Source organism: Fibrisoma limi BUZ 3 (assembly GCF_000296815.2).
GTDB lineage: Bacteria > Bacteroidota > Bacteroidia > Cytophagales > Spirosomataceae > Fibrisoma > Fibrisoma limi.
The window spans coordinates 1-115,343 of sequence record NZ_CAIT01000004.1; the positions used below are offsets into that span (position 1 = coordinate 1).

Genomic DNA, 115,343 nt, shown 5'->3' on the forward strand with positions numbered 1-115,343 from the left:
TACCGACGTAACCGAGCAACTGGCCCCTGGACTGGCTGATGCCGGTCTGGTGTGCGCGGCCCTCTGGTCCGACTACGACAACGATGGTTGGCTGGACCTACTGGTCACCGGTGAGTGGATGCCGGTCATGGTGTTTAAGAACCGCATGGGGCGTGGGGTTAAGGGCACGGAACAACCGTCCGATGGTCGAGAACCAGCCTTTGCACTCAGCACTCAACCCTTAGCGCCCGCGGGCTGGTGGAATAGTCTGACCGCTGGTGACTTTGACAACGATGGCGACATGGATTACGTAGCCGGGAACCTGGGCCTGAATACCCGCTACCGGGCGTCGGAAAAGGAACCCGTTTCAGTGTATGCGGCCGATTATGACCAGAACGGGACGCTTGACCCAATTATAACCTGGTTCAATCAGGGTAAAGAGTATTCGGCACACCCCCGCGAAACGCTGACTGATCAGATGCCCGCGTTCCGCAAACAGTTTACTTCCTACGCTGCCTACGGCAAAAAGCCATTTTCCGATATGCTACCAGACGAGCAGCGGTCCAGAGCGCTGGTGCGACGGGCTACGTATTTCGCGTCGGTTTATCTCGAAAACAAGGGTGCGGGTACGTTTCGCGTACGGCCACTGCCGACCGAAGCCCAACTGTCGCCAGTGTTCGGCATGGTCCCGGCCGATGTAAATGAAGATGGAAATCTGGATTTGCTGCTGATCGGCAACGACTACGCAGCCGATGTTCTGTCCGGCTGGAACGATGCAGGGATTGGCCTGTATTTGCAGGGCGACGGCCGGGGCGCTTTTAGGCCCGCCCCCGTTGGTCGTTCCGGGTTCGTGGTGGATAGAGATGCCAAAGCCCTGGCCGAGCTGACGCGACCATCGGGGCAACCGCTTTTCCTGGCTACGCAGAATCAGGACAGTCTGCGCGTGTTTGCACCAAGCCGACCCTTACAGAGCAAAACGATTCGACTGATGCCGACGGATCAGTACGTTCTGGCGACACTGCCGAACGGAAAAAAGCAGAAAATAGAGGGGTATTGGGGCGCATCGTACCTGGCTCAATCGTCGCGAACGGTGCGGTTGCCGGTCGGTACATTAGTCGCGGAGGTTGTCGGCCTGAAGGAGCGTCGAACCGTCAGGCTGATGGAGGAAGTTGCCCATAAATGAACAAAGCCCGGACGGTTGGAGCCATCCGGGCTTTGTTTATGAAAGCGATTTATTTTTCGTGCTTAAACACTTTTACCTGATACACGTAGCTCTGCATCCGCTTGATCTGCTGCTTGCGGGGCAGATGCACCAGGGTATTTTTTCGGTTCAGGTTCAGCGGAATGCCTTTCAGCGAATCGCTCGGAATGCTTTCCAGCGCCTTGAAGAGGTAGTTCGTTTTTACCGCGAAGCTAACACCCTCAGAGGTGGTCTGTTTGGCGCTGATGATACCAATCACATTACCCCGCTCGTCAAGCAGCGGACCGCCCGAGTTACCCGGATTCACGCTGATTGCCACCTGATAGGCAACCGTATCGCCCCGGTAGCCGGTTCCCGAACTCAGGTACCCTTCTCCATACACGATCTCCTCGCGTGGGTAACCCAGGGTGAACACGCGTTCGCCCAGCTCGGAAGACCTTCCGTCGAAGCTATACGGAACAGTTGGTAGTGGCTGAAAAGCGCTATCCTCGCGAAGCTGGAGAATAGCCAGATCATGCTCCTTATCAGAGTGGACCACCCGCGCTTTATACACTTCGCCTTTCTGACTCTGTACGTAAATTGAATCAGCCTCCTGCACAATGTGATTGCTCGTTATAAAATAGCCATCGGCCGTCAGCAGAAAACCCGTACCGGCTACCTGACCCGGGTTTACGCTCAGGGCGCGGCTCCGGCCGGTGATATCGTTCAGAAGTTGCTTCTGGGACGATTTTATGGCCTGAATATCCCGCCGAAGCAGGCTGTACTGCTGTTGTTGCTGGTGGCTTTGCTGGTATTGCCGATACAGAAAAATTGTGCCGAACGTTGTCAGTAAAGCTACCGAAGCTGCCACGGCGAGTGTGGTACGGTAAGTCTGCCAGAACGTTCGGATGCGACCGGGCTGTACCGTTTCATCGCGGTACAATCCAGCTTCCTCACGCATTGATTCCATATTTAGCCCTGCGTGAATCTGTGCGAGCTGCTGCCGGAACCGGATGCGCTCGCCGTACGCCAGCAGCGCACGTTCAATATCCTGGTCGTCGTTCGTTTCCATGACTTTAATGGGTTGCAGTGGTTGGTTACTGGTTTACGGTTTTCAGTGCACTGTTAATGACAGGAAACCCCGACAGTACTGACATCACTGGTGGGATTTGCCAGTTGTCCGCTGAAAACCGTAAACTGACTAACCGTATAGCTACTGTTTGTATTCCGAGAAAAACAACCGCTTCAGTCGCTGAAGACACTTGTATTTCTGCGTTTTGGCATTGTCGGCATTGGTGTACCCGAATTTTTCGGTGATGTCCTGCATGGACAAATGCCGCGTATAAAAATCTTCCAGCAACGTGCGGCAGGGTTCGCCGAGTCGTTCGAGCGAATCCGTCATCAGATCAAACTGACGGTTTCGTTCCTCGTGGTCGGTCAGGTCGTCGTCTACCGCAACGACTGCTTCTGTATCATTAATAAAATGTCGGTTTCGTTGAGCCAGTTGTTTGAGCCACAGCCGCCGACCTACCGAATAGAGGTACGTCTTCAACTGACAGTTTAGCTCCAACGAGCCGTGCGTCACTTTCTCATACAACACGACCAGCACCTCCTGATAGATGTCCTTAGCATCATCCTCGCTACCGCTGTTGCTCGTCACGAAATGCAGAACCATCGGAAAATACCGACGGTAGAGTTGTGTCAGTACGGCATCGGAGCCGCTGGCCAGCCCTATCAGCAACTCGTCGTCGGTCAGCAGTACTCCTCCGCTACTTCTTCTCATTACGTTGCGTCACTACTTAATACGGATACACCTTAAACGTAACCCAAAAAAAGTTAAAAAATAGTGGGTTACCTTTTCGTAAACGGTGTATTAAAGTCGACAATTTACCATTAACAACGCTTAAACACCCCAAAATCATGAAAGCTATTGCAAAATCTGCGTTCTTCTTCATGGCAATGATCGCCCTGGCTACTTCTTGCTCATCTAAGAAGACTGAAACTGAATCAGCCGCTGGTACTGAAAGCACGATGTCTACGGATTCATCTACGATGATGTCTACCGATTCAACGATGGCTACGGACTCAGCGTCAACGATGTCATCTGATAGCGCTCGTTAATTAGTTGAGGCACGACTGCCGGTTAATTACCGACATCGCTATACAACCTACGGAAAACCCCGCTTCAATGTGGGGTTTTTTTGTTGGCTTTATTATAAAGTAACATGCCATTTCGTGGGTTCGTTTCCGTTCATACCACGATTCTCCACTATTGTACAAGATCGTTTGCCTGCCTGTTAAAAAATAACAAACTTTATAGGGTTCGATAAATCTATTCATCAATGGCTGTTATCTCCCTGACTATTAACGGCAAGAAGCGCACGATCAACGCCGATCCGCAAATGCCGCTGCTGTGGGCCGTTCGTGATGTGGTGGGGCTGAAAGGTACGAAGTTCGGTTGCGGCATGGCGCAGTGCGGAGCCTGCACCGTACACCTGAACGGAAAGCCCATCCGCTCGTGCATCACTCCTGTTTCGACCGTTGCCAACAAGAAAATTACGACCATTGAGGGCGTTGGCAGCGAAGCCCGCTTACATCCTGTTCAACAGGCGTGGATCGAAGAGCAGGTCCCGCAGTGTGGCTATTGCCAGTCCGGCCAGATTATGTCGGCCGTGGCGCTGCTGAACACAAACCCAGACCCAACTGATGCCGAGATTGATCAGGCCATGAGTGGTAACATCTGCCGCTGTGGTACCTACAATCGCGTTCGAAAGGCCATCCACCGGGCTTCAGATATGATGAAGGAATCCGCCCTGAAGACTAAATAATCCATGAAACAGCAACCTTCTTTATCCCTGAACCGCCGGGCGTTTCTGAAAACCGGCGGCCTGACCGTATCGTCGCTGGTCATCGGCTTCAATTCGGCGCAGGCTGGTAGCGAACTGGTTAATCTCAGCGAACGAGTGGCTGAGAAGGCGCTGGTGTCGCTGGAAGTCAGTCCGCTGGTCATTCTGGAGAATACCGGAAAGATTATTCTGATGGCGCACAAACCCGAAATCGGACAGGGGACGTTCCAGTCGATGCCCCTGATTGTGGCTGAAGAGTTGGAGGTATCGCTCGACCAGGTAGAGATCCGGCAGGCAATGGCCGATAAAAAATTTGGGAATATGGGCGTCGGGGGTAGCTATAGCGTTCGGAGTGAATGGGCAAACCTTCGTAAAGCCGGAGCAGCCGCCCGCGAGATGCTGACCCAGGCGGCAGCCAAAACCTGGAACGTTCCGGTGGACGAGTGCTACGCCAGAGAAGGTAAGATTTTTCATAAGCCCACCGGTAAAAGTTCCTCCTACGGTGCGCTCACCGAGATCGCCAAAACACTCGACGTACCCAAGGAACCGAAGCTGAAAGACGCCAAGGAGTTCCGGCTCGTTGGGAAGCCAAGCAAACGCCCGGATATTCCGGCCAAAGTGACCGGGCGGGCAAAATTCGGTATTGATGCTGAAGTGCCCGGGATGCTGTATGCCTCCGTTGACCGAGCCCCCGTCATGCAGGCTACCATAAAGTCGTTCGAGGATACGGCGGCTAAAAAGATACCGGGTGTTCAGCACGTGCTGAAGGCTGAGCGGAAGATGAATAAAAACACCTTTCAGGGGGTTGCCGTGCTGGCGGATACTTACTGGGCTGCCCTTCAGGGACGACGGGCGCTGAAGGTTGAATGGGATAACGGCCAGTACGGTGCGTTTAATTCGGCCGATATAACGGCCAGGTTTAAGGAGTTGGCCAAAACGGATGGGCATGTCGATACCAATAAAGGCGATTTCGATACTGCCTTTGCCGGGGCCACCAAAAAACTGGAGGCTGACTATGAACTGCCGTTCGCGGCACATGCACCGATGGAGCCGCAGAACTGCCTGGCTTCCGTAAAAGGCGATACGGTCGAAATCTGGACATCGACCCAGCTACCCGACGATGTGCAGAAGGAAACGGCAAAATACCTCAATATTCCGCCCGAGAACGTAATGGTGCATGTGCTGTTTGTAGGGGGCGGTTTTGGTCGCCGGTTATTTCTGGACCAGGTGATGGAAGCCGTGTACCTGTCGAAGCAGGTGGGCCGGCCGGTGAAAGTGGTCTGGACCCGCGAAGACGACATGGCGGGCGGTCCGTACCGCCCGGCTACGTACAGTCGGCTCCGGGCCGGATTTGATGGCGCTGGTAAGCCGGTCGCATTTCAGCACAAAGTGGTGGCCCCCTCTATCAACGATACGCAGTTTGGCAGTAAAGACCCCGCCAAACGACAGGATGATGGCGCTATGGAGGGCCTGAAGGAAGCCCCCTACGATATTCCGAATCTCCGGTTCAACAACGTTTTCGCCGACGTGCCGGTACCGATGGGCTGGTGGCGGGCCGTCTATTCAGCAACGACCTGCTTTGCGCACGAGAGCTTCGTGGACGAAATGGCCCATGCCGTCGGGCAGGACCCGCTGGCGTTTCGATTAAACCTGATCGGGGAAAATACCCGCATGAAAAACCTGCTGACGTTCCTGCGCGAGCAGAGTGGCTGGGAAAAGCCCTTGCCGGCCGGGTGGGGGAAGGGCGTTGCGTTCTGGCAGTTTTTCGCCGGGCAGGCCGGGCACGTCGTATACGTATCAAAAACCGACAAAGGGGTCAAGATCGAAAAGATCGTCGCGGCCGTTGACTGCGGCACGGCCGTAAATCCGGACAACGTTCGCTCGCAGATCGAGGGAGGAACGGTTATGGGGCTGACGGCGGCTCTGAAAAGTGCGATTACGTTTGAGGAAGGCCGCGCCAAACAAACCAACTTTCACGACTATCAGATGCTGCGTCTGAACGAAACGCCACCCATTGAGGTACACATCCTGCCGAGTTCTGAGTCGCCGATTGGCGTTGGGGAGCCAGGCTTGCCGCCCGCAGCCCCGGCTCTGGCAAACGCCATCTTTGCGGCAACGGGCAAACGCGTTCGTAAGCTGCCGTTCGATATCAACGATCTGGGGTAACCCGATTGTCGTCTGACTGGCTCTGGTTGAACTCTTCAACGTCCTGCCAGGAGTCCAGATCAATGGCCGCCGGCTCAAAACCGACTTCAGCGAGGTCGGTTTTGTTGTTTTTCAGGATGTACCGAGCGCCCTGATCGCCGGTAAGGGCCAGCAGTTTGTCGAAATATGATTGGGTGAACAGAGCCGGTACGCCCACCGAACCCGCATAGCGGCAAGCTACAATCGGCTGGCCGGTTCGTCCGTGCGTGTCAATCAATTCCTGAATCAGCTCAGGCGTAATCAACGGCTGGTCGCAAAGGAGCACAATCACTGCGTCGAGCGCAGGATGCTGTGTCAGCAACGAATCCAGCCCAGCCTTTAGCGACGTAGCCATGCCGTCCGACCAGTGCGGGTTGTCGACGATCGTAACAGGGTAGTTCAGAAGTTCGGGACGTACGTTGTCACGGTTGGCCCCAAGTACCACCGCTACGGGACCATCCGGACAGGCCGTCAGGGCGGTCTGCGTAATACGTTGGATCAGAGTCGAGCCGTTCAGGGCTAGCAATTGCTTGGGTTGGCCTCCAAAACGGGTTGCTGCCCCAGCCGCCAGAATAATGATGCCGATACGCACGCCGTTAGTCAGGATTCGATGGGTGTTGGCTGTTCCACCGGCTGGTGAATAGGCGCGTTCTTGAATTTAAGCGGACGGGCTGAAGTCTGCCGAAAAACAGCCTGCACTTCCGACACAATGGAGAGCGCAATTTCGGGCGGGTTTTCAGCGCCGATGTCGAGGCCAACCGGCGCAAAAATTCGGTCGTAGTCTGATGGCTGCACAACATCGGCAAGTTCATCAAGGAGTGCATCGCCCCGCTTTTTCGGGCCCAGAATACCGATGTACCGAATGTCGGTCTGGAGCAGTTCGCGCAACACCGACCGGTCGAATTTGTAATTGTGCGAAATCAGGACGGCCGCTGAGTATTGATCGATGGTTACTGACTGCCTAACGTTATCGCGCTGAATAGCCAGCAACTGATCGGCCTGGGCAAACCGTTTGGGGTTGAGGTGCGCTACGCAGTCGTCGGCGACGACCACGTGCCAGCCTATCATCTTCGCCTGTGCCACGAGCGGAATGGCGTCATAGCCCGCGCCGAACACCAGCAACTGAATATCCGGTTTGAGCTGTTCGGTAAAGAATTCACCGTTAGGCAGGGGTTTCGACAGTTCGACCTCGCGCCGGTCCTGAAGAATCTGATCAAGTACTTCGAGCGAGTTGTCCGAATCGGCCGGGTTGAGCGGCTCAATCATTACATCCAGTACCCCGTGGCAGCCGAGGCCAATGCCGAAGTTTTCGCCGTCGGGCTGGGTGGTGTCGTAGGTCACGAGCCTGGCCTGACCGGATTGCATCACCTCGCGGGCCTTACGCAGGGCATCGCCCTCCAGACAACCGCCACTGATGGCACCGGTCCAGTGGCCGTCGTCGGTGATGAGCATCCGCGCTCCGGGTCGCCGGTAGCCGGAGCCTTTCAAGCCAATCACCGTAGCCAGCGCGGCCTTACGCTGGGTGAAGTCGACTTTTCGATACGTGTCAATTATATGTTTGAATTCGCTGATCATGCGTGCCGTTCTTCTGATACGTTTGTCGCTGCACTTTCCAATACGGAAATTTACTAAACATAGAACTATCCACAAACGATTCGGGATGAGTGGATATCGTAATGTTAGTATAGAAAACGAGCAGACGCTGGCCATTGGCCGGCCCGGCCGCTTTTGTGTAGCTTAATTAAGGTTTATACTTAAACGCTAGGATTTACATATCAACTACCTGATATTTTTTCATTGTGGCTAATTTATCCTGAAATATTACTAAATTGAATCCCTGCTTTTAAAAAGAGTTGCGCTTCTACGGTCAGAAAGAAGCTATTATACTTAACGTACTGTGAGATTTCTTTTTTCGGCGTTCTGGATTTTATCCGCCAATGTACTGCTGGCCCAGACGGACCCATACGCGTTTATGCGGTTAGGGCGGTCGAGCGGGTTGTCACACCAGCAGGTTAACTGTATTCTGAAGGATAAACAAGGTTTCGTATGGTTCGGTACGTTATCAGGACTTAACCGCTTTGATGGGTATACCTGCAAGGTGTTTCGGCAGAATGTGCAGGACACAACGTCTCTGAACGATAATTACATCGAGACGCTCGTGGAAGACCCGGCCGGGCGGCTCTGGATACGCAACCGGAAAGGCATAACGGTGTATGATCCGGTAACCGAACGCTTTGATCGACGCCCCGACGCTCTTGCCCGTTCGTACGGTTTGCCCGATGGAAACATTACCACCATTCGGCCAGGCAAACGCGGCACGTACTGGTTTCTGCACAACAATCAGGGCGTTTTTGGGTATTCGCCCACCACTCAACGTACTGTGCGCATTGCTCACGCACGCCAGGATACAGCATCGCTTCGTGACCATACCATCACTGATATTGCCGAGGACGGTCTGGGTCATTTGTGGGTGATTCATCAGTCCGGGCTGCTCGAAAAACTGGACAGACGCACGCACCGGGCCGTTTACCGAGCCTTCCTGGTCAGGACGGCTCCGACTGAAACCGCTAACTTTAAGCTGTTTGTTGATGCGGATAACGATGTGTGGGTACACGAAAGCAAGGGGGAAACGGGCGCTTTCTACGTCAATTCGCGGAGCCAGACCGTGTCGCGGCTGCACACCGGAGCGACCCGCGGCCGACTGAACAATAACCTGGTACGTAGTATCATTCAGGACAGTAAAGGACAAATCTGGCTCGGGACGGACCATGGTGGCATCAACGTCCTCAATAAGAACGACTTTTCGGTTCGTTACCTGCTGAATCAGGAGGGTAACGATAGAAGCGTGAGCCAGAATACCATTTATACCCAGTACTGCGATGACGCTGGTATTGTCTGGGTCGGTACCTACAAAAACGGCGTTTGCTACTACCACCCGGATCTCATTCGTTTTTCGGCGTTCCGTCATAGCAACACCACCGCCAGCCGTTTGCCCTACGACGACGTCAATGCGTTTGCGGAGGATGCGCGTGGTAACCTCTGGATTGGTACCAACGGTGGTGGTCTTCTCTATTTTGATAGGCAACAAACTACGTTTACTACGTACCGCAGTAACTCCTCAAGCAACAGTTTAAGCAGCGATGTGATCGTGAGTCTGCTGGTTGACAAACAACAGCAGGTCTGGATCGGGACTTATCTCGGGGGGCTAAATCGACTGGAAAACGGCCGCTTTACTCGTTATCTACACCGCGACGACCAGCCCGGCAGCCTGGCTATCAACAGTGTATGGGAAATTTTTGAAGATGCCCAACGCAACTTCTGGGTCGGTACGCTGGGTGGGGGGCTGGACCGCATGAATCGAGCAACCGGATGGTTTGACCATTACCGGATGCCTAAAACGCCCTATCTGCATTCCGATTACATTTCCGCCATTCAGGAGGACCGATACGGAAACCTCTGGATTGGACACGGGTACGGGGTAGACATCTGGGACCGTCGGAAGCAGAAATGCATACACTACACCGCCAGTGATAACACCCGCCAGGGGCTGAGTCATAACAACGTGACCGCCATACTCGAAGACGGTCGGGGATGGATATGGATTGGTACCATTGAAGGCCTTAATCTGTACGATCGGCGAACGGGTACGTTCCGCTTTTTCAAAAAAGAGAATGGCTTATCCGATAACACAATTCAAAGCCTTGTTGAAGATGACGCCCATAACCTCTGGATCGGCACGCCCAACGGGTTAAGTCATTTATTGATTCAGTCCAAGGGGACTACTAATCACACGTTTACGTTCCGTACTTACGACGAAGCGGATGGTTTGCCAAGCAATCTGTTTAACGATAATGCAGGGATCAAAACGCGCCGTGGCGAACTGGTCTTTGGTGGACCGAATGGCTTCACGGTGTTTGATCCGAAAACGTTAGGCATCAATCGCCAGATCCCCAAAATTGTGCTGACGGACCTCCAGGTGTTCAATCAGTACGTCCGGCCGGGCGAGCGGTATGAAAACGATGTCCTGCTGGACCGCTCCATCACCCAAACCCAGGAACTGACGCTGACCCACCGTCAGAATATGTTCTCGATTGGGTTTGCGGCTCTCAACTATTTTCATCCGGAAAAAAACACGTACCAATACAAGCTGGAAGGCTTCAACGACAACTGGATAACCGCCGATCCGCAGGTGCGCAGGGCTACGTTCACAAACCTGAATCCAGGCACGTACACGTTTTTGGTGCGGGCGGCCAACAACGACGGCGTCTGGAATACCGATGGAGTTCGGCTGCAGATTACCGTACTACCACCGTTCTGGAAAAGCCCCACTGCTTTGATTCTGTATATAGTGCTGATGCTGGGAGCTTTGTGGCTGGCCCGGTGGGTCGTGCTCGAACGGGCCCGTATTACGTTCCAGTTGGAGCAGGAGCGGCAGCAGGCTCAACAATTGCACGAGCTTGATCTGATGAAAATCAAGTTCCTGACCAACGTTAGCCACGAGTTCCGTACGCCGTTAACGCTTATCCTGAGTCCGCTGGACCGGCTCCTGAAACACACCAAAGACCCCGGCCAGTTACGTCAGTTTGAGCTGATTCAACGGAATGCCAGACGGCTCCTCAACCTGGTGAATCAACTTCTTGACTTCCGGCGCATGGAGGTGCAGGAACTGAAACTGAACCTGGCTCAGAACGACGTCATCAAGTTCAGTAAAGAGATCTTTTATTCGTTCTCCGACCTGTCGGAGCGTAAGAACATTCGCTTTTCGTTCCAGGCCAATGTAACGGAGGTGATTATGTACTTCGATCCCGACAAACTGGAGCGGATTCTGTTCAATCTGCTCTCCAACGCCTTTAAGTTTACGCCGGAGAACGGGAAGGTTTCACTACGTATCAACGCAGTTGAACCGGGCGAACAGGATGTATCGGCAGAGCGAATGCTGGAAATTGGCGTCAGCGATACAGGCATTGGGATTCCGGCCGAAAAACACGAACAGATTTTTGAGCGGTTCTTTCAGAACGACATTCCCGGTACGCTGGTCAACCAGGGCAGCGGAATTGGTCTGGCCATTACGAAAGAGTTTGTGCGCCTTCATGGCGGACGCATTACGGTCGATAGTGCTCCCGACCAGGGTAGTACGTTTACGGTACAGCTCCCCATCCGGACGGAGGCCGAGCAACCTGCAACGTACCGACCCGTGCAGGAAGCCATTGAGCCGCGTCTTTCTTCTGGCAACGGTTCCGAAACCGTTTCCAGCAACGGAAGAGCCGAAAAGAAAGCAACCGTACTGCTCGTTGAGGATAACGAAGACTTCCGGTTCTACCTCAAGGACAACCTGCGCGAGCAGTATACCATCCTGGAAGCTGCCAACGGTCGCGACGGGTGGCGCCAGGCGCAGACCCACCTGCCCAACCTGATCGTCAGCGATGTGATGATGCCTGAGATGGACGGTATTACGTTGTGCGGAAAAATCAAGAACGACAAACGCACGGCCCACATTCCGGTGCTGCTGCTCACGGCCCGCAGTGCTGAAGAACAAAAGCTGGAAGGACTGGAGACCGGTGCCAGCGATTACATCACCAAACCGTTCAACTTTGAGATTCTGCAGGCCCGAATCCGCAACCTGATTGCTCACCGCGATCTGCTGGAGCGGGCGCTACGTAAGCCGGCCGACATTAGCCCGAGCGACATAGAGATTACTTCGCTGGACGAAAAACTAATTCAGAGAGCGCTGAGCATTGTGGAGCAGAACATGAGCAACGCCGACTTCTCGGTGGAGGAGCTGAGCCGGGAGATGGGCATGAGTCGCGTTCATCTGTACAAAAAACTACTTGCGCTGACTAACCGCACACCGATCGAGTTTATCCGGACGGTTCGTTTGCAGCGGGCGGCTCAGTTGCTGGAACGGAGTCAGCTAACCGTTGCGGAGGTAGCCTATCAGGTTGGCTTCAATAACCCGAAATATTTTACCAAATACTTCAAGCAGGAATTTAATACGCTACCCTCGGCTTTTGGCAAAGAAAAACCGTCGGATACGCATCAGGAGGCTCATTAAACGGCCCGTGGTTACGCCTGCACCCCGGATTGTTACGATTTAATACCCCTGCGTCTTGATTGGGCCGCGTAGTTTTGTGAGAGCTTTGAGACTATACTATGCCCTCTAACAAAAATCATCGACTGCAGCGAATTTATCTGGTTGTGGAAATGACGCTGTACGTAGCGATTGCAGCAGCCTCTGCTTATTTCGTCATCCAGTAACACCAGTGCTGCTTTATCAAAAAGGCCAATCGATTTCGCCGGGAATCGATTGGCCTTTTGCGTTTCTATCGTCAGGCTCGTATCTAGTCGACAATGGCCTGGTTTGACACCGCGCCAACTGCCTCCGGTGTAGCGCCAGGCTGCGTTTTCGCCCTGCGATCGGCCAGTACGCTGATCCGGTACACAAACCAGATACACATAGCAATTACGGCCGAAACCACGTACCCCAACACATCGTAGTGCTCCAGCGGGCTGGTTTTGCCCGGCTGCGCTACAATCAGGCCGGCCACCACCGCCCCCAGTCCACCGGCAATCTGCTGCAACGACGATGTAATGCTCATGTAAGCGCCCCGGTCTTTCAGGTCCGGGATGCTGGTGTTCAGCGCTGTTGCGGGAATGATCCGGCTCATGATGCCCATGAACATAACCACGTTGATCGCAATAACTGTCCACAGTGGTACGGGCGGCATATTGGTGTAAATGACAACCATGATGATGGCCAGCACCGACCCGGCTGTAAACAGGACGAATTTACTGATCCGGTCGCTGAGTCTTCCGACCACCGGCATGATAATGATGGACGATATACCCGTGCACAGAAAGACGAAGGGCAGTTGCTCCTGCGCAATCTTGACATTGTTGATCAGATACGCACTGCCAAACGGCATCAGCATGAATCCGCCAATCGACAGAAACGCAATCGCCAGGAAACCGGTCTGGTAGGTTTTGTTGGACACCGTATCCCGCAGGTGCGCAAACGCGTTCGTCTCCGATTGCAGGGCAAGGTGCGTGTTCACCGGCTGCATCCGCAGCCAGACAGCCAGGCCAATCAGGAGTGCCAGCAGCACAATCATCAGAAAAGGAGCGTGCCAGCCCCACTGGTTGGCCAGATACAACCCGATAGGAATACCGAGCACCTGGCTGGCCGCAAATCCCATCTGCACCACGCCCATCACGCGCCCTCGCTGATTCAGGGCGAACACGTCTGTGATGATGGCCATTGAAATAGAGCCGATAACGCCCCCAAACAAGCCGGTTATGATGCGGGCAACCAGTAGCATACTATAGCTGTTGGCCAGTGCGCAGAACAGCGTTCCGCCAATGAAACCAATGTAGAAGAAGAGCAGCAGCTTTTTGCGATCGAACCGATCGGCGAAGCCGGCTGCCAGAATCCCCGACGCTCCGGCGCTGAAGGCGTAGGACGATACAACGAGACCAAACTCTTTGGGCGACATGGCCAACGTTTTCATCAGGATGTCGCCCAGGGGCGATAGCACCATGAAGTCCAGAATGACCGTGAACTGCAACAGCGCCAGGATGGCAATCAGAAACTTTTGATACGAGGTAAAAGCGGGGACAGGTTGTTTGGGCGTTTCCATTCGTAGGGTGGTTAGTCTAATTCGGCACAGGCAAAACCCTGACAGGTAATCAGGTCAATTATATCCGCGGGGGTCAGTGTAGCCGATACAATTCGGAGTACACAGTCAACATCCTGCTGATCGAGGCTCCATCGCTCAATCCCACAATGGGTGTTCAATCGGTTCTCAATGGCTAATCGGTCGGCAGCGGTAAGGATGTTGGTCTTAAAAATCAGGATGTGGTCTAAAGGTGTAGTCATACGCAGGCATATTTACTCGTAGTTGTCAGGGAGTCAGTGCTTTAATAACCAGCTTTAGTGCATCTGCCAGATGCTGATCAGAAAGCTCAAACGCATTACCACCCAGACCTTTTTTAGCGCTGTGAAAACGTAGCAGGGTGTACAGGGGTCCATAGGCCACGCTCCAGAATACTTCGGGCGTTACGGGCGTAAGCTCCTTGTTCCGGATGGCCCTGTGGAGAAACTCCGACATAATCTCTTTGAAAGCGACCATACTTTCTTCCAGTACAAACTCGCCGTAGGGCGATAACCGGATCATCTCGTAAAAAGCGACCTCCTGTGGATACTCGAGCCAAAACCGGGCCCGATTCTCCCATTGCTTCGTTAACCCCTCGGCAAAAGGCATCTGGGGCGAAAAATCCCGAAACGTATGGGCAAAAAACGTCTGCCCAACCTCCAGACCAATCTGCCTGATCAGATCATCTTTATCACGGTAGTATATGTACAGCGTTGCTACGGAAATGCTGCAGGCTCTGGCCAACTTGTTGACGCTGAAGCCGTCGAAGCCATCGTTCACGATCAATTCAATGGCCTTCTGCTTGACCAGTTCCTGCTTGTCTGCGTTTCTTGTTCGCATAGCTGTAGTTCGAGCACAAATATAAATCAATTTAATAAGTGAGCGATCACTTATTTATAAAATATGGTGAATAGATGCCCGAATGCTGGAGCTATCCTGACGATACATGCTGCTTTTAGTTGTCGACGTTCACCAGCGGATAAACCATGATCGCGAGATCTGATTGCTGGATAAAGATAAACGGCAGCTTATCGAAAACTACCCCCGAAAATTGGCTAGGCTGAAACCGCTGAATTCAGTCGGGTCTGATTCTAAAGTCGAACAGACAAGCCCATAAACGAAGATAGATCGTAAAAACTGGAAAAGGCCGTTACGCGCACATGATGTCCTTTGAGCTGAAACCGAGTACCAATGATGTTTAAAACTTCGGTCCATACTTAACATTATATACCCTGTTCAGAAACATTTGATCTGATCTATTTTACAAAAGAGGCCCCTTTCTGAAACAAGTCATACCCTTCCCTCGGCACGGCTCTTGGTAATTTTGTCAAATAAAAACTGGCTTTTATCTAATTATTGATGTGTGTCGCAGACTTTGATCCTTTTCAATCTTCAATTAGTACAGCGACTATTCCTATCCCTTACCCTTAACCGAGCTGGGCTTATATGCCAACTCACTAGCCAACGTCTAATTCTGTTTTTTCAACCCAAAACCTTATGTCGATGACACAAGTGTACAGCCGCAGGCAGAGGTACGTTACCTTAGCTGACAGCAGGCTTTTGCGGGCGGGAACGTATGTGGCCCTCGCATTCATGCTTCTTCTCTGGTCGGGAGTCGATAGTCTTGCCCAGACCCGTAAGCGGATAACGGGTATTGTGACGGCTGCGCCCAATAATGAACCGCTGCCGGGCGTCAGCGTTGTGGTCAAAGGATCGTCTATTGGCGCCAACACCGACGCTAAAGGGGCTTATTCCTTAGAGGCTCCGGCCAACGCTACGTTAGTTTTTTCCTTCATTGGGTACGTCAAGCAGGAAGTTGCCACAGGTAACCGGACAACGGTTAATGTGTCGATGCAGGAAGATGTTTCCAATCTGAAGGAAGTCGTGGTAGTTGGATATGGTCAGATCAAACGGGCCGATCTGTCGAGCGCCCAGACCAGCGTTACGTCGGCCGACATCCAGAAAACGGTCAACACTACGTTGGAGCAGGCTCTCCAGGGCCGTTCAGCGAACGTGTACGTAACGCAGAACACCGGTCAGCCGGGCGGTGGTATCTCGGTAAATATTCGTGGGATCAACACCATCAATGGTTCCAACGAACCGCTCTACGTTATCGATGGTGTACAGGTTCAGGGCGCACCGGGTGGTTCCTACGGGGTTACCAGTTCCATCAACCCCCTGGCCGGGCTAAACCCATCCGATATTGAATCGATGGAGATTCTGCAGGGACCTTCGGCCACGGCCATCTACGGCTCGCGGGCAACCAACGGGGTTGTGTTGATTACAACCAAGCGCGGTAAAGCCGGCCAGACTAAGATCAACTATAATTTCCTGTATACGTTGCAGGACACACCGAAGCTGCTGCCTACGCTGAACCTGCGGGAGTACGCCGTGATGGTGAATGAGTACCGTCAGTTGAGCGGTCAGACACCGATCCTGGAGTTTCAGGACCCGTCGCTGCTGGGCGAAGGCACGAACTGGCAGCGCGAACTGTTCCGGCAGGCTCCGTTGCTGAAGCACCAGCTTAGCCTGAGCGGTGGTAACGACAAGACAACGTATTACCTCTCCGGCGAATACTTCAACCAGCAGGGCGTAGCGGTTGGCTCGTCGTTCAATCGGTATTCAGTACGTCTGAACGTGGACAACCAAACCCGTAGCTGGTTAAAAATCAGCAGTAACTTGAACCTGAGCAAGACGGAAGACAGGGTAACGCAAACGAATAACGACCTGATCAACCTGGCCATCGAGCAGTCGCCGAACATTCCGCTCCGGAATCCGGACGGTTCGTGGGGCGGCCCGACCAATCCGCAGTTTGCCGTAAACAACCCGATTGCCATCGCCAGCCTGATCGACAACCGCGTAAACCGAGCCAATATTCTGGGCGGGCTAACGGCCGACATCAACCTGTTCAAAGGGCTGGTATTCCGCAACTCGTTCAACGGCAGCGGGCAGTTCAGCACCAATAATACGTTTACGCCGACCTACCAGTTGGGTACCATTATCAACAATACCGCTTCGGCCAACAAGGGCAGCGGCAACAACTACTACTGGAACCTGAACCAGTTGTTGCAGTACGATACGCAGTTTGGCAAGCACAGCATTAACGCAATTGCCAGCCACGAAGCTCAGGAAAGCACCTATGAGGGGCTTTCGGCCGGTATTCAGGGGTTCGTTACGAATAACATCGCTGAGTTGCCGCTGGGTGACCCCAAAACCGCAACCAACAGCAGCTACAAAGGCTCTTGGGGTATGGAATCGTACCTGGCACGGGTCAATTATACCTACAACGACCGCTACATTGTGCAGGCTGCGTTCCGGGCTGATGGTTCGCCGAGCTTTGCGCCGAGCAAACGCTGGGGGTATTTTCCTTCGGTGTCGGCGGCCTGGCGAATTTCGGAAGAGCCGTTCATGAAGCAGATTCCGCAGATCAACGAACTGAAGCTCCGCTTTGAAACGGGTCTGACCGGCAACCAGGGCAGCACAGGGTATTTCTCGGCCCTGCAACCCGTAGCAACGCAGTGGGGAACCGGGTATCTGGCCCGCAACTACGCGAACCCGGAGTATCAGTGGGAGAGTACAATGACCTACAATCTGGGCTTCAACCTGAACATGTTCAGCAATCGGATCCAGCTCGAAGGCGACTTCTACATTAAGAAGACCGACAACCTGATCATGAACATTCCGCTGCCAACCTACATGGGTACGAGCGGTTCAGGATCAATCGGACCGCCGTTGGTGAACATTGGCGCGCTCGAAAACCGGGGCTATGGTATTACGTTGAACACGGTGAATATTGACCGGGCTGGATTCAAATGGACCAGTAACTTCAACGTATCGGGCTTCAAAAACAACCTGAGTAAACTGTACGCAGAAACCGCTACCCTCGACCGCCCCTACTGGTTCATGGAAAACTTCCTGGCCCGTTCGGTGGTTGGCCAGCCGGCTTTCCAGTTCTTCGGCTACGTGAAGGAAGGTATTTTCAAGTCGGTTGAAGAGATCAATAATTCAGCCATTCCGGCGGGTAATACCGTATCGCCGAACAGCACCTGGGTTGGCGACATCAAGTACAAAGACCTGAACGGCGACAAGATCATTGACGCCCGCGACCAGACGTTCATTGGAAATCCCTGGCCGAAAATGACGTTCGGCTTCACGAACAACCTGTCGTACCGCGACTTCGATCTGACCGTACTGCTCACCAGTTCATACGGTAACCAGATCTACAACTTCGTTCGGTTCCGCAACGAAAACCCCGGACGTACCAACGTCGGTCGGGGTCTGCTGGCGGGCGCAGCCAATTACGCTCGTCTGACCAACGACCCGACCAATCCGACCCTGCTCAACCCTGACGCTGATCGGCCACGGATTACCGGCTCCGACGCCAACGGGAATGCCAACCGCGCTACGCAGGATTACGTAGAAGACGGTTCGTACATCCGCGTGAAAAACATCCAGCTTGGCTATAACCTGCCCAAGTCGCTGGTTAGCCGGCAGAAAGTGGTGCAGGGGGTTCGGGTAACGGCCGGCGTTCAGAATGCCTTTACGTTCACCAAATACACCGGCTACGACCCGGAAGTGGGGGCGTTCGTAGGTAGTGGCTCAAACCCGGCTCAGTCGGTCATTGGCGTCGATTATGGTCGCTATCCGCTGACCCGGATGTACACAGTAAGCGTAGGCGTTGATTTCTAACCCATTGCATACATGAAGACGAATAGAATAACACGATATATCACCCTGGTCGCTTTCGTCGTGACGATGGCGAGTTGTAATAAAGAGTTCCTGGACCGGCTTCCGCTGGATACGCTGGTGGATGCTACGTACTACAAAAATGCCGACCAGGTGTTGATGGGGACGGCTCCCCTGTACAACATTGTCTGGTTTGACTACAACGATAAAGCTTCCTTTGCTCTTGGTGATGCCCGGGGCGGTACGTTGTTCTCAGGCAGTAGCTGGACGTCGCACGTGCGGTTCAATACGTCATCGAGCGAATCCGAAGTGGCCCTGACCTGGCAGTCGTTCTATAACATTGTGGGCCAGTGCAACACCATCATCCGGAACATCAATACGTATGCGGACGCCGGTGTGCCGGACAACATCAAGCGGCACGGTATTGCCGAAGCGCGTTTCATGCGTGGTCTGGCCTATGCCTATCTGGTGCGTAACTATGGCGCGGTGCCTATCATTACGGACAATACCAAGTTGCTGACCGACACGACGCAGGCCCGGAATACGGTCGAGAGCGTGTGGGAATTCGTGATCCGCGACCTTCGCTATGCCGCGCAGAACCTGCCCGCGACGCCCGTACAGCGGGGTCGGCTGACGAAGTGGTCGGCGGAAGGGATGCTGTCGAAAATGTTCCTGACCCGCGCAGGTCTGGGTAAGACGGAAGGCAGCCGCTCGCAGAGCGACCTGGATAGCGCTCGTTACTACGCCGGTGACGTGATCAAAAACAGTGGCGCGTCGCTTATGCCGAACTACGAGGATCTGTTCATGACCAAGAATAATAACAACCCCGAGAGCCTGTTCGCGCTTCAGTGGGTATGGAACGGTCCGCAGTGGGGGACACAGAACACCATGCAGTCGTACCTGGCGTTTAATTCGTCTATCACCGGTTTCAGCGATGGCTGGGGTATTGACCACGGTGCAACGGCCGACATTTTGAAAGCCTACGAGCCTGCCGATTCGATTCGTCGGAAAGCGACGTTCATGTTCCCCGGCGACCATTATAAGTACATCCACCAGTTGGTAGCTGACCCGGCTAATCCCGGCAAGCAGCTTACGCAGGAACTGGTTGTGCCGCTGACCAATACAAACCGCGCTAACGTGAAGAAGTACGTAGTCGGTCTGCCGATGGACAACGACGGTAAGGTGAGCTTCATGCACACCGAAATCAACAGCTACATGCTGCGGCTGGCGGAGGTGTACCTGATCTACGCCGAAGCGATCATGGGTAATGCTGCGTCGACCAGCGACGCCGAAGCGCTGCGCTATTTCAATGCCGTTCGCACCCGGGCCAAACTGGCTCCCAAGACAAGCATTACGTTCGACGACATTTTCAGGGAAAAGCGCATTGAATGTGCCATGGAAGGGGTACAGTGGTATGAGTTTGTGCGGTTGTATTACTTCAACCCGACCAAGGCGAAGGATATGCTGAGCAAAATGGACAAAGGCACCTACACCGTTACGCCGATTGCCAACAGCAGGACGCGGCAATGGAACATTGCGTACGCAGCTACGCCAACGACCTACCCCGTCACTGACGCCAGTTTCTTTGTGCCGTATCCGGACGTAGAACTGACAAAAGCGCCGAACCTGCGCAAGCCACCCGTACCGTTTGACTTCAGCAAGATGTAAGGATACCTGTTACCCCCAACCCCCTTCATGGGGGCTTTTAAGCCGGATGGGTTTAGCCCCTTTCAGGGGGTTGGGGGTGAGTAACAAACCAGAATTCACCCATGAAAACCAATAAATTACGCATACTGCCCCTTCTGGCCATTCTTGGTTGTCTGTCCTGGCTATCGGGCTGCCAGCAGGACGAGGTTAATGCTCCACCGGTCGTTGAACGATTCCGGCTGCTCGACCCAACAAAAAAAGACAGTACGTTCACGGCGGCTGTCCCCGGAACACTGCTGGTTATTCAGGGTAAAAACCTGAATAACGCCGTCAATGTCTATTTCAACGACTTCCCGGCCGCGTTCAACCCGGTGTATAATACGGCGGAGAACCTGATCATCACGATTCCGGCACAAACGCCAACGGCCGTAACGGCGCCGAAAGTGTCGAATAAAGTCAGGATTGTGACCACCCACGGCGAAGGTACGTTTGACTTCACGGTTGTGCAGGCACCCCCGGTTATTGCCAGCATTTCGAACGAAAATGCCAGCCCTGGCGACTCGATCACGATCGTCGGCGCTAACTTCTTTGGGGTCAGCAAAATCGTTTTCCCCGGTAATCTGGAGGTCGATTCGACCAAGTTTAAGCCAAACAAAGAAGGTACGCTCATCAGCGTACGTGTGCCGGCCAACATGACCCAGAGCGGACCGTTGTCCATTGTGGCTACGTTTGGCACGACGACAACGCCCGCACCGATCAACTACGTAACGGGGCCGGGGGTGTTGTGTAACTTCGATGATGTCAACACCTTCGCGGGATGGTCGGGTACGTCCAGTAAAGATGCTACGCTCTTTCCCGGTAACAAAGGCAGTTTCGGCTACCTGTCGGTCAAAGGAATCGTGGGTGGCAACAACGAGTGGTGGACAAGCGGCCGGTCAATCAACGTAAACGAAACGCAGTGGATTGCGCCGGCTAACCTGAAAGCTCCGGTCAGCGACTACGCGCTAAAATTTGAAATCTTCGTTAAAACGCCCTGGAAAACCGGTACGATGCTGATTACCCCCAACCGGGATGCGAAACCGACCAGCTATACGTATCGGTACACGCCCTGGAAAATCGGCACGGCTTCGGTTGACTTCCAGACGACCGGCTGGCAGACCGTAACCATTCCGCTGAGTGAGTTCAGAACCTCCAATGGCACCGGGGATTCTGCCCCTTCGTTGGAAGCGTTGCTGGGGGCTGCCGGTAAAAATCAGTTTCAGATGATGCTGGTAGCCGATACCGACGGAATGGGTGAAGTATCGATTGGGGTCGACAACATCCGGGTTGTGTCGAACAAAGCGGTCAAGTAAGCTTCGATAGCCTGGTAATGATACATTGATTATTCCTGCCTTTACCGATTACTGCTCACGTTCAGCGCAGTAACCAAAAATGCTCCTGGTTTTCGGGAGCATTTTTGGTATCATGGAGATCACCTGTTTCAGACAGTATTCCTACGCACGTGCCTGGGAGATATTCGCGTTTTTGCTTCTTTTCCGAGGCTGATGGTATTGGCCAAACCCGGTGGCTTTCCTTCTTCGACAATTAACCTTCGGAATAGCTGTGATTCAGAACTCAACGAATCGGGTGCGCACTAAAAAAAATTACCGTTCAATAGGGGGATGCGGTTGTTCGGCTGTCTTGTGTGGGGAAGCGTATGTTCATCGACAGAAGTATGATAGATTTGCAGCGGAAATCAGTCTCTCAACCACCCAGTGCAACTATCTGACCAGGAAATACTGTCTGCCATACAGCTTGGCGACGAGCGGATGTTTGAAGCCGTGTTCCGGCAGCATTACAACCCGCTTTGTCAGTATGGCTACTCGTTTCTGAAAGACTGGGACGATACCGAGGAGGTCGTGCAGGCGGTTTTTATGGTCATCTGGGAAAAGCGTGACGCGCTGGAAATCAATACGTCGCTGAAGTCGTATCTCTACCGGGCGGTGCATAATCGCTGTCTGAACCGGATCAAACACCTGGCCGTTCAGGCTGAGCACCGGAACCAGGTCGAGGCTGACGTGACGCACTCGTATGAAGCGCCCGCACAGGTGCTCATGGCTAACGAGCTGTCGGAGCGGCTACACGACGCCATCCAGCTCCTGCCCGAGCAGTGCCGGCTGATCTTTATGATGAGCCGGTTTGAGGAGTTGAAGTACCAGGAAATTGCCGACCGGCTGGGGTTGTCTATCAAAACGGTGGAGAACCAGATTGGTAAGGCGCTCCGTATCCTGCGAACAGAACTGGCCGAATACCTGCCGGTAATTATGTTGTTGGGAATACGGATGTATGAATAGTTAAGGGGTTTGTGGTTCGTAGTTTGTAGTTAATCCGTGCGGAGCAACCACAAACGACAAACCACAAACGACAAACTAACCTAAAAACGATGGCGAACGATTACGCACAGCCTATAGATGACAGCCTGATCGGCAAGTACCTCGCCGGGGAGACCGACCCGGACGAGTCCGAGCGGGTGCGGCTATGGCTGAGCCAGCGTGATCCGTCCGCCGAAGACGATAATCAGAAGGAGTTTGAGCGGTTTGAGCGGATCTGGGAAACGGTCGCCCAACTCAAGCCGCCGTCGGAAGAGCGGAAAGCACCGGTCGATACGGATGCCGCCTGGCAGAAGATGCGGAGCCGGATGCAGACCGGCGGTACGACATCTGCTCCCGCGCCGTCGCCGTTTACGGTTGTTCGGTCCGACGAAAAAGACGTAGCGGGTACGGAGCGAAACGACCCCGTTGTCAAACCGCTGCAATCCAGCCCTCAGCCCGTCCGTTCGCTTTGGAGCCGGTACTGGCAAATCGCAGCCGCGCTCGTGCTGGTGTCAGGTCTGGGCTGGTTCCTGCTCAAAAATCAGCAGGCTGGGCCAGCGCCGGTGCCTCAACTGGCTGTTACTTCGGCCAGTAAGACGGTAGAAAAGATACTACCCGACGGCTCGAAGGTGTGGCTGAACCGGGGCAGTAAGCTGAGTTATCCGCAAACATTCGGCGACGACAGCCGCGACGTAGCGTTGACCGGGGAGGCTTTCTTCGAAGTGAAACCTGATCCGACGAAGCCGTTCCGTATCCGGGCTGGGCAGGCAACGGTACAGGTGCTGGGTACGTCGTTCAGTGTGCGGGCCTACGACAGCAACGTGCGGGTGGCTGTGCGGACGGGTAAGGTGTTGTTCAGCGCGAAGAAGAAAGAAGTAACGCTGGTTAAAGACGAGCAGGCCACGTTCGACAGCCAGGCCGATACGATCCGGAAGTCGCTTAAGGTTGACCCGAATCTGTTCGCCTACCGAACGGGTCGGCTGGCGTTTAAAGGAACGCGCCTGAGCGAGGTAGTGCAGACGATCAATGAGGTCTATCGGGCGGACGTTCGGCTGGCCAACAATCGGTTAACCAACTGCTTATACGCCAATACCGGTTTTGAAAATTACGACACGGTCGAGACGGTCGTGTACGTAGTCGCCGAAACAATGGGGCTGCGCGTTCGACGGGAGGGCGACCGGTTCATCATCGAAGGCGAAGGGTGCCCGCAGTAATTTTTGTGCTGTTGATAGGGGGAAACGCTGCAAGGGCTGTCTTATCAGCAAACGCATTTATTGCTATGTACATTCACCGTTACGTACTGGTGCTCATCGGATGGCTTACGTTCGCCGTTTGTGCCGCGAAGCCGATACCACCCCTTGAGCGTACCGTTACTCTATCAATCAGCAACGAGCGCCTGGACCGGGCGTTGAACATAATCGGTCGCGAGGGGCAGTTGAATTTTTCGTACAGCCCCTCGGTGATCAATGAAAGCAGTCTTGTGTCGCTGCGGGCGTCGAGCATTACGATCCGCGATGCCCTGAACCAGTTGTTTCGCGGGACGGTCACGTATAAATCGCGGGGTAACTACATCATCCTGCTCCGGGCCGAACTCCCCGAAGTCGACGACCGTCCCAAAAACTTCTACCTCGACGGCTATATTCTGGACCAGGCTACCGGCCAAAAGATCGGTCAGGCCAGTATTTTTGAAAAAACCACGCTGGCATCGGCTATCAGCAATCCCTACGGCTATTACCGAATCAAACTGCCCACCGAGCTACCGACGCTGCAACTCCAGGTTCGTAAGCAGAACTACGTGGGCGAAACGGTGCGGGTAACGTCGCGGCAATCGCACACGCTGAATATCCGGCTCGAGCCATCGCCCCTGAGCCAGGCCGTTCAGCCGCTTACTATCCGGCAGTCGGTCGATACGACCCGTCGCATCGCTGTGGCTGTGCAGCAACCTATTCAGCCAATTCTACTGGCCTCGGCTGATACCAGCCAGACGCCCAAAATCACGGCCTGGCAGCGCGGTAAACAGCGCCTGACCGATTGGTTCATGTCGACCAAATCGGAGATTCACGAAGCCAACCTGGTTGGCGATACGCTCTACCGCGATGTACAGATCAGCTTTTTACCGTTTGTAGGTACGAATGGAAAACTGAGTGCGCGGGTGATCAACCGGACATCATTCAACATTCTGGGCGGCTACTCACTCGGTAATACGGGCGTGGAAGTAGGCGGTTTCCTGAACGGCGTTCGGGGCGAAGTAACAGGCGTGCAGGTAGCGGGTTTCGGCAACGTAGTCGGTGAGCGGATGGACGGCGTGCAGGTGGCCGGCTTTGGTAATGCCGTTCGCACGACCGTGCATGGCGTACAGGTCGCTGGGTTTGGCAATGCCATTGGGGACGATATGCGGGGTATTCAGGTGGCCGGGTTCGGCAACGTAACGCTGGGCGGCTTGCCAGATGGCGTTCAGGTAGCGGGTTTCGGCAACGTGACCGCCCGTAATGTACGCGGTGTGCAGGTTGCCGGTTTCGCTAACATCGGTGCGGAGCAGGTCGATGCCGTTCAGATTGCCGGCTTTTTTAACCTGGCCGGACAACAGCAACGGGGTGTGCAGATCGCCGGTTTCGGCAACGTAGCCGCGGCTGAAGCGGCTGGCCTGCAATTGTCGGGCTTCTTCAACGTAGCGGGTAAAGACATTCAGGGCTGGCAGATTGCCGGTTTTTTCAACTCGGCGAAGAGCGTTACCAAAGGCACCCAGATTGGTTTGTTCAATTTCTCGGGCTATTCCAGAAACGTACCGATTGGCCTCCTGAGCTGGGTCCAGAAGAACGGCTACCGTCGGCTGGAAATTTCTACCGATGAGGTGAACCGGGCAAACCTGACCTTTAAAACGGGTAAGGCAGCCCTGTATAACATTTTTACTGCCGGTTCTAACCTGGAGGATTCCGATCGGCCATCCTGGAGCTTTGGGTACGGTCTGGGATCGGCCATTAACCTGCACCGGGGCTGGATGCTGAACTTCGACCTGACGGGTAATTACCGCCTGCCGGCCGGCTGGGCTTTCTTCGACGAGGGCAGCCAACTGTACCGACTGAGCATGGGGATCGAGAAAAAGCTCACCCCGGGCCTTGCCCTGGCAGTTGGACCTACTGTGAACTGGTTTAACAGCCGCAATGAAACGACGAAGCCTGATCGGGTCATCGATGTGCCAATTTTCACGGATCGCTTCGATACGTTCGGCAATTATAACGCCGGCTGGGTGGGCTTCCACGCAGCCCTGCGGATCTGTAGCCGGTAACTTTTTGGCTTCGCGTTTATTCCACCCCAAACCCCAGCAACGGCCGAACCGCTTCAGGGGTTTGGGGCGATGCGTTAAAGCTAATTTAACGTAGAAAAAGAAGTGCCTTTTCATAACGTACCAGATACGTATGCACCTACTGAAAAAATAATTTTCATAGCCATAGGGGGGACCCGCAAAAGAGGTGTCTTAGTGCTGTAATAACCTGAATAACAGCATTATGAAAGTTAACACGTCCCTCTTTGTTCTGGCTTTTTGCCTACTCGTCATCATTGCCAATGGGCAGCCCTTAACCCAAACAATCCGGGGTACCGTAGTCGATCAGATTCTGCAAACGCCCATCCCCGGTGCCACTGTCGTTATCGTCAACTCGGACCCATTGAAAGGAACGTCCACCGGCCCCGACGGCACATTCAGGATCACGGCCGTACCCGTTGGGCGGCAGACGCTGAAGATTTCATTCATGGGTTACAAGGACCTGTTGCTGTCCAACATCGTAGTCGATGCGGGAAAAGAGCTGGTCCTGACCGTTAACCTCGAAGAAGCCGTGCAGCAGGTTGCGGAGGTGACCGTAAAGCCGCAAATCGAGAAAGACAAGCCCCTGAACGAGATGGCGGCCGTCAGCGCCCGAACCTTTTCCGTTGAGGAAACGCAGAAGTTTGCCGCGGCTGTGAACGACCCCGCCCGAATGGCCACGGCCTACGCGGGCGTAGTGGGCGCCGACGACGGCGGCAATACCATTGTGATCCGGGGTAACTCACCAACGGGGCTGCTCTGGCGGATGGAGGGCGTCGAAATTCCGAACCCCAACCATTTTGCCAACCTCGGTACGGCCGGGGGCGGTATCTCCATCCTGAGTGCCCAACTGCTGGCCAACTCCGATTTCATGACGGGGGCTTTCCCGGCCGAATACGGCAACGCGCTGTCGGGTGTGTTCGATCTGCGCTTACGGAAAGGCAACAACGCCAAACGCGAACATACGGTGCAGGTCGGCGTGCTGGGCATCGACGTATCGAGTGAGGGGCCGTTTTCCAAAAAATACAACGGCTCGTACCTGTTCAATTATCGGTATTCGACGCTGGGGCTGCTGTCGAAACTGGGTGTGTCAGTTGGTTCGGCAGTAAACATCTTCCAGGACCTGTCGTTCAACGTGTACCTGCCCGCCGGTAAAGCCGGTACGTTCACGGCCTTCGGCTTCGGTGGATTGAGCACCAGCAACACCGATGCCGTCAAGGATTCGACGAAATGGGTGGGGGAATATGATCGCTACACCGACCGGTTCTTTGCCAATACGGGGGCAGCCGGTATCACGCACACCATCAACTTCGGTCGGAACGCGCTCCTGAAAACGGTGTTTTTGGCATCTGCGTATCGGACGGGGTATCGGAGCGAGTACCTGGACGAACAGTATAGCCCATCGGCCCGCACAAATGAGTCATTTACGGTACAGAAGCGGATTGCATCGAGCACGCTGACGTATCGGTTCTCGCCAAAATGGACTCTACGTACCGGATTGATTGGTACGCAGTTGGTATATGACCTTTCGCGTAAGGATTGGAACACGGATCTTCAGGTGCTCGAAAACCAGATTCAGACTCGTAACTCAACTTACACGGTTCAGAGCTTTGCCCAATTGAACTACCGGATCACGGATCAACTGACTGTCAACGCGGGGTTGCACTACCTGCGCCTGTTGCTGAACAATACCGACGCCATTGAGCCACGGGGTTCCGTTCGCTGGGCGTTCTCGCCGAATAAGTCGATCAGTGTGGGCTATGGGCTACACAGTCAATTGCAGAACATCGGTACGTATTTCGTGACCGACAGCCTTGGAAATAAGCTGAACCAGAACCTGGGCTTCACGCGCTCGCACCACCTCGTTCTGGCCTACGACTGGTCAATTAATGACCACCTGCGCGTGAAAGCCGAAACGTACTACCAATCCCTGTTCAACATTCCCATCTCGGCCGACAAACGTAATTCGTTCGCCCTGGTCAACAGCTTCGACGGCCTGACTACCGAACGGCTGGTCAATAAAGGCATGGGGCGGAACTACGGCCTGGAGCTGACTGTCGAGCAGTTTCTGCACAACAATTTCTACTTTCTCTGGTCATCGTCGCTGTACAACTCGGAATACCGGGGATCAGACGGGATCTGGCGGGATACGCGTTTCAACGGCCGCTACGCCAGCAGTTTCCTGGCCGGTAAAGAGATCAGTACGGGCGATCGGGGGCTGTTCCGGAAGAGTGTGATTGGCCTGAACGTGAAGGTGACGTATTACGGCGGCTACCGCACCACACCGGTTGATCTGGAAGCGTCGCGGCAGAAAGGCGAGACCGTACTGGTTGAGTCGGCGGCTTTTTCGGAGCAGCTACCGGATTATTTCCGGACCGATATTCGCTTAAGCTGGAAGAAAAACCGTGTTTCGTCAACCCGGACGCTCTCGCTGGATGTGCAGAACGTAACGAATCGTCAGAACATTTTCGGGCAGTACTACGACCCACGTGCCGGCCAGCTTAAAACCAGCTACATGACCGGCCTGATTCCGGTATTGAGTTATCGCATAGCGTTTTAACGAATCCAGAGCGAATAAAAACCAATGCGTGGTTACTCGAAGTGATCTGAGTAGCCACGCATTCAGCGTTTTTAGGTCAATCTAACGAATTAGGGAGCTTTTGCCAATTGATTCCAGCAAACCCCGCATGTACCCAATGGCAAACAAGGTACCGATGGTCATATAGCCCGGTCGGGTGTTTTCTTCGCCAGCCATGGTCGGGACGTGGTCGGGGCGGATGGTACCCTGATAACCAATGTCGTAGTACGCTTTCATGGCTTTGTACATATCGATCTGGCCCTCATCGTGGAACGTCTCAGTGAATTTAAATTTACCACCCTGGACGTTGCGAAAATGAACAAAGTTAATGTGCCCGGCCTTTCCCCAGCGACGAATCAGAGCTGGAATGTCCGCGCCCATCAAAGCGAAATTACCCTGGCACATCGTCAGTCCGCTGTATTTGCTGGGAACTATCTTCAGCATCCTGTCGAAGTTTTCCACTGTATTCATGATGCGGGAAATGCCCTGAATGCTATCCACCTGGGGGTCGTCGGGGTGAAGCGACAAGTTCATGCCAATCTTCTCCGCTTCGGGCACCACAGCCTTCAGAAAATAGGTGAGGTTGTTCCACAACGCGTCCTTCGATACTTCGCCGTACTTGGTGAGGGGTTTGTTCTTAATGTCCTCGTAATCGAAAGCGGTCACCAAGGCTCCTCCGCGACCCGGCGCGTCCATTTTTGAGCGAAACCAGCTTATGACGGGCATCCAGTTGTAGCAGATCACGTCTACCTCGCTGTGTTTTTTCAGGTTTTTCATGAACGTGATGAAGTTTGCTATTTCCTCATCACGTTTATCCAGGGCCAGTTTGGTTTGTTCGCCCAGGCTTGGGGGGCCTTCCACTACGGTCCATTTTATGCCCAGCTTGTCCCAGGTTGCTTTCGTTGCCTTAATCGCATCCGCATCCCAGGGATTTAGGTTGGGCAGACGCTGGACACCTGAAACGGCGTGCAGTACCTCCATTTGTTTAGCCAAAGGCACCCGTGGTGAATTCGGGCCCATGGCCAAGGCAAATTTCATCCCAAAATCCTTGGCGGAGCTTTTCGCTTTAGGTGGGGTACTTAACCGGGTCGCTGCGGCAAGCCCATCCGTGGAGGCTACTGTGGCTACTGCGGCTCCCTGTTTAAAAAATGTTCGACGGTTCGTTTTCATGTATAGTCGTAGAAAATAAGGGTTGTGTTAACCATTAGCGCTTATCCCACCAGACTGGTGTGGTGTATAAATCAGGTCCTTGTCGGGCAATGGCCGCTTCGTAATTCTCCTTGTTGAGCGAGGTTTCTGAAATGGGATAGCGCATCCTAACCAGGGGCGCTCCACCCGTGAAGTTGCCGGGATACGTAATGGGGCTGAGCTTGGGATAGCCCGTCCGGCGCCAGTTCGACCAGGCTTCGAAATTGTCCATCCACATAAAATGAGCCAGGTAGAACTGGTTGTGGATTTGCTCCATCTTCCCCTCAAACGTGGACGCGTTGAGGGGCTGGGCGGTCAGGTACTCATTGATGGCACTCTGGGAAATAACCACATTGCCCGGGAACAGCGTCGTTGACTGCATAGAGGCAGTAATGCCTTTTTTGTAGTGGTCCTCAGCAGGCGAAGCGTCCCAGCCACGCAGCGATGCTTCAGCACGCAGGAACGCTACTTCAGCATAACTCTGAAAAACCGTTGGTGCATTGAGGCTGGCAATGGTGCCCGTGTTTGGCTCCGAGTAATCCACCAGCATATCATTGCTCCAGTTGGGGATGACTTGCTTGATCGTATTGGCATCGTAGCCGTTGGGAAGCCCTTTCTGCAATCGGGGGTTGGTTGTTGTGGGCAACTTTTCGTTCTGGATGCTCAGGATGTTGCCCTCCCATAAGGTGGCGTAAAACGGAAGCCGCGGATCGTTGCGGGCCTGTAGCATATCGATCAACGTTTTTGCCAGTTTTACGGGGCCTTTTCCCCGGTTGGATTCAGGAAAGCTTTCGCGCTTGAGTTCAGAAGAATCCCAGTTTTGGGTATTCCCATTGCCAGCCACGTGGTTAAGTTTTGCTATGTCGGCGTTACTGGTCATCACGCCCCCGGCAATTGCTTTTTTAGCCCAGGTTTCGGCGGCTTTGACATCTACTTTGGTGAGCCGCATGGCCAGCCGCAGCATGAGCGAGTTAGCAAAGGTCTTCCATTTGGCTACGTTACCCTGAAAAACTACGTCCGAAACCCCGAAGGAAGGCTTGGCCGGGTCTAACTGGCCAATCGCTTTTTCGAGGCCGCTGAGCATAGCCGGATAAATATCCGACTGCTTATCGTATTTGGGTTTGTAGGTTTTATTGAGGTAGCCCTGCCCGGCTTCGGTGTACGGAACGTCTCCGTAAGCATCTGTAACCCGGTGCAGGGCATAAATCCGCCAGATGTTGGCGATGGCGTTCAGGTTAACCTGATCGGGCTTGTTTTCGGTAGCCGCAAGGACCTCCTGTAATTCTTTGAGGTGAACTGAATAGGCCGTTTCAAAAAAGTCGCCGAATTGCCCGCTTTCTACGTATTTGTCACCGGCCCAGTTCGTACCCAGCGAGGCCATGTACTGCACCACACCGGCAAAATACTTGATGTTGGTGCGGTTGCGGTCGGGCGTGCCCGTACCGGCCGTGCGGATCAGGCTATATGTAAAGAGGTTTCCGACAACCGGTTCCGTGTAAGCATTGGGATTTACGTTCATTTCCTCGAAGCCCTGGTCGCAGCCTATCGACACACAGAGCAGAAGGAGAAGTGTAAGTAAAACGTTTTTAGGGGAGTACTGAATCGTCTTCATATGCGTGATACGGTTAAGACTGGTTTCCTTAGAATCGAACCAACAAGTTCAGCCCAAAGCTGCGCGTACTGGGCAGGCCAAAGTTTTCCAGCCCCTGTCCGTTGCCGTTCGAATAGCTCGATTCCGGATCGATGTTCTGGGCTGCGTTGTAGAGCAGCGCCAGGTTGCGCCCGACGACAGACAGGCTGGCAGATTGAATAGGGGTTTTGGCCAGCAGGCGCTTAGGAACGTTGTAGCTGAGCGTCAGTGAGCGGAGTTTGACGAAGTCGGCACTGGTGACAAACTGGTCGGTCAGGGTAGCCCAGATGGCTGAATAGTACGTTTGGGCCGGCACGTTTGCGCTGTACTCCGTGCCCGTCTGCGTAACGCCCGATACGGGAATGCCGGTCTCCCGCACGCCGTTGGCAACCGTTCGTTTGTCGAGGCCAAACTGGGTACCGTAGGCGTTGGTAGCCGAATAGACCTGAGCCCCAAATTTGCCGTCAATCAGCAGGTTCAGCGAGAAGTTGCCGTAATTGAAGTTGTTGCTGATGCCCATAACCCAGGGTGGAACCCCTAGGCCCAGCGGTTCCAGTGGCCCCTGTACAGGTATGCCGTTGGCGCTGTTATAGACGGTTCTGCCGGTAGGATCTACTCTGGCCCGGTTGCCGGCAATCATGCCGAATGGACGGCCTTCGAAGTGGTAAATACCTCCGTTCTGGGTGCGGGTGGTTGCTCCATCGATAAAAAGTGACGTAATGCCATCCGCAATTTTTACCACCTTATTGTCGTTGTAGGCTGCGTTGTAGCTGACGTCCCACGACCACTTGGGCTTACTGATAAGCGTACTGGTCAGCAGCAGTTCGACCCCCCGGTTGCGTACCTGCCCCACGTTCAGCGCCGTGCGGGCGTAGCCCGAGGAAAGCGGTACAGACGCAAACACGATGTCGTTCGTAGTCGAGCGTTCGTAAAGGGTCAGATCAAGCCCTACCCGGTTGCGAAATGCTTTGAGGTCTACCCCGATTTCGCTGGTCGTCGAGGTGTAGGGGACGAGTTTATTCGGGATAATATTTCCCGTTATGTTCATCAGCGTAGCCCCCAAATGTTGCTGCGCCTGTGGGGTATAAGTCAGGTTCAGTCCATACGGGTTCGGAGCGCCACCCCCCACCTGTGCCCATGACGTACGAATTTTAGCGTAATCGAGCCAGACCGGGTGCGACTCCCAGTGATTGGTCAGGACGTAGCTCAATCCTGCTGACGGATAGAACAGGTTGTTGTTTTCTTTCGACAAGGTTGAAAACCAATCCTGGCGGCCCGTCAGGGTAAGGAACAGCGTGTTGTTGTAATCAATATCGGCCGAGGCAAACAGCGAGTTGATGGCAAACTCCTGAAAGTTGACGGTAAAGGCCTGACCGCTGCCGTTACCGATAAAATACTGGAAGGGCACATTGAACAGACCGCTGCTTAGCGTTCGTCCATCTACTTTGTTATGCATCTGATTGCCACCGACCAGGGCATTAACGTTGAGCTTACCGACTGATTTAGTTACCCCAATGAGGGCTTCCGCGTTCGTTTCCGTAGCCACGCTCAGATCCGTGGTCATGCTGCCCTGGCTGTTGAAGGCAATTCCTGATGGCTCAATGTTGAAGCCATCAAAATTGAGCTGGTCCATGCCCAGTCGTACCCGGCTATACAGCCAGTCGGTGATATTGTAGCGCGCGTTGAAGGAGCCAATAAACCGGCGTCGGGTATCGCCGTTTTGGACTTTATTGACGGCGAAGTAGGGATTGGTCGCGTAGATGTAGTCGCTCCAGATAACTTCCGTACCATTGGGAGTGTAGCCGGGAGCCAGGGTACGAACGTCGATGTTGGTGCCTATCAACTGAGCACCCGCATTCGGGTTTTTCTGAAAATCGGCCAGATACACCCGGTTTTTGTTTTCCTCAAGCGTGTATTGCACGTAGCCCTCAAACAGCAACTTTTTGGCTAAGTTGGCATTGGCACTCAGGTTAAACGTTTTGCGGTTGAGGGTATTATTCGGCACAATGCCCTTGTTGTCCAGGTTAGCCGCCGAAAAGCGAAATCGAACGGTTTCGTTGCCTCCGGTAAAAGCGAGGGTGTTCGAAAAGGTGGTGCCGTTGTCGTAAAAGTTTCGGATGTTGTTTTTCTGCGCGACGTACGGTCGGGTCTGGCCGTCGGGTTGGATTACCGGCGATCCGTCCAGTTTGGCACCCCACGACATGCGGCCAAACGCAATCGCTTCGGCCTGCGAAACGGGTGCTTTTCCCCGCGAGCCGGATCCGTATTCATATTGCCAGTCCAGCAAATCACGCGGGGTTTCTACCGTAAGGGTCGTGTTGTATTCAACCCCGATGCCTTTCTGGGCAGTTCCGGATTTAGTGGTGATGAGGATTACCCCGTTAGCGGCCCGTGCGCCGTAAAGAGCAGCCGCCGTGCCCCCTTTCAGCACGGTAATTGTGGCAATATCGTCGGGGTTGATGCTGGTTAGTCCGTCGCCCCGGTCAATCCCGCCGAACGTACCGGGTGCTCCCTGGTTATTGTTGTTGATCGGTACACCATTGACTACGTATAGCGGCTGGTTATTACCGTTCAGGGAGCCGTTGCCCCGAATCACCACCCGGCTTGAACCACCCGGCCCGGTCGCCAAGCCCGTAGCGTTTACACCGGCAATACGCCCGGCCAAGGCGTTTCCCAGGTTCGTTTCGCGGGCTTTGATCAGGTTTTCACCCCCGATTTCGGTAACCGCATACGACAGAGCGGCCTTGTCGCGGTTAAAACCCAGCGCCGTAACGACTACCTCATTGAGTGACTTGGAATCGGTCACCAGCGCGATGTCGATGACCGACCGGGAGCCGACCGTGACTTCCTGTGAGACGTACCCCAAAAAGCTGAAGACCAGAATGGCTTCGTTGTCCGGGACATCAATGCGGTATTTGCCGGCGGGGTCGGTAGTGGTACCTTTCGTGCTGTTTTTTAGCACAATGCTCACGCCCGGTAAGCCCACTCCTTTCTCGTCGGTGACAGTACCCGTGATTGGCTGATCGGCGGAAATTACCCTTTCGTTTCGGCGGTCTGGCAGCGGAATCTGACTGCTTTCCTCGGCTTTGAGAAGTACGATTTGCTTACCCGATACTTCATACCGGATATGCAGGGGCAGCAGAAGTTCATCCAGTACGGTTTTGAACGTGGCCAGGCGGTTTTCGAGTTTCACCCTGCGCGTTGGCAACACATCTTTCGGGTTATACACGAACCGTACCTGAGTTAATCGCTCCAGGGAGATAAGAGCCGCCTTAAGCGTAGTGGTTTCGGCTTTTACCGAGATGCGTTGTTCCAGGACCTCCTGGGCGTTTACATCAATGGCGTACGTAGTGCTTATGAAAAGCAGGGTCATCAGCAATTGCGTAACCGACAGTTTCATGAGCGCACGAAAGGTCAAAGACTGAGTAGACAGTTTATCCATGAGCAGTCAAGGGTTTTTCTCATGGATGGCAATCTTTATGTTTACATACTGTTCATTTGTAATTTTTTGAGAAAAATTTTAACGTAATCAGTAATAATCTGCTGAGTAGTTACTTGTTTATACATCCATCGCTGTGAATAATAATTTGCCCATCAACGAGTTCGTACGATGAGCGGGTAATCCGGCAGATCAGGTTAAGCTGGTCGAACAGCAATTCGCCTTCCAGGTTAGCCGTCAGAAAGCAGTGTTGCATGGTCTGCCTGTCGTAAATTACTGTCAGGCCGTATACTTTTTGCAGTTGATCGAAGACAGTGGTGATTGGAGCTTCGTCGAACACCAGCTCATCGGGCTGCACTTTTGCCAGCACTACCGGTTGCTGAACAACCGTCTTGATCAACCGTTCTTCGGTTTGGTTATACGCCACGCGCTGATTGGGGGTTAGCACGACACCATTCTGTTCCCGGCCTGGCCGCTGCCGGGCTTTCTGAAAATCTTTCAGTGTATAGACTGATACTTTGCCCGAGCGAACCTCTACATTCGCTTCCCGCTGACCTGGGTACGCGCTGACCAGGAAACTCGTCCCCAGCACCTGCGTTGAAATCTTGTCGGTGTACACCCAGAAAGGCTTACGCGGGTTTTTGGTAATACTAAAGAAAGCCCGCCCACTTAAATACACTTCCCGTAATCTGGACCCGGGCTGCTTCGGATAGCGCAATGAGCTTTTGGGATACAGGCTAACCACGCTGCTGTCTTGCAGTTGGATGCGTTTGACCTGATCGGTTTTGTTCGCGATTTCCGTATAGTCACCGGCCAAAGCAGGGCTGATGTTCCGGATAAAGGCCGTCGATTGGCTCGTAGGTTTGTCCGTTAGACTGGTCAGCCCAACGTAGCCAATCCCCAGTACAAGCAACACAGAAGCGGCTAATTTAAAACCGGTACGTCGCCAAAGCGGAATTACCGGTCGTTGTCGCTGCCCAACAACCTGATTGGTTAGTTGCTCAAGTTCATCCGGCGCGAGTGCGGTATTTTTTTCTTCAAGAGCCAGCAGAAACGCCCGCGCTAACTGGACGGTGTGAGCCGAATCGGGGTTGTCGGTCAGCCAGGTTATCCAGAATGCCTCGCTGGCTGGATCGCGGTCAATTACCCATTTGCGAAACTGTTCGTCCCGCGCCAGTTCGTCGAAGCTGTAGGTATGATAATTCATTATACGTTCACAACGGTTTTTCCAAAAGATGGCAAAATAGCCGGCCAGATACTGTTTGGTAAACCACTACTTTCAGCGCATGATTTCGTACCATGACAAAAGCAGCCAGAAGCCGGTCCAGTATTCCCGAAATGACTTGAAGGCGGATTGTAATAGGTTTGAAACAGACTGAAGATGTACGCCCATAATCTGGGCAATTTCCTCCCGGTCGAGGTTCTGGTAGAACCGCAGGTAGATCACTTCCCGCTGCCGTTTGGGAAGCTGATTAAGAATTTCAGTAACCCGCTGGGTCATTTCGACCAGACTTTCCTGTTCCATGATGAACCACTCAGGGGAAAAGTCAGTCATAGTTAAGTCGGACTCCGAAAGGGCAGGCTCGTCGTCTTTGCTAATGCGCTGCCGGTAGCTTTGGCGAATTACCCGTTTACGAACCGAACTTAGCAAATAAGCCCGTACACTCTCCGGTGTACTGATCTGGTCGCGTCGGTTCCAGATTTCGATAAACACTTCCTGCACACAGTCTTTAATGAAGGCTTCGTCCCGAATGAACTTATACCCATAATTCTGTAGGAAGTTTGCGTACTTTTTAATGAGCTTTCCAAAGGCCAGTTCATTCCCCTGCTTCATCTGTTGCCAAAGCAGCAGATCGGTCTGAGCAACAGCTTGATCCTTGAAGCCCATATTATCTGGTTAAAAGAGAATCCCTTATCATTAAAAGGATTGTAAATCATTTCTTTACTGATTTGGACGCTCCAAAAACTCACCATCTTAATTTGGCTGATATCCGTAAAAAATCCTTCGAAAACTGAGTCGCCAAGCTCTGTGATCCGTTGGCAGATTTGATGGGCTGAACTTATCTAAGGAGAAGCATGGAAATTTAGCAATACAGTCATTCCCGGAAAGATTTGCCGTAGAAACCCAGCCCCGAATGACTAGTGGTTCAAGGGTACGACCAACTGTTTATGGTGGGCCGAACAGCACCGCCATCACCTCCCGGACATTCCGGCTTTTGCGGAGGTCGCGCCAGATGTCGGCCCACTCGTGGAAGTTGAGGTAAATCACGTTGTAGGAGGTCACCGGTTTGGTCAGGCCGTAAACAGGCTCTTCAGTTTCTTCCTGAAACGTACCGAACAGCCGGTCCCAGATAATGAACGTCGTCCCGAAATTCTTGTCGATGTATTGTGGGTTGCGGCCGTGATGCACGCGGTGGTGGGAGGGCGTCACGAATACGTATTCCAGCCAGCGCGGCAGCTTGGGTATCACTTCCGTATGAATCCAGAACTGATACAGCAGATCAAGCTGGTAGCAGGTAAACGTAATGACCGGGTGAATGCCGGAACACCAGACCGGTATAAAGAAAATAATCTTCAGGTACTGCGTCCAGGAATTGCGGAAAGAGGTCGAGAAGTTCAGATGCTCCGACGAATGATGCGTGACGTGCGTAGCCCACCAGACCCGCTGCTTGTGCGCCGTGTAGTGTGCTACGTAATTACAAAGGTCGATGCTCAGGTAGGCCAGTACCCAGACCCACCACGTATTGGGTAGGCGCCAGGGAACCAGTTCGTAGAAAAACCAGCTCATGCCGACCGTCGCGGCTTTCAGAACGCCGTTGATTACCAGGCTGCCCAGGCCGATTCCGAGCGATGCCTTGAAGTCGCGGCTGTCATATGTCCGGCCTTCGTCGTGGCGGGTGAGCCACCATTCCAGGCCAATGCAAAAGACAATAAGAGGGATGGCGTACAACAAAATGGGTTGTACGTCAGCTTGGACTGACTCGAATTTCATGATGAGTAGTGAAAAGGGAATGCTAAAAATTGATTCGTTCGTGAACGGGTTGTCCCTTGTCGGGATCGATGCCGAACATGTCGACGTAATGAATTTTCGGAATTAGTCCCGAGCCGGGCGATACCTGCACGAACACCTTTTGCAGGCAGGCCAGTTGGCCGTTGATGATGGTCATCGCGACGGGTTTTCCCTGGCGATACGCTACGATGACGGGGCGTTTCCGGAAGGCATTCAGGGTGACATCGAACGCGTCGGATGCATTCGGTACGGGGCTGTGTTTGTAGCCATACGCCATGTGCCACTGAACCGAACTCAGGTCTTCGCGCTGACCCCGGTCGGCATACCGAATCCAGTATACCTGAATTGGCTTTCTGGCGTCCAGTTTGCCGTCGGCCGTCAGATTAGCGTCATATACAATGGTGTTGGCATCTTTACTGCGCTGAATGTAGAACAGCCGGTTGGTGGAAGTTGGGGGCGACGGAAACGAGTCGCCCCGGGCGGCCTGCACGGGCAGGATTCCCTGAAGCAGCAGCGCTATAAGCAGGGTAAGAAAGGGGATGGGTGTGCTATTCATTGTATGTGTTGTTTGTAAATGGGATTGATTGGGCACAAGCGTAGCGGCTCCTGCCGAACGGCGGTCCAGGAGTGCGTATTATCCGGTAAATGATGGGGGCTTATGGCCGGTTAGGGCACGCAGCGAGGTGGCACGAACGGCACCTGTCGACGAGATGCGTTCGGGCTTGTTGGGTCAGTGGCAGAACCGACCTGTAGGAATGACTGGACGAAGCAGGATCAGGCTGCGGTTGGTATAACGCCTGATAACCGGGTGGCTGTGTCGGATTGGGTGCCGCCGTTGCTGGTGAAATGGATGAGTGCATGGTTGAAAGCGGTTGTACTACTGTTCATATACAGCCCTAAGACAACCGCTTTTGAACATCCCCCTATCGCTGAGTGAAAAAAATATAAAAAACATACCCCCACCAACGGCCGACCGTCCTGCGGGGGTGAGGGTAGGGGTATTTTAGCTTACTTCAAATACTTCTCGATCGTCTGCCGGATCAACTGACGGCTGGCTGCTGAATTGTAATTTGTCTTTAGCGAAGCCGTTGCCAGTTCGTCCAGCTCGCGGCCGAGCACGTTTCCTTTCACCTGGCCCCGGATTCCGACGGTCGGGCGGTTAGCCAGCACCTCGTCCCAGACAGCGCGGACATCGGCCCAGTAAGCGCGATTTTTCTGCCACCATTCTTTGGCCACCCGGCACTTGGCTTCGTCGGTGCGCTTGTACGTATTCAGTCCTTTCTCAGAAACCAGCAGTTGATCGCCAGCTTCGGATCGGATAATCTTGTCGTTGTCCTGTTCGTGAACGTAGCCGTCGGCCGTAATCTCGTGGTGGTTTGTCCGGCGCAGCACGTTGTAGTCACTACGTTTGGTGTACTCGCGACGGGGCAGGGGCGCATCAGCCGTGTTTTCCCAGAAGTGCCGCCCGTCGGCATGAATCCACGTAGCAGAACCTTCGTAGCGTGGGCTGTCGTCTACTTCAAATACCTTCTGTGTCCACTGACCTTTGGCTTGCGTCGGGGGAAGCGATACACGTTTCCAGGTAGCGTTCTGGTCGAATTTCAACAGGCTGGTGTTCTCGAACAGCCAGTCTTCCCGCCAGTGCTTGATTACCATCGTATCCCCGACGACCAACAGGTGCTGGATGACGATTTTGCCCGGTCGTTCCTCATCGACAAATACCCACTCCGTGCCTTTCGCCCGGTAGCGGTCTTTGAAGGTGTAGGTCTTCTCGGGGGCGAAGGTTTCGGCGTATACAAAGTCGACATCGTGGCAGCCGCACTGGCCTTTAATAGCTGCCAGATCTTGTGCCGGAGGTGACAGTTGGGCTTGACTGAAGTGGCTGTATAAAGTAAGCCAGCCAAGGAGGTTAAGTAAACGCATACAATGAAGTGGTTTATAATGAGATCGTTACAAAACTATGCTTATTTAGACTTTATACAAATAAATAATATTGATTCTTTGGAATGATTCTAAATAGAGCTTAGGTTTGTGGCAGATTCTATACCATTAGCGATGCGTTACGTCTATTTACTGCATTTACTTCTGCTTACATCTCTTTCGAGTTTTGCTATCACTCCGGACGATGATAAACCAAGAGCCACTGTACGAGGTAGTATTCTGACAGCCGACAGCCAACCGGCAGAGTACGTTACGGTTGTTTTAACCGACAGCCGTTCGGGTAAGAAACGTTACGGTATGCTGACGGACCCGCGTGGACAGTTTACCATAAAAGTGCCTGCCGGGATGTATACCCTTACGGCTACGGTAGTTGGCTATGAAAACAAGGCAATAGAGGTGGAGGCTGAGGCCGGGCAAACAATTCAGGTTCCTGCTATCATACTCAACGAAACCGCAAAGCAGTTGCAGGAAGTCGTCGTGTCGACGCAACGGGTAGGGGCTTATACCGAAAAAATTAGCGAAATCGGTACCCGGATGCCCGGTCGGCTGCGGGATGTGCCGCAGTCTATACAGGTAATTGGTCGACAGATTCTACAGGACCGACAGGTGCAGACGGTGGGCGAGGCCGTCAAGAGCATGGTCGGTATCAACGCTTTCTCATCGACGCAGTACAGTGACTACGTATTGCGAGGCTTCCGGTCGACGCCCGGCAACTTTGCGTACAACGGCATTCGGGGCGATTTTTACGCTTTTGATCAGGCGGCTCTCACCTACAATATTGAGCGAATTGAAGCGGTTAAAGGACCGGCATCGGTTCTGTTCAGCGCGGGTAATCCGGGGGGCGTTATCAACCACGTAACGAAGCGGGCACAGGCGGCTCCCCGCTACGAAGTGCAGGCAACCGTCGGAAGTTTCGATCAATATCGCTTCATGGGTGATGCAACCGGCGCGGTCACCAAAAGTCAGAAGCTACTGTATCGCTTGGTCGTTGGCTACGAAAAAACTGGTCAGCTCGACCGCAATCAGACGATTCGAAATGTCTTCCTGGCGCCCCAACTGCAATACAATTTCTCGGACCGTACGTCGCTTAACTACGAATTGAATTACGCCCGCGACCGTCGGACGATGGGCTTTCAGCGAGGTGTTCCGGCCTTGTCGACGGGTGAAGGAAAGTGGCAACTGGACCGCTACCCCCGAAATTTTTCGATGATTGATCCGAATGCGTACAGCCACGTATCGAGTTTGTCGAACCAGTTGATATTTACCCACCGGTTCAACGACCGGGTCAAGCTGACGACCCTGGCCCGGAGCTTCATTAACCCAAAATACGAACAATTTGACGTATCGCCCGGCAATTTCAATATCGGTGCGGTCAATGATTCGATTACGTTTGATCACCGCTACTTCGATCAGATCAATAATCGCCAGTATCAGCTCAGTACGTTCGTGAGCGCCGAGGTGCAAACCGGACCGTTGCGCCATTCGATCATTGTGGGAGCCGATGCCAATAGCTCCGGGCGGACCTATAATTATGCGTCGCTCAGCTCACGTCGGCTGAGTCTGTACAACCTTGATTTTAGCTGGGCTTCCTACCAATGGACGCCCGCCACGATTGCGGCCGCCGAATACCAGAGCCGCGTCGATGAGCAAACAAACCTGTTCGGTGCGTATGTGCAGGATCAGCTCTCGATCGGCGAACGGTGGAAAGTGCTGCTGGGGGGGCGGTTTGAACTGCATCGGTATCGGTCAACTACCGATGATATTGTTGGCGATACAGCCGTAGGGAGCGACAAGCTTCGGGCGTCTCGTTTCATCCCACGTATCGGCGTTGTGTATCAGCCGAATCAAAGAACGTCCCTGTATGGCAGTTACACGGAAGGATTCCAGCCCCAGTACGGTTCCAATCTGGCCGCAGGCGGCCCATTCCCGCCCGAAGGCAGTCGTCAGATTGAAGTAGGTATGAAGAACGACTGGCTCGCCGGTCGCCTGACTACATCCATAGCGGCCTACTACATTAAAAAAACAGATGTCTTGACGCCTGATCCATCTGACCCGGAAGGCATCCGACTATTGCAAACCGATGCGGTCTATAGCAAAGGTATCGAAGTATCGGCGCAGGGAAATTTGAATGATAACATCAGCCTGATTGCCAACTACGCTTACAACGAAGCCCGGACGCCTGGCGATGCGGGTTTTGACTTCAACGCGGCCGGCTGGTTTCCGAATGCGCCAAATCATAACGTTAACCTGTGGGCGACGTACCGTCTGACGCAGGGCGCGTTGGCTGGGTTAAAATTCGGGGCGGGATTCAATCACCTCAGCAAGCGAGCCACGTTTGTGCCGGGCTTCGAAATTCCGGGCTACACAACGGTAGATGCATCGGTGAGCTACGAACGAAAAGGCTTTAACGTCAATCTGGGTTTGTTCAACCTCACCGACGAAACGTATTACTATGGGGTCTACGGGCCAGCGAACCTGTGGCCAGGTAATCCGCGCAGTTTTCGCCTGACAGTAGGTAAGGTATTTTGACACAACTAATTTTTAGCAACAGTAACCATTGTTGTACGGATGAGATTTATACTACTGATTACGTTTATCAGCTTCATCAGCGTAGTGACAGCGCAACCGCCCAAAGGCACGTTACGGGGTATCGTTACCACCGCCGATGGCCAGCCGGCCGCTTTTGTCAACGTGATGCTGAAGGGAAGCAAGATTGGTGTTACCACCGACGAGGATGGCAGCTTCACGCTCCGCAACCTGCCAGAAGGCGCCCAAACGCTGCTGGTCAGTTCAGTAGGTTTCGAACCGGTGGAGCAGGCCGTTACCGTATCATCTGACCCTGAGGCCAAGGTTTCTCTATCGTTGAAATCAACGGCCAAGCAACTTGGCGAGGTGGTTGTAACGGGCCAGAAACGTCGGACATCGTCGGCCACCCGCACGAATCAGGAACTGATCGATATTCCGATGGCGATCCAGGTCGTAGGTCAGGAAGTCATCCAGAAGCAGAATGCCTTCGATATGGCGACCATCGTCCGGAACGTAGCCGGGGTAAACCTGAGTGGCACGTATGGCGGGCAGAATACGTACCAATATTTTAACGCTCGTGGCTTCGATCTGAACAACTGGCAGAACTACCGTCGGAACGGGTTCATGATCTGGAACATGGGCACGCATTTCAACGACAACATCGAAAGCGTTGAGTTTCTGAAAGGTCCAACGGCCATTCTGTACGGCGACGTTGCCCCAGGTGGCGTTATGAATCTGGTGACCAAAAAGCCACTAAATTATAACTACCGCCGGGTTGAAATGAAAGTCGGGCAGTACGGCCTGTTCCGCCCGACCGTCGACGTATCGGGGCCTATCAATCGACAACGGACGCTGCTGTACCGCCTGAACGCTACCTACGAGCGGTCGAATAGCTTTCGTGATTATGTGAAGCATAACGCGGTGATGTTCGCGCCGTCTATACTGTGGAAGATTTCGCCCCGGCTGGATTGGAACGTCGAGTATACGTATAAGAAAACAACTGCTTCCGACGATCCGGGACTGGTATCGCCCGATGGCACATTTGACGGACTGTCGCGCATTCCGTACAATCGCTACCTGAGCGAGCCGGGTGTCAACTACGGCTTCAGCGATCAGGGCGTGTATTCGACTCTGACGTATCAGATCAACAGCCAGTGGCGGGTGCGTAATCTGGCAGGCTACAGCTACACCGTCCGCAACCCGGCCAGCATCAGCACGAGCGGTATCCCCGACCCCGACGGTCGCGTTGATCGCTTCGAATACAACTACCGGCAGTGGTTCGACATCCGGACGGTTTCGCTGGAATTGCTGGGCGAGGTGAACACTGGGTCTGTAAAGCATCATCTGCTGGCGGGCGTTGAATACAACGATTCGTTCTCCCGCTACTCGACCGGGGCAGGTTATAACAAAGTCGATAGTACGTTCAACATCTTTAACCCGCAGTACGGCCGCATCCGGGTTGCCGATGATACGTCGCCTTTCGAAAAATTCCGGTTCTACTATATCCGTCATGGGTTGTACGTGCAGGACCAGCTTAGTTTCCTGAATGACAAAGTACAACTGTTGCTGGGTGTGCGCTTCAACCGCACAGAGCAGGGCAATCGCTACGACAACGAAGCCGAACGGCCCGAAACGGATAAACCAAGCATAGCGACTCCGGTATCTCCTCGTTTTGGCTTGGTTTTCAAGCCCGTGTCGTGGCTATCCGCCTTTGCGTCGTACAGCAAAAGTTACGAAGTGAATGCGCCGGACGTAGCCGCCGAAAATGCTAACCAGTTCACGGCACCTGCCCCGACCATTGGTGAGCAGGTGGAGATTGGCATGAAGGGTAATCTGCTACAGCAGCGCCTGGGCGTAACCCTGACGGCCTTCCAGATTAACAAGAACAACGTATTTGGCTACGTGTATCTGGACCCGATTAACCCCAGCAACCAGGATTTTAAATACAATTTGTACAGCGGAGGGCGTCACCGCAGCCGGGGGGTCGAACTGGACGTAAACGGTAAGGTAACGCCCGAGTTGAACCTGATAGCGTCGGCGTCGTACATCGATGCGGTTGTTGTGTCGGACCCGGCTTATAAAACAGGCAACTGGCTCGGTGCTCAACCGCGCAACAGCTACAGCCTGTGGGCCGACTACCGCTTCGACCGCGTTGTTAAAGGCCTGACACTTGGCTACGGCGTTTTTCACCGGGGCCAATTCTACGGCACCACCGAAAACGTAACGCTTACCCGGAGCTACACCACGATGGATGCATCGGTCGGCTACCGGTTCAAAGGCTTTAATTTCCTGTTGACGGTCAGCAACCTGGCTAATCGGAAGTATTATCTGCAATCATTTAGCCCCACGGCCTGGGAGCCGCAGTGGACACGTCGGGCTGTGTTAAGTGTAGCGTATAAATTCTGAAACGATGAAACTGGCCCGGCGCATCTTCGCACTTCACTCGTGGTCAGGCCTGATCGCAGGGCTGTTCATTCTCGTGTTTTTCCTGACAGGTTCGGTAATCGTTTTCCGTGAGGAACTGAACCTGTGGGAGCATCCGCACCTGCTGCGCGTGGAGCCGAAAAACCAGCGGCTACCGTACCAGACAATCTACGAGCGGGTCCGAGACCAGGTGACGGACACGTACCTGTACTCGTTTCGTAATCTTCCGCGAACGCCGGAGGAAACCATCGAGATGCGGATTTATGAGCCGTCGACTAAGCGCTATGGGTTGCTGTATGTGAACCCGTACAATGGCCAGGTGCTGGGCAAGACGTTTGATAGCCTGTACGACATCCTGCTCACCATTCACTACCAGTTTTACCTCGGCAAGTTTGGCGAGTTTCTGGCGACTCTGTTTGCCCTGGCGCTGATCGGCTCAGTGCTGACCGGTTTGTATGTGTATCGGAAGTCGCTGGTGAAAGTGCTTCTGTTTCAGTTTAGTGGGAGGTGGACCAACTGGCGCACGATTTCATCGAATCTGCACCGGATTCTGGGCGTTTGGGGATTGCTGTTTAATCTGGTCCTGGCGTTGAGCGGCTTCTGGATGTTGAAATACACGCTGGACGTGCAGACCCATTTTAGCAATAAACCATCTGTGGAAGAAACGCAGGCTCCTCCTGCCATCATGGTCAATCTTGACAACCTGGTGCAGCAGACGCAGACGTTGTTCGGTGGGCGCGTCAACAACGTTTCGTTTCCCCGGCAGAAAGACGGAATCATTCAGGTTTATGCAACCTCGCCCAGCCAAAGTTGGCTCTACGGCGATTATAGCAGCTACGCGGAGTTTGATCAGCAGACGGGAGCCGTAAAAACGGTATTCCGCGAGAGCGACCTGAGTAAGCTGGAGCGCTTCGAATACGCGCTGTATACCTTACATTTTGGTCAATACGGCGGCTTGCCCATCAAGATACTGTACGCGTTTCTGAGCCTGTCGGGGGCCGTTCTGACCGTAACGGGTTTCTTACTGTGGTTCCGGCGCATAAGGTTCAGAAAGCAGGTTGCTTTGGTTAGCGCTTCTGAAAAAGGTCGGCTGCGACCGGTTTATTCTGTAAAATCATGATTGTAAACACTCAGCGATATGAACGTCCTTGTTTTTCGGACCAACATCAACTCGGCTCAGCGCGTCCATAAAGCGGCCTGTCGGTTATGCAAACTAAAAGGAATCTGCCGCTGGAGCGTCGATCTGGAAGATTGTGATTGTGTGCTACGTATTGAAGCCGAGAAAGTAGAGGAATCAGACGTAGTTCGGACGATACAGCGAGCCGGATTATTCTGTGAACCATTGGAGTACTAAACGCTACAAAACAGAAAAGCCCACACGAGCGTGTGGGCTTTTCTGTTTTTAATGAATGCTTATTCAAACACGTTACCGTCGTACGTCACTTTCGACAACTGTTTGTCCAGTTCGAAAATCTGGTCGGCCGGAATCTGGTCGAACAGGTCGAGGCAGCGACGGGCAATGTACTCCTCTTCCATCTGTTCTTTCACGTACCAGCGCAGCAACTCCTCCGTAGCAAAGTCGTTCTCCCGGCGGCAAACCGCAATAATTCGGTTGATCGAATCCGTTACTGCTATTTCCTGCTCCAGTGCCCCTTCAAATACGGACCGCAGCGTATCAAATTCCTGCGCAACGGCCGGAACTTCGGGCGAGATCGCCGTGGCACCCTGGTCGCAGAGGTAATGGAAGAGCTTCATGGCATGGCCGCGCTCTTCTTCCGACTGCTTATAGAAAAAACCGGCGCTGTAGTCGAAACCGTTACGGTCGCACCAGCCGGCCATCGCCAGGTACTTCGACGATGAGACCATTTCCATTTGTATCTGTTGGTTCAGCGCCAGTTCGACGCTCTCTTTTACTGGTGTCCGAAGTCTTGCTAAATCTTTCATATACAGACAATTTTTCCGGTGAGGAGAATTCAATGCCAAATAAACAAGAAAAAACCAGTCGGAGTTACGCGACTGGCTCAATAGCGGTAAATTTAGAAAAAGTCTATTTGTAGGTAGCTTATGGCAAGGTGCAGCCGCATTCACGCAGCAGGCTGTTCAACTCCAGCATCATCTGAGCACCGCTCAGCAACTCGCGCAGGTGAATGATTTCACAAAGCGTCAGAACATAACAACGCTCCGAGCGGGGCGGGGTCAGGATTTCAACGTCGTGGGCTGAGTCGGTACTGAGCGCCATTTGCCGCACATCGACGGTCTCGACCATTCGCCGAAACTGCGCAAAGTCGCGGGCCGACAGGGCTGTGTACGTATCCCAGAACTCTAGAATCAGCCGTTGAGTAGCGTCGCATTGGTAGACTACGCCCTTATCAGTGCGGAAGATTTCAATCCAGTCGGTTGAGCGGGTACTTACCGTATACACTTAATTAAATCGAGTTAAATGCGCTTTTGCGAAGCAAAGATACATAAACTTAGAATATTTCTAAACAAGTGTCCATCGTTTCTCCTCACAAAGACACCACATCAAATTGATTTAAGCAGACAGAATGTTTGTTCAAAAGCCGCTCGTTGGCATAAAGAGAAAGCCGATGCTCATCATCGGCTTTATCAGGGATTCTGTTCTGTTAACAGTGCACGATTGATAGCCATTTCGCTAGCTGTTCGACGGAGGCTGCACGGGGCGTTGAGTGGATGACGTATCGTCGTCAAAGAGATCTTCGACACGCTGTTTTTGCTTCCATAGCCGCTTTTCGCGGTCTGAACTAAGCACAACTACGCCATTCTCTAATAGCCGGGGCTGAAGTTCACGCTTCCGCTCTTTCTTTTGGTATTTTTTCCTGCGCGGTCTATCTATAAACGCGGGTTTGTCATTTCGGGTCAGATAAGTCAGCAAACCAGATGCCAACAATAATCCCAGTAAGGCCAGGGCCAGTTTTGTCGCTTCCATAATAATATGTTGAGTAAGGTGAGTATACGCTAATATAACACTTTTTCGGATAAAATCTACTTACTAGCCACCTAATTATCAATAAAACACCTGGATTATTTTGCCGTACAACCGGCTTACTAAAAAGTGAGGTAACGGGCCGCATCAATTACGAAATTGAACCGGAAACCTATATACGCAGAAAGCCGCCCTTCATAGCAAAGAGCGGCTTTCTGCGTATAGGATACGGACTATACGCTTAATTTCTTGACATTGGCGAAACTGGTAGCAATACAATCCAACGGAGGGCGCTTGCAAACGTCCTGCTCTACGAAGAAATGCTCAATACCCGCCGTTTTACGGGCATCCATAATGCGCTGAAAATCAATAGAGCCAGTGCCTACTTCAGCAAACGCCCGCTCCGACGATTTCTCCATGTCTTTAAGGTGAACCAGCGGGAAACGACCCGGATTCTGCTTAAATAAGTCGACCGGGTCTTTGCCGGCAAATACGACCCAGTACAAGTCTAGTTCCATTTTGACCAGTTTGGGGTCGGTGCCCTTGAGCAACAAGTCGTAAGGTACCTGTCCGTCAATCGGCTGAAATTCAAAGTCGTGGTTATGGTAACCAAACTGGATGCCTTTCTTTTTGGTCGCTTCGCCCGATTTATTGAACAGGTCGACGTAGCGTTTATAATCGTCCAGCGTTTTACGTTCGTCGGGAAACAGGAAGGCGCAGTTCATGTATTTCAGACCAACCTCTTTAGCATCGTCGATGGCCTGCTCCCAGCCGTTCGTCAGCGTGCCTGTCGCGTTCGGCATGGCAATACCGGCCAGGTAGTGACCACTTACAGCACTCAGCCCCAGGCTGTTCAGCAGTTGCTTGAATTCTTTTGGGGTTTTGCCAAAGAACTTCCCATCAGCATAACCAAAGGTTTCGACTTCTTTGTAGCCTATTTCGGCCACCTTTTTCAGCGTACCTTCGACATCCTTGCCGAGTTCGTTGCGGAGGGTATATAGCTGAAGCCCAACTTTATCAAGTGATTTGCCGAACGCAACGCGATTGGCCAGGACCGTAGCCGAAACGGCCAGGGCGCTCGTTCTGAGAAACTCTTTGCGCGAAATTCTGTGAGTTAGTGACATGATCTGAACGTATTAACGAAATGGCATAAATGCTTGCCGACGGAAAACGACGGCGGATAAATAACGAATACCACTATGGTTTGCAGCGACGAAAAAGCGAATTTCACCAACAGATTCAACATAGGGTAGTAAATTAAAGCGACAACGGTTAGCTGGGCAAACCTTCTCTGTTCGTAAACTGAACGGTTTACTTTTGCCAGTAGTATAAGATGCAATCGTTTGTCTATTGTATCAAATAGGTACAATGATAATTCGTAAATTTCAAATAACAAATTTTTCTTTACCAGGATTTTAACCTATATCCCATGCAGCGCAGCACTGATATGAACAAGTTTCTTAGCAGCGAGCAGGACTGGTTGCCTAGTCTCTCTGTTGACTGTGTTATCTTCGGTTTTCACGAGAACGAGCTGAAGGTGCTGCTGCTGACATTCCGGCATACGGATCTGCTGGCTTTACCCGGCGGATTGGTTCACCGTCAGGAAGATGTCGATGATGCCGCCAAACGTATCCTGGCCGAACGTACTGGTCTGGCGGATATTTATCTGGAGCAGTTCCATACATTTGGGCAGCTCGGTCGGGGTAGTGATCAGTTTGGCCGTAAAATTGCCAAAGCGAATGGTATTGACCTTCCGCCCGATCATTGGTTCACGCGCCGGTTTGTGTCGGTTGGTTACTACGCGCTGGTGGATTTCTCGCGGGTGATTCCATCGCCCGACGTATTTTCGGAGTCAATCGATTGGTACGACGTGCGGGAGTTGCCTCCGCTGGTACTGGATCACTCGCTGATTGTTCAGAAGGCACTGGACACCCTCCGCCTGATGCTCGATCACCGATTGATCGGTTTCAATCTGCTGCCCGAAATGTTTACGATGGGGGAGTTGCAACGGCTTTATGAAACCATTCTGGGTAAAAAGTTACTGCGCACCAACTTTCAGCGAAAGATGCTGAGCCTGGAAATACTGGAGCGACTGGACAAAAAATGGACCGGTGGTGCGCACAAGGCACCGTATTTATACCGATTTGATACCAAAAAGGGCGAGGAGTACCTCAACAATGGCGATCTTGTCCGGAAAGAATAAATACCTGAAAAGTTGTTTACCTAAATAGGACTGTGTCGGCAGACACTACGGACATGAAAATACTTGTAGTAGAAGATGAACCCAAAACCCTGCAGGCCATTCAGCAGGGATTGGAAGAGAGTCAATATGAAGTAGACATCGCCTACGATGGGTTAATTGCCAAGCGACTGGCATTAAAGAACAACTATGCGGCTATTATCTCCGACGTCATATTGCCGGGCCTGAATGGTTTTGAACTGACGCACGAACTGCGGGCCAGCGGGTTATCGACGCCAATTCTGCTGCTGACAGCCCTTGGCGAAACCGACGACAAAATCACCGGCTTCGATGCGGGCGCGGATCAGTACCTGACCAAGCCCTTCCAGTTTTCGGAGCTACTGGCCCGGTTACGAGCCATGACCCGGCGGGGAACGCAGGTGGCCATGACCGCACAGACCCTGCGGTACGCTGATCTGGAAATGAATCTGGATGCTAAAACGGTTAGCCGCGACGGACAACCCATCGATCTGACGGCCCGTGAGTTTGCCCTGCTCGAATTCCTGATTCGCAACCAGGGAAGGGTTTTGTCGAAAGCCGCTATCGCCGAGCACGTCTGGGACCTGAATTTTGATACCGGTACCAACGTAGTGGAAGTGTATATCAACTACCTGCGCAAAAAAATTGACCGCGATTTCCCGACCAAGCTCATTCACACACAGTTTGGAATGGGATATGTTTTGAAGGAGGAATAATGGAGGAAGGGGAGGAGAGGGAGAAAAGGGAGAGAAATCAGAACCCTTTTTTCCCTCTCCTCCCCTTCCTCCTCTCCTCCCTTTCCTCCCTCCCCTATGACCATCCGTACGCGCTTGACGCTTCGTTTCACGGCCCTGGTTTCGGCCATTGTAGCGCTGACATTCGCCAGCATTTACGGCTTTATCTGGTATTACATTACGTCCGATTTTTACCACCGGCTGGATCGGAAAGCCAATACGTACGGCGAACTTTTTATCCGTCAGCATCTGGAGCCGCAACTGCTGCGCCGGCTGAGTCAGCTTCGTAAGGATCAACTGCCGAACCAGAAGATTACTGTTTATAACGAGCGGAACTTCCCGATTTTTACGACGAACGATCTCATTACGCTCGGCATACCGGCCCACGAACTGAATACGGTGCGACAGCAGAACCGCCGGGATTTCCGCTGGAGAAATTACTATCTGTCCGGTCTGCTTTATAATACGCCCCAAGGGCAGTATGTTGTGCTGGCCAGTGCCGAGAACGTATATGGCGATCAGTTCCTGCGCCGGATGATGTGGGCGTTCGGGGGCGTGTTTCTGGCTATTGCTGCCATTGTAGCCTTTTCGGGCTGGCTCTATGCGGGCGATGCCCTGCAGCCAATGCAGCAGATTGAGCAGCAATTGAGCTATATTTTTCCCCGTACGCTCCATGAACGACTGCCGGTCTCGCCCGAGCAGGACGAGATCAGCCGCCTGTCGGCCACGATCAACCGGCTGCTCGACCGGATCGACGAATCGTTTCGGCTACAGCGGATGTTTGTGGCCAACGTATCGCATGAGTTGAAAAACCCACTTACGCAGATCAGCTCACAACTGGAAGTTGCCCTGCTCAACCGGCGCGAACCGCAGGCCTACGAACGAACCATTCGATCGGTCCTTGACGACGTTGGAGAACTTTCGGCCCTGACGCGTGAACTGCTGCAATTATCGCAGGTGAACCGGGACGACGCGGTTGGTTTGCTGACCGATGCGGTCCGAATTGACGAAATCGCCTGGGACGTTCGTGATGAAGTAAGCGCCATCAATTCGCGCTACCAGGTAACGGTGGATCTGGGTGAGCTGCCCGATGATTTTGATCAGTTAGCCGTACCGGGCAATGCCGCGCTGCTCCGAACGGCGCTGAAAAATCTGACTGAGAACGCCTGTAAGTTTTCATCCGACGGGCGGGCCTGGATACGTGTGCGCTTTGAAGAACAGGTTGTCCGCATCAGCGTCGAAAACGAAGGGCAGCCCATTCCTGCCGACGACCTGCCGTATATATTCGAGCCGTTTTATCGGGGACGACAGACCGCCGAAACCCGCGGCTACGGCGTTGGCCTGTCGCTGGTCGAACGTATTATACGGTTGCATCGGGGGCACTTGACAGCCCGGTCGGCACCTGGCGAGCCTACCGTTTTCACCATCGAATTAATACACTAGTAGATTTCTAAGGACTTTCTAAGGAAATGTTTAGACAATATTAATAAATAGGGGGTATTTTTGACTTATGTCACGGTTTCTTGATAACCCCCTTAAACCGGCCAGGATGGAAGACTTGCTGGACGACAAGCGTTTAGCTTATAGTTCACCGGGGCGTTTGTTGTCGACGAAGGCTACCCCGTCCAATACGCCCCGGACTCCTCCTACCTCCCGCCAGCCGGATTGGTTGTTACTTCTCATGGTTGGTCTGGTTCTGCTTACGCTGCTTATCATCTGGCAGACAGACCTCATTCGCTTTTTTTGACGACCCGCCGTCTCGATAAGCAGTCCTGCTGAGTTCTATTTTCCCGCTTGTAATTATTCCAGTATTATCTAAGTAAAATCTAATAAGCCGTTAAGCAGTTTCTAAGGTTTACCCTGGAAATTTGAGTCATAAACAGAGATGTCAAGTTGTAGCGGATGGGACAGTCTCTGTAGTAGAGTAAATGGATTGCTGTGAATCATGACCAATTTGTCTGATTCGCGCCGTAGCTGATTGAGATGGTTGCTAATAACCCTGTTGGGGCGTTGATCCCGACAGGGTTTTTGTTTTTGTCCAATTTTGAAGTTTTTGCTACTTCTAAGATTTTTCTAATTTTTTTCTAAGCCTGCTCTTAGTATGTAAAGCCACATTGCGATTGTAAAAAAAACAACACGCCAGATTGTTGCACCAACGCTCTTTGTATTGGTTCGGCTCAGGCCTATCTCAGCTATGATTAATAAACAGATTGCGCGTAGTGTACGAAGCTCACGGACCATCGGACTACTCATGCTGATTTTGATCGGCGGAACCCTGGGCTGTACCTCCAACGAAGAAAAATCAGAACAAACGGCAGAAAAACTGGCTGTCCCTGTGGTGCAGCTAACCCGCCAGCCCACAACCCTTCAACGCGAATATGTCAGTTCGCTCGAAGCGGTTCGTAACGTAGAAATTCGCGCCCGGGTGTCGGGCTTTCTGGAAAAAATTCACGTAGACGAAGGCCAGGCGGTCCGGAAAGGGCAACTATTGTTCAACCTGAACGGCGCCGAGTATCAATCCGAAGCCGATCGGGCCCGGGCCTCGCTGAAAAGTGCAGTGGCCAGCGAAAAAACGGCTGCCGTGGAAGTTGACCGGGTCAAACTCCTGGTTGATAAAAAGATCATCTCACCTTCCGAACTCCAACTGGCTAAAGCCAAACTGGAATCGGCACGGGCGCAGATCGACGAAGCTAAATCCGCACTGGCTAAAGCCAACCTGCACCTCGCTCATACGAACATTCGCGCCCCGTTCGACGGTGTTATCAACCGGATTCCGTTCAAAATGGGGAGCCTGATCGAAGAAGGTACCCTGCTGACTACGGTTTCTGATCTCCACGAGGTGTTCGCCTACTTCGACGTATCTGAAAAAGAGTACCTCGAATTCCTCAAGAAGAACCGAAACCTGGTTGGTAAGGGCGGGCAGTCCGTTGAGATGGTGCTGGCCGACGCGTCGGTTTATCCTCAGAAAGGCCGCATCGAAACGATGGAAACCATTTTCGACGAAGAGTCGGGTACCATTTCGCTGCGGGCGCGGTTTCCAAACCCACAGCGGCTGCTGAAACACGGTTCGTCGGGTATTATCCGGCTGGATAACTTCCTGAGTGACGCACTGCTGGTGCCCCAACGCGCCGTTTTCGAAATCCAGGACAAGAACTACGTGTACGTGGTCGATGCGGCCAACCGGGTCAAGTCCAAGAGCTTCATACCCCAGAGCCGGGTGGGTAAATTCTACATCGTTAAGTCAGGACTGCAACCCGGCGAACGTGTTGTATATGAGGGTATCCAGAACGTAAAAGACGGCATGGAGATTATCCCCCGTTCAGCACCAGGCAAGGGTAACCAGGCCGAAGAAGTAGCCCAAAACTAAGATTGCCGTTTACGGTTTTCAGTTTTCCAGCATACGGTTGTTCAGCTTCCGCTGATAACCGTATGCCAAAATCGGAAGCCGTACCCAGTTATAATGCCTTTCGGTAGTGATGCTGTAAACCGAGACCGAGAACTGAATACCGAAAACCAGACACTGTAACCCGACTAGTTCATGTTCGATATATTCATCAAGCGCCCGCTGTTATCGGCCGTTATATCGGTCTTAATCTTACTCCTGGGCGTATTGGCTTTAATAGGCTTACCGATTACCCAGTTTCCGGATATTGTACCGCCTTCGGTAACGGTTACGGCTAAGTACACAGGTGCCAACGCCGAAGTGTGTACGAAAGCCGTTGCTACTCCCCTGGAACGGGCCATCAACGGGGTACCGGGGATGACCTACATGAGTTCGGTGTCGGGCAACGACGGCGTAACGATCATTACCATCAACTTTGAAGTTGGCATGGACCCTGATCTGGCGGCCATGAACGTTCAGAACCGCGTTACGTCGGTGCTGGATGAACTGCCGCCGGAAGTAATCAAGTCCGGGGTGGTGACCGAGAAAGAGGTGAACAGTATGCTGCTGTATATCAACCTGGTTAGTGACGATCCGTCCGTTGACGAGAAGTTCATTTACAATTTTGCCGACATCAACGTATTGCAGGAACTCCGGCGGATTAACGGCGTGGGGTTTGCCCAGATCATGGGCGTACGGGATTATTCTATGCGGGTCTGGCTCAAGCCCGACCGAATGAATGCGTACAACATCTCGGCCGATGAGGTCGTGACGGCCCTCCAGAAACAGAACGTTGAAGCCGCGCCTGGTAAAGCTGGCGAAAGCGCCGACCGCGAACCGCAGGAGTTACAGTACGTACTGCGGTATACGGGTAAATTTATCACCCCCGAACAATACGCCGACGTTGTGTTACGGGCCGATCCGGATGGGTCAATTCTCCGCCTGAAGGACGTAGCTGAGGTGGAATTCGGCTCGGCGGAATACATGATTACGTCGAAGACCGACGGTCGCCCATCGGCGTCGATCATGCTGAAACAGCGGCCTGGCTCCAACGCCAGTGAGGTCATTGCCAACGTAAAAGCCCGTATGGCCGAACTGAAGCAGGAAACCTTCCCGGCGGGCATGACCTACAACTTCGCCTACGACGTGTCGCGCTTTCTGGATGCCTCCATCGATGAGGTGCTGCACACGCTTTTCGAAGCCTTTATCCTGGTATTCTTAGTCGTATTCATCTTCCTGCAGGACTGGCGGTCGACGGTGATCTGTGCGCTGGCCGTGCCGGTAGCGCTGATTGGAGCCTTTGCCTTCATGAGTGCCATTGGCTTCTCGATCAACCTGCTGACCTTGTTTGCGCTGGTGCTGGCAATCGGTATCGTGGTCGACAACGCCATCGTGGTGGTGGAAGCTGTTCACGCCAAGATGGCTGAGGAACATTTAGGGCCCAGGGAGGCAACATTCGCGGCCATGAAGGAGATCAGCGGGGCGCTGGTGGCCATTACGCTCGTCATGTCGGCGGTATTCGTACCGGTGGCATTTCTGTCGGGGCCGGTCGGTATCTTCTACCGGCAGTTCTCGCTGACGCTGGCTATATCGATTGTCATCTCCGGGGTCAACGCCGTGACGCTCACGCCCGCTCTCTGTGCCATCATGCTAAAACCACACGACCCGAATCACGTGTCGACGGGGCTTTTAGGGCGGTTCTTCGCGGCCTTTAACCGCTGGTTCGAGCGCGTAACGGGCCGTTATCAGGCGTTGCTGAAGCGTGTAGTAAGTCGGACCGCCATTACGTTAGGTATGCTGGCTATATTCGCCGGTGGTACGTGGGGCATCAGCTCTATTCTATCAAGCGGCTTCATCCCGACCGAAGACCAGGGCATGATCTATGTGAACCTGACAACGCCGGTGGGCGCTACCGTGCAGCGGACCGAAAATGCAATGGATGAGGTGCAGCGGGTAGCGTCTAAAATGGAAGCCGTCGAGAACGTATCGACGCTGTCTGGATTCAGTCTGTTCACCGACGGAGCGGGTGCTTCGTTTGGGATGGGCATGATCAACCTCAAAGGATGGGATGAGCGGAAACAGTCGGTGGATGAGGTGATTAAGGAGCTGGAGGAGAAAACGAAACATATCCAGGACGCGCAAATTCAGTACCTGCCACCCCCGACCGTACCGGGTTTTGGTAACACCAGTGGATTTGAACTTCGGCTGCTGGACCGCTCCCGCTCCGGCGACCTTCAGAAGGTGAAGGACGTAGCCGACGACTTCATTGCAGCTCTCAACAAGCGGCCGGAAATCAGCAGTGCATTTACCAGCTTCGACCCGAGTTATCCGCAGTATCTCCTGCACGTTGATCAGGATAAAGCTGCGCAGAAAGGCGTATCCATTGAAAATGCCATGAACACGCTGCAAACCCTGATGGGTAGCTTCTACGCAACCAACTTTATCCGCTTTGAGCAGATGTATCGGGTGTACGTCCAGGCGGCTCCCGAGTATCGGACCAAGCCCGAAGACGTACTGGCGCTACGGGTGAAGAACGATAAGGGCGAGATGGTTCCCTACTCAAACTTTGTCCGGCTGGAGCGTGTTTACGGTCCGGAACAGCTCACCCGCTACAACCTGTACACGTCGGCGATGATCAACGGTAGTCCGGCTCCGGGGTATAGTAGTGGCGACGCGTTGCGGGCAATTGAGGAGGTGGCTGAGAAAGAACTGCCGCGCGGTTTCACCTTCGAGTGGTCGGGCATGTCGCGGGAAGAAGTGCTGTCGGGCGATCAGGCAATCTTTATCTTTTTAATCTGTCTGGTTTTCGTGTACCTGCTGCTGGTAGCTCAGTATGAAAGCGTACTGTTGCCACTGTCGGTACTGCTGTCGCTGCCGGCCGGTATCTTCGGCTCGTTCCTGTGCCTGCAACTGGTGGGCCTGCAAAATAACATTTATGCGCAGGTGTCGCTGATCATGCTGATTGGTCTGCTGGGTAAAAATGCCATCCTGATTGTTGAGTTTGCCAACCAGCGTCAGAAGGAGGGATTACCGATTGTGAAAGCGGCTATCGAAGGGGCGGTGACACGTCTGCGTCCGATTCTGATGACGTCCTTTGCCTTCATCATGGGGCTGATTCCGCTTACGATTGCCTCGGGTGCCGGTGCGTTGGGTAACCGCTCGATCGGTACGGCCGCTGCGGGCGGGATGCTCATCGGTACTATATTTGGGTTGGTGCTGGTGCCAGGTTTGTACGTTCTGTTTGCCCGAATTGGTGAGCGGTTTGGTCCAGATCGTACCGCCGGTGATCAACCTACGAAAAAGTCAATGTCCATTAAAACGAATGCTAACGGTGCCGTTCTTCAAGGATCGTAGAGTTATAGTAAGTCTTATGAGTGTCGTTCTGGCGGGTAGCCTGGGTGGGTGCCGAATTATGCACAACCCGGCACCAACGCCAACGATGACCGTGCCCACTTCCTACGCAGGTAGTCAGGACTCGGCCAGTATCGGGGATCGACCGTACCGGGCGCTCTTTGCCGACCCGAACCTGGTTGCGCTGATCGATACGGCTCTGGCCCGTAACCCCGATTTGCGTATTGCGCTCCAGCGTATTGAAGTGGCGCGCGCCAACTTCGGCATCACGCAGGGGGCGCTGCTGCCGCAGGTCGATGCGGTGGTGTCGGCCGGGGTGGACCGCTACGCCCGATACACGCTCAACGGCGTCGGTAACTTTGACACCAACCTGTCGGAAAACATAACCGGCCCCAACGTGATTCCGAATCCGACGCCCGACTATTTCGTAGGTTTCCGGGCGTCGTGGGAACTGGACATCTGGGGTAAGCTGCGTAACCAGCGCCGGGCCGCCTATACCCGCGTGCTGGCGTCGCAGGAAGGCCGTAATCTGATCATAACGAACCTCGCTGCCGACGTCGCCCGGTTTTACTATACCCTGCTTGCTCTGGATGCCGAACTGGAGATTATCCGCGAGAACGAAGCGCTACAGCAGCGGGCCGTGGAGTTGGTTGAAGTCCAGAAGGCGGCCGGTCGTGTTACGGAACTGGCCGTACAGCAGTTTCGGGCGCAGCTTCTCAACACACGTAGTCTGGAAGGACGGGTGCGGCAGGACATTGTTCGGACCGAAAACCAGTTGAATGCTCTGCTGGGGCGGTATCCGCAACCCATCACGCGCGGTGAGTCGCTCGAAAAACAGCAGCTTCCGCCGGTCGTAGCGGCTGGTATTCCGTCGCAATTAGTACGACGTCGGCCCGACATCCGGCAGGCGGAGCGTGAATTGGAGGCCGCCAACGTAGACGTAGCTGTTGCGCAGGCGCAGTTTCTGCCCTCACTCAATCTTACGCCCTACGCTGGTCTGAACGCGTTCCGGGCCAGTGTTCTGGTCAATCCGCAATCGCTGGCCCTGGGTGTGCTGGGTAGCCTGACAGCCCCGGTCTTTAATCGTCGGTATCTGAAAGGTAATCTACGTGCTGCCGAAGCACAAAGCCGCGAAGCGTACTACGGTTACCAGCGCGCCATCCTGACGGGCGTATCCGAGGTGGTAACGAGTCTGAAAGGTCTGGAGAACTTCAGGAATGTAGCCGACCTGCAAACACAGGAGGTGACCGTATTGCGCCAGGCGGCCCGAACCTCCGACGATCTGTTCGGAACCGGTTATGCCACGTACCTGGAAGTAATCACGGCCCAGCGGTCTGTACTGGATGCTGAGCTAAGCCTGATCAATACGAAACAGGCTCAGTTCCTGTCGCTCATCGACCTCTACCGGGCGTTAGGTGGCGGCTGGCAGTAAGATTAAGTGAACCAACGTATCAAGGGGCGCTCCGGGTTTAGGCTTCGGAGCGCTCCAGCATTTCCAGGCAGGCGCGGCTGTTGTGGTAGGGGCACTTCCACATGCTGATTTTGTCGTTGCCCGTGACCTTGTGCTCCGGCGTTACGCCCATAAACCACTCGCCGTTTTTGGTATCGAGCAGGTGCTTTTTGGTGAACTCCCAACTTTGCAGCGACTTGTCAAGAAACTGCTGTTCCTTCGTGAGCTGATAGGCGTTGTAAAAGCCAACCATCGCTTCGGCCATCACCCACCACGACCGTTCGCGGTTCCGGTGCCCGGTCACCGGATCGTACTCGTAGTTCATGCCGCCATCGGAGTCGAGGCCGTCGGCGGCTGCCCGCGCCATTTTGATACCTAAGGTGTTAATCTTCTTTTGAAGTGCTTTATCCTTCAGTACGTCGGCGGCTTCGGGCAGCAGCCACGACGCTTCAATGTCGTGGCCGTAGGAGATGGCTGTTCGACGCACCTGCCAGTCGTCGTTCAGGAACAGCTTCATGCGGTACGTTTTCGGATCGACGATGTGGTTCGTAAATGCGTCGAGCATGCCCCGGATCTGCGTGTCGACGGATTTATCCGGCCAGACGCGGTACAGGTTCGTAAAAGCCTCCAGAATGTGGAGGTGGGTGTTCATCGTCTTCGTTTCCTGATTGTCTTTTTTGCTCAGTACTAACTTATCCGTTGGCGACCAGTCGCGGGCCAGTCCTTCCTGAAAGCCACCCCGTTCAGGGTCGTACGCGTGTTTGACCATCAGCCGAAACAACTCCTGCGCCATAGTTCTGGCCGTTGGGTCGTTTGTCGCGCGGACGTATTCACTCAGTCCATAAAGCGCGAACGACTGTCCGTAAAGCTGCTTGGTCGCGTTGGCCGGCTCACCTTTGGCCGTTACGGACCAGTAGACGCCCCCGTACTGCGGATCGATGAAGTACTGTCTGATGTATTGAAACGCCTGATCAGCCACGGGGCGGTATTCGTCGTGGTGGGTGTGGCGGAGGCCCGCCGAAAACGTCCACAGGATGCGGGCGTTGAGCACGATACCTTTTTCGGCATTGGGGTCGGGCTGGTTCTGATAATTCACGCGGCCATAGAAACCGCCGTTCACCGGATCGGGCGCGTAGCGTTGCCAGTAGGCAAGAATATCCTTGTATTCCTGGTGGAACTGTTGGCGCAGATGCGTAGGAAGTGGCGAGGGCATAGGAACAAAAATCAGGCGTTCAGCGTCAAAAGAGGCTATGGGCCAACTTCTAATCCTGAACGCCTGATTTTTGCGTAGTACGCTTCGGTTTAGCTGCGACTGCCGTTTCGGCTGCTGCTGTGGCCTGAATGACCGTGGCCACCGCGTTCTTCCATCAGCTCAGTTTTTGTTTTATCGTTCACATGATCCTCTTCCGGGCGCTGCACGGTCTTATCGTGGTTGCTGCGCGTTTGCTCCATGTTGGGCTGGTTGCCGGATGTATCCCGGGCATTTACCCGGCGTCGCCGGTCGCTATTCGGTTGCTTATCGTTTGAGCCGGGCTGATCTACCGTTTTATTGTTAGCCATAACGTTGTTGTCTAGTTGTTGAGTAGAATTATAACAGGCCAGAAAAGCGATTGTTTCGGATTTCAGTCGCAAAAAATTGACCCTCTTTCGAACGGAAATTGGAAGGCATGAGGATGTGGGAGTTAGACAAAAGCTAGGCGGAATGCTTTCTTTTCCACTTCTCGTACTTGCCTCTTAGCAAATGGACTGCATTCATACCTCCGCGTTTCTGCCCGAAGAACTCTAAATCTAGGTAAGGCCTGCCTGGTTTGTCATTTGGTTTTGCGACTACCAGAAACGCACAGGTTGCCCGCTGTTCTCCGCAGCGCTTATCTCCGCCGGCTTCTGACCCTGCTTCAAGAGCCCGCATCAGGATCTCATCAATTCGCAGTCGATCGTTCTGCCCGTTAACAACGGCATCCATAATAACTTTCAGCTCATGATCGCTGGCTAGGGTATTACCCTGAACGGAGACCCCTTTGGCGGTTAAAGCCCCATTATATGCCGCTGTAGCTGTGCCTGTGTATGTCATTGGCGTATCCAGATAGCTGGCACTTACGATGGCGTATTGCTGCTTTTCCGGGTCGAATTCCGGCGCTCTCAAAGCCTGGATGATTTCTTCGGGCGACCGGTGATCTAAAATCATCTGCAATCCCTTTTTTCGGGCGTCACTGTTGCTCATCGCCTGAACAACAATAGCTCCCTGGCCCGGGGCAATTTTGGCTATTCCCCGGCAACTATAAGTACATGAGGCTCCTGCAATGCCAATCTCCCCCGTTTTGGGATCTATGATTATAATTGACCAGGTAGCAAATGCGCTGAAATGTATTGAGAGCAGCACAAGCAGGGTAGCAATTCGCTTCATAGACTTGAATTTACGGTTTTATGGAAGATGCGTAAGCAGCGTTTTTGGTTGCTTCTGACCACGTTCGTAAAAGAATGACCTGGAGCCACCGCTCCGTAAGCGCATACTTTCCTTAACCGACCAGCAACCGGAAGCGTTACCTTTGTAGCCATGCACACCAATTTCTACTTCCTTCGGCAATTAGCCCCCGCGCTTGCCCCGCATCTGACCGGACTGAAGTTCATGGAGTGCTTCAGCCAGGACCGGGACGAGGTGGTACTGGTATTTGCGCAGGCGAAGGGAAAGACAAATTATTATAAACCATTCTACATCAAAGCTACGCTGCGCCCTGATTTCTCCGGCCTGTTGTTTCCGGAAGTTGTGCAACGCGCCCGTACCAACAGCATCGATCTGTTCGAGGACGTAACCGGGGGCGAAGAAGGCGCAGGGCGAGTGGTAACGGGTGTCCGGTCGTTTTTAAACGAGCGCTGTCTGGCAATCCAGTTGGAAGATAACTACGCCTTGCTATTCAAATTCTTTGGCAATCGCCCCAACCTGCTGGCGTTTCAGGGCGATACCGTCGTCGAGTTGTTTAACACGAAGCTGGTGGCCGATCAACAGCTAAACATCAATGCCCTTGACCGACCCATCGACCAGTCGTGGGAAGCTTTCGAGCGGGCGGGGTACGACCACCGGAAGCTGTTCCCGACGTTTGGAAAGGTAGTGAACGCCTATTTGAAAGAGGAGGAAAGGGGGAAAGGAGGAAAGGAGGAAGGGTCTGACGGCACGGCTAACCCGGTGGGCGAAGGAGAACAGAAGTGGCGATTAATCCAGCAGGTGCTGGCCCAACTTGAACAGCCGCATTACTACCTTACCAAATTCGAACATCGCCCAACGCTCTCACTGCTGTCTTTTGGGGAGGTTTACCGCGACTTCGACGACCCGATTGAAGCGGCTAACCGGTTTTACATTTCCTACAACGGACTCAATACGTTCGAGCGGGAGAAGGCCGATCTGCTGCGGCTGCTCGAAAAACGCCTGAAACGTGCCGAAGCGCTCATCGATGCCAACATACAGCGGCTTATCGCCCGCGAGGAAGGGGCTACCCACGAAGAGATGGGGCATATTCTGATGGCGAATCTACATGATATCCCCGAAGTGCCAGGAGCCCGGTCGCCGGAACGGGTTGAATTGTACGATTTTTACCGCGATCAGCCGATTACAATCAAACTTAAGACGGATCTGAGTCCGCAAAAAAATGCGGAGAACTACTACCGGAAAGCCAAGAACGAGAAAATTGAAGAGGAGCACCTGAACCAGCAGATAGCGAACCGAGAGGCTGAAATTGAACGTATCAACGCGTATCAGACTGCTCTGGAAACCATCCAGACGCTGAAGGAACTGCGCAAATACATCAAGCAGCACAATCTCCTGAGCGAATCGGCGATCGAGGGACCGGTTCAGCTATTCAAAGAAGTCATATTCGAAAATTTCCGCATCCTGATCGGTCGAAACGCCAAGAATAACGACCTGCTCACGCAAAAATACGCTCATAAAGAGGACTTATGGCTTCACGCCCGCGACGTATCCGGTTCTCACGTAGTCATTAAATACCAGGCGGGCAAAACGTTTCCTAAAAGCGTGATCGAACGAGCCGCCGAACTCGCAGCCTGGTACTCCAAACGGCGGACCGATAGCCTTTGCCCGGTGATTGTTACACCCAAGAAATTTGTCCGCAAGCCCAAAGGCTTAGCCGAAGGGCAGGTGGTAGTCGATAAGGAGGACGTGGTGATGGTAGTGCCGAGGGGGGAGTGATAGAAAGGAGGAGGGAGAAAAGGAGGAAGAGGAGAAAAGGGAGGAGAGGGAGAAAAGGTTTTCCTCCTCCTTTTCTCCCCTTCCTCCTTTTTTCATTGCTCCACCGCTACTTTCATCTGTGCGGTCATGAGCCGGTTCATTTCGCTCCAGGTGTAATCCCAGGAGCTTTCGGCCAGGAACGTATCGATTGCCGACCAATCGCTCGGGTGTTTTTGTTGCAGGGCTAGTTCGATAGCTGCTTCAAAGGCTTCGGCCGAATCGGCAATCTGCACAAAATCCTGGCTGCCATACGTCCGGACCACGTCACGGATCGGGGTCGACACCACCGGCAGTCCCGCCGACAGGTACTCGGGCGTTTTGGTTGGACTGATAAACCGCGTTGACTCATTCAGCGCAAACGGCAGCATCGCTACGTTCCAGTTACTGAAATACGCAGGAAGTTGTTTGTAATCCTTCATGCCCAGGTAATGGACGTTAGGCCCCTTGGGCAGCAAAGCCGGATTGATCTTGACCACCGGACCAATCATAACGAAATGCCAGTCGCGCCGACGCTCGGCTAATTTGGCCAGTAATTCGTAGTCGAATCGTTCGTCAATCACACCGCTGAACCCTATACGCGGGCCAGGCATCGACCGCTGGTCGACCGGGTCGGGCAGGGGACGACGGGCACTTGAGAAGTGCGTAAAATCGATGCTGCTTGGAAACGCAAAGACGTGCGGGTGCCGCCGTTGTTTCGCTTCAAAGAGACTGTAGCCGCCGGTGAACATAATCCCGGCTTTTTCCATCAGGCGTTTTTCCTGATCGAGTAATTCTTTAGGAGCCCCCCAGAACGCCGACAACTCATCCATGCAATCGTACACCGTCAGCCGGGGTTTCAGGTGATCGCTGAAGAGCAGGGCCATTGGGGTGTAATACCAGGCAATGAAGTCGCTAATGCGTTCTTTTTGAAATAATTCGTCGATTAACTGACGTTGATAGCGGATTATATCTGCCGGACTGCTGCCGTGGGGCAGGTGCGGAACGACAACCCGAAGCCGGTCATTTTCGGTGCAGACGGCCAAGCGCAGATCATTACCAAATATAGGTTCCTCAATGAACCAGACCCGATAGTTACGGGTGGCGCGGCTGAGCAGATGCTGCGGACGCTGGTACACGAAGTTCCAGCGGAGATGTGAAAAACAGACTAAATCACGCGTTTCGCCAGTGGTCGAAGATAAGGCTGCATGGACCGTCGGGGCGTAGGACGGTACAGAGCTGATAGATAACGATTGAGTATCCGTCAAGGATGTTGAGTCAGTAACTTTCATAAGAGCGAGCAGAGGATTGAAAAACGTAGCCTGCGCAAGGCTGCACTGGCTGACGCGATGTCCGTAGTAGAACAGAAACGCTCCTCAAATGTTACGGCTAACGCCCATATCCGAGCCAGTGGCCATATACGTCACTGCATGGGCAGCAGCAGGCGAAAGGTTGCCCCGTGGTTAGGCTGGCTGATGGCAGTAATGTGACCGCCGTGAATATCAACCACTTTACGGCAAATGGCCAGGCCCATGCCTGTTCCGGCGAACTGGTTGAAGTTGTGTAAACGCTGAAAAATAGTGAAGATCCGGTCGAGGTATCGTTCGTCGAAACCTATTCCGTTATCGATGACATCAATCAGCGCATACCGGCGGCCTGCCTGTGAAGCATCGGTGGCCGACAGGTACGTCAGGTACTCGTCGGTCGTGGCTACGTGCCCCTGAATATTGATCACCGGTGCCTGGCCCGGCTGGTGAAATTTAAGGCCATTGCTCAGCAGATTCTGAAATAACTGCCGGAGCAGGAGTGCATCGCCCCAGACCGTCGGCAATGTTTCGATGATAATCTCCGCTTTCTTGTCCAGAATCGTCACTTCCAGGTCTTCGGCTACTGACGCAATCAGATGGTTGAGGTCAACCAGCCCGAAGGTGTCAGGCTTGTTCGACACCCGGGCATACGTCAGCAGGTCATGCACCAGTGTTCGCATCCGGCTGGCTGACTTCTGCATACGGCCAATCAGGTCGGCAGCCGAAACACTAAGCTGATCGGCGTACTGGTGCTGAAGCACATCGCCAAAGGCCACAATCTTACGTAACGGCTCCTGTAGATCGTGGCTGGCTACGTAGGCAAATTCTTCCAGATGCTGATTGGACCGGTGCAGGTTCTGAATGGCCATCTCCAGTTGCTGCTGCGCCTGTTTGGCGGCTGTGATGTCCTGTAACGTAGCCACAAACCCATCGTTCAGGCGGGTGAGGGTCACGTCGAGCCATATGGACGCGCCCGGCACAAAGTGTTCAAACCGTACGCTTTCGCCGGTAATCAGCAGGTTATTAAGCCGCTCAAATGAGTCGGGCGTGAGCAGGTGAATCTGACTAAGGCGAGTGTTGATAAACGAATCGGCCGGCAACCCCGACAACACCTCGACCATCCGGTTGACAACCGTAGTACGGAAATCAATCAACGCTCCGGCTGAATCCCGGACGGCCTCAAAAACGGCGATGGCATTGGGCGAACTGTTCAGGATTTCGTTCAGCAGGGCACTCTGGTGCGTCAGCCGATGGGCCGTATCGTGCAGTTCGCTGGTTTCTGAATAAGAAAGCAGCAGGCCGTCCTGGCCAAAGGGAGCTACGGCCTGAGCAACCCAGACATCACGCCCATTTAATGTGTATTTCTGTTCGAGACGCTGGGCGTTGCCCGTTTCGAGTACATTGATGTACGTTCGCCAGATGCCAGACTCGCGGATAGCGGGGAAAAAGTCCGTGACGCAGCGCCCGATGAGTTCTTTTTCTTCGATCTGTTGGCCAATGCTGAACGTATCCCGGAGCGCAACTTTATTGATGAATGAATACCGGAGGTTACAGATTTGGCCCTCCTCGTTGCGTTCGGCTTTGAAACCAACCAGTCCACTAACCGAGTGCTGAAGGAGTTGCTGCCAGAGCGAAGCCTGCTCCTGGGTCATAGAGAGGCCTGATTCGGGGACGAATACAGGGTGTTGCATGAAGGTTACGGTGCGTTCATGAATAGGTACGTATTTCTATAACATGATGGATTGCGAGTTTCGTATAAATATTCTGTAGATACATGAAAATCAATTGAGCAAACGGTGTTCCCTGTACAAAAAAGCCACGCTATTGTACAATAGCGTGGCTGCGTAAGCGTAGCGGTCGGAGGGCTAGTTCCCTGCCGTTAGGTTTTTGCCTTCGTTCAGTTCGAACAAATACCCATCGGGATCGGCGAAATAAATCTGAGTGACACCGTCGAAGCGGGTCTGCTTATGAAACGGGATCTTTTTCGCGGTCAGAAAGGCCTCCGACTTTCCTATGTTCTCAACAAACAGGGCAATATGGCTGCCGTTGCGGTCGTGAACGATCTGTTCGGTCCGGCCCGCCAGTAAGTGAATCTGCTGGCCATTACCGATGTCGAACCAGGCCCGGATCGCTTTCAGGTTCTCCGGAACCGGAATGGATTTCAGGCCCAGTACATCGTGGTAAAACGCCGTGCTTGTTGGTATGTCTTTGACGTGTAACGCCAGGTGATTGTGCCGAATAACCCCCAGATTGTCCTGCCCGAATACCGTTCCGGACAGCAACAGAAACACAAAAAGAAGTTTTTTCATACAGCAGAAAGAATTCACTGGTGCAAAACTACCCGGCTTTGCTGGCTTGTCGGTGTTTTCACGGTGAGGACGTACCGTCCGGCCGGTAATCCCCGCATCCCGATCGCCCGGGTGTGCGACCCGGGCGGCAACATGGCTTCGGTGAGTACGCGTACCGCCTGGCCAGACACATTGGTGAACGTCAGCGTAACGGGCCCGGCCAAGGCGGTTCCGAACGAAACGCTGAGCGTTTCGGCCGAAGGATTCGGGAATACCTGAACGGCCAGATCGGTGGCAGCGGGTAAGGCCGTAATGGTGTTGACGTAGTCTACCGTTTTCAGAATGTAGTTGTCGGGATCGATCGCAACGCCCGTGACTGACCCTCGGCCGGTCAGGTTGAACGTCTGATCGGGCCGGTCGTTCAGAACCGTTAGGGTGGTATCGCCCGCAGCCGATTGCACCCGCACCTGGATTGGCATGGTAAAGAACGTCTGCTGACCCGAAGGATTTCCGTTACGTTGTTCGATCCGCAGCGCCACACCACGGGCTGTACCATTGCCGGTATACGAAACCCGGTATGCCGGATAGCCCTCGCCGAATATCCACTGCTGAAAGAAGTACGCCAGGTTTTGATTCGAAACCTGTTCAGCAACGGCCCGGAAATCGTCGGTCAGGGCGGTGCCATAAGCCAGACCCGGGGTAGCCGCATAGGTACGTAGCGTTCGGAAAAACAGGGTATCGCCGACAATACCCCGCAGCATGTGCAGCACAACGGCCCCCTTCGCGTAGGTTCGGTTGTAGGTAAAGATACTGTCTACATTTTCCAGGGACCGGACATACAGCGACCCTTTCGCCGTACGGGCCAGCCGCATGTAGTAGTTGATCAGCGAGGCTGCATTGGCCCGGCCGTTCCTGGCTTCCCGATATACGTATTCGCTGTACGTTGCGAAACCTTCGTTCAGCCAGATACTGTGCCAGTCGCGACAGGTGACCTTGTCGCCGAACCACTGATGGGCCAGTTCATGGGCGATCACACTTGGATCAAACGTACCCATCGAGCTGATCGTCTGGTGCTCCATACCCCCAACTCCAGCCCCAAACTGCGCGTGTCCATACTTCTCGCGCAGGAACGGGTAGGGGCCGTAGCGTTCGGTAAACACCCGCAGCATATCAGGTGTCTGATCCAGATTAGCCTGGTTGTCGGCCAGGGATTCGGGATACAGATAATGCGTAACGGGTAGGGTTACCCCATTGTAGGTAAACGGTGTGTCATAGCGAACGTAGTTGGTCATCGCCACCGAGATAAGGTAATGGGCGATGGGATAGTGATTCCGCCAGCGGTACGTTCGCGTGCCGTCGGGGTTGTCGGCTGTGCTTTCCAGCGTGCCGTTTGACACGGATACGAAGCGGGCCGGAGCTGTGATGCTGACTGCCGAAGAGTCGGCTTTATCGGCGGGGGTGTCTTTGCAGGGGAACCACTCGGGGGCGCTGAACGGCTCGCTTAAACTCCAGATTTCAGGCTCGCGGCTATGAGTGCCAAACACAAATCCACCGAAGCCGCCGGTACCGGGCCGACCTTGGTAAAACACCGTCACGGCCAGCGCCTGCCCCCTGGCGAGGGGTTGCGGGGGCGTAATGGTTAGTTTGTTTTGTTCGTGCCGGAAGGTGAGCCGCTGGTTACCGGCTTTGACCGAATCGACCCGCAGGCCCGCACCCGGCGTTGTGCCGGAACGCAAATCCAGGGCAAAACTGGAGAGCGCCGGCGTCGTGGATTTCAGGCCAATGGTGACCGCAGCCTGTAAATAAGCGGGGGTATGCGTAAGCCGTAGGTCGAGCCCATAGTACGTTACATCGATGCTTGAATCGCCCGGATACATCACCCGCGCCCGCGGATCTGTGGCCAGTCGGCCAAAGTAGCGGACTTTTCCCTGTTGACAGGCCCGAGCGCCGTCATTGGCTTCATCCTGTGCGGAGGCCAGCAGCGGAAACAGCAGCAGAAGGATGAATAGCCGGTAGTTCATGCCACGTATAACGATGCAGAGTAGGGTTCATTGTACAGACAACGGTTAGCCGATCGGCAGTTGCTTCGGGGCGGCAATCGGTTCTTCTGCCTGGGCTTTCAGGGCTTCCAGTTGTTGCTGCTCCGCTTCGGGAAGCTGAAGCTGCCAGCCCATCGAACTGGCCAACTGGTACATCATGTACTGAATCTGGTTGTTGGCTATTTTAGGCAGATCGCTCTGCATGGCCCGTTCGTTCATGGCCTGCTTCGCTTCGTCCAGGATCCGGGTGTAATCTTCGCCGTGGAAATGGTTGAGAATCCCCGCCTGAATGTCGTAGAAGTTATAGTCTGTATCAATGGAGAGGACCTCCGGTGCCGGAAACGATTCAATAATCAGTTTTTTTTCGCCGTTCTCAGGTTGCCGGAAACGTACCTTCGCGAAGTCAAATCCGACCAGTACTTTGGACTTGGCAATGATCATGGCCTTCTTTGGGTCGTTGAACAAGTATAGAATCTTCTTCTGATCCTGGTAGTTGTAAATCTCAGAGAAATACCCTTCGGCCATCACCACCTTAAATACCTTCTCGATGCGTTCGAGCAGCAAGGTCGATTCCCGCCGAACATCCGTTATCCCCGAGCGCTTCCGGAGGACATTCGACAGCGCAACGCCAGCCCCTCCACCAACGATCAGTAAAAGCACAGTAGTCAGAAAATCCATAGTCCACTTAACCGGTTTTGGGTGGGTTTGTTGTAAGTAGAAACGCAGAGAAAACAGAGGTTAGCAGAGAAACGAGAGTTTACCTCTGCGATCTCTATGCTCCTCTGTTTTCTCTGCGTTTACTAAAAAAGCAGTCTACTTCGCGTAGGCCACGGAGCGCATTTCCCGGATCACGGTCACTTTGATCTGGCCGGGATACTGCATTTCCTTCTCAATTTTTTGCGAGATTTCGAACGACAGTGCACTGGCCCGCTCGTCGGTAACGTGGTCGGCATCGACCATAACCCGCAACTCCCGGCCCGCCTGAATGGCGTAGCATTTCGTCACACCCGGGAAGTTGGTAGCCAGTTCTTCAAGCTCTTTCAGCCGTTTGATGTACGACTCCATCATCTCCCGACGAGCACCCGGCCGCGATCCGGACACGGCGTCGCAAACCTGAACAATGGGAGAAATCATGCTGGTCATCTCAATCTCATCGTGGTGAGCACCGATAGCGTTGACGACTTCGGCATTCTCTTTGTATTTCTTGGCCAGCTCCATGCCCAGAATGGCGTGGGGCAGTTCGGCTTCTTCGGGCCATACTTTACCGATGTCGTGCAGCAGACCAGCGCGTTTGGCCAGCTTGGCATTCAGCCCCAGCTCGGCGGCCATGGTGGCTGACAGTTTCGCTACTTCGCGGGAGTGCTGGAGCAGGTTCTGGCCGTAGCTCGACCGGAAACGCATCCGCCCCACCATCTTGATCAGCTCAGGGTGCAGGCCATGAATGCCGAGATCGATAACGGTACGTTCGCCAATCTCTACAATCTCGTCTTCAATGTTTTTGCGGGTTTTGGCCACCACTTCTTCAATGCGGGCGGGGTGAATACGACCATCCTGCACCAGGCGGTGCAGCGACAGTCGGGCAATCTCGCGCCGAACAGGATCAAAACCGGAAATGATGATAGCTTCGGGGGTATCGTCGACAATAATTTCAACGCCCGTAGCGGCTTCGAGCGCCCGGATGTTGCGGCCTTCCCGGCCAATTACTTTGCCCTTAACGTCGTCGGATTCAATGTTGAAAACAGACACGCAGTTTTCGATGGCGTGTTCGGTTGCTGTCCGCTGAATGGTTTCGATAACGACCTTCTTGGCTTCTTTGGTAGCCGTCAGTTTGGCTTCTTCAATAACGTTCTTGACGTAGGACGACGCCCGCGAATCGGCTTCGGCTTTAAGGGTTTCAACAAGCTGGTCACGCGCCTGCTCGGCCGAGAGGTTGGCAATACGTTCGAGTTGCTCGACCTGCTGTGCCCGCATCTGTTCGGCTTCCTGCCGACGGCGCTCAACTTCTTCTTTTCGTTTGTTGAGAGCGTCCTGCTGCTGCGCCAGCGTGTGTTTCTGCTGATCAAGTTCCGCTTCCCGGCGCTTCTGCTGCTCAGCCTGCTGGTTCAGTTGCTGCTCACGCTGCTTGAGCTTGCTTTCGTTCTGAAGGAGTAGATTCTTTTTCTGATTGGTCGTTTCTTCAAATTCAGCTTTTAACTTCAGGTACTTCTCCTTAGCCTCCAGCATCCGGTCTTTCTTGAGGGTTTCGGCCTGTAGCTCCGCGTTTTTCAGGATATTGGCAGCGCGTTCGTCGGCTTCCTGCTCGCGTTTACTGAAAACTTTATACAGCAGTTTCCTGCCGACGTAAATGCCGATGCCCAGCATGACAACATTGTCAAGGAAGAGCATCAGCCAGCTCGATGTATTCATGGTACTTATATCGTTTGGGTTGAACAAATAACCAGCTCAACCTGCCGCGATACAACGTCCCAAACATAAAACTCACTCAATGACCTAACCAGCGGATGTCAGGCCTGTAAGTGCTTGTTTTTAAGACAATCAACAGTCGTTAACTCAATCAAAAATATATTCGCCTTCCGGCGCTTAAAAACACGGATCACACTTACGAAGTAATCGCGGGCGTTACGACCTGATCCAGTTGAGTAATTTTGTCAAAGACCATTCGTTGTAGGCGCTGTATTTGCTGATCGCTCCGCAGCTTCGTTACCAGGCAATCGAAAGCCAGCATTGCCAGCGCATCCTGCGTGTCGCGGACACCCATGTCACGGTATTTTTTCAGCTCTTCCTGAATCAGTCGGCCGGCATCGCGTACCAGCGTTTCGTTGTCAGGCTCGGCTTTTATCCCGTACTCCCGGTCGGCAATTTTAAGGCGAATAGATAGCTCTTCCATCGCTGCGGTTGGTTCGGCATCGTAGACGGCAGAGCGCCCACACACCGGCCCAATTCTGGTTTATGACAAACTACTCAAATGAGCAATACACCGTTCGATTTCCCGGATATACTCGTCGAGTTGTTGTTTTAGTTCGGTACTCGTATCTGTTGCTGACAGATTGTTGCTTACAATCTTACCAATTTCTTTTGACTTCAGAAAGGGTTTATCGGAATTAGCCTGATTTTTGTGCAAACGCTTCACGAGGTTTTCCTGTTCTTTCAAATCCTCCCGCAAACGTTTGTTTTCTCCTTCCAGAAAGTCTACCCGGCGTTTGGCATCGTCACAAACACCTTTCAACAGCCGAATTTTTCGTTCGAGCTGCTCTAAAACGGCGATGATCTGATGTTCGCTGATCATACTTGAGTGATGAAATGATTGACTGAATCAACGCAGGAACCGCCATTCAATCATTCAATTAATCCGGTCATTCAGTTACTTACGTATTACAGCTCCGAGGTCTTTTTCGAAGGTGCTCATCAGGCGCTGCATCGTTTTGTCGATGGCCGCGTCGGTAAGCGTCTGGGTTGGGTCCTGCAACGTAAAACTAACGGAGTAGGACTTTTTGCCCGCACCCAGGTTTTCCCCTTCATATACATCAAACACATTGACCGTGCGCAGTAGTTTCCGCTCGGTCTGATACGCCAGCCGGCTGATCTGTTCAAACGTAACGGCCTGATCCAGTACCAGCGACAGGTCGCGCCGGACTTCCGGGAAACGTGGTACTTCTTCGTAGCGGGCTTTGGCGCTGTATTGCTTCAGCAAGGCTTCCCAATCGAAATCGGCGTAGAAGACCGGTTGCTTCAGATCGACCAGACGCGTCAGTTTCGGCTGCACCAGCCCCAGACTAACCAGTGGTTTTTTGTTAACCAGGTAGGTCAGGCCGTACTGGAACAATGTAGCATCGGCGGGCTGGGTATCGAATGTCCGGATACGGAACAGATTTAACACGCGCTGCACGGCCGTTGCCAGATCATGGAAGGCGATGGGCTGACCCTTCGTCAGCCAGCTCTCAGCCTGCTGGTTGCCCATCATGGCCAGGCTCAATCGCATTTTTTCGACGTATTTACCCGTACCGTTGTCGCTGTCGGCTTTGTAATACACCTTGCCGAATTCGAATACACTCAGGTCTTTCTGGCGCCGGTTGCTGTTGTACACCAGCGTTTCGAGGGCCGAGAACAGCAGCGTCTGCCGCATAACCGACAGTTCTTCGCTCAGCGGATTGAGAAGCGTTACGTCGGCGCCCGGCAGGATTTGCCGAATGGCATTGTGGTAAGACGGACGGGTAAGCGACAGCGTCAGAATTTCAAAGAAACCATTAGCCGCCAATGCCTGTCCGACCCGGCTTTGCAACTGATTAGGGTCCGTGGCCGGAAATTCCGACAGCGAGTCGGCTCCGAGGTGGGCCGACAGCGGTACGTTGTCCAGGCCGTAGATACGCAGAATCTCTTCGGTTACGTCGGCTTCGCGGGTTACGTCGACGCGGTAAGGGGGGACTACGGCAACGAAGCCTTCGTCGGTCCGGTCTTCCGCCTGGATGTCCAACGCTTCGAGAATGCGGTGAATTTCGTCGCGGTCAATTCGGATACCGATCAGCCGGTCCACGTTGCGGTAGCGCACCACTACACGGAACGGCTCAATGGGCTGCGGATAAATATCCGTGATGTCGGAACTGATCGTACCACCGGCTACGGCCTGAATCAGCAGGGCGGCCCGTTTCAGAGCAAAGACCGGCATGTTGGGGTCTGTCCCCCGCTCGAACCGGAACGACGCATCGGTTTTAAGGCCGTGGTGCTGCGCCGTCTTTCGGACGGAGGTCGGCGAGAAATACGCCGATTCCAGAAAAATGCGGGTAGTTGCTGTGGTTACCCCTGACGTTTGTCCACCGAACACACCCGCGATACACATGGCGGCTTCGGCCGGTTCGGCAGCGCCGTTGCAGATCATCAAATCGGTGGCCGTAAGCTTGCGCTCAACACCATCGAGGGTGACAAACGGCGTGCCTTCGGGCAGGGTTTTGACAATGACCTGACCACCCGTGATCTTATCAGCGTCGAAGGCGTGCAGCGGCTGACCAAGGTCGTGGCAAACGAAATTCGTTACGTCGACTACGTTATTGATCGGATTCAGGCCGATGCTCAGCAGGCGTTGCTTCAGCCAGTCGGGCGATTCGCCAACGCTCAGGCCGCTGATCGTCAGGCCGGTGTAACGCGGGCAGGCTTCCGGAGCTTCTACCCGTACGTCGAGCGTCAGGTCCTGGTTCTGCACCGCAAAGGCATCGACTGACGGCCAGCGCAGGGGGCGGTTCAGGGCTGCTTTCAGGTCGCGGGCCACACCCAGGTGCGAAGCCGCATCAATACGGTTCGGCGTCAGGCCGATGGCGATCTGGTAATCAGCTTCCAGATTGAAGTAGCTGGCTGCAGGCGTACCATTCGGTACATCGGTGTCCAGCACCATGATACCGGCATGGGACGTGCCCAGCCCGATCTCATCCTCGGCGCAGATCATACCTTCCGAAGCTGCTCCCCGAATCTTGGCTTTCTTGATCTGGAACGGTTCGGCAGGCGTGCCTGCGCCGTTTGTTGGGTGGAGGGTAGCTCCGACCAGCGCAACGACCACTTTCTGCCCGGCCGCTACGTTGGGCGCTCCGCAAACGATGTTGAGGGGCTGATCCCCACCTACATCGACCGTCGTGATGCTTAGTTTATCGGCGTCAGGGTGTTTTTCGCACGTCAGCACCTGGCCAATTACAACGCCTGCCAGGCCGCCCGGTATGGCTTCTATTTTTTCTATGCCTTCAACTTCCAGTCCCGTGCCTGTCAGGCGTTTCCCAACTTCTTCGGGCGATTCGGGCAACTCAATGTACTCCTGTAACCACTTATAAGAAACTTCCATACGGCGGCAATTCGAAAATAAGGGCAAAGGTAGGGAAAAGGAGGAAGGGGGGAAAGGGAGGAGAGGAGAAAGGGGTGGAAAGGAGAAAGGGGAGGAAAGGAGGAGGAGAGGAGAAAGGGGAGAAGGGAATAGAGGGAACTAGATGTTGGTAATCCCGTATCCATATTCCTTTCTCCTTTTCTCCCCTTCCTCCTTTCCTCCTTTTTCAATGATACCGCTCTCCGGCTTTTATGGCGATGGGCAGGGTGTTTTCGGCGGGGGGGAGCGGACAGGCAAACGTCGGATTGTAGGCGCAGTATGGATTGTAGGCTGCGTTGAAATCCAGCGTTACACGGTTGTCGGTCACGTCGTCGAGGGCAAGTTCGAGGTAGCGGCCACCGCCGTACGTTTCGTTGCCGGAGGTGGCGTCGCGGAACTGTATTGCGTATGTTTCGCCCTGTTTGACGACCAGCAGTCGGTGTGCTTCGCCGTTGAGGCTAAATACGGCATGAGCAAACTTATCATACACCTCCTCACTGCCGTCGGTCATGCGTATGATGAGCTTCTGCGATTTGTCGGCGAAGGGTTCGAGCCGGGCCGATACCCGGTAGCCAAGGTCTGGCGTAAAATACCTAAGGCCTCTGAAACTGGCTTTGTCTGTAATCGGCGACTGTTCGCTGGTGCGGAAAAACTCATCCTTACGTTTGCGCTCCGCATCAATCTGCTGGCGGTACGTCTCAGGCTCAAGTACTTCGTCGACACCCCCGCCTGAGGTCATATTACCCCCGTCGAAGAAGCTGTAATACAGCACCACTAAGGCCACCAGGAACAGGCCGGTCAAAAAGAATTTATTTTTTAACATAGCATTTAAAACAAAAGCTGGTCTTCAACGAATTATAAAATACAGGCTTGATGTCTATATTTAATGGGTTTTTAATGTGATATGTTGCAATGTGTATTCGGGGAGGTTCTTTGTAGTGACATGTCATCATATTACTTTCCAGGCGTTTCTTGCGTGTTTCTACTTATATTTGATCCCGCTTATAGCGTAGATTAGTCCCACTAAATAAATTCATTGCAACGTTCAATGGCGCAACTGCACGAATTAAAAACCTTTGTTTCGGAAAAGGGAAACCTGACCGTGTTTGAGAATATCATTCCCGGAACCATCCAGCGGGTTTTTTACATCTACGAAGCTGGGCAAAGTCCGCGCGCAGGACATCGCCATCATCGGGCCTGGAATGCGCTGGTCTGTCTGTCGGGTAGCTGCCGGGTTTATTGTCACAACGGGCAGGCTGAAACGACGTATCGGCTGACCAATCCCCGGCAGTGTCTGGTGCTGGAACCGGAAGACTGGCACATCATGGACGAGTTTTCGGAGGACGCTATTCTGCTGGTTGTTTCCAATGAACCTTACGACAAAGACGACTACATCTACGACCCTTACCCGAACAGCCGGGTGCTGGCGGCTTCGGAATGATTCCCTTTCTTGATCTTAAACGAATTAACGAACCGTATCAGGCCCAGATCAGTGCAGCTACCGAACGAGTGATTCAATCGGGCTGGTACATTCTGGGGGAGGAGGTTCAAGCCTTTGAGCTGCAATACGCCCGCTACTGCGGTACTCGCCATTGCATTGGTGTTGCCAACGGGCTGGAAGCGCTGACACTCGTCCTGAAAGCGTGGAATTTCCCGATGGGCAGTGAGGTTATTGTTCCGTCCAATGCGTATATAGCTTCCGTGCTGAGCGTCACGCACGCCGGCCTGACGCCCGTCTGGGTGGAGCCAGATCCACGTACTTATCTGCTCGATCCTGCTCGCATTGAAGCGGCCATTACGCCCCGCACCCGCGCTATTCTGCCCGTTCATCTCTACGGCCGCTGCTGCGACATGAGCCCGATTATGAAACTCGCCCAACGCTACAACCTGAACGTGCTGGAAGATGCGGCTCAGGCCCATGGCGCTACGTATGAAAGTCGATCGGCCGGGAGCCTGGGAGATGCCGCCGGCTGGAGTTTTTACCCGAGTAAGAACTTAGGAGCTATCGGTGATGCAGGGGCCATCACCACCAATGACGACGAGCTGGCTGAACGGCTTCGGGCCTGGCGTAACTACGGGTCGGCACAGCGCTACGTGAACGAGTATGCCGGGCATAACAGTCGGCTCGACGAGTTACAGGCGGCTGTTTTATCCGTAAAATTAGCCAATCTGGCTGCCGACAATGAGCGCCGACGAACATTAGCGCGGCTGTATCTGGCCGAACTTGGGCCGACAGTACTTCTGCCGCCTGCTGATCAGGTCGATTGTGATGCCTGGCATTTGTTCGTAATTCGTGTACCGGGCGATACGGCAGGTAGTTCCCGGCGTGATGCGTTGCGGGTGTATCTGCGTGAACGCGGGATCGGTACGGACGTGCATTATCCCATTCCGCCCCACCATCAGCGGGCGTATGCAGCCCATGCAGCCGTATCGCTGCCTATTTCCGAGCAACTTCATCGGGAGGTGGTTAGCCTGCCGCTTAATCCCAGCCTGACCGACGAAGAGGTGATGCAGGTGATTGACGCGGTAAACCAGTTTGGTCGTTAATTTGTCCGCATGAAACTGAGCGTCGTTATCCCCGTTTACAACAGCGAGCGAACCATTGGGCCGTTGGTGGAGCGCTTACAAACGGCGCTACAAGCCATTTCGTTTGAGGTCGTTCTGGTCAACGACGGCAGTCGCGACGACTCCGAAGCGGCTTGTCTGGCTTTGGAAGATCGATTCGACAACGTGCAGTTTGTCTCACTGCGCCGGAATTTCGGCGAATTCAATGCCGTGCTGTGTGGGCTTAATCAGACCGAAGGGCAGTACGTCGTGATCATCGACGACGATTTTCAGAATCCACCGGAAGCCATCACCACGCTGCTCGAAACGGCCGAGGCAGGTCGGTATGACGTGGTCTACAGCCGCTACGCCGAAAAAAAACACAACTGGTTTCGCAACCTGGGGAGTCGACTAGTCAACACATTGACAACCTATTCGTTAGGAAAGCCTTCCGGCCTGTACCTGTCCAGTTTTAAACTGATCCACCGCGACGTTGTGGCTGAGATCAGAAAATACCAGGGACCGTATCCGTACATCGACGGCCTGATTTTTCGCGTGACCCGCAACGTGGGCAGTGTCGAAGTTCCGCATGACCCGCGTCGCGACGGCCAGTCGAACTACACCCTCAAAAAACTGGTGTCGCTGTTCCTGAACATATTGATCGGCTATTCACTCTGGCCGTTGCGGGTGTTCACGATGTTGGGCGTAGGGCTGTTTGGCCTGGGTTTGCTGCTGGGCTTCGGCCTGCTGGTGGCGTCGGTCGCGACTGCGTACAGCGTTGCGGGCTGGCAGATCGTCATCTGGGCGGTACTGACCCTGGCGGGTTTGCAATGCCTGTTTATCGGGGTGCTGGGCGAGTATGTCGGTAAACTGTTCATGGCCCACAGCGGTCTGCCACCTTATGTGATAAAAAAAGGAGAACGGAGGAAGGGTGTAAGGGAGGACAGGGTGGAGCCGTAAGCTGTTTCCCCTCCTCCGTTCTGCCTTTCCTCCCCTTCTTCCTCTTCTTTTATGTTCGACAAACAGGACGAATACGAAAAAATGTTTCGCCTGGAGCAGCGGCTCTGGTGGTATCGGATTTTGCACGAAAGCGTAGAACAGGCGTTGCACCAACAGTTCGGTGCGCGACGAGATATACAGATTCTCGATGCTGGTTGCGGGACGGGCGGGTTGCTGGATTTTTTGCGCCGGAAGGGATACGATCACTTGCGGGGGATCGACGGATCGGTCGATGCGGTCGCATTCTGTCACGAACGCGGCCTGAACGTAACGCGCGTAAACCTCAATGATCTGGCTGCGTACGACCCTCATCAGCAGGTCGACGCCATTGTCTGCAACGACGTGTTCTGCTACTTCGATGACGCTGCCCTGACCCGACTGTTGACCGAGTTTGCCCGCCGACTGCGACCGGGGGGGCTGCTCATCAGTAACAACAACGCCTTCAACGTATTTCGGGGGCAGCACGATCTGGCCGTCGGTAGTACCCGCCGATTCGTTCGGGCGGATTTTGAGCAATTGCTGCCCAAAGCCAACCTGACCCTCCAATCCGCTACGTACTGGAGTCTGGCGCTGTCGCCCCTGATTCTGGCTATCCGGCAGTGGCAAAATCTGCAACTACGGCTCGGCTGGCGAACGGCCGACGCTCCCGGTTCGGACGTTTATTTTCCTGGGGAGGTTGTCAACGAAGCGCTGTATCGGGTCGTTAAAATCGAGCGCCGGGTGTTACCCCGAACGCCTTTTGGCAGTTCGCTGTTTATAACTGGCGGTAGGCAGTAGGCAGCCGAAAAGAGCGTAGCTCACCCGCCAACCCATTTCACATTTACGGAATTATGTTCACTGGCATTGTAGAAACCACCGGTACTGTTTCGGCGATTGAAGCCGAAGGGACTAACCTTACATTTCGGATCGAATCATCGATGGCTCCTGAGCTGAAAGTTGATCAGAGTGTTAACCACAACGGCGTCTGCCTGACCGTTACGAGTGTTGCGGGCGACAGCTATACGGTAACGGCTGTTGACGAAACCTTGCAGAAAACCAATCTGGGGCGGCTCAAACCCGGCGACCGCGTGAATCTGGAACGCTGCATGCCCGCTACCGGCCGCTTTGATGGCCATATCGTGCAGGGGCACGTCGATCAGACCGGAATCTGCACCAATGTGCAGGATATGAACGGTAGCTGGCTGTTTGATTTTCAGTACGATCCGAATGCGGCCGGAAACGTAACCGTCGAAAAAGGATCGATTTGTATCAATGGCGTCAGTTTAACCGTTTTTAACTCACACGACGACGGCTTCCGGGTGACGATCATCCCGTACACCTACGAGCACACTACGTTTCGGGATCTGAAAGCCGGGGACGTAGTCAATCTGGAGTTCGACATCGTTGGAAAGTATATCAAAAAAATGCTGGCGGGCTATCGGTAAGCAGTCCGATTCCGCTATTTTTACCAATCAGATTAACTGTTTACGGTTTACAGTTCACGGGTTTCCGTCAGAGGTGCCGCCAACAGGAAGGCCGTGAACCGTAAACAGAAAACCGTAAGCCCACGTAATTGAATGACGAAAATCAGCACCCGATCCCCTTTTGACCTGCTGATTCACATTGGCATCATCCTGGCCCTGGTGGGCGTTCTTTTCCTCGGTTTCTTTTTTGTGTACCTGCCGTTCACGACCAATCACGGTCAGACGATCACCGTGCCGGACGTAACGAAAATGAGCCTGAATGAGGTGCAGACGTTTCTGGGAGACCGCAATCTTCGGTATGAGGTGACCACCGACTGTACGTTTGTGGCGGGGGCTGAACCCCTGACAGTGTATGCGCAGTACCCACGGCCGAACACCAAAGTGAAGGAAGGCCGAAAAGTTTACCTGACGCTGATCAAGCGCGTTCCTCCCACGGTCGGGATGCCTGATCTGATCAACCTGACGTATCGTAGCGCCGAATTGAACCTGCGCTCGGCCGGTCTGGTGGTTGGTGAGCGCAAATACGTCCCCGACGTTGCCAAAAACGCGGTGCTGGGACAGTTCTACAACGGCAAGGAAATTGTGGCCGGTACACCCGTTCCGAAAGGTGCTAAAATCGACCTCGAAATTGGCGATGGGCTCGGCAGTACGATATTTGAAGTTCCCAACGTTATAGGTAAGCCGCTGGATGAGGCCGTTACGATCATCGTAGGGTCTGACCTGAAAGTAGGTACCAAAATCTCGGTCGATGATCCCGAAAAAGAAGTAGGAACGGTGGTCCGGCAGAAACCCGAAGCCCGACCCGGCGAACGCATCCGGGTGGGCGAGAAGATTGACTTATGGGTGGTCGGGCCGATAGAACCGGACTGAGCGGAGCGCGACGAGCCTAATCCTTATGAACCTGATTTCTCTGTCTTTGCTGTCATACCGGGGCCCTGCCGGACGCGTGCTGCGGCCGGGTCTCCTCCTGATCGTTGCCTGGCTGCTCCATACCAGCGCCTTTGCCCAACTGGCTTTACCTTTTTTTGAAGACTTCTCAACGGCCCAGGGGCGCCCCGGACTCGACCGGCCCGATCCGGCCCGCTGGCAACCCGGCAGTGGGGTGTACATCAATAACACGCTGGCCATCAACCAGCCAACCGTCAACGTAGCGTCGTTTGACGGGCTTCGTGCCGATGGCCTGCCTTACGTCCGGAACAATCAGTTTGCGCAGGGCTACACCGATACACTGACGTCGTTACCCATCAACCTGGGTGGACTCACCCCGGCTGATTCGGTTTACCTGAGTTTCTACTGGCAGATACGTGGTCTGGGCGAAGCTCCCGATCCTGGCGATTCGCTCACGCTCCAGTTCCGGGATCAGGCCGGTGCCTGGCGAACAGTCTGGTTTGCGGTGGGTGGCGAACCAAACAACAATTTCAACCAGGTTTTTGTGGCTGTTCGCACGGCGAATTACCTGCACGCTGGCTTTCAGTTTCGGTTCCGTTCGTTCGGCCGGGAAAGTGGTCCCTTCGATACGTGGAGCATCGACTATATCTACCTGAATCGGGGCCGTACGGCGGGCGACCGGTTTGTAAAGGACGTAGCCGCCCGGCAGGCTCCCAGCCCGCTGCTGAAGCGGTACACGGCCATGCCATTAACACAGTTTCTGGTTAATCCAGCCGCTGAGCTGGCCGATTCCGTCACAACGGATATCAATAACCTGTTCAACAATTTTAACTTCACAACGTACCGCTTCACGGTACGCGACGAACTGACGGGGCAAGTGCTGCAGGACACGCCCAGCCAGGCTTCCGTGTTGATTCAGGCCCTAAGTTCCCAACTAAAAAGCGCACGGCCTGTCATTACGGGCGGAGGGCTGGCGTCTGCTACCCGGGCCGTGTTACGTTACAAATTCGACGTATTGACCACCGACGATCAGAACCCCTCAATCCCTGGGGTTAATCTGCGCCGGAACGATACCATCTCGGGCGTAACGACACTGGATGATTATTACGCTTACGACGACGGTTCGGCCGAGTTTGGGGTGCAGATAGGTCCCCGCGAACGGTGGGCGGTTCGGTTCGTCGCCAGCAAGCCCGACGTAGTGTCGGGTGTGCGGGTGTGCGTGCTGCCTTTCCGGACCAATCAGACCGGCCAGCCGTTTGTGCTTACCGTCTACAGCAACAGCAACGGGCGACCCGGTACGGCCGTTTATCAGAAGTCATTTGCGACTCAGTATCCGCCGAACCGCAACGGGTTCGTCGACTTACGGTTCGACCGGAGCATCTCCGTACGGGATACATTCTACATTGGCTATCAGCAGATCAGCATCAGCGATACGACGTTCTTCCGGATCGGTTTCGACAAGAACAGTCCGTTTGGTGACCAGATTTTCTACAACGGTGGCAGCAACTGGGATCAGAACCTGAGTTCTCCTGCCCTGAGCCTTCGGGGAGCGTTTATGCTCAGACCCGTGATGGGTGGTCGACCGGATACGGTTGTGACGGCCCTGCCGCAGCCCGAAGCGATTCGGCCGCTGATGGTGTTTCCAAATCCGAGCCGTGGCGAAATCCGCTGGGAGAATGAACGATTGACACGGATTGACGTGCTGGACCTGAGCGGGCGGCTGCTGTACGAGTTTAGCCCGGCGCGTGGTCAGCAAACGGCCGATCTGAGCCATCTGCGGGACGGCTTGTACCTGCTTCGCCTGTTCGACGACCGCCGAACGGTGGTGCAGAAGCTAATAATTCAAAAATAGCCCTGTTAATTCTGCCCGGTAAGTGTTAGACTTGCTGCCGTAGATCCCGGCAAGGTGTTCCCAACGTGAATTTCTCTGGCCGGTTTTTACGTTTGACCATCAATAGCCAGTAAAAACACACGTCATGGATATTACCGTACAGGAGCTGAAAGAGCGGCTCGACAAGGGCGAACAACTGAACATCATCGACGTTCGTGAGCCGAATGAATACGAAGAATATAACATTGGTGCCAAACTGATTCCGCTGGGCGAACTGCCGTACCGTGTCGATGAACTCGACGGGCTGCAGGACGAAGAAGTGATTGTGCATTGCCGGTCAGGTGCCCGTAGTGCCCGCGCCCAGCAATTTCTGGAAGAAAACGGCTTCAATAACGTCCGCAACGTCACCGGTGGCATGCTGGCCTACCAGGCTCTTTAGTCTGAACCGCCGGGCGGGGTCGTCCGGCGGTTCAAATACTCTATTATCCCTTCCCCATCCTCCGCGCTGAACCAGTGAAAGTCGCCCTGGTGGCGGAACCACGTCAACTGGCGCTTGGCGTAACGTCGGGAGTTGCGTTTGAGCAGACGTACCATCTCTTCGTAGTTGTAAGTACCGTCCAGATAAGCAAAGACCTCTTTGTAGCCGACCGTCTGAAGGGCGTTATGAGCGCGGTAGGGCAGGAGTGAGCGAACTTCATCGACCAGACCGGCCGCCAGCATCGCGTCCATTCGCTGGTCGATGCGTTCATAAAGTTCCTCGCGGGGCCGGTCGAGGGCAACCAGCACCGACCGAAACGGCCGCTCGGCCACTTCCTGCCGCCGGAACGACGAATACGGCTGGCCCGTAGCCAGGCATACCTCCAGGGCCCGTACGACCCGCTGTACGTTCTGCATATCGACGGTCTGTGCATAAACCGGGTCGAGGTAGCGTAACTCTGCCTGTAGAACTGATAGTCCCTCCGTTTGTAACCGGGCCATGAGCTGTTCCCGTAAGGCTGTTTCGGTCGAGGGCATTTCGTCCAGCCCGTAGCATACAGCATTGATGTACAGCCCCGTTCCACCCGAAAGAATAACCACGTCTTTGTTCTGAAACAACTGATCGAGCAGCGCCAGGGCTTCCCGTTCGTACTGCCCGGCGCTGACGAGTTCCGTAATTGAATGGGAGTTGATAAAATGATGCCGGACACCATCCATCTCGGCGGGGGTTGGCTTGGCCGTACCGATCGTCAGCTCGCGGTACAGTTGGCGTGAGTCGGCGGAGACCACATCGGTTTGAAGCGTTTTGGCCAACTGCACGCACAGTGACGTTTTTCCAACGGCTGTAGGGCCGGCAATGACAAGCAGTGTCCTGGACAAAGAAGTGAGAAAGCTTAATTTATTAACAAAAGTAACCAATTCAGGCTTTCTCTATTGAACCACGTACCAGAGCCAATTCGTACCCAATATTTCGAGGGTTTAGTAACATGATTGATTCGTAGATAGTTATGAAATTAACGGGCCGGAAAACTGAGTAGTTTTCCGGAAAATATACTTATTTATCGACTTGTTTATATATTTGCCTGATTAATCAAGTGCTTACAAATCAGTAAGTTACCCACCAAAAGGTTAGAATAAGCCTTATCTATGAATGAACCAAGTCAGCGTACACTGAAATCCGACGAAACCACCCAGCTTGTACTTAAGAAGACGTTAGATATTGTATGTGGTAAATGGCGTCTGTACATTATTTTCCAGCTTACCGACCAGGCTTGCCGCTACGGCGAATTGCGTCGGCGAATACCGCAGGTCAGCGAAAAAGTGCTTGTCCAGGAGTTGAAAGAACTGGTTGGATTGGGGGTTATCGAAAAAACAACGTACAACGAAACGCCCCCGCGCGTTGAGTACCGCCTGACGGAGCGGGGGCGTAAAGTACTGCCTATTTTGTTGCAACTTAAAACCGTAGGCGAAACGTTTCTTGAGGTGTAATCCCAGGCCATGGGTAACTATTCTTACCTTCGTAACGTTATTCAAGCGAATAGCGACGAAGGTAAGAATGATCAATTGGTTCAGTTATTTATGGCTTGGAACGGTTTGGCTGCTGGGTTTTAGTACCGGCGAAGCCGAGCGACGGCCTGTTTCTGCGCGTACTGATCGGCCTTCTACAACGACCTATACTACGTCGCTGCGATACAATATTTATACGTTCAACGTTTCTTCGGCCGATAGTGGAGCCGTTCGGGAACTCACGGTGAAAGCTTACCGGGGCGAATTACTGCTAACCAATTTCAAAACCCGTATCGACGGGGCTGTGGTGAACGCCGAGGTTGCGGATCTGGATAACAACCGGTTTCCGGAGTTGTACGTGTATTCGACCAGCAACGGAAGCGGGTCGTTTGGTCGCGTATACGCATGGCAGTTCCTCCTTGAACGAAAAGCCGACATCCGGGTGGTAGACTGGCAGAAACCCGACGAAGGGTATATGGGCCACGATAGCCTCTGGGTTGAACGCAATATCCTCTGCCGCAAGTTTCCACTCTACCAGTCGGGCGATGTGAACGCCGAACCTACCGGGGGCGACAGGATGATGCGCTACCGACTGCAACCGGCCGGAGAAGCGTTCACGCTGGTGGCTGAGGAGTGAGGCCTACGATTTTCCCCAATCTAATCGTTCCGGATGGAACAGCTCTCTGTGAGCTGGGGCAAAAAAGGTAGACAGCTACAAACGCCAACGGCAGCCGCAAGGCTGCCGTTGGTATGTTAAAGACTTTTTATGCGTCTTATGCCAGTTTCACATGGTATTTTATTTACCCCAAACCCCTGAAGGGGCTTAGCTCCGCGATTTCAGACGTCTATCCTAGCAGCGCTAAGCTCCTTCAGGGGTTTGGGGTAATAATTAAAAACTATAGCGGGCTCCCAACTGAATCTGGTAAGGCTCGCCGGACGGGTTCACAATACCGGCTGTGTTAACCCGGTAATTGAACTGTTGCTTAGCCTGGTCAAACGCTGGCAGGGCTGGTGTTGAACCTGAGGCCGGAACGCCCAGCCCGTACAGTGCCTGCGTGCCCAGCGACCGGTTTACACCCCAGTTCCTGTTGAGCAGATTGGCAAAGTTGAATACGTCGGCTGATACCTCGATGTTGTGGTTTTTGTACAGTTTGAACCGCTTGCTGGCCCGAATATCAACTACCCCGTAGAAGCCGTTGATACCCCCATTCCGTTCGGCTATCTTGCCCGAGTAAGCGATGATGTAATCTTTGATGCTCTGGCTGGCATTCGGGTTATCCAGGATGGCCTGCAAACCTGCTTTTACGTTGGCCGGGGTGCTTTCTGCGTTCCGGTCGAAGATGAAGGCCAGGTCGTTTGTGCCCGATACAAAGTCGGCGTTGCTGTTAGCACCCGACAGCAGCGTGTACCGTGTTCCCCCGAGGCCCGAATAGCGTACCCCCAACGTGATGCCGTAGAAGCTCGGCAGCGTACCGAAAATGACTACTTTCCGGCGGAACTGATTGTCGGAGTACGTCATTTTGCTCAGGTTGCGCGGATCATCTTTCACAGGTAGTACCAGCGTAGCCGTATTCGCTACGTTACCGTTGTACGATACGTTGTCGCGGGTGTCGTTCCAGGTGTAGCTGGCGGTAATTTCGCCGTCGCGGAAATACCGGTACGTAGCGTCGGCAACCACCGCAAACTGGTTAACCTTGCCCTCGCTGTTCAGTTCCAGCACCCGGCCGAGGTTCTTGCTGATGCGACCCTGCTGCCAGTCGCCCGCTCCGTTGTTCGGCATTGAGGTCAGCGGTACATACACACCCCGGTTGTCTTCGTTGGCCAGGCGGAAGAACGGCTCAGCCACCATATTCCGATCGACGTACATGTAGTTGTTGCGGCCCAGGGTCATGAAGCCGGCCAGGCTAACCCGCAAATTATCGGTTACGTAACGCGTGTACGACAGGTTAGCCTTGTACATCATCGGCACTTTCGCGTTGGGGCCGGTCATGTTGATGGTCGGCACCTGGAAAGCAGCCAGGGAAGGAATGCTGGCGTAATTTGCCCGGTAGGCTGCGAAATCGGGCGTGGGTACGTTCGCCCCCCGAACGTCGACTGTGGCCAGGTGCTTACCGTCGAACGTCAGGTTGTTGATCAGCGCGTAATTGTTGATGTCGGAGGCAAAAATACCGGCACCGAAGCGGATGATGTCGCGACGCTGTTCGTTCAAATCCCAGGTCAACTGCAAACGCGGTTGAATGATCAACGACTTAAGCGGGTTGTCGGTCCGTAGGTTCAGTTCTTTCAAAACGAGCTCGTTCAGCGGAACCGTTGGGTAGTGGGCGTAGTCGAAGCGCAGGCCCGCGGTCATGTCCAGACCCGGGGCCAGCCTGGTGCTCATCTGGCCATAGGCACCGAGGTTCCAGATGCTGCTCCGTACGCTCCAGTCGGCCAGCAAAGGTACCTCGCGGTAATAGCGGTATGGCTGGAGCCGCTCAAATTTGTCCAGGGCCGAACCTGTGTTGTCAGTCGTATAATGGAAGCGGCCGTTCACTTCGCTGCCGTAGATCGACCATGAATTCGTGTACATCAGGTCAACGCCGAAGGTGTACTGTGCCTTGTCGGTGTTGTAATACAGGTTATTGACCAGTTGCAGTACGTTATTCTTGAAGCCTTCCTGCGCGAAGCGGTGGCCACCCATCTGGATGTTGGTTGTCCGGTTGTTACCGTCCGACAGGGTAGATGCGATGTTTTCAACAATGTTCCGGGGAATGTTTGCTTCCGGTAGCTGATCGCCGGGGCTACTCAACTGATACGTGTACAGGTGCTGGAGCTTCAGTTCGTTCGTTACACGCGGGTTGATCGACGTACGCAGCGTAGCAAGGAGGCTGTTGTCCCAGTTGTAATCATTGCCGTATGACTCGTACATATTGATGGTCGTGTTGTCGGCCAGCCCCAGCTTGTTCCGGTCGTTTGTGTAGTTGTTCCGGATGGTCAGCAGGTTTTTCTGGTTGATCTGCCAGTCAATCCGGGCGAAGGCCGCATCAGAACCACGGTTCTTGTCGAACGTACCGTACTGGGGCGTATTGGCAACGCCGTATTTGCTGCGGGCAATGCTCACGAAACGGTCGAGGGTAGCGCGGGTTACGTTGAAGCGGTTTTCATCGGCCGGCGACTGCACATCCGCGATGATCAGCGGGCGCGAATCCTGCTGGTGATCCCACACCACGAAGAAGTGCAGTTTATCCTTGATGATCGGACCCCCCAGCGAGAAACCGTACTGATTGGTCGAGAACTGGTTGTTACGCTTGTTTCCCCGGATGTCGTATGGGCTCGACAGCCAGTTGGCCCGTGTGTAGTTAAAGGCGCTGCCACTCAGCTTGTTCGTGCCTGCTTTGGTGACGGCGCTGATCAGACCACCACCGGCGCGGCCATACACTACGTCGTACTGGTTCGTGATAACTTTGAATTCCCGAACGGCTTCGATAGAGATCGAATACGGCGCACCGCTTCGGCTGGTGGTTGAACCGGCCGAGGTTGGGTTTTTGGCCGTCATTCCGTCGATGGTGAAGTTCGTTGAAGAACCAAGCTGACCCGACAGGTTGTTGCCCCGGCTCAACGGCGATAGGTCGGTCAGTGACGTAAAGTTCCGGCCGTTGACCGGCAGCGACGCGATTGATTTAGCCGTCACGACCGTAGCTGCGCCCAGGTTTTCAACCTTGTTTTTCAGCCCCGAGGCTACTACGTCCACTACCTGTAGCGTCTGGCCGTCGTCCTGCATGGACAGGTTTACCCGGATGGCATCGCCCAGGTTCAGCAGATACCCCGTCCGCTTCTGTTCGCCGTAACCAACGAAGGTTACCTGTACCGTGTAGGGCCCGCCAAGTGGCAACTCTTTGAACGAATACTCGCCCAGCGCGTTTGTGATCGTTCCGGTCGTGAAGCCGGTCGATTCGTTACGTACCTGGACGGTAGCGCCGGGCAGCGGGTTTTTCTGATTTTCCAGGACGACCCCCGATATAGAGGCCTGGGTGGTTTGTGCCCTAACGTGATGGATCGAAAGGCAGACCGTAAAGAAGAAAAGAATGGCAGAAAGTACTTTTTTTGACATGAAGCAATGGGTAAAATTTCCCAATGCAAAGAGAATAGCCCTATGTTACTTCGTTGTTAATAAATCATTACTTGTTTGTAACCATTGCTAAGCGTTAAACCGATTAATAGGTAAATTCAATGATTATTTTGGACGGCAATGCGCAAGGGGTGAGTCAGGTCTTCATTCATGTCTACTAAGTTCCGTTACGTCAGTAAACGTCGGCCACTGACTCAGGTAGTTTTTCTGCCCGAGTCAGTGGCCGACCGAACGCCTTTCATTAAAACAAGCGATACCCCAGCGAAACGGTAGCAATGCCGAGATAGCCCTTAATATTCTTGTTTTCGTAAACGCCCCCAACCGGCACGGCGTAGCGGGCATCAAGATCAATCCGGTTCAGGAGCGTATATCCCACACCAATTTCTCCGGCAAAGGTGAACGCTTTGACCTTTAGCTGCGCTTCCGTAGGGTTTTGCAGGTTAGGATTTTTCAGATCGGAAGTCGTTTCTGGTACCGTGATGGTAGCGCCCCCGATGGTTGCAGACGTATTGCGCTTCACTTCGGCGCGGGTTGTAAACAGAAGGTTCGGTCCGAGGTAGCCCCGAATCTTGCCATTAGCCCACCACCGACCGAGCAGAATCGGAATGTTGACCGACTGTAGCGTCGACTCCGACGTGATATTGACGGCCGTGGGTGTTTCGGCCGGAATGACCGACGGACGTGGCTGCCGGGCAATGGTAAACGCCAGCGCAGCCGGAACATTCAGGTTTGTTTTCTGCCTGAGCAGGAACGAGTTATAATCGACTTCTACCTGCACGAAAAACCGGTCGTAGTTTTTCCGGGCCCAGATGCCGAACGAATAGCCGGTTCCGATGCCATTGTTGTCGTTATTCAACTGTGGAATCGTTACGGAGGCCGTAGCCGAGGCCGGCACGGTCAGGGCTGGAATTCTCGTGTAACCATGCGTAAAGGTCGCTCCTCCTTTTACCCCAGCCTCAAACGGCTCCTGAGCCAGCACCATCGTTGAGCAGCAAACCAAAGCAAAAATAATGTGTACTTTTTTCATGTGTAAGCAGATTACTGGATGCTCGTCTTCGTGGTTGGATTTAGGTGAGGTCAGGTTCTGAACCTGACCTCACCTAAATCCAACCACGAAGACGTACTTAAAACATATGATTATTAAAAACGAGCCTGACGAGCAGATCAATGGATTAGTACCGTAAAAAGGTCCCAATTGTTATATAATTAAATTCAAATTAAGGCGTAAACAATCGTATGGTTCTTAGGTTGTGATAAGGGCAAATTCGACAATGGCGAGTTTGCGGGATACATGTTTCACAAAACCTCACAAAACCAATGGGTCTCTTATCATTCTTCAAAGGAGTAGGCGAAAAGATCTTCAACAAAGAGCAGGAAGCACCAGCCAATGATCCGGCTAAAGCGGAGCAGGTAGAACCACTGCGGGCCAGCGCTCTGCTCAATCACGTTAAGCAACTGGGCCTGGCGTACAACAAACTGACGATCAAAACCAAAGGCGATGCTGTAACGCTGGAGGGCGAAGTGAAGTCGCAGGAAGACGCTGAAAAAATTGCGCTGGCCGTTGGGAATGTGGAAGGGGTGCACACGGTTGACAACCAACTGCACGTAGTAACGCCGGCTCCTGAAGGGAAGTATTACACGGTGAAGGAGGGCGATACGTTGTCGAAAATCTCCAAGGAAGTGTATGGCGACCCGATGAAATATGGCATCATCTTCGAAGCGAACAAGCCCATGCTTAAAGATCCCGACCTTATTTATCCGAATCAGGTGCTGCGTATTCCGCAGTTGTAGTGGGTCTTGCCATATAGGGCCCGGTGCCTGGGGAAAGGGTGATGATCGACCCGCTGTCCAGGGCGCCGGGCCCTATGCTTGTGTTTCCGAACATTCGCGCTGACGACTCGTTTATTAAGCTAACCAACCAACGCATGAAAGATGGCTGTTCATTTATTATCTTTTTTAAGAGAGCAGTTTACGCCGTCGGTGATTGACCAGCTTAGCGGTGAGCTAAACGAAACGCCAGCTAATATCAAAAAAACTGTCGATGGGGCGCTGCCAACCCTGCTCGGGGGCTTGACCCGGCGGATACAGGCGTCGGGCGGTGCATCCGGCATCATCGACTTCCTGGAAAAGCGCGACTACGGCCGCACGCCACTGGCGGTGGCGCAGGTAACGGATACGCATCAGGAAACCGTCGATACAACCACGCAAGGACAGGACTTTCTGCGGCAGGTATTCGGCTCCAATCTCGATCGGGCCGTTGACGTACTCGGCCAGTATAGCGGTGTCAAACCCCTGTCAGCCCTGACGGTAATGAGCCTGGCCGGAACCGTGCTGATGGGAATTCTGGGTCGGCAGGAACAGGAAAAAGGTCTGACGGCGTCGAACCTAAGCACGCTGCTGCTTGGGCAGGCCGACGAGTTCCGTACCAGTCTGCCAAGAGGGCTGGAAAGCATCGCTACGCTACTCGGTTTCGACAAACTGCATACACCCGCCGGGCCTCAGACAGAGGTGCAGGGGGCGGATAATTTTACGAGCACGGTTATTAATCCCAACATCCCCAAAAGCCCTGAGGGCGACCGTCGGCGCGAAAACGTACGCTGGTTGCGCTGGGCAATGGTAGTGATGGGTGTGCTGGTGGTAGGTCTGATTGTGCAGAAATGCCGGGAGGATCAGGACGGTATCAACGGGGTTTATACCGACACGACGAGGGCCGTAGAACGGGATGCCGTTGAGGATACATCGGCGGCTACGAAGCAGAACATTCGGGGCGCAAACGGACAGGTATCCGATTCGACGGCTCCGGGGGCACTGGGCATCCGCGACGATGATACGAATGCTACCCGCCGTGAAGTCGACCTGCCGGGCGGACGAAGACTGAATCTAATCGAGGGGTCATTCAATGCTCAACTGGCGCAATTTTTAGCCGACCGGCCGACGGATCTGAATCGGACATTCACGTTTGAGAACCTGACCTTCGAGACCAACTCGGCGCGCATATCGGCAGAATCGAGGCCGAACGTGAACGATTTGATTCAAATCATGGAAGCGTATCCAGCGCTGCACATCCGCATTGAAGGGCATACCGATAACACCGGCAACGCAGTGGCTAACAAACAGCTATCGCTCGACCGGGCCAATGCCGTCAAATCGGCCATGACCGCGGCTGGTATTGAATCCAGTCGGATTACGACACAGGGCTTTGGGTCGACCAAACCTAAGGCCGACAATGACACACCCGAGGGCCGTGAGCAAAACCGGCGGATCGACGTAGTCGTTACCAAACTTTAATCAACGTTACTGAATCATGATACGCAACACACGGAGTCGAGTTCGGGCCGGGCTACTGGCTGGTCTGATTACCCTGTCCAGCACAGTATTCTACAACTGTTCGGGCGATAACAAAGAAAAGCAGGCTGAAAATGCAGCGGCTTCAGATACCACGATGGGCGTTATGGGCCGCCAGGGCGATACGACCATGTCGACCATGGAGGGTCCCATACAGGCACCGCCCGACAGTGCTTCGCAAGGCCCAACTGTTCCGGCCGAAGTGAAAGTAACGCCCAAGCAGTAGGCATTTGTGGGCATCCCGAAAAGGCAGGTCACAGAGACCTGCCTTTTTGCTATTTTTGCAGGCTTTACTTCGGGCAACTGTGCCTGCTATCTTCGTTTTTTATGTTTGTTGACGCCATTGAGCGCATTGATCCCTTTACCCGTCCTCTACATTCCATCGTTCGGCTGTATGGCCACAGCGACATCATTCCGGGCAGCGCTACCCTGTTTTTCGTAAACGAAGAAGGTTGCGCCGTTACGTGTAAACACGTAGCCGAACTAATTACCAACGCCGATGCTATTTACCAGAACCACCTGAATTTTCTGGCGGAACGTCGGGCCGTACAGCGGGAGAAAAACATCGCGCATCACCTGAGCCGTCTGGAAGAAAAGTACAAACTACGGCCCGAAACACTCGTACGGGTACGGAACAGTTTCGTCAACTGCGTGGATGTGTTCCGGGAGGTGAGCATTGACATGCATCCGACTCAGGATCTGGCTATTCTGCGTTTCAGAGGGTTTAATCGCACGCTGTACCGCTCCTACGCTACGTTTCTGCGCGACACCAGCCGCGTCAAGGTAGGCCGGAGTCTGTGTCGGCTGGGTTACCCTTTCCCCGATTTTACGAACTTTCGCTTCAACCCAACTACCGACGATATTGAATGGACAACCGAAGGGCGTACGGCTTCGCCCCGTTTTCCCATCGACGGTATCATTACCCGATTGCTGACCGAAAACGGCGAGGTGACGGCCATTGAAATGAGTACACCGGGGTTGCGGGGGCAGAGTGGGGGGCCACTGTTCGATACCAACGGGCTGATTTACGGCATGCAATCGGCTACAAGGCACCTGCACCTGGGCTTCGATATTGAGAACCGCGACGTACTGGTCAATGGCCGCATAACCCGCGTCTCCAACTATCCCTTCCTGAACGTAGGGCAGTGTGTCCACGTAGACGTAATCAAGCAGTTTCTCCGCGAGCGGGGCGTGAAATACTACGAAGGGTAATAGGCAAGCAACTAAAACTGTGGTCAAAAGAGCCAGGGTAAGTTATTACATCAGGCAAGATATGGGCATACATCCTTGACGAACAAGCGGGTTTCCATTACCTTTGCCCGTATGAGAATGGCTCCAATGCTGTAAGACTTCCCTTCCTGTTTGTCGCTCCGACAAACCGCCTTAGTTAAGGCCTGTTATCATATTACCCTTTTGTCAAATCAGTTGTCCGGGTGCAGGGCTTCCTGGCAGTGCTATTTCCTTTATCGGTACGCTACTGTCTGGAAGGCTAGTCGATGCCCGGCGCTGTAAATTCACCTATTCTTTCCCCGTATATCTCATGCCAGCCATACTAGGAGAAAAACAGATTGAACAATTCATCAGGGATGGATTTGTTCGTATTGATCAGGCGTTTTCCAGCCAACTTGCCGAGGAGGCACGAACCATTCTGTGGCAGGATATGGATTGTGATCCCCACGACCCGGCTACCTGGACCAGGCCGGTCATTCGGTTGGGTATGTACACGCAGACGCCCTTCGTCGAGGCCGCCAATACGTCCGTTTTGCACCAGGCCTTTACTCAACTGGTGGGACCGGAGCGGTGGTTACCCCCGAAAGCGATGGGTACGTTTCCGGTTCGTTTTCCATCCAGTGAGGAGCCCGGCGATGAAGGCTGGCACGTAGACGCCAGTTTTCCCGGCGCTGACCCCATGAACTACGTCGAGTGGCGTATCAATGTACGCTCGAAGGGTCGAGCACTGCTAATGCTGTTTCTGTTTTCGGACGTCAGCGACGTTGACGCACCCACGCGGATTCGGGTTGGCTCGCACAGGGACGTAGCGCGTTTGTTGCAGTCGGCCGGTGAGCAGGGCTTTTCGTTTATGGAACTGGCCGAAAGACTGGGTAGCCTGCCCAGCCGTGAAGAAATCCTGGCGACCGGTAAAGCCGGGACGGTGTACTTATGCCATCCCTTTCTGGTACATGCCGCTCAGGGGCATCGGGGTAACGAACCCCGGTTTCTGGCCCAGCCACCTTTATTGCTGAGCGATGAACTACGGCCGGAGGACGTAGCCGCACGTCGTTGGCCTGTTGAGGAGGCAATCTGGTTGGCCCTACGTGAGTAGCGTACCGTGCTGTAAGCGACCGTATGGAAGAGCAACAGGTCCCGAGTTGGTTGTCGGGACCTGTTGCACAATCCTGGTTAAGCAGTTGTCAGCTTACAAGGGAATCACAGGTAACGAGTCGCTTACCGTTTGGCCGCAGCGTGCTTGGACAGCAACTGCAAAGTATGCTCCAGCGATCGGGTGTCGCCCCACTCTTCGTGACCCGGCACCACAATCTTGGCGGTGCCAAACTGAGTTTTTACCCGCCGGATGGAGTTTGCCCATTCAGTCAGATTGGCATCTGCTACGTTTCCCATGCCGAACGCAGCAACGCTTTTGACAAAACAGCCTCCGTGCAGAATCTGCTCATCAGGCAGCCAAACTACGATGTTGTCGCTGGTATGACCTTCGCCGGGAAAATAACAGCGAATCGGTACCTGCCCGACCGTAAATGTGGTATCGTTCGGCAGGATGCCTTCGGGAGCCTCGTAGCCAAGTTTCACTGACTTCTGAGCGGTCAGCGGGGTGCTGATGACACGTACGCCCGCTTTTCGCATCTCGCTGATACCGCCCACGCGGTCTTCGTGTGCATGAGTGACGATGCAGAAACGAACCGGCTGGCGCAGATTATCGGCAACCCATTGCAGCAGTTGGCGGCTATTGTCGGTGTCGTCGTTTGTGTCCCAGCCTGTATCAACCAGTACAATGCCATCGCTTGTTTTGATGATCAGCCCGTTAGACGGAATCGAGTTGTTCTGGTACACCCCGTACGTTGTGTGGACGTACACCCGGTCGTTGAGCGGGGTAACCACGAGCTTCGGCTTTGCCGCAGGCTGAGCCCTGACAGAAACCGTCAGAAAGGCAACGAAAAAAAGGAGTGACAGAGCACGCATGGTTGGGGAGCGGTTTTCTACAACAGACCGAATACAATTGGGTGGATTTTACTGGTCTGTGTCTTACGGTTAATCAAGCCAATAAAGATAGTGGAAGGTAATGACATAGCAATTTACACTTAGCAGGTAGTCTCGCATACAGAATGCTCGCTAAACTGTGTCACAGGTTAAAATCACTAATAAACCATGAGCAGAATAAAACGAACGCTCATTAGCACACTGGCGCTTCTTCCACTTTTTATGGTTGGTTTGGCTTGTAACATGAATAACAGGTTTGTTTTCAATACTATTGGTTTTGAAAACGGCGGTGACAGTACTTCTGATTCGGCCAGTACGGCCAGCAATCGGTTGCGTATCAGGATTGAGGCTCGTACGTTTATGACTGCCGGTTTCGAGCTATTTCAGCAACAGCTCGACCAGTTCATCGCTCAGCTTGCCCGCTTTCTCTACGTAGGGGCCGCTGGTGAGAACGCCCAGGTTGATCCCGATAAAAACGTACAACTGCTTCGCCGGGAAATAATACAAGCCGCAACCCGCCCCGATGCCGGCACCGCCGTGGCCATATCCAACCTGACCGGAGTAGTTCACGTATTCGAGGCCCATACCATAAGCGGGCTGGTCGTCCTTGTCGTTGATCCAGCTCGTCATCTCCGTAAGGCTCTGAGCCGACACAACCTTGCCCTCGTTCAGGCCGCGCAAAAACTTGACGTAGTCAGTCGGTGAGCCAATAATGCCGTCATCGCCCTGCATACTGCCGACGTTGACCCGCTGCATCTGGGTTATATTCTCCAGTTTTCCGTCACCGAAGCGATCGAAGTAGCTGTCAACCAGATTTGGCTGATTCAGATACGTAGCGGAATTATGGTAGAAGGTTTGATGCAATCCTAACGGCTCCAGGATGCTTTGTTGAATCAAACGGGCATGATCGCCATGCACCTGATCGGCGATTAGGGCCAGCAGCAGATAGTTGGTGTTGGAGTAACGCGAGTAGCTACCCGGTTTAAAAAGCAATGGTTTCTTCTCAACGTAGGATAATAACTCCTCACGGGTGAAAGGCTTCAAGGGGTTTTGTAAGAGTGATGCCACGAAACTGGCGTCGTCGGTATAATCGGCAATGCCCGAGGTGTGGTTCAACAGCATCCGGACCGTAATCCTGTCGGCATCTGTGATGTTAGCCCTCACTCCTGGCGATAAATACCGGCTGATCGGAGCGTTAAGCTCAATCGTACCGCCCTCCACCAGTTTAAGTATCGCTGCGGCCGTATAGGTTTTGGCGACGCTTTGTCCGTACTGCAAGTGACAGACCTGCATGGGTGTTTTCGTTTCGATATTGGCGTAGCCCGATGCACCCGCCCAGTAACCTTCCTGCGCGCTGTAGACGGCTACGGCCACTCCGGGAATACCCTCTTTGGTGTAGCGGTCGAGCAGTTGCTGCACCGGCTGCCCTTTCGAATAATTCGTGTTTAATGGCGTAGCTTCCTGACAGGTAGCCGTCGCTACGTTCTGGTCAATAGGGTCACAGGCCAGCGCAAAGGCCAGCAAGGCCCCCAGTAAGAGGAGTGATTTCATGATGGATGTTCGATTAGTAGTTGAAGCGAATACGTGCCCCGGCCTGCAGCAGTTGGTTAGGCACCACGGGAACAGATGGGTTATAACCCGCCAGAGCAAAGAACTGATAGCCGACAAACGGAGATACCAGCGAGTTTTCGTTGTAACCAATGGATAGACCCAGCGGTACCATCAGCAGGCCTTTACCGCTTCGGCCAGTTGTCTGCCACTGACCCTCTTTCAGCGTTAGGGTAGTGTTGGGGTGAACTGTATAGTTCCAGCCTACGCCTGCTTTCAAGTCTGCATAAACCCGCCCGAAGTGAGGTCGGTAACCGGCCTGAGTGAAGATGAATAGTCCGTCACCCGCGTACCGGTTGCGGTAGTAGCCAGCCTGAAACGATTGGATTAGATTCCCCCGCTGGTTGTAGCGGTAGTCGGTGCCCAGCGCCAGACCGACGTTTGAGAATGCAGCTTTTACATCCTGAAACGGCAAGGCCAGCGAATGAAACTGCACGCTCACCATAAGTGGCCAGTTCGTATGCCCCGACTGAATGGGCTCTTTTGATAAGGTTTGCCCATGGCCCACCGACGTACTCAGCGCGGCCAGCCAGCTAAAAATCAATACTGTCTTCTTCATGTTGTTTTCCTGTTTGCCCGCAAAGGAAGAAGACAGCAAGGCCTTAGTGAAGCGCCGACAGCGGTTTTTCGGTGAGTTGTCGTGAAATAACCGCTGAAGTGTCGGTGCTGTCGTCGGGCGAAAACCACTTTTTGAACGCTACGGCTTTGGTGCGGCTAACCGCTACCTGATCCGCCAGGGCCGATCCGGTGTTCAAACGAACGCTGAGCTTGCCGTTTTCGAGTCGGGCAAAGCCGCTGATGCTCTGGCGATGCAGCAGGTACTGCCGGTTGAGTCGGAAGAACGACTGAGCCGGCAGTGCTTCCTCTAACTTATCCAGCGACTGATCGAGCACGTACCGCTTGGCCTGATCCGTAATCAGAATCGTGTACGCATCCTCTACGCAGAAACCAGCCATCTGCTCATACAGCACCAGCAGGCTTTGCCTGCCTGACCGAACAACCAGCCCCGGCTGCGGCTGACTGGCCACTGATAGCGGGGGGGCGTCCGGCTGACTCTCCTCAATTTGCTGTAGTTTGTAGTAGAAATACGCGCCAATATAGATGCCGTTGACGACCAGGATCCAGATGGAGATGATGAAGATGTCGTGGGTGTAGAAACGGCGGGGTACAGGTTTGTCGGTGGCGATGGCGTTAACCAACTCAGTGAGGGCGATGATGATGCCGATGCCAACCCCGACCGTCAGTGTGCATTGCAGCCCTACCCGCTTCCCAAGACTGCGCTCGTAGGGGAAGGGGCCATCCAGGTAGCGAATGATGGCACGAAACACCCACCAGGCCGCGTAGCCTTCTACCGTATCGATCACAAACGTCAGCGGCAGCAGCCAGCCGGGGGGGAAATGCGTGTACGTCAGGTAATACGTAACGACGTTGATACATGGTATGAGTATCAGAAACAGCCGGCGGTCGTGGAAAGCCTTCGTCATAGGTAGTGGCAGAGAACGGTACGGCAAAGTTGGGTGCTTTACGGCTCCGACCGACCAAAAATTGTATGAGAGGCTCTTCCGGACCCGTAATGGTACGTTAATCCGGAGGTCAGGCCGACACGTCATAATTCACACAGCAAACCTGCTGCATTTACCCCGATGCCGTTTATGTAGGCAGGAAGTACGTATTTTATTTCCTGGTTGTTTACGTTTTTTTAGACCGCATGTAGTTTTTGGGCCTTGGCGGCTACTAACTGGTAGGTTGCAGTACAAACCCCTAACGATCTGAACGATGGCCAACCAGTTTGAAAAACCATTTCTTGACGAGGTTAATGCCCACATAGGCATAGCCCATAAGGTTTGCCGGATGTACTGTCAAGATCCTGACGAGCGGGCCGATTTGCTACAAGAGATGCTGTATCAGCTTTGGAAAGCATACCCCGGTTTTGGTGGCCGCTCCAGCTTCACTACCTGGATGTACCGGGTCTGCCTGAATACGGCGCTGACCTGGTTTCGGAAATCTACCCGCAAAAACTGGGAAAGCCTTTCGCTCAGTCACCAGCAGATCCCTGAGCCACCTACTGGCCCCGAAGAAGAGCAACGTCAGGCACTTTTTCAGGCGATCGCCACTTTGTCGCCTTTAAATAAAGCCATTGTGCTCTTGTACCTGGATGAGGTAAGCTACGAGGAGATTGCCAGCATTACCGGCCTGACAAAATCCAATGTAAGCGTACGGTTAGTACGAATCAAAAAAGAGCTGGAATCACAACTGAAAAAACAAGCAAACTCTCCTGACAATGTCAACTCTTGAGCAATTGAAAAAACACTGGGAACAAGCCAACATGGCGCCCTCTGCTGTTGGAGAGGCATCGATCGACGAAGCCTCCCTCCGCAAAATCGTTACGACCAGAGTACGTAAGCATACGAAAGCAAGCTTTAACTACTTCTGGGCTTCCTTTACCCTGCAACTACTGGTCTATGCGTTGTTAAGCCACGTTATGATAAAATACTGGCCACAAACGGAGGTTCGCCTGCTGAGCCTGTTGGGCATCCTGCTATACATTCCTTTTACCATCGTACTGATGAACAAATTTAAGCGGGTCGCCAGGGGGCAGCTTAAGGGAAATCTGCCAGCCTCGGTCCACGACTACCTGTCGGAGCAATACCAGTTGCTGAACAGCTTTTTTAGCTTCAAGAAACGGTACGAGCTGATGCTCATTCCGATCAGCGCGGCCATAGGTGTTATTCTGGTCTTTATGTTGTATGTACCGGGAGGGGTGCAGGCCTATCCGCAAGGTGCGCTTATAACCTACGCCATTACGTTAGTATCCTGCTACGGCGCTATTCGTGCTGAAAACAGGAAAAGCTTTATCCTGCCGCTTCAGCAACTCAAGGCTCTGTTACGCGAGTATCAGGAGTGAAACGGATGGCAAGAGTGTTAAACGTATCGGTAAAAACAGCATGGGGTATCAAGTAATAACTCCTCCCTCTGCACTCCAACGCCACGTGCGATACTTCTGATTAAAACTCAGACCGGACGATCGCTACCGGCAACGTATGTCAGTGGCATTGATACGTAGCTTTCTCAATTGTCAGTCCGTCCCTATGATTGACAGTTCATACTGCCCCCGGCGCAGTTAGTTCCGGTTTAGCTTTGCCGGGGGGAGCAGGTGGTTCAACTTTGTGCCTGTTAGTTGTCCGTCATCAAACCAACAGGTACAATCGGTTATGAAAACCACCACCTTCCTCCAACAGCTTTCTACTGCTAAATTATTTGTATTCAGCCTGCTGGTGTGCCTGACCGCATGCCAGCAGGAAACGGTTCCGGGGCCACAGGGGCCAACGGGCCAGACAGGTGCCCAGGGTCCCAAGGGCGATCCGGGTCAGCAGGGCCCTAAGGGGGATCCGGGTACCGTCAACGCCTGGAGCTACGTGTACAAGGGCCAACGGTTTGGCGTCTGTTGCGACCCGGAGTATAACAGCCTTACGAAAATCTACACAACGTACGGGTATTTGTCGCTAACGCCGGAGAAGTACGCCGAAATCGCAGAGCAGGGCGCGGTGCTAGTATATCTGCGCGACGCGGTTAATAGCTGGACGCTGAATTCGGTGCGCTTCAATATCCTCGGTTCCGTTCCTACCGAGCCCGGCAGCGTGATCGAAACCACGGCGCAACTGCTACCCGATAAGGTTCGACTCGCGGCTAAATTAACGGGTCCGTACAAGTCAAATCAATCGCTGCTGAACTACCGGGCAGACGTTAAAATTATTCTGATCGCACCGACCAACACCGCGGCCATCACCCTGCGGAACGCGCCCGTAGACTGGCAGGATAGCCAGGCCGTCGAAGCGTATTTTCACGCCAACGCCACTCAGCCATGATGTAATGTGAATAATGGATGGCAGACAGCAGACATCCTTCACGCTTTTCGGCGCAGTTTAACAAGAGCGTAGCCAATCAGAGAAAGCCCAGTGAGCGATTCCAGGAGCAAAATAGGGTAAGAGTCGGCTGCCTTACTTACAATACCGGGAATCAGTCTTTCAACGTTACGTCTTCCAACGGAATGCGAAATAGACCGTCGCGGAAGCGGGCTACAGATGGCAGGCTGTTGAGTCGGCGGCCGACTTGATTCAGGTTCTCATCGAGATCAAACGAAAACCGCCCTTCGATGACATTCGACTGGCGATCATACCGCGTGATACGGACCCAGCCATGCCGACGCCCTCCGAATCGGTAGTTCTTTACAACGCCACCGCCGTTAATCAACAGCCAGTAGTTTGTACGCTCATCGTCAACGACCCGCCGTTTGTCGAGTTTGCTCAGCTTGAATTTCCCTTTTCTCAACGGAATGGTATAGAGGTGAAGGCGCTGGGTTGGAACGCAGTCACCGTTGCAGCCTGTGACGATTGGTGACCGATTAGCAGACGTATTGCCTGGATAACCAAGATCGGTTGTTATCTGCAGGTTAAACTGCCTAACCGACGTTGGAGCTTCACTCCGTTTGACTAACCGGAGTGCTTTACCGGTTGCAAACCAGGTAGAGTCACTGAGCATACCGACTACGTTGTGCCGGCTATCTGCCGGGAGGGTGGGTTGTCTCGCACACCCCGTGCAGAGTAGCAAAAGAGCCACGATCGTTCTCATTTTCTCTAACCTATTTTGAATTCCCTGACAAACACAATTGAGGTTTATAACTGAATGTTGAAGTAGCAAGCGATTATTCTCCCCAATGTAGTACAAAAATTACTTTAGCCCGTCCGACGAGAGTATGGAGAGTCACTAGTTCGTTTGCCGGTGTGGGAGGCCAGTCTAAAGTTTGGGCTACTCGACAGAACTACGGTACTTAGGCCGTATCTTTGGGGGGCCAACACTCGTTTTATGTCCCAACCTACAACCAGTACGGTTCAACAGAAAACGCTTACCGCCGATGCGGTTTCGTTACTTAAACGCCTGATCGCTACGCCGTCGTTCAGCCGGGAAGAGGCCCAGACGGCCACTCTGATCAATGACTTCTTTGTTCATCATCAGATTCCGGTTCAACGCCTGAAAAATAACCTATGGGCGTATAACCGCTATTTCGACCCGGCTAAACCGACGCTGCTGCTCAACTCGCATCACGACACGGTGAAGCCTAATAAATCATGGACACTCGACCCTTTTGAGCCCCTGGAGCGTGACGGCAAGCTGTACGGCCTGGGCTCCAACGACGCCGGTGGATGTCTGGTCTCCCTGCTGGCGACTTTCTGCTACTTCTACGACCGGCCCGACATGGCCTACAACATCGTGATGGCCGCTACCGCCGAGGAAGAAATTTCCGGTCGCGATGGATTGGAAATTGTTGCGCCCGAACTGCCGCCAATCAGTTTCGCCATCGTGGGCGAGCCGACCGAAATGCAACTGGCCATAGCCGAAAAGGGCCTGCTGGTGATTGATTGCACTGCCCACGGCCGGAGTGGTCATGCCGCCCGCGATGAAGGCGATAACGCCATCTACCGCGCCATTCGGGACATCAACTGGCTGACAACGTACCAGTTCCCGAAGGTTTCGCCGACGCTGGGGCCGATCAAAATGTCGGTGACGATCATCAATGCCGGTACGCAGCATAACGTCGTGCCGGACGCCTGTACCTTTACCGTCGATGTACGCGTGACAGAGCAGTACACGCTGGAAGACGTAATTGACACGATCCGGAATCATATCGAATCCGAGGTCAAGCCGCGCTCCATCCGGCTGAAGCCGTCGAGCATCCCGGCCGACCACCCGATTGTGCGGGCGGGGCTGGCGTTGGGTCGGCATACCTACGGCTCACCGACCACCTCCGATCAGGCCCTGCTCGACTGCCCGTCGCTTAAGTGTGGACCGGGACACTCAGGCCGGTCGCACTCGGCCGACGAGTTTATCTACCTCCACGAAATCGAAGCGGGAATCGATGGATACATCCGGATGCTGGAACAAGTGCTTTGACAAACGCTGAACGTATCGCTCCTTTAGAAAATCGGGTTACTTTTGCTGAAACTATCTACTTACTGTAACTAAAAGGAAACTATGATCAAGCAATTGTTGAGCGGTTTATTCAGTATTAATCTTCTGGCTGTTACCCTAGTTACCGCGCAACCAACCCCCACACCCCGTCAAATAGCCTGGCAGCAATCAGAAACTACTGCCTTTCTGCACTTTACCGTTAATACGTTCACCGATAAGGAATGGGGTGATGGAACAGAGACACCAGCGCAGTTTAACCCTACTAAACTTGACGCTAAGCAATGGATCAAATCGTTGAAGGAGGCCGGCTTTAAAACCGCTATCATTACGGCCAAACACCACGACGGCTTCTGTTTGTGGCCCTCAGCCTATACCGAACATTCAGTTAAAAGTAGCCCCTGGCGCGACGGTAAGGGCGATGTTGTTCGGGAGGTGGCCGATGCCTGCCGCGAATTTGGGGTGAAATTCGGCTTTTATCTCTCCCCCTGGGACCGACACGATCCGCGCTACGGAACGGCCGAATACAATGAACTTTATAAGAATCAGCTCCGCGAACTGCTGACTAACTACGGCGAAGTGGCCGAAGTGTGGTTCGACGGAGCCAAGGGCGAAAATGCCCGCGATATGGCCTACGATTTTGATGGATACTGGGCGCTGGTGCGCGAACTTCAGCCCAACGCAGTCATGTTTTCCGACGTAGGCCCGGATGTACGATGGGTCGGCAACGAAGCCGGTAACGCGGGCGAAACCTGCTGGTCAACCATCAATACTGACGGCATGGCCCCCGGAAAAGCCGATCCGAAATACCTGAACCAGGGCGATAAATACGGCAAACACTGGATTCCGGCCGAAACCGACGTATCTATCCGTCCGGGCTGGTTCTATCACCCTGCCGAGGATACCAAAGTCCGGTCGGCTCAGGATCTGGTCAACCTGTACTATCAGTCGGTGGGGCGTAACAGTTTGCTTTTGCTGAACGTACCACCCAACCGCGACGGACTGCTGTCGGAGCCGGACGTAGCCAGCCTGCGCGAGTTCCGGAGTATCCTCGACGAAACGTTTAAGACAAACTTTGTTAGCGGAAGCCCCAGCCTGACCGACGATCAGTTGAAAACGTACGTTACGTTGTCGACCAACCAGCCCGTTGAGATTGATCTGGGTCGGGAACAGACGTTCGATCGAATTGCTATCCAGGAAAACATCCTGAACGGTCAGCGGATTGCGAACGGGCAGATCGAGTACTGGACCAATGAAAGCTGGCAGCCCCTGAAGACCTTTACGACCGTGGGGTACAAGCGGTTACTGCGATTCGCCCCTGTGAAAAGCCGGAAAATCCGCCTGACTGTGCTGGACGCTACCGGCCCGGTTCAACTGGCTGAAGCGGGTGTGTACAAAGCCTCCCCGCGCGAATAGCTCGTTAACAAAACCAATACGCCATCAGTTAGCCAACCATCAACTCTTTCAATCAATCGTATTTATGCTGTACCCGCTTACCTTCGAGCCGATCTTCAAAGACAAAATCTGGGGTGGTCAAAAGATTAACACAATTCTGGGAAAAGACTTTTCGCCCCTGCCCAACTGCGGTGAAACCTGGGAGGTTTCGGGGGTAGATGGTAATATTTCGGTGGTAGCCGAGGGAGCGCTGAAAGGAAAGAACCTGAAGGAACTCGTAGGGGAGTACAAAGAGGAACTGGTTGGCAAACACGTGTATGAGCAATTTGGCGATACGTTCCCGCTGCTGGTGAAGTTCATCGACGCCAACGACGACCTGTCTATTCAGGTACACCCGAACGACGAACTGGCGAAAGAGCGGCACAATAGTTTCGGCAAGACCGAGATGTGGTACATTCTCGAAGCCGACGAAGGAGCGAAGCTGAATTCGGGTTTCAACCGGGAGGTGACGAAAGACGAATACGTAAAAGCCGTGGCCGACAATACGTTGACGGACATCCTGAATATGGAGGACGTGCACGCGGGCGACGTGTTTTTCTTACCGGCCGGCCGGGTTCACTACATTGGTAAGGGTATCCTGCTGGCCGAAATTCAGCAGACGTCCGACATTACGTACCGCATCTACGACTTCGACCGTACCGACGATAAAGGCCAGAAGCGCGAACTCCACACGGAACTGGCTGTCGACGCGATCAACTATCAGCACTACGACGACTACAAGACCCGGTACGAGAAGAAACGCAACGAGAGCGTCAATGCCGTCACGAGCGACTACTTCGTCACGAACGTACTGAACTTCGATCAGGAGGTTTTGCACGACTACACGCACGTTGACTCCTTTGTGATTCTGGTCTGCGTAGCCGGTGCACTGACGGTACAAACCGAGGGCGGTTACAACGTACCGCTGACGATGGGGCAGTGTGCGCTGATTCCGGCGTCGATTAACTCGGTGACGCTCGTGCCGGATGGCGACATGACCGTACTGGAATCCTACGTACCGTAGCTTTTTGTAATCCTGAAATATTACCCCAAACCCCTGAAGGGGCTTAGCGCTGCTAATGCCAGAATCTTGAAGTGGCAGCGCTAAGCCCCTTCAGGGGTTTGGGGTACGGGTCTGTCTCTCCGGTTTGGGGTAAACACAGCATCAATACAAATACTGTTATCATCAGGGATTGGACGGACTGCGCTCAAATTCGGTCAGGATGGTAGGAGGGGGCTGGTTGCGTATCCGATCATTGAGGAGCTGCACTGTCTGGAGCTGGACCCGATTGGCGTGGATACGCAACCCATGACCGAATGTAAGGCCCGCCAGCGACCCCCACACCAATGGCGAGTTCAGCGTAGCTGAGCGCCCGTTTGCCCGTTGAATACCGAACAGCATGATGCGAGGCAACAAAAAGCTGATGCTGAGGGTATTGATGAGTCCGGCGATGTATTCGACCCGCCGGTTGTATTGCAGGCCATCTTTTACATCCTGGTTGCCGAGCCGATCGGCCAGTTTTGTCAGTTGCCCGCCCGGATGGAGCTGAATCCCCCGGTACGTATAGCGGTTGCTTAACCCCCGGCGTACAACGCTTATCGTATCAGCCAGCGACAACGGGCGAACCTGGAACCCTCTGTCGAACAGGGGCGCGTAGTAATCGGCCGATTGACCCCGGAGAAACTGATTATGCGACCGTACGGCTTTTTCGTACTGGCGGGCGCGTTGTCCGGTCACGATCAACGAGCCATAGAAAAGCCCGACCCCGCCCAGCATCATCGACAGGTTTGTTTCGGGACGGTGCAGGGGTGTAAACAATCCGCCCATGAAAAGCCCATAACCGGCTGCATTCATACCGACGTTCACGTGTTGAGCCTGCTGCCCCCGCCGAACGTACTTCCGGGTGGCAGGGTTGGTCGATTGGCGGAGGAGGGGCCGCAGTTGCATATCCGACAAGCCACTGGCGTAGTGATAGTCGTAGCTGCGCCGGAACGATAAAAAAGCTTGTTGTTTAGTAAGATGGATGGTATCCGCCAGGGGCAGCGAATCCATCTGCGCCAGTACTCGTTGTTCCGGCCCCACACCCAACAGCATCAACACAAAGAGAGCACGTAGCAGATGCTTCATACGGTAATCGTCTGATGAAGAAAAGTCTAACCAGACGTTAAGATACCAAATACCAGCGATTTTATAACCAGGGCTTTTGGGATTGCTTAGTTGACAAATCGGCTGATCGTTCTACGACGTACAACGAGTCTCTGCTCTGTTGGTATTATCGAAAGGCCGTGTTCAGATGCTGTTTGCCACCAGCTATGCTTTTCCGCAACGAATTCCGCAGGAGCGTAATGCCCGTACCCGGCTTGCGCCAGTTTTCCATCATGTCGCGGTATTTGGGGTTCACCGGCTGGAAGTATGATCCCAGCAGAATATCCTCGTCGCCATCCTGATCGACGTCCCCGGCGTCCATCGTCAGCCAGCGCCCGCGACCGGCATTGGCGAATGTTCGGGGCCGGAAGCTGAGCTTACCTTCATTCTCGAAATAGACAAACCCCTGATTAGGCTGCTGCGTAAAATCCGGGAAATAAGCAATGGCCGCGAGATCAATGTCGCCGTCCTGGTCAAAGTCGCGGGCTATAACCTGACTGGCACCGTGCATCGGATAAAACCAGGCTTGTTTAAAGCGGAACTGACCGTTGTTCAGAAAGATACGGACCCCGTGGTATGCTTTCGGTACGATCGAATAATCAGCGTTGTCGCCGTTGGTGTACACCAGGTCCTCGTCGCCGTCGCGGTCAACATCGGATAGAGTTACGTAGCTGGAGCCATAGATCGGCGGAAACCGAAGCACGGTTTCTTTCCGAAAAAAGCCATTGCGCAGGTTGTAGAACACGGCCACCTGCTCGTCGCCCTGCGTCAGCAACGCTACAATATCGGGCCACTGATCGCCGTCTACGTCGCGGATAATGGTCTGGCGGGCACCCGGTACGGCCTCAATTACGTGCGCTTTATACCCCGACGATAGCTGTTCATGCCAGGTCAGTTGCCCGAGGTAATGCCCAAACTGACAGATCACTACGTCTTCGCGCCCGTCGCGGTTCAGGTCGGCAAAGGCCGCGTGTACGGGCCGCTGCAGGGTCTGGATGCGGGACGTAGCCGGTTGCCGGGGATTCGGCAGGTGAAGCCACTCGCCGGTCTGCTGGTCGTTGGGGTCCATCAGGCCGATGGCGAGCAGGTCGAGGCTACCGTCGCGGTTCGTGCGCAAACCGACAGGCGGACTGCCGACCCGGACCGTATCCAGTCGCTCCAGCCGGTCATTGAATGCATAGAGGTGGCCCGACCGGTCACCAGCCCAGATGCGATGCGACAGCGAGTCATACTGAAGCAGTGTAACCATACCATTGAGCGTGCCGGTTGGGGTCTGCACCAGAAAGAGGGGGAGTTCAGCCTGAACAGGACGGTGGGCGGGCTGGGGGCGGGGCGTATCCGGCGCTTCGGTCTGGTAGTAGGCTACAATCTTTTGCCAGTCGGAGGGGTGAATCACCGGCGTTGTTGGAAAAAGCCCGGAAGCGATCACGCGTTGCTGTTCGGCCGGATCGGCGATCGTCGAATAAAAAGCCATCTGCTCGGTAGAAACCCCAAGCCGTACGGCCATGTTGGGCAAAACCCCCTGCTGCCAGGTTGCCTTATCGAGCAGCGACGGATCGGGAAACTGATGGCAGCTACTGCAATGGGCCTGCGCCAATTGTTGGCCTGTCAACTGAGTAGCTTTGGGCGTGGCCGTTTCGGAGGCCGACGACGACCGACAGGCCATCATTCCGGTCTGTATGAGCAGCGTAGTAATCAGAATAGCAAGAAGACGCAGAGACGACATTTAACAAATGTAACAGTTTTGAGCCGTTAGAGCGAAAAGCGATCACAGCAGCCGCTATCAGACTATCGGTAAACACGAACTAAAACCATGAACATGAGCGATCACCGCTGCCACTGACATAGACTGTAAGGGGCACGATCGAACAGACAAGGCGGATCAAGTCTTGACTAAACGAAAAATAGTGAAGCAGTAACCATGACCAAGTGATAGTCTCAACGTCTATATACTTGAGTAACATTACTGCACTTTAGTTGTATCACTTATCATGCAAACGTATACTATACTGATTCGACCAATCAGCACTACGTCAACCCACAAATGGCAATCATTCGACCAGCTTACGGCTGTCAACCTGGAGGAAGCTACTCAATCAATGGAGCGGAAAAAGCAGTGGGAAAAGTGGCCCCTTGATGAGTATTGTCTTGTGTCCAGCGTTGAGTATAAGACATTGCTCAAACGGGGAGAAATAATCGACTGACAACAGACTAGCTTACATCGGGCGGAGGACTACGCATAATAAATACGCGTGCCGATTTTTGGGAATATGTTGACTTATGGCCTTTTTACATACAGTTTTACATACTACCATTCGTACCTCCGTGAAAAAGTATTTACTGATAATGAGCTGTCTGGTGGCAGTTCCTGCGCTTCTGTTCGCGCAAACCGATGCCGATCAGGCCGTAATTGATTCCATCAACCGTACGTTTACCTACCAGACGGGCGTCATCGCGCTTAAAAACGGCATGGCGAAGCTGACAGTCCCCAAGGGATTCAAGTTTCTGGATGCCGATCAGAGCCGCCGGGTGCTGGTCGATCTATGGGGTAACCCAGCCGATGTATCCTCCTCTACGCAGGGTATGCTGTTTCCGGAGCAGGGCGGACCACTGGCCGAGCAGTCGTGGGCGTTCAACGTCACCTACGACGAGATGGGCTACGTGAAGGATGAAGACGCTGATGAAATTGACTACAACGACCTACTGAAAGACATGCAGGAAGGCACGGAAGAAGAAAGTGCCGACCGCGTAAAAAATGGCTATCAGTCCATTGCACTCGTCGGCTGGGCATCGCCCCCGTTCTACGACAAAGAACATAAGGTGTTGCACTGGGCCAAGGAAATCAAATTCGGCGACAGTGCTACGGTCAATACGCTCAACTACGACGTACGGATTCTGGGTCGCAAAGGCGTTATCAGCCTGAATGCCATCGCCGGTATGAACGAACTGGCGGCTGTGAAGCAGCAGATTCCGGGCGTAATTGGCAGCGTAGCGTTTGAATCCGGAAATAAATACACCGATTTCGATCCGAAGCTGGACGAGGTAGCGGCTGTCGGGATCGGCGGGCTGGTGGCTGGAAAAGTGCTGGCCAAAGTCGGGTTCTTTGCCCTGATTGCCAAGTTCTGGAAGCTGATTCTGATCGGTGTTGCCGGAGGGTTATCGGCTTTGCGTAAGCTGTTGGGTGGTAAAAAAGTAGTGGATGAACCAGCAGGAGAAGTTTCGTAATTGACTGGTTCTGTTACGAAACCGGTCAGAAAGCCGGGTGCTGTCGCAAGAGGATGGCATCCGGCTTTTTGTTTTATGCCGCCTTTGCCCAAACTTGCGTTTGTATAGCCACCAAAACCCACCTGTCGCGGTATGAACTGTTTTGTCGGGGTCGACATCGGAACCACGAATGTCAAAGCCCTCGCCATGTCGGCGGATTTGAGCCGGATTGTTGCCCATGCGTCATCAACCGTTACTACCCTTACTCCCGAACCGGGATATGCTGAACAGGACCCTGATGAAATCTGGCAGGCATTGAGCCGGGTGATGGCGGAAGTAAGCCGCGAAGTGGACGCCGATGGCAGCACCATCACACACGTAGCGTTTAGCTCAGCCATGCACAGTTTACTGGCTATGGATGTTGACGGACAGCCCCTCAGCAAGGCCATTGTCTGGTCCGACAACCGCGCCGAAGCCCAGGCCGACGACCTTCGGAAAGGGCCTGATAAACTCGGTCAGTTCCTCTATCAGCAGACGGGGGTGCCTGTTCATCCCATGTTACCCCTCTGTAAGCTGGCGTGGCTGCGCGAAAACGACCCCAGGTTGCTTCGTCGGTCGGCTCATGTTGGGTCTATCAAGGAGTTTTTGTGGTTTCGGTTGACCGGTACGTTTGAGGTTGACTACTCCATTGCCACGGCCAGTGGCCTGTTCAATGCCACCAGTCGACAATGGAGCGAGGAAGCTATGCAGTTTGCGGGAGTTCGGCCGGACCAGCTATCGGCGCTGGTACCTACTACGCACCGCCGGCCATTGCAATCCAATACCTGGACATCGGCGCTGGGTTTGCCGGTGGGTGTTGAGTTGCTGATTGGGGCCTCGGATGGCTGTCTGGCTAATCTGGGAGCCGGGGCCGTAGCTACTGGTATCACTACGCTGACCATTGGCACCAGCGGAGCCATTCGCCAGACGGTTCGGCAACCGTTGCGCGACCCGCAGGGCCGACTGTTCTGCTACATATTAGACGAAGGCTACTACGTAGTCGGCGGGCCGACCAACAACGGTGGGAATGTACTGGAGTGGCTTTCAGAGCGGTTCATGCGCCAGGAGACCGAGGCTGTACTGACGCAGGCGGAGGAGGTAGCAGCCGGAGCTGATGGGTTGCTCTTTCTGCCGTACCTCCAGGGCGAACGTGCTCCCCTCTGGGATGCCCACGCGCGCGGAGCGTATCTGCACGTCGACTGGCAGCACACGCAGGCCCATTTCGTGCGGGCAGCACTGGAAGGTGTTCTGCTGAATTTGCTGACCATCAATGAGCTGCTGGCTACGAAGATCGGCGCTACGCGGGTTATTCACGCCAACGGAGGCTTTGCCCAGTCGGCCTTCTGGGTGCAGATGCTGGCCGATATGGCGGGGGTTCCCGTGCGGCTCAACGCCAGTAACGAGAGTGGCGCTATCGGGGCCATCCTCCTGACCATGAAAGCCGTCGGATTGGTCAAGTCACTGGACGAAGCCGCCGAGCGGGTCGAATTTGGCGTTACGTTCGAGCCTAACGCATCCCGGCACCGCCTGTACCGGGACGTTCTCCGACGCTTTCAGGAAGCGATCGAAACGGTGGAGTAGCCGCTACCCAAACCACCGCCGACGTATAACGTCGAAGAAAGCCGCGGTAAATGGCCACCAGGGCATGGTCGTGAACAGACGGAGTTCCTCGATCAACCGCGTGTCTTCGTCGAGAAACTTGAAAACGCGACGCGGGTTTTCCACGTAAACCCGCGTAAACACGTCGTCGGCGGGATGGCGGTGTTTCTCCAGCACGTTCAGAAAAACGCTGTCATAGAGTTTGAACCGTTGGTCGAACCAGGCAGGGTTGCGGTTGGGTTTGCCGGTATCCACCAGGTTTTGCACAATGTCGCGCAGGTAACGTTGCGTGCGCTGGAACGTATAGCCCGTCGATGCTTTAGTATGACCGCCCGCCGTACCAATTCGGACGATGTGTTCGGAGGGGTTTTCCTGCGTTGGCTCATCGGTCATGGGAATGACCCCGGTTTCGACCTCGCTGATCTGGTACGTTGTGGTGTCGATCTGCTGATCAAATGGACCGGCCTCCTTAAGCCATTCCTGCCCCCTGATGATACTGCCCGTATCGATATGCTGTTCGATATACCGGCGCAGTACATTTTCGTATTCTTCTTCGGTCAGGAGCTTATCGTTGAACAGCGTAAACTCGACCAGCGCCGTCCGTTCGTCGAATGGCAGGACGTAAACGAATCGGCAATCGCCGTGCTGCTCCACCCGAAAATCCATTATCCGGGGGCGTTCGGGGTCAAAACACGGCTTTTCAGTACGGATCACCCACCCTCGAAAATGTTGCAGCAAGTTGTGATGTTCGGGCTGGTTCATCTTCAGGGCAAACGTACTGTCGAAGACATAATCGGCGATGTAAGGTTCATCGTCGGCGATCACAAACCCACCCTGCGGGGTGTCCTTGATCCGGTTGATGGTTGCCTGCTGAAACTCAATGTTACTGTGTGCATTGAGTTTCTCCCGCATGAAATCATAGAAGTCGATACCGCGCAGCATTTTATACTGGTAGTCGCCCAGATCGAGCGGCCCGGCATAGGTAGTGCCATGAAAATCGACCGTCCGCCATTTACGGAACACAATCGACTCAAACGGTCCGGCATCTCGTTCCCAGAAACACCAGGTGCGGTCGTTGCGATCTTTAGAGTCCCGGTCAAGTATCAGGATCGAGCGATCGCTCAGCGGTGACTGACTCAGGTAATACGCCAGACTTAAACCCGCCATGCCGCCCCCGGCGATGATGAAGTCGTATTTTTTCATGCGGCAAAAGAAAAGTCCGAACGGATCGCCCGGACTTTACTACTAAATAACAGTTACGCCGAATTGTTTGCAACTCTTCTGTTAAATCTACACCAGCACATGTCGTTCGGCATGGTAGCTCGACCGTACCAGCGGTCCGGATTCAACGTATTTCAGGCCGCGTTTCAGGCCTTCTTCGCGGTACATGGCAAACGTATCGGGGTGAATCCACTCGATTACCTCGTGGTGCATTTTGGTCGGTTGCAGGTACTGCCCGAGCGTCAGGATATCCAGGCCGTTTTCAACCAGGTCGTCCATGGCTTTAAACACCTCGTCGTGCGTTTCGCCCAGGCCGAGCATGATTCCCGATTTAGTACGTTGGCCGTATTCCTTGGTCCGGCGAATCTGCTCGAGGCTGCGTTCATATCGGGCCTGCGGCCGCACCCGGCGGTACAGGCGTTCCACAGTTTCCATGTTGTGTGATACGACTTCCTGCCCGGCCGAAATCATCCGGGTGAGGGCTTCCCAGTTCCCTTTGGTATCAGGAATCAGGGTTTCGATGGTTGTCGCTGGCGAAGCTTCTTTCACAGCCCGAACGGTCTGGTACCAGATTTCGGCACCCCGATCTTTCAGTTCGTCGCGGTTAACGGACGTAATCACGGCATGCTTGACCTTCATCAGCACGATGGCTTCGGCTACGCGCCGGGGCTCGTCAGTATCGTATTCATTGGGCCGACCCGTGGCTACGGCGCAGAACGTACAGCTCCGGGTACAGACGTTGCCCAGAATCATAAACGTGGCCGTACCGGCACCCCAGCATTCGCCCATGTTCGGACAGTTGCCGCTCTCGCAGATGGTATGCAGTTTATAGGTATCGACCAGTTTTCGAACTTTGGCGTATTCCGGGCCGATCGGCAGCTTCACACGCAGCCAGTCCGGCCTTTTCTTACGTTGTTGTTCGGAGGGTATTACAGGTAGTTCGATCATGGCTCCACAATCCTTTCCAACAAAATTACTTTTCCGCCCGTAAAGTTCAAGATAAAGGAGGAAAGGAAGGAAAGGGGAGAAAGGGAGGAGGGAGGAAAGGAGAAAGGAATTGGATAGTCCCCTTTCTCCTTTCCTCCCTCCTCCCTTTCTCCTTCAAAATTTATTTCTTTGATCCGAAGTAGAGCGTTACGTAGCCGGATGTGAAGAAGCTCCGGTTGCCCTCCTCCGGATTGGCGGGGTTGTTGCCGGGCATGATGATGATTTTTTGCGGAAAAAGCTCGGCCAGGAAGCCGATCTCGATACCGGTTGTGTTGCTGCGGAATGTGCTGAGTTCGAAGCTGAGGGCAGTTTTTACGTTGATCCCGACCGTTAGTTTCGACTGGCCAATTCCCTGAAACAGCCCCCCGGAGCCAACGGGCGTTGCGCCAATTGTAGCCAGTGTTGAGTAGGGAACGGTGCGGGTCTGGTTGCCTTCCTGAATCTGTACGTAATACGGTTTGATGATGCCCAGCGACGGCCCGGCGGCCACAATGCCGCTTACGGCGATGCCTTCGTCGGGTCCGCGTTCAAACAGCTTCACTTCCCGGCCATACTGTGGCCGCAGCACGAACAGGTAGTTCTGCTTCCCGTCGATGTAGCGTGAACCCGTGATGCCGTTATTTGACTGAAACTCTTTCGGGTGCTTCACATTGACCAGTTCCACGCTAAGGTACCGGTACTGCTTCATGCCGAACAACTGAGTGGGCAACAGTTTAGCCTGCCGGAACGAAAAACCGCCCAGAATACCGGAGTTAGTGTTGGTAGTAACGCCGTAGGTGGTGATGGTCTGATAATTATCTTCTTCTGAGTCGAGGTTCTGTGCCGAAACCCCGCCAGCAACCAGCAGACACCAGCCCAGTGCTACACTCAGTGCTTTGTATATCGTTCGCATTTTTGTAAAAATCGTGAATTAAAAGTACTAAAATTCAATCAATTCCCAACATAAGGCAGTAGCACTATTAGGGTAACCAATTCTTAATTTTTATGTTTGGGTAATTTCAGTCGGTCAGCCAGTTACCACAGTTGATCCTGGTTGCATACGCACGTTGTTGACCGGCTGTTTACCCAAAAACTGAATCTCGAATCCTATGCCAACGATTCACATTGACTATCTGGGCGATCTGCGCACCGAATGTACGCACCTGCAATCGGGTACCAAAATCAATACCGATGCCCCCACCGACAACCAGGGACGCGGGGAAGCGTTTTCGCCCACGGATCTTGTTGCCAACGCACTTGGTACGTGCATCATCACTACCATGGGAATCAACGCCCGTCGCGATGGAATTGACCTGAAGGGTAGTGAGCTGTCGGTCACGAAGGTGATGTCCAGCGATGCCCCCCGGCGCATTGCCCGTATCGAGATCGAACTGACGCTCCGGCCCAACAACAGCGACGGCCCTTTCCTGCCCAACGACGAAACCCGCGCCCGGCTCGAAAAGATTGCGCATACCTGCCCAGTCGCCATCAGCCTGCATCCGGATATTATACAGGACGTAACAATCCGGTGGGAGGTTGCGGAAGCGGTCTGATTCGTGCAGCTTTATTTCGTTGCCCTGTTATCTCCTGCCGACATCCAGCGGGAGGTAACGGCCTTCAAACAAACGGCACTGGAACGGTTCGGCTCCGGCCATGCGCTCCGGTCGCCCCCGCATATTACGCTGATTCCACCGTTTCGCAGCGACCGGACGGACTTCACTGCGTTGCAGACGGCGGCTGACCGGCAGGTGCCGTTCGTAGTATCGCTACGTGACTTCGCCCGCTTTGGCCGACGTGTCATTTTTGTCAACGTTCTACCCAGCGAATTCTTATCGGACTGTCAGCAACAGTTGGCGGAATTTGGCTACCAGACGTACGGTATCGAGCCGGACCGACGGCCTTTTCACCCCCACATGACTGTTGCGTTTCGGGATCTGACCCAGGCCGCCTTTCCCGAAGCCTGGGCCTACTTCTCCGCGCAACAATACGACCGAACGTTCACCGCCGACGCGTTTGCACTGCTTCGCCATACCGGTCAGGGTTGGGAGGTGGCGAACCAGTTTATGTTCACAGGGGTCTGATGCACCCGCCTAAAAACAGGGTTGCGTTTATTTTCCTTGGTTTTGGCTGGCCTGATTCTCGCGCTTTTTGAGCAGATAAACGAACCGGCCTTCGCCACCTTCTTTGTCGGACGCCAACTGCCACGAGACTAACTCCCAACCGTTGCGGGTCATGAAGTTCAGGGCGGCAATAACCGTGGCAAAGTCAATAGGAACGCCGTCGGGACCGCTAATTGTTGGTTGGTTGAAGGGATTGGTGGCAAAGCGGGGCTGGCCGTAGTCGATCCAGATGCGGGTTGTCGACAACCCACCCGCCCGATTCGAACCAATCATCTGGCAGTACGTAATGTCTTTCTCATTAATGTTAACTCCTCCGACCAATACCTGAGCTGATGCCAGCGTGC

At 53.7% G+C, this 115,343-nt stretch carries 96 protein-coding genes (1 of these 96 running past the window's edge); 50 read left to right on the top strand and 46 right to left on the bottom strand.

Going from position 1 to position 115,343, the window contains the following annotated elements; translation table 11 throughout:
- A partial coding sequence (locus BN8_RS00565) for an FG-GAP repeat domain-containing protein (RefSeq protein ID WP_040005202.1) occupies positions 1-1,162 on the top strand: 1,162 nt, incomplete at its 5' end.
- A 49-nt stretch (positions 1,163-1,211) separates the two neighbouring features.
- Here BN8_RS00565 and BN8_RS00570 read toward each other — a convergent pair.
- Together BN8_RS00570 and BN8_RS00575 are read right to left on the bottom strand one after the other, a co-directional pair.
- Positions 1,212-2,231 (bottom strand): S1C family serine protease, encoded by a 1,020-nt coding sequence (locus BN8_RS00570; protein WP_009279802.1) that lies wholly within the window; start codon positions 2,229-2,231, stop codon positions 1,212-1,214.
- A 141-nt stretch (positions 2,232-2,372) separates the two neighbouring features.
- Entirely contained in the window at positions 2,373-2,942 is a 570-nt protein-coding gene (locus tag BN8_RS00575; protein WP_009279803.1) for an RNA polymerase sigma factor, read from the bottom strand.
- A 137-nt stretch (positions 2,943-3,079) separates the two neighbouring features.
- On the opposite strand from BN8_RS00575, the gene BN8_RS33105 reads away from it, so the two are divergent.
- From BN8_RS33105 to BN8_RS00585, 3 genes are all read left to right on the top strand, one after another.
- Positions 3,080-3,280 carry a hypothetical protein gene (locus BN8_RS33105; protein WP_192579007.1) on the top strand — a complete coding sequence of 67 codons (201 nt, stop codon included), beginning with the start codon at positions 3,080-3,082 and terminating at the stop codon, positions 3,278-3,280.
- A 221-nt stretch (positions 3,281-3,501) separates the two neighbouring features.
- A complete protein-coding gene (locus tag BN8_RS00580; RefSeq protein WP_009279804.1) occupies positions 3,502-3,987 on the top strand; it encodes a (2Fe-2S)-binding protein in 486 nt (161 codons plus the stop codon).
- A 3-nt stretch (positions 3,988-3,990) separates the two neighbouring features.
- Complete coding sequence (locus tag BN8_RS00585; RefSeq protein WP_009279805.1) at positions 3,991-6,171, top strand: xanthine dehydrogenase family protein molybdopterin-binding subunit; 2,181 nt, start codon at positions 3,991-3,993, stop codon at positions 6,169-6,171.
- Here BN8_RS00585 and BN8_RS00590 read toward each other — a convergent pair.
- A complete protein-coding gene (locus BN8_RS00590) occupies positions 6,155-6,781 on the bottom strand; it encodes a nucleotidyltransferase family protein (RefSeq protein WP_009279806.1) in 627 nt (208 codons plus the stop codon). The genes BN8_RS00585 and BN8_RS00590 overlap by 17 nt on opposite strands.
- An 8-nt stretch (positions 6,782-6,789) precedes the next feature.
- The gene (locus BN8_RS00595) at positions 6,790-7,764 is read right to left on the bottom strand and encodes an XdhC family protein (protein ID WP_144051549.1); all 975 of its coding nucleotides are present in this window, start codon (positions 7,762-7,764) and stop codon (positions 6,790-6,792) included.
- A 322-nt stretch (positions 7,765-8,086) separates the two neighbouring features.
- On the opposite strand from BN8_RS00595, the gene BN8_RS00600 reads away from it, so the two are divergent.
- Positions 8,087-12,241: a hybrid sensor histidine kinase/response regulator transcription factor gene (locus BN8_RS00600; protein WP_040005203.1), complete on the top strand. Its 4,155-nt coding sequence runs from the start codon at positions 8,087-8,089 to the stop codon at positions 12,239-12,241.
- A gap of 286 nt (positions 12,242-12,527) precedes the next feature.
- On the opposite strand, the gene BN8_RS00605 is transcribed toward BN8_RS00600, so the two are convergent.
- Genes BN8_RS00605 through BN8_RS00615 form a run of 3 tightly spaced genes read right to left on the bottom strand, consistent with a single transcriptional unit; the run spans position 12,528 to position 14,678 of the window.
- Positions 12,528-13,823 carry an MFS transporter gene (locus BN8_RS00605; RefSeq protein ID WP_009279811.1) on the bottom strand — a complete coding sequence of 432 codons (1,296 nt, stop codon included), beginning with the start codon at positions 13,821-13,823 and terminating at the stop codon, positions 12,528-12,530.
- Between the two features lie 11 nt (positions 13,824-13,834).
- Entirely contained in the window at positions 13,835-14,062 is a 228-nt protein-coding gene (locus BN8_RS00610; protein WP_009279812.1) for a hypothetical protein, read from the bottom strand.
- Between the two features lie 25 nt (positions 14,063-14,087).
- Positions 14,088-14,678, bottom strand: coding sequence for a TetR/AcrR family transcriptional regulator (locus BN8_RS00615; protein WP_009279813.1), 591 nt, complete (start codon positions 14,676-14,678; stop codon positions 14,088-14,090).
- A 753-nt stretch (positions 14,679-15,431) separates the two neighbouring features.
- Here BN8_RS00615 and BN8_RS00620 point away from each other — a divergent pair.
- The 7 genes from BN8_RS00620 (at position 15,432) to BN8_RS00650 (ending at position 28,383) form a co-directional block, all read left to right on the top strand.
- Positions 15,432-18,527: a SusC/RagA family TonB-linked outer membrane protein gene (locus BN8_RS00620; protein ID WP_202806381.1), complete on the top strand. Its 3,096-nt coding sequence runs from the start codon at positions 15,432-15,434 to the stop codon at positions 18,525-18,527.
- A 12-nt stretch (positions 18,528-18,539) separates the two neighbouring features.
- Complete coding sequence (locus BN8_RS00625; protein ID WP_009279815.1) at positions 18,540-20,192, top strand: RagB/SusD family nutrient uptake outer membrane protein; 1,653 nt, start codon at positions 18,540-18,542, stop codon at positions 20,190-20,192.
- A gap of 101 nt (positions 20,193-20,293) precedes the next feature.
- Positions 20,294-21,523, top strand: coding sequence for a glycan-binding surface protein (locus BN8_RS00630; protein WP_009279816.1), 1,230 nt, complete (start codon positions 20,294-20,296; stop codon positions 21,521-21,523).
- Positions 21,524-21,925: 402 nt separating this feature from the next.
- Positions 21,926-22,504, top strand: a complete 579-nt coding sequence (locus BN8_RS00635) for an RNA polymerase sigma-70 factor (protein WP_009279817.1) — start codon at positions 21,926-21,928, stop codon at positions 22,502-22,504.
- Positions 22,505-22,593: 89 nt separating this feature from the next.
- On the top strand, positions 22,594-23,736 hold the full coding sequence (locus BN8_RS00640; protein WP_009279818.1) for a FecR domain-containing protein: 1,143 nt from the start codon (positions 22,594-22,596) through the stop codon (positions 23,734-23,736).
- A gap of 65 nt (positions 23,737-23,801) precedes the next feature.
- Positions 23,802-25,808, top strand: a complete 2,007-nt coding sequence (locus BN8_RS00645; RefSeq protein WP_009279819.1) for an STN and carboxypeptidase regulatory-like domain-containing protein — start codon at positions 23,802-23,804, stop codon at positions 25,806-25,808.
- Positions 25,809-26,028: 220 nt separating this feature from the next.
- Positions 26,029-28,383 carry a TonB-dependent receptor gene (locus BN8_RS00650; RefSeq protein WP_009279820.1) on the top strand — a complete coding sequence of 785 codons (2,355 nt, stop codon included), beginning with the start codon at positions 26,029-26,031 and terminating at the stop codon, positions 28,381-28,383.
- Positions 28,384-28,464: 81 nt separating this feature from the next.
- Here BN8_RS00650 and BN8_RS00655 read toward each other — a convergent pair whose 3' ends face one another.
- The 8 genes from BN8_RS00655 to BN8_RS00690 all read right to left on the bottom strand — a co-directional run bounded on the left by BN8_RS00655 (position 28,465) and on the right by BN8_RS00690 (position 39,591).
- Positions 28,465-29,571, bottom strand: a complete 1,107-nt coding sequence (locus tag BN8_RS00655; protein ID WP_009279821.1) for a mannonate dehydratase — start codon at positions 29,569-29,571, stop codon at positions 28,465-28,467.
- 34 nt (positions 29,572-29,605) lie between these two features.
- The gene (locus BN8_RS00660; protein WP_009279822.1) at positions 29,606-31,201 is read right to left on the bottom strand and encodes a SusD/RagB family nutrient-binding outer membrane lipoprotein; all 1,596 of its coding nucleotides are present in this window, start codon (positions 31,199-31,201) and stop codon (positions 29,606-29,608) included.
- 28 nt (positions 31,202-31,229) lie between these two features.
- On the bottom strand, positions 31,230-34,661 hold the full coding sequence (locus BN8_RS00665) for a SusC/RagA family TonB-linked outer membrane protein (RefSeq protein ID WP_009279823.1): 3,432 nt from the start codon (positions 34,659-34,661) through the stop codon (positions 31,230-31,232).
- Positions 34,662-34,770: 109 nt separating this feature from the next.
- Entirely contained in the window at positions 34,771-35,865 is a 1,095-nt protein-coding gene (locus BN8_RS00670) for a FecR family protein (RefSeq protein WP_009279824.1), read from the bottom strand.
- 72 nt (positions 35,866-35,937) lie between these two features.
- Positions 35,938-36,546, bottom strand: coding sequence for an RNA polymerase sigma factor (locus BN8_RS00675; RefSeq protein WP_009279825.1), 609 nt, complete (start codon positions 36,544-36,546; stop codon positions 35,938-35,940).
- A 279-nt stretch (positions 36,547-36,825) separates the two neighbouring features.
- The gene (locus tag BN8_RS00680; protein ID WP_009279826.1) at positions 36,826-37,650 is read right to left on the bottom strand and encodes a sterol desaturase family protein; all 825 of its coding nucleotides are present in this window, start codon (positions 37,648-37,650) and stop codon (positions 36,826-36,828) included.
- Between the two features lie 22 nt (positions 37,651-37,672).
- Entirely contained in the window at positions 37,673-38,224 is a 552-nt protein-coding gene (locus BN8_RS00685; protein ID WP_009279827.1) for a DUF4833 domain-containing protein, read from the bottom strand.
- 452 nt (positions 38,225-38,676) lie between these two features.
- A complete protein-coding gene (locus BN8_RS00690; RefSeq protein ID WP_009279828.1) occupies positions 38,677-39,591 on the bottom strand; it encodes a DUF6607 family protein in 915 nt (304 codons plus the stop codon).
- Between the two features lie 132 nt (positions 39,592-39,723).
- Between BN8_RS00690 and BN8_RS00695 the strand changes: the two genes are divergently transcribed.
- From BN8_RS00695 to BN8_RS32265, 4 genes are read left to right on the top strand one after another with little or no spacing between them, the layout of a single operon-like run.
- Positions 39,724-42,138, top strand: a complete 2,415-nt coding sequence (locus BN8_RS00695) for a TonB-dependent receptor (protein ID WP_009279829.1) — start codon at positions 39,724-39,726, stop codon at positions 42,136-42,138.
- Between the two features lie 39 nt (positions 42,139-42,177).
- Positions 42,178-44,541 (top strand): TonB-dependent receptor, encoded by a 2,364-nt coding sequence (locus BN8_RS00700; protein ID WP_009279830.1) that lies wholly within the window; start codon positions 42,178-42,180, stop codon positions 44,539-44,541.
- A gap of 4 nt (positions 44,542-44,545) precedes the next feature.
- Entirely contained in the window at positions 44,546-45,679 is a 1,134-nt protein-coding gene (locus BN8_RS00705) for a PepSY-associated TM helix domain-containing protein (RefSeq protein WP_009279831.1), read from the top strand.
- An 18-nt stretch (positions 45,680-45,697) separates the two neighbouring features.
- Positions 45,698-45,913 carry a hypothetical protein gene (locus tag BN8_RS32265; protein ID WP_009279832.1) on the top strand — a complete coding sequence of 72 codons (216 nt, stop codon included), beginning with the start codon at positions 45,698-45,700 and terminating at the stop codon, positions 45,911-45,913.
- A gap of 59 nt (positions 45,914-45,972) precedes the next feature.
- Here the strand turns inward: BN8_RS32265 and BN8_RS00710 are convergent, their stop codons facing one another.
- From BN8_RS00710 to BN8_RS00725, 4 genes are all read right to left on the bottom strand, one after another.
- Positions 45,973-46,503 carry a ferritin gene (locus BN8_RS00710; RefSeq protein ID WP_009279833.1) on the bottom strand — a complete coding sequence of 177 codons (531 nt, stop codon included), beginning with the start codon at positions 46,501-46,503 and terminating at the stop codon, positions 45,973-45,975.
- 118 nt (positions 46,504-46,621) lie between these two features.
- Positions 46,622-46,981 carry a hypothetical protein gene (locus BN8_RS00715; protein WP_009279834.1) on the bottom strand — a complete coding sequence of 120 codons (360 nt, stop codon included), beginning with the start codon at positions 46,979-46,981 and terminating at the stop codon, positions 46,622-46,624.
- Between the two features lie 231 nt (positions 46,982-47,212).
- Positions 47,213-47,506 (bottom strand): hypothetical protein, encoded by a 294-nt coding sequence (locus BN8_RS00720; protein ID WP_009279835.1) that lies wholly within the window; start codon positions 47,504-47,506, stop codon positions 47,213-47,215.
- A gap of 230 nt (positions 47,507-47,736) precedes the next feature.
- A complete protein-coding gene (locus tag BN8_RS00725; RefSeq protein WP_009279836.1) occupies positions 47,737-48,627 on the bottom strand; it encodes a sugar phosphate isomerase/epimerase family protein in 891 nt (296 codons plus the stop codon).
- A gap of 305 nt (positions 48,628-48,932) precedes the next feature.
- Between BN8_RS00725 and BN8_RS00730 the strand changes: the two genes are divergently transcribed.
- The 7 genes from BN8_RS00730 to BN8_RS00760 all read left to right on the top strand — a co-directional run bounded on the left by BN8_RS00730 (position 48,933) and on the right by BN8_RS00760 (position 58,620).
- A complete protein-coding gene (locus BN8_RS00730; RefSeq protein ID WP_009279837.1) occupies positions 48,933-49,706 on the top strand; it encodes an NUDIX hydrolase in 774 nt (257 codons plus the stop codon).
- Between the two features lie 53 nt (positions 49,707-49,759).
- Positions 49,760-50,437: a response regulator gene (locus BN8_RS00735; protein WP_009279838.1), complete on the top strand. Its 678-nt coding sequence runs from the start codon at positions 49,760-49,762 to the stop codon at positions 50,435-50,437.
- 96 nt (positions 50,438-50,533) lie between these two features.
- A complete protein-coding gene (locus BN8_RS00740) occupies positions 50,534-51,898 on the top strand; it encodes a sensor histidine kinase (protein ID WP_009279839.1) in 1,365 nt (454 codons plus the stop codon).
- A gap of 67 nt (positions 51,899-51,965) precedes the next feature.
- Positions 51,966-52,202, top strand: a complete 237-nt coding sequence (locus BN8_RS33110; RefSeq protein WP_009279840.1) for a hypothetical protein — start codon at positions 51,966-51,968, stop codon at positions 52,200-52,202.
- A gap of 447 nt (positions 52,203-52,649) precedes the next feature.
- Positions 52,650-53,822, top strand: a complete 1,173-nt coding sequence (locus BN8_RS00750; RefSeq protein WP_009279842.1) for an efflux RND transporter periplasmic adaptor subunit — start codon at positions 52,650-52,652, stop codon at positions 53,820-53,822.
- 171 nt (positions 53,823-53,993) lie between these two features.
- Complete coding sequence (locus tag BN8_RS00755; RefSeq protein WP_009279843.1) at positions 53,994-57,191, top strand: efflux RND transporter permease subunit; 3,198 nt, start codon at positions 53,994-53,996, stop codon at positions 57,189-57,191.
- Between the two features lie 16 nt (positions 57,192-57,207).
- Complete coding sequence (locus tag BN8_RS00760) at positions 57,208-58,620, top strand: efflux transporter outer membrane subunit (protein ID WP_051040974.1); 1,413 nt, start codon at positions 57,208-57,210, stop codon at positions 58,618-58,620.
- A gap of 37 nt (positions 58,621-58,657) precedes the next feature.
- Here BN8_RS00760 and BN8_RS00765 read toward each other — a convergent pair whose 3' ends face one another.
- The 3 genes from BN8_RS00765 to BN8_RS00775 form a co-directional block, all read right to left on the bottom strand.
- Positions 58,658-59,851, bottom strand: coding sequence for an AGE family epimerase/isomerase (locus BN8_RS00765; protein ID WP_009279845.1), 1,194 nt, complete (start codon positions 59,849-59,851; stop codon positions 58,658-58,660).
- A gap of 89 nt (positions 59,852-59,940) precedes the next feature.
- Positions 59,941-60,198: a hypothetical protein gene (locus BN8_RS00770; RefSeq protein ID WP_040005208.1), complete on the bottom strand. Its 258-nt coding sequence runs from the start codon at positions 60,196-60,198 to the stop codon at positions 59,941-59,943.
- A gap of 133 nt (positions 60,199-60,331) precedes the next feature.
- Entirely contained in the window at positions 60,332-61,042 is a 711-nt protein-coding gene (locus BN8_RS00775) for a DUF1028 domain-containing protein (RefSeq protein ID WP_009279848.1), read from the bottom strand.
- Positions 61,043-61,192: 150 nt separating this feature from the next.
- On the opposite strand from BN8_RS00775, the gene BN8_RS00780 reads away from it, so the two are divergent.
- Positions 61,193-62,836, top strand: coding sequence for an NFACT RNA binding domain-containing protein (locus tag BN8_RS00780; RefSeq protein WP_009279850.1), 1,644 nt, complete (start codon positions 61,193-61,195; stop codon positions 62,834-62,836).
- Positions 62,837-62,928: 92 nt separating this feature from the next.
- Here BN8_RS00780 and BN8_RS00785 read toward each other — a convergent pair whose 3' ends face one another.
- The 10 genes from BN8_RS00785 to BN8_RS00830 form a co-directional block, all read right to left on the bottom strand.
- Positions 62,929-64,143, bottom strand: coding sequence for a glycosyltransferase family 1 protein (locus tag BN8_RS00785; RefSeq protein ID WP_009279851.1), 1,215 nt, complete (start codon positions 64,141-64,143; stop codon positions 62,929-62,931).
- 131 nt (positions 64,144-64,274) lie between these two features.
- Positions 64,275-65,849: a sensor histidine kinase gene (locus tag BN8_RS00790; protein ID WP_009279852.1), complete on the bottom strand. Its 1,575-nt coding sequence runs from the start codon at positions 65,847-65,849 to the stop codon at positions 64,275-64,277.
- 174 nt (positions 65,850-66,023) lie between these two features.
- Positions 66,024-66,467 carry a VOC family protein gene (locus BN8_RS00795; protein WP_009279853.1) on the bottom strand — a complete coding sequence of 148 codons (444 nt, stop codon included), beginning with the start codon at positions 66,465-66,467 and terminating at the stop codon, positions 66,024-66,026.
- 14 nt (positions 66,468-66,481) lie between these two features.
- Positions 66,482-68,467, bottom strand: a complete 1,986-nt coding sequence (locus BN8_RS00800) for a M1 family aminopeptidase (RefSeq protein WP_009279854.1) — start codon at positions 68,465-68,467, stop codon at positions 66,482-66,484.
- Between the two features lie 45 nt (positions 68,468-68,512).
- On the bottom strand, positions 68,513-69,163 hold the full coding sequence (locus BN8_RS00805; protein ID WP_009279855.1) for a DUF4230 domain-containing protein: 651 nt from the start codon (positions 69,161-69,163) through the stop codon (positions 68,513-68,515).
- A gap of 135 nt (positions 69,164-69,298) precedes the next feature.
- Positions 69,299-70,891, bottom strand: a complete 1,593-nt coding sequence (rny, locus tag BN8_RS00810; RefSeq protein ID WP_009279856.1) for a ribonuclease Y — start codon at positions 70,889-70,891, stop codon at positions 69,299-69,301.
- A gap of 193 nt (positions 70,892-71,084) precedes the next feature.
- Complete coding sequence (locus BN8_RS00815; protein ID WP_009279857.1) at positions 71,085-71,372, bottom strand: cell division protein ZapA; 288 nt, start codon at positions 71,370-71,372, stop codon at positions 71,085-71,087.
- 60 nt (positions 71,373-71,432) lie between these two features.
- Complete coding sequence (locus BN8_RS00820; RefSeq protein WP_009279858.1) at positions 71,433-71,771, bottom strand: hypothetical protein; 339 nt, start codon at positions 71,769-71,771, stop codon at positions 71,433-71,435.
- A 75-nt stretch (positions 71,772-71,846) separates the two neighbouring features.
- Complete coding sequence (pheT, locus tag BN8_RS00825; RefSeq protein ID WP_009279859.1) at positions 71,847-74,306, bottom strand: phenylalanine--tRNA ligase subunit beta; 2,460 nt, start codon at positions 74,304-74,306, stop codon at positions 71,847-71,849.
- A gap of 205 nt (positions 74,307-74,511) precedes the next feature.
- The gene (locus BN8_RS00830) at positions 74,512-75,147 is read right to left on the bottom strand and encodes a DUF1684 domain-containing protein (RefSeq protein ID WP_009279860.1); all 636 of its coding nucleotides are present in this window, start codon (positions 75,145-75,147) and stop codon (positions 74,512-74,514) included.
- A gap of 225 nt (positions 75,148-75,372) precedes the next feature.
- On the opposite strand from BN8_RS00830, the gene BN8_RS00835 reads away from it, so the two are divergent.
- The 8 genes from BN8_RS00835 to BN8_RS00870 all read left to right on the top strand — a co-directional run bounded on the left by BN8_RS00835 (position 75,373) and on the right by BN8_RS00870 (position 82,488).
- On the top strand, positions 75,373-75,765 hold the full coding sequence (locus BN8_RS00835) for a sugar 3,4-ketoisomerase (protein WP_009279861.1): 393 nt from the start codon (positions 75,373-75,375) through the stop codon (positions 75,763-75,765).
- Positions 75,762-76,871 (top strand): DegT/DnrJ/EryC1/StrS family aminotransferase, encoded by a 1,110-nt coding sequence (locus tag BN8_RS00840; protein ID WP_009279862.1) that lies wholly within the window; start codon positions 75,762-75,764, stop codon positions 76,869-76,871. Before BN8_RS00835 ends, BN8_RS00840 begins: the two co-directional genes overlap by 4 nt.
- Before the next feature lie 9 nt (positions 76,872-76,880).
- Positions 76,881-77,828: a glycosyltransferase family 2 protein gene (locus BN8_RS00845; protein WP_009279863.1), complete on the top strand. Its 948-nt coding sequence runs from the start codon at positions 76,881-76,883 to the stop codon at positions 77,826-77,828.
- 51 nt (positions 77,829-77,879) lie between these two features.
- Positions 77,880-78,644: a class I SAM-dependent DNA methyltransferase gene (locus tag BN8_RS00850; protein ID WP_009279864.1), complete on the top strand. Its 765-nt coding sequence runs from the start codon at positions 77,880-77,882 to the stop codon at positions 78,642-78,644.
- A gap of 53 nt (positions 78,645-78,697) precedes the next feature.
- Entirely contained in the window at positions 78,698-79,291 is a 594-nt protein-coding gene (locus tag BN8_RS00855; protein ID WP_009279865.1) for a riboflavin synthase, read from the top strand.
- A 132-nt stretch (positions 79,292-79,423) separates the two neighbouring features.
- Complete coding sequence (locus BN8_RS00860; protein ID WP_009279867.1) at positions 79,424-80,200, top strand: PASTA domain-containing protein; 777 nt, start codon at positions 79,424-79,426, stop codon at positions 80,198-80,200.
- A 25-nt stretch (positions 80,201-80,225) separates the two neighbouring features.
- Positions 80,226-82,070, top strand: a complete 1,845-nt coding sequence (locus BN8_RS00865; RefSeq protein ID WP_009279868.1) for a T9SS type A sorting domain-containing protein — start codon at positions 80,226-80,228, stop codon at positions 82,068-82,070.
- Between the two features lie 124 nt (positions 82,071-82,194).
- Positions 82,195-82,488: a rhodanese-like domain-containing protein gene (locus BN8_RS00870; protein WP_009279869.1), complete on the top strand. Its 294-nt coding sequence runs from the start codon at positions 82,195-82,197 to the stop codon at positions 82,486-82,488.
- On the opposite strand, the gene miaA is transcribed toward BN8_RS00870, so the two are convergent.
- A complete protein-coding gene (gene miaA / locus BN8_RS00875; protein ID WP_040005209.1) occupies positions 82,485-83,405 on the bottom strand; it encodes a tRNA (adenosine(37)-N6)-dimethylallyltransferase MiaA in 921 nt (306 codons plus the stop codon). The genes BN8_RS00870 and miaA overlap by 4 nt on opposite strands.
- 267 nt (positions 83,406-83,672) lie before the next feature.
- Here miaA and BN8_RS00880 point away from each other — a divergent pair, with 267 nt between their 5' ends.
- Both BN8_RS00880 and BN8_RS00885 read left to right on the top strand, forming a co-directional pair.
- Positions 83,673-84,014 (top strand): winged helix-turn-helix transcriptional regulator, encoded by a 342-nt coding sequence (locus tag BN8_RS00880; RefSeq protein ID WP_009279871.1) that lies wholly within the window; start codon positions 83,673-83,675, stop codon positions 84,012-84,014.
- A gap of 67 nt (positions 84,015-84,081) precedes the next feature.
- Positions 84,082-84,669 (top strand): hypothetical protein, encoded by a 588-nt coding sequence (locus BN8_RS00885; RefSeq protein ID WP_009279872.1) that lies wholly within the window; start codon positions 84,082-84,084, stop codon positions 84,667-84,669.
- A gap of 252 nt (positions 84,670-84,921) precedes the next feature.
- Here the strand turns inward: BN8_RS00885 and BN8_RS00890 are convergent, their stop codons facing one another.
- Both BN8_RS00890 and BN8_RS00895 read right to left on the bottom strand, forming a co-directional pair.
- Positions 84,922-88,122: a TonB-dependent receptor gene (locus BN8_RS00890; RefSeq protein WP_009279873.1), complete on the bottom strand. Its 3,201-nt coding sequence runs from the start codon at positions 88,120-88,122 to the stop codon at positions 84,922-84,924.
- Between the two features lie 259 nt (positions 88,123-88,381).
- Positions 88,382-89,167, bottom strand: coding sequence for an outer membrane beta-barrel protein (locus BN8_RS00895; RefSeq protein WP_009279874.1), 786 nt, complete (start codon positions 89,165-89,167; stop codon positions 88,382-88,384).
- A gap of 290 nt (positions 89,168-89,457) precedes the next feature.
- On the opposite strand from BN8_RS00895, the gene lysM reads away from it, so the two are divergent.
- The 5 genes from lysM to BN8_RS00920 all read left to right on the top strand — a co-directional run bounded on the left by lysM (position 89,458) and on the right by BN8_RS00920 (position 93,808).
- Positions 89,458-89,931, top strand: coding sequence for a peptidoglycan-binding protein LysM (lysM, locus tag BN8_RS00900; RefSeq protein WP_009279875.1), 474 nt, complete (start codon positions 89,458-89,460; stop codon positions 89,929-89,931).
- Positions 89,932-90,072: 141 nt separating this feature from the next.
- Positions 90,073-91,428 (top strand): OmpA family protein, encoded by a 1,356-nt coding sequence (locus BN8_RS00905; protein ID WP_009279876.1) that lies wholly within the window; start codon positions 90,073-90,075, stop codon positions 91,426-91,428.
- A 16-nt stretch (positions 91,429-91,444) separates the two neighbouring features.
- The gene (locus BN8_RS00910) at positions 91,445-91,711 is read left to right on the top strand and encodes a hypothetical protein (protein WP_009279877.1); all 267 of its coding nucleotides are present in this window, start codon (positions 91,445-91,447) and stop codon (positions 91,709-91,711) included.
- Positions 91,712-91,812: 101 nt separating this feature from the next.
- On the top strand, positions 91,813-92,697 hold the full coding sequence (locus tag BN8_RS00915) for a trypsin-like peptidase domain-containing protein (protein ID WP_009279878.1): 885 nt from the start codon (positions 91,813-91,815) through the stop codon (positions 92,695-92,697).
- Positions 92,698-93,025: 328 nt separating this feature from the next.
- Positions 93,026-93,808: a phytanoyl-CoA dioxygenase family protein gene (locus BN8_RS00920; protein ID WP_009279879.1), complete on the top strand. Its 783-nt coding sequence runs from the start codon at positions 93,026-93,028 to the stop codon at positions 93,806-93,808.
- 122 nt (positions 93,809-93,930) lie between these two features.
- Here the strand turns inward: BN8_RS00920 and bla are convergent, their stop codons facing one another.
- From bla to BN8_RS31450, 4 genes are all read right to left on the bottom strand, one after another.
- Positions 93,931-94,680 (bottom strand): subclass B1 metallo-beta-lactamase, encoded by a 750-nt coding sequence (bla, locus tag BN8_RS00925; protein ID WP_009279880.1) that lies wholly within the window; start codon positions 94,678-94,680, stop codon positions 93,931-93,933.
- Positions 94,681-95,076: 396 nt separating this feature from the next.
- Complete coding sequence (locus BN8_RS00930; protein WP_009279882.1) at positions 95,077-96,249, bottom strand: serine hydrolase domain-containing protein; 1,173 nt, start codon at positions 96,247-96,249, stop codon at positions 95,077-95,079.
- A gap of 13 nt (positions 96,250-96,262) precedes the next feature.
- Complete coding sequence (locus tag BN8_RS00935; RefSeq protein ID WP_009279883.1) at positions 96,263-96,865, bottom strand: hypothetical protein; 603 nt, start codon at positions 96,863-96,865, stop codon at positions 96,263-96,265.
- A 43-nt stretch (positions 96,866-96,908) separates the two neighbouring features.
- Positions 96,909-97,790 carry a LytR/AlgR family response regulator transcription factor gene (locus BN8_RS31450; RefSeq protein ID WP_051040976.1) on the bottom strand — a complete coding sequence of 294 codons (882 nt, stop codon included), beginning with the start codon at positions 97,788-97,790 and terminating at the stop codon, positions 96,909-96,911.
- A 292-nt stretch (positions 97,791-98,082) separates the two neighbouring features.
- Here BN8_RS31450 and BN8_RS00945 point away from each other — a divergent pair, with 292 nt between their 5' ends.
- From BN8_RS00945 to BN8_RS33490, 3 genes are all read left to right on the top strand, one after another.
- Positions 98,083-98,601: an RNA polymerase sigma factor gene (locus BN8_RS00945; RefSeq protein WP_040005210.1), complete on the top strand. Its 519-nt coding sequence runs from the start codon at positions 98,083-98,085 to the stop codon at positions 98,599-98,601.
- Positions 98,588-99,211 (top strand): hypothetical protein, encoded by a 624-nt coding sequence (locus BN8_RS00950; RefSeq protein ID WP_009279887.1) that lies wholly within the window; start codon positions 98,588-98,590, stop codon positions 99,209-99,211. The genes BN8_RS00945 and BN8_RS00950 overlap by 14 nt, the downstream gene beginning before the upstream one ends.
- Positions 99,212-99,518: 307 nt before the next feature.
- On the top strand, positions 99,519-100,172 hold the full coding sequence (locus tag BN8_RS33490) for a collagen-like triple helix repeat-containing protein (protein ID WP_009279888.1): 654 nt from the start codon (positions 99,519-99,521) through the stop codon (positions 100,170-100,172).
- 151 nt (positions 100,173-100,323) lie between these two features.
- Here the strand turns inward: BN8_RS33490 and BN8_RS00960 are convergent, their stop codons facing one another.
- Complete coding sequence (locus tag BN8_RS00960) at positions 100,324-100,845, bottom strand: hypothetical protein (protein WP_040005211.1); 522 nt, start codon at positions 100,843-100,845, stop codon at positions 100,324-100,326.
- 324 nt (positions 100,846-101,169) lie between these two features.
- Between BN8_RS00960 and BN8_RS00965 the strand changes: the two genes are divergently transcribed.
- From BN8_RS00965 to BN8_RS00975, 3 genes are all read left to right on the top strand, one after another.
- Positions 101,170-102,255, top strand: a complete 1,086-nt coding sequence (locus BN8_RS00965; protein ID WP_009279890.1) for a M20 family metallo-hydrolase — start codon at positions 101,170-101,172, stop codon at positions 102,253-102,255.
- A gap of 81 nt (positions 102,256-102,336) precedes the next feature.
- A complete protein-coding gene (locus BN8_RS00970) occupies positions 102,337-103,686 on the top strand; it encodes an alpha-L-fucosidase (protein ID WP_009279891.1) in 1,350 nt (449 codons plus the stop codon).
- Positions 103,687-103,750: 64 nt separating this feature from the next.
- Positions 103,751-104,728: a type I phosphomannose isomerase catalytic subunit gene (locus BN8_RS00975; protein WP_009279892.1), complete on the top strand. Its 978-nt coding sequence runs from the start codon at positions 103,751-103,753 to the stop codon at positions 104,726-104,728.
- A 162-nt stretch (positions 104,729-104,890) separates the two neighbouring features.
- Here the strand turns inward: BN8_RS00975 and BN8_RS00980 are convergent, their stop codons facing one another.
- Positions 104,891-105,832, bottom strand: coding sequence for a hypothetical protein (locus BN8_RS00980; RefSeq protein ID WP_009279893.1), 942 nt, complete (start codon positions 105,830-105,832; stop codon positions 104,891-104,893).
- Positions 105,833-105,977: 145 nt separating this feature from the next.
- Positions 105,978-107,576, bottom strand: coding sequence for an FG-GAP repeat domain-containing protein (locus BN8_RS00985; protein WP_009279894.1), 1,599 nt, complete (start codon positions 107,574-107,576; stop codon positions 105,978-105,980).
- 265 nt (positions 107,577-107,841) lie between these two features.
- On the opposite strand from BN8_RS00985, the gene BN8_RS00990 reads away from it, so the two are divergent.
- The 3 genes from BN8_RS00990 (at position 107,842) to BN8_RS01000 (ending at position 110,674) form a co-directional block, all read left to right on the top strand.
- The gene (locus BN8_RS00990; RefSeq protein WP_009279895.1) at positions 107,842-108,054 is read left to right on the top strand and encodes a hypothetical protein; all 213 of its coding nucleotides are present in this window, start codon (positions 107,842-107,844) and stop codon (positions 108,052-108,054) included.
- A gap of 121 nt (positions 108,055-108,175) precedes the next feature.
- The gene (locus BN8_RS00995; protein ID WP_202806382.1) at positions 108,176-109,075 is read left to right on the top strand and encodes a DUF2167 domain-containing protein; all 900 of its coding nucleotides are present in this window, start codon (positions 108,176-108,178) and stop codon (positions 109,073-109,075) included.
- A gap of 132 nt (positions 109,076-109,207) precedes the next feature.
- Positions 109,208-110,674 (top strand): gluconokinase, encoded by a 1,467-nt coding sequence (locus BN8_RS01000; RefSeq protein ID WP_009279897.1) that lies wholly within the window; start codon positions 109,208-109,210, stop codon positions 110,672-110,674.
- 3 nt (positions 110,675-110,677) lie between these two features.
- On the opposite strand, the gene BN8_RS01005 is transcribed toward BN8_RS01000, so the two are convergent.
- The 3 genes from BN8_RS01005 to BN8_RS01015 all read right to left on the bottom strand — a co-directional run bounded on the left by BN8_RS01005 (position 110,678) and on the right by BN8_RS01015 (position 113,792).
- A complete protein-coding gene (locus BN8_RS01005; RefSeq protein WP_009279898.1) occupies positions 110,678-111,895 on the bottom strand; it encodes a lycopene cyclase family protein in 1,218 nt (405 codons plus the stop codon).
- Positions 111,896-111,982: 87 nt separating this feature from the next.
- Positions 111,983-112,861 (bottom strand): lipoyl synthase, encoded by an 879-nt coding sequence (lipA, locus tag BN8_RS01010; protein WP_009279899.1) that lies wholly within the window; start codon positions 112,859-112,861, stop codon positions 111,983-111,985.
- Positions 112,862-113,021: 160 nt separating this feature from the next.
- Complete coding sequence (locus tag BN8_RS01015; RefSeq protein ID WP_009279900.1) at positions 113,022-113,792, bottom strand: hypothetical protein; 771 nt, start codon at positions 113,790-113,792, stop codon at positions 113,022-113,024.
- A gap of 196 nt (positions 113,793-113,988) precedes the next feature.
- Here BN8_RS01015 and BN8_RS01020 point away from each other — a divergent pair, with 196 nt between their 5' ends.
- The gene (locus BN8_RS01020) at positions 113,989-114,432 is read left to right on the top strand and encodes an OsmC family protein (RefSeq protein WP_009279901.1); all 444 of its coding nucleotides are present in this window, start codon (positions 113,989-113,991) and stop codon (positions 114,430-114,432) included.
- 3 nt (positions 114,433-114,435) lie between these two features.
- Positions 114,436-114,960, top strand: a complete 525-nt coding sequence (locus BN8_RS01025; RefSeq protein WP_009279902.1) for a 2'-5' RNA ligase family protein — start codon at positions 114,436-114,438, stop codon at positions 114,958-114,960.
- Between the two features lie 27 nt (positions 114,961-114,987).
- On the opposite strand, the gene BN8_RS01030 is transcribed toward BN8_RS01025, so the two are convergent.
- Positions 114,988-115,343, bottom strand: partial view of a hypothetical protein gene (locus BN8_RS01030; protein WP_009279903.1) — the 3' portion only. The gene runs 40 nt beyond the window's last position; the window shows 356 of its 396 coding nt (coding positions 41-396); its start codon lies beyond the right edge, outside the window; the stop codon is at positions 114,988-114,990.

What these genes read in the sequence shown, in the direction of transcription:
- BN8_RS00815 (WP_009279857.1), bottom strand. Translation starts at nt 71,372, where the DNA reads ATGGAAGAGCTATCTATTCGCCTTAAAATTGCCGACCGGGAGTACGGG.
- BN8_RS00660 (WP_009279822.1), bottom strand. Translation starts at nt 31,201, where the DNA reads ATGAAGACGATTCAGTACTCCCCTAAAAACGTTTTACTTACACTTCTC.
- BN8_RS00945 (WP_040005210.1), top strand. Translation starts at nt 98,083, where the DNA reads ATGGCCAACCAGTTTGAAAAACCATTTCTTGACGAGGTTAATGCCCAC.
- BN8_RS00650 (WP_009279820.1), top strand. Translation starts at nt 26,029, where the DNA reads ATGAAAGTTAACACGTCCCTCTTTGTTCTGGCTTTTTGCCTACTCGTC.
- BN8_RS00625 (WP_009279815.1), top strand. Translation starts at nt 18,540, where the DNA reads ATGAAGACGAATAGAATAACACGATATATCACCCTGGTCGCTTTCGTC.
- BN8_RS00670 (WP_009279824.1), bottom strand. Translation starts at nt 35,865, where the DNA reads ATGAATTATCATACCTACAGCTTCGACGAACTGGCGCGGGACGAACAG.
- BN8_RS00870 (WP_009279869.1), top strand. Translation starts at nt 82,195, where the DNA reads ATGGATATTACCGTACAGGAGCTGAAAGAGCGGCTCGACAAGGGCGAA.
- BN8_RS00595 (WP_144051549.1), bottom strand. Translation starts at nt 7,764, where the DNA reads ATGATCAGCGAATTCAAACATATAATTGACACGTATCGAAAAGTCGAC.
- BN8_RS00820 (WP_009279858.1), bottom strand. Translation starts at nt 71,771, where the DNA reads ATGATCAGCGAACATCAGATCATCGCCGTTTTAGAGCAGCTCGAACGA.
- BN8_RS33110 (WP_009279840.1), top strand. Translation starts at nt 51,966, where the DNA reads ATGTCACGGTTTCTTGATAACCCCCTTAAACCGGCCAGGATGGAAGAC.
- BN8_RS00775 (WP_009279848.1), bottom strand. Translation starts at nt 61,042, where the DNA reads ATGAAGCGAATTGCTACCCTGCTTGTGCTGCTCTCAATACATTTCAGC.
- BN8_RS00645 (WP_009279819.1), top strand. Translation starts at nt 23,802, where the DNA reads ATGTACATTCACCGTTACGTACTGGTGCTCATCGGATGGCTTACGTTC.
- BN8_RS01020 (WP_009279901.1), top strand. Translation starts at nt 113,989, where the DNA reads ATGCCAACGATTCACATTGACTATCTGGGCGATCTGCGCACCGAATGT.
- BN8_RS00615 (WP_009279813.1), bottom strand. Translation starts at nt 14,678, where the DNA reads ATGCGAACAAGAAACGCAGACAAGCAGGAACTGGTCAAGCAGAAGGCC.
- BN8_RS00575 (WP_009279803.1), bottom strand. Translation starts at nt 2,942, where the DNA reads ATGAGAAGAAGTAGCGGAGGAGTACTGCTGACCGACGACGAGTTGCTG.
- BN8_RS00905 (WP_009279876.1), top strand. Translation starts at nt 90,073, where the DNA reads ATGGCTGTTCATTTATTATCTTTTTTAAGAGAGCAGTTTACGCCGTCG.
- pheT (WP_009279859.1), bottom strand. Translation starts at nt 74,306, where the DNA reads ATGGAAGTTTCTTATAAGTGGTTACAGGAGTACATTGAGTTGCCCGAA.
- BN8_RS00760 (WP_051040974.1), top strand. Translation starts at nt 57,208, where the DNA reads ATGAGTGTCGTTCTGGCGGGTAGCCTGGGTGGGTGCCGAATTATGCAC.
- BN8_RS00965 (WP_009279890.1), top strand. Translation starts at nt 101,170, where the DNA reads ATGTCCCAACCTACAACCAGTACGGTTCAACAGAAAACGCTTACCGCC.
- BN8_RS33490 (WP_009279888.1), top strand. Translation starts at nt 99,519, where the DNA reads ATGAAAACCACCACCTTCCTCCAACAGCTTTCTACTGCTAAATTATTT.
- BN8_RS00580 (WP_009279804.1), top strand. Translation starts at nt 3,502, where the DNA reads ATGGCTGTTATCTCCCTGACTATTAACGGCAAGAAGCGCACGATCAAC.
- BN8_RS00680 (WP_009279826.1), bottom strand. Translation starts at nt 37,650, where the DNA reads ATGAAATTCGAGTCAGTCCAAGCTGACGTACAACCCATTTTGTTGTAC.
- BN8_RS00950 (WP_009279887.1), top strand. Translation starts at nt 98,588, where the DNA reads ATGTCAACTCTTGAGCAATTGAAAAAACACTGGGAACAAGCCAACATG.
- BN8_RS00750 (WP_009279842.1), top strand. Translation starts at nt 52,650, where the DNA reads ATGATTAATAAACAGATTGCGCGTAGTGTACGAAGCTCACGGACCATC.
- BN8_RS00985 (WP_009279894.1), bottom strand. Translation starts at nt 107,576, where the DNA reads ATGTCGTCTCTGCGTCTTCTTGCTATTCTGATTACTACGCTGCTCATA.
- BN8_RS00835 (WP_009279861.1), top strand. Translation starts at nt 75,373, where the DNA reads ATGGCGCAACTGCACGAATTAAAAACCTTTGTTTCGGAAAAGGGAAAC.
- BN8_RS00675 (WP_009279825.1), bottom strand. Translation starts at nt 36,546, where the DNA reads ATGGGCTTCAAGGATCAAGCTGTTGCTCAGACCGATCTGCTGCTTTGG.
- BN8_RS00735 (WP_009279838.1), top strand. Translation starts at nt 49,760, where the DNA reads ATGAAAATACTTGTAGTAGAAGATGAACCCAAAACCCTGCAGGCCATT.
- BN8_RS01000 (WP_009279897.1), top strand. Translation starts at nt 109,208, where the DNA reads ATGAACTGTTTTGTCGGGGTCGACATCGGAACCACGAATGTCAAAGCC.
- BN8_RS00980 (WP_009279893.1), bottom strand. Translation starts at nt 105,832, where the DNA reads ATGAAGCATCTGCTACGTGCTCTCTTTGTGTTGATGCTGTTGGGTGTG.
- BN8_RS00850 (WP_009279864.1), top strand. Translation starts at nt 77,880, where the DNA reads ATGTTCGACAAACAGGACGAATACGAAAAAATGTTTCGCCTGGAGCAG.
- lysM (WP_009279875.1), top strand. Translation starts at nt 89,458, where the DNA reads ATGGGTCTCTTATCATTCTTCAAAGGAGTAGGCGAAAAGATCTTCAAC.
- BN8_RS00630 (WP_009279816.1), top strand. Translation starts at nt 20,294, where the DNA reads ATGAAAACCAATAAATTACGCATACTGCCCCTTCTGGCCATTCTTGGT.
- BN8_RS00795 (WP_009279853.1), bottom strand. Translation starts at nt 66,467, where the DNA reads ATGAAAAAACTTCTTTTTGTGTTTCTGTTGCTGTCCGGAACGGTATTC.
- BN8_RS00570 (WP_009279802.1), bottom strand. Translation starts at nt 2,231, where the DNA reads ATGGAAACGAACGACGACCAGGATATTGAACGTGCGCTGCTGGCGTAC.
- BN8_RS00830 (WP_009279860.1), bottom strand. Translation starts at nt 75,147, where the DNA reads ATGTTAAAAAATAAATTCTTTTTGACCGGCCTGTTCCTGGTGGCCTTA.
- BN8_RS00720 (WP_009279835.1), bottom strand. Translation starts at nt 47,506, where the DNA reads ATGGAAGCGACAAAACTGGCCCTGGCCTTACTGGGATTATTGTTGGCA.
- BN8_RS00930 (WP_009279882.1), bottom strand. Translation starts at nt 96,249, where the DNA reads ATGAAATCACTCCTCTTACTGGGGGCCTTGCTGGCCTTTGCGCTGGCC.
- BN8_RS33105 (WP_192579007.1), top strand. Translation starts at nt 3,080, where the DNA reads ATGAAAGCTATTGCAAAATCTGCGTTCTTCTTCATGGCAATGATCGCC.
- BN8_RS00640 (WP_009279818.1), top strand. Translation starts at nt 22,594, where the DNA reads ATGGCGAACGATTACGCACAGCCTATAGATGACAGCCTGATCGGCAAG.
- rny (WP_009279856.1), bottom strand. Translation starts at nt 70,891, where the DNA reads ATGAATACATCGAGCTGGCTGATGCTCTTCCTTGACAATGTTGTCATG.
- BN8_RS00920 (WP_009279879.1), top strand. Translation starts at nt 93,026, where the DNA reads ATGCCAGCCATACTAGGAGAAAAACAGATTGAACAATTCATCAGGGAT.
- BN8_RS00790 (WP_009279852.1), bottom strand. Translation starts at nt 65,849, where the DNA reads ATGCAACACCCTGTATTCGTCCCCGAATCAGGCCTCTCTATGACCCAG.
- BN8_RS00705 (WP_009279831.1), top strand. Translation starts at nt 44,546, where the DNA reads ATGAAACTGGCCCGGCGCATCTTCGCACTTCACTCGTGGTCAGGCCTG.
- BN8_RS00855 (WP_009279865.1), top strand. Translation starts at nt 78,698, where the DNA reads ATGTTCACTGGCATTGTAGAAACCACCGGTACTGTTTCGGCGATTGAA.
- BN8_RS00895 (WP_009279874.1), bottom strand. Translation starts at nt 89,167, where the DNA reads ATGAAAAAAGTACACATTATTTTTGCTTTGGTTTGCTGCTCAACGATG.
- BN8_RS01015 (WP_009279900.1), bottom strand. Translation starts at nt 113,792, where the DNA reads ATGCGAACGATATACAAAGCACTGAGTGTAGCACTGGGCTGGTGTCTG.
- BN8_RS00915 (WP_009279878.1), top strand. Translation starts at nt 91,813, where the DNA reads ATGTTTGTTGACGCCATTGAGCGCATTGATCCCTTTACCCGTCCTCTA.
- BN8_RS00730 (WP_009279837.1), top strand. Translation starts at nt 48,933, where the DNA reads ATGCAGCGCAGCACTGATATGAACAAGTTTCTTAGCAGCGAGCAGGAC.
- BN8_RS00885 (WP_009279872.1), top strand. Translation starts at nt 84,082, where the DNA reads ATGATCAATTGGTTCAGTTATTTATGGCTTGGAACGGTTTGGCTGCTG.
- BN8_RS00585 (WP_009279805.1), top strand. Translation starts at nt 3,991, where the DNA reads ATGAAACAGCAACCTTCTTTATCCCTGAACCGCCGGGCGTTTCTGAAA.
- BN8_RS00785 (WP_009279851.1), bottom strand. Translation starts at nt 64,143, where the DNA reads ATGAAAGTTACTGACTCAACATCCTTGACGGATACTCAATCGTTATCT.
- BN8_RS00860 (WP_009279867.1), top strand. Translation starts at nt 79,424, where the DNA reads ATGACGAAAATCAGCACCCGATCCCCTTTTGACCTGCTGATTCACATT.
- BN8_RS00665 (WP_009279823.1), bottom strand. Translation starts at nt 34,661, where the DNA reads ATGGATAAACTGTCTACTCAGTCTTTGACCTTTCGTGCGCTCATGAAA.
- BN8_RS00755 (WP_009279843.1), top strand. Translation starts at nt 53,994, where the DNA reads ATGTTCGATATATTCATCAAGCGCCCGCTGTTATCGGCCGTTATATCG.
- BN8_RS00935 (WP_009279883.1), bottom strand. Translation starts at nt 96,865, where the DNA reads ATGAAGAAGACAGTATTGATTTTTAGCTGGCTGGCCGCGCTGAGTACG.
- BN8_RS00725 (WP_009279836.1), bottom strand. Translation starts at nt 48,627, where the DNA reads ATGTCACTAACTCACAGAATTTCGCGCAAAGAGTTTCTCAGAACGAGC.
- BN8_RS00610 (WP_009279812.1), bottom strand. Translation starts at nt 14,062, where the DNA reads ATGACTACACCTTTAGACCACATCCTGATTTTTAAGACCAACATCCTT.
- BN8_RS00840 (WP_009279862.1), top strand. Translation starts at nt 75,762, where the DNA reads ATGATTCCCTTTCTTGATCTTAAACGAATTAACGAACCGTATCAGGCC.
- BN8_RS00800 (WP_009279854.1), bottom strand. Translation starts at nt 68,467, where the DNA reads ATGAACTACCGGCTATTCATCCTTCTGCTGCTGTTTCCGCTGCTGGCC.
- BN8_RS00975 (WP_009279892.1), top strand. Translation starts at nt 103,751, where the DNA reads ATGCTGTACCCGCTTACCTTCGAGCCGATCTTCAAAGACAAAATCTGG.
- BN8_RS00880 (WP_009279871.1), top strand. Translation starts at nt 83,673, where the DNA reads ATGAATGAACCAAGTCAGCGTACACTGAAATCCGACGAAACCACCCAG.
- BN8_RS00765 (WP_009279845.1), bottom strand. Translation starts at nt 59,851, where the DNA reads ATGCCCTCGCCACTTCCTACGCATCTGCGCCAACAGTTCCACCAGGAA.
- BN8_RS00780 (WP_009279850.1), top strand. Translation starts at nt 61,193, where the DNA reads ATGCACACCAATTTCTACTTCCTTCGGCAATTAGCCCCCGCGCTTGCC.
- BN8_RS31450 (WP_051040976.1), bottom strand. Translation starts at nt 97,790, where the DNA reads ATGACGAAGGCTTTCCACGACCGCCGGCTGTTTCTGATACTCATACCA.
- BN8_RS00770 (WP_040005208.1), bottom strand. Translation starts at nt 60,198, where the DNA reads ATGGCTAACAATAAAACGGTAGATCAGCCCGGCTCAAACGATAAGCAA.
- BN8_RS01005 (WP_009279898.1), bottom strand. Translation starts at nt 111,895, where the DNA reads ATGAAAAAATACGACTTCATCATCGCCGGGGGCGGCATGGCGGGTTTA.
- BN8_RS32265 (WP_009279832.1), top strand. Translation starts at nt 45,698, where the DNA reads ATGAACGTCCTTGTTTTTCGGACCAACATCAACTCGGCTCAGCGCGTC.
- BN8_RS00700 (WP_009279830.1), top strand. Translation starts at nt 42,178, where the DNA reads ATGAGATTTATACTACTGATTACGTTTATCAGCTTCATCAGCGTAGTG.
- BN8_RS00805 (WP_009279855.1), bottom strand. Translation starts at nt 69,163, where the DNA reads ATGGATTTTCTGACTACTGTGCTTTTACTGATCGTTGGTGGAGGGGCT.
- BN8_RS00740 (WP_009279839.1), top strand. Translation starts at nt 50,534, where the DNA reads ATGACCATCCGTACGCGCTTGACGCTTCGTTTCACGGCCCTGGTTTCG.
- BN8_RS00910 (WP_009279877.1), top strand. Translation starts at nt 91,445, where the DNA reads ATGATACGCAACACACGGAGTCGAGTTCGGGCCGGGCTACTGGCTGGT.
- BN8_RS00655 (WP_009279821.1), bottom strand. Translation starts at nt 29,571, where the DNA reads ATGAAAACGAACCGTCGAACATTTTTTAAACAGGGAGCCGCAGTAGCC.
- BN8_RS00865 (WP_009279868.1), top strand. Translation starts at nt 80,226, where the DNA reads ATGAACCTGATTTCTCTGTCTTTGCTGTCATACCGGGGCCCTGCCGGA.
- BN8_RS00695 (WP_009279829.1), top strand. Translation starts at nt 39,724, where the DNA reads ATGCGTTACGTCTATTTACTGCATTTACTTCTGCTTACATCTCTTTCG.
- BN8_RS00845 (WP_009279863.1), top strand. Translation starts at nt 76,881, where the DNA reads ATGAAACTGAGCGTCGTTATCCCCGTTTACAACAGCGAGCGAACCATT.
- BN8_RS00890 (WP_009279873.1), bottom strand. Translation starts at nt 88,122, where the DNA reads ATGTCAAAAAAAGTACTTTCTGCCATTCTTTTCTTCTTTACGGTCTGC.
- BN8_RS00970 (WP_009279891.1), top strand. Translation starts at nt 102,337, where the DNA reads ATGATCAAGCAATTGTTGAGCGGTTTATTCAGTATTAATCTTCTGGCT.
- bla (WP_009279880.1), bottom strand. Translation starts at nt 94,680, where the DNA reads ATGCGTGCTCTGTCACTCCTTTTTTTCGTTGCCTTTCTGACGGTTTCT.
- BN8_RS00605 (WP_009279811.1), bottom strand. Translation starts at nt 13,823, where the DNA reads ATGGAAACGCCCAAACAACCTGTCCCCGCTTTTACCTCGTATCAAAAG.
- BN8_RS00960 (WP_040005211.1), bottom strand. Translation starts at nt 100,845, where the DNA reads ATGCTCAGTGACTCTACCTGGTTTGCAACCGGTAAAGCACTCCGGTTA.
- BN8_RS00620 (WP_202806381.1), top strand. Translation starts at nt 15,432, where the DNA reads ATGCTTCTTCTCTGGTCGGGAGTCGATAGTCTTGCCCAGACCCGTAAG.
- lipA (WP_009279899.1), bottom strand. Translation starts at nt 112,861, where the DNA reads ATGATCGAACTACCTGTAATACCCTCCGAACAACAACGTAAGAAAAGG.
- BN8_RS00685 (WP_009279827.1), bottom strand. Translation starts at nt 38,224, where the DNA reads ATGAATAGCACACCCATCCCCTTTCTTACCCTGCTTATAGCGCTGCTG.
- BN8_RS00710 (WP_009279833.1), bottom strand. Translation starts at nt 46,503, where the DNA reads ATGAAAGATTTAGCAAGACTTCGGACACCAGTAAAAGAGAGCGTCGAA.
- BN8_RS00690 (WP_009279828.1), bottom strand. Translation starts at nt 39,591, where the DNA reads ATGCGTTTACTTAACCTCCTTGGCTGGCTTACTTTATACAGCCACTTC.
- BN8_RS00990 (WP_009279895.1), top strand. Translation starts at nt 107,842, where the DNA reads ATGCAAACGTATACTATACTGATTCGACCAATCAGCACTACGTCAACC.